The sequence below is a fragment of the Eubacterium multiforme genome (assembly GCF_030813415.1).
Classification (GTDB): Bacteria; Bacillota; Clostridia; order Clostridiales; family Clostridiaceae; genus Clostridium; species Clostridium multiforme.
Map to the genome: position 1 here is coordinate 1 of NZ_JAUSUF010000012.1, position 100,621 is coordinate 100,621.

Annotated in this window: 94 protein-coding genes, 4 tRNA genes and 1 rRNA gene; 13 read left to right on the forward strand and 86 right to left on the reverse strand. The window is 27.6% G+C overall.

Annotated features, from left to right (window positions below):
• Nucleotides 1–17: 17 nt before the first annotated feature.
• From J2S18_RS13115 to J2S18_RS13160, 10 genes are all read right to left on the reverse strand, one after another.
• A complete protein-coding gene (locus J2S18_RS13115) occupies nt 18–347 on the reverse strand; it encodes a hypothetical protein (RefSeq protein ID WP_307487421.1) in 330 nt (109 codons plus the stop codon).
• Between the two features lie 15 nt (nt 348–362).
• Complete coding sequence (locus tag J2S18_RS13120; RefSeq protein WP_307487422.1) at nt 363–527, reverse strand: hypothetical protein; 165 nt, start codon at nt 525–527, stop codon at nt 363–365.
• A 2-nt stretch (nt 528–529) separates the two neighbouring features.
• Nucleotides 530–730: a hypothetical protein gene (locus J2S18_RS13125; RefSeq protein WP_307487423.1), complete on the reverse strand. Its 201-nt coding sequence runs from the start codon at nt 728–730 to the stop codon at nt 530–532.
• 14 nt (nt 731–744) lie between these two features.
• Complete coding sequence (locus J2S18_RS13130) at nt 745–1,764, reverse strand: nucleoid-associated protein (RefSeq protein WP_307487424.1); 1,020 nt, start codon at nt 1,762–1,764, stop codon at nt 745–747.
• 13 nt (nt 1,765–1,777) lie between these two features.
• Nucleotides 1,778–2,566 (reverse strand): DnaA ATPase domain-containing protein, encoded by a 789-nt coding sequence (locus tag J2S18_RS13135; RefSeq protein WP_307487426.1) that lies wholly within the window; start codon nt 2,564–2,566, stop codon nt 1,778–1,780.
• On the reverse strand, nt 2,478–3,260 hold the full coding sequence (locus J2S18_RS13140; RefSeq protein WP_307487428.1) for a conserved phage C-terminal domain-containing protein: 783 nt from the start codon (nt 3,258–3,260) through the stop codon (nt 2,478–2,480). Before J2S18_RS13140 ends, J2S18_RS13135 begins: the two co-directional genes overlap by 89 nt.
• Nucleotides 3,261–3,262: 2 nt before the next feature.
• Nucleotides 3,263–3,592 carry a hypothetical protein gene (locus J2S18_RS13145; RefSeq protein ID WP_307487429.1) on the reverse strand — a complete coding sequence of 110 codons (330 nt, stop codon included), beginning with the start codon at nt 3,590–3,592 and terminating at the stop codon, nt 3,263–3,265.
• Complete coding sequence (locus tag J2S18_RS13150) at nt 3,573–3,794, reverse strand: hypothetical protein (protein WP_307487430.1); 222 nt, start codon at nt 3,792–3,794, stop codon at nt 3,573–3,575. The genes J2S18_RS13145 and J2S18_RS13150 overlap by 20 nt, the downstream gene beginning before the upstream one ends.
• Nucleotides 3,791–3,943: a hypothetical protein gene (locus tag J2S18_RS13155; protein ID WP_307487432.1), complete on the reverse strand. Its 153-nt coding sequence runs from the start codon at nt 3,941–3,943 to the stop codon at nt 3,791–3,793. The genes J2S18_RS13150 and J2S18_RS13155 overlap by 4 nt, the downstream gene beginning before the upstream one ends.
• A gap of 104 nt (nt 3,944–4,047) precedes the next feature.
• Nucleotides 4,048–4,242: a hypothetical protein gene (locus tag J2S18_RS13160; RefSeq protein ID WP_307487434.1), complete on the reverse strand. Its 195-nt coding sequence runs from the start codon at nt 4,240–4,242 to the stop codon at nt 4,048–4,050.
• A 99-nt stretch (nt 4,243–4,341) separates the two neighbouring features.
• Between J2S18_RS13160 and J2S18_RS13165 the strand changes: the two genes are divergently transcribed.
• Nucleotides 4,342–4,569, forward strand: coding sequence for a hypothetical protein (locus tag J2S18_RS13165; protein ID WP_307487436.1), 228 nt, complete (start codon nt 4,342–4,344; stop codon nt 4,567–4,569).
• Here the strand turns inward: J2S18_RS13165 and J2S18_RS13170 are convergent.
• The 4 genes from J2S18_RS13170 to J2S18_RS13185 are packed head-to-tail and all read right to left on the reverse strand — an operon-like array spanning nt 4,555 to nt 6,151.
• On the reverse strand, nt 4,555–4,938 hold the full coding sequence (locus J2S18_RS13170; RefSeq protein ID WP_307487438.1) for a hypothetical protein: 384 nt from the start codon (nt 4,936–4,938) through the stop codon (nt 4,555–4,557). The two genes, J2S18_RS13165 and J2S18_RS13170, sit on opposite strands and share 15 nt — an antisense overlap.
• A gap of 12 nt (nt 4,939–4,950) precedes the next feature.
• Complete coding sequence (locus J2S18_RS13175) at nt 4,951–5,148, reverse strand: helix-turn-helix domain-containing protein (RefSeq protein ID WP_307487440.1); 198 nt, start codon at nt 5,146–5,148, stop codon at nt 4,951–4,953.
• Between the two features lie 10 nt (nt 5,149–5,158).
• Nucleotides 5,159–5,920 (reverse strand): phage antirepressor, encoded by a 762-nt coding sequence (locus J2S18_RS13180; protein ID WP_307487442.1) that lies wholly within the window; start codon nt 5,918–5,920, stop codon nt 5,159–5,161.
• A gap of 12 nt (nt 5,921–5,932) precedes the next feature.
• On the reverse strand, nt 5,933–6,151 hold the full coding sequence (locus J2S18_RS13185; protein ID WP_307487444.1) for a hypothetical protein: 219 nt from the start codon (nt 6,149–6,151) through the stop codon (nt 5,933–5,935).
• A gap of 192 nt (nt 6,152–6,343) precedes the next feature.
• On the opposite strand from J2S18_RS13185, the gene J2S18_RS13190 reads away from it, so the two are divergent.
• The 4 genes from J2S18_RS13190 to J2S18_RS13205 are packed head-to-tail and all read left to right on the forward strand — an operon-like array spanning nt 6,344 to nt 8,677.
• Nucleotides 6,344–6,802 (forward strand): XRE family transcriptional regulator, encoded by a 459-nt coding sequence (locus tag J2S18_RS13190; protein ID WP_307487446.1) that lies wholly within the window; start codon nt 6,344–6,346, stop codon nt 6,800–6,802.
• Nucleotides 6,803–6,825: 23 nt separating this feature from the next.
• On the forward strand, nt 6,826–7,293 hold the full coding sequence (locus J2S18_RS13195) for an ImmA/IrrE family metallo-endopeptidase (protein ID WP_307487447.1): 468 nt from the start codon (nt 6,826–6,828) through the stop codon (nt 7,291–7,293).
• 51 nt (nt 7,294–7,344) lie between these two features.
• Nucleotides 7,345–7,521: a hypothetical protein gene (locus J2S18_RS13200; RefSeq protein ID WP_307487449.1), complete on the forward strand. Its 177-nt coding sequence runs from the start codon at nt 7,345–7,347 to the stop codon at nt 7,519–7,521.
• 16 nt (nt 7,522–7,537) lie between these two features.
• Complete coding sequence (locus J2S18_RS13205; protein WP_307487451.1) at nt 7,538–8,677, forward strand: site-specific integrase; 1,140 nt, start codon at nt 7,538–7,540, stop codon at nt 8,675–8,677.
• Nucleotides 8,678–8,740: 63 nt separating this feature from the next.
• On the opposite strand, the gene rlmD is transcribed toward J2S18_RS13205, so the two are convergent.
• The 4 genes from rlmD to selA form a co-directional block, all read right to left on the reverse strand.
• A complete protein-coding gene (gene rlmD / locus J2S18_RS13210; RefSeq protein WP_307487453.1) occupies nt 8,741–10,108 on the reverse strand; it encodes a 23S rRNA (uracil(1939)-C(5))-methyltransferase RlmD in 1,368 nt (455 codons plus the stop codon).
• 345 nt (nt 10,109–10,453) lie between these two features.
• On the reverse strand, nt 10,454–10,819 hold the full coding sequence (locus J2S18_RS13215) for a DUF1540 domain-containing protein (RefSeq protein WP_307487455.1): 366 nt from the start codon (nt 10,817–10,819) through the stop codon (nt 10,454–10,456).
• Nucleotides 10,820–10,876: 57 nt separating this feature from the next.
• Nucleotides 10,877–12,769 (reverse strand): selenocysteine-specific translation elongation factor, encoded by a 1,893-nt coding sequence (gene selB, locus J2S18_RS13220; RefSeq protein WP_307487456.1) that lies wholly within the window; start codon nt 12,767–12,769, stop codon nt 10,877–10,879.
• Nucleotides 12,770–12,790: 21 nt separating this feature from the next.
• Nucleotides 12,791–14,191 carry an L-seryl-tRNA(Sec) selenium transferase gene (selA, locus tag J2S18_RS13225; RefSeq protein WP_307487457.1) on the reverse strand — a complete coding sequence of 467 codons (1,401 nt, stop codon included), beginning with the start codon at nt 14,189–14,191 and terminating at the stop codon, nt 12,791–12,793.
• Nucleotides 14,192–14,368: 177 nt separating this feature from the next.
• Between selA and J2S18_RS13230 the strand changes: the two genes are divergently transcribed.
• A tRNA-Sec gene (locus J2S18_RS13230) sits at nt 14,369–14,465 on the forward strand.
• Nucleotides 14,466–14,849: 384 nt separating this feature from the next.
• Here J2S18_RS13230 and pyk read toward each other — a convergent pair.
• The 4 genes from pyk to whiA form a co-directional block, all read right to left on the reverse strand.
• Nucleotides 14,850–16,268, reverse strand: coding sequence for a pyruvate kinase (gene pyk, locus J2S18_RS13235; RefSeq protein ID WP_307487459.1), 1,419 nt, complete (start codon nt 16,266–16,268; stop codon nt 14,850–14,852).
• Between the two features lie 69 nt (nt 16,269–16,337).
• A complete protein-coding gene (gene pfkA, locus J2S18_RS13240; RefSeq protein ID WP_307487461.1) occupies nt 16,338–17,297 on the reverse strand; it encodes a 6-phosphofructokinase in 960 nt (319 codons plus the stop codon).
• A gap of 535 nt (nt 17,298–17,832) precedes the next feature.
• Nucleotides 17,833–21,411, reverse strand: a complete 3,579-nt coding sequence (locus J2S18_RS13245) for a DNA polymerase III subunit alpha (protein WP_307487463.1) — start codon at nt 21,409–21,411, stop codon at nt 17,833–17,835.
• A 36-nt stretch (nt 21,412–21,447) separates the two neighbouring features.
• Nucleotides 21,448–22,398: a DNA-binding protein WhiA gene (gene whiA, locus J2S18_RS13250; RefSeq protein WP_307487465.1), complete on the reverse strand. Its 951-nt coding sequence runs from the start codon at nt 22,396–22,398 to the stop codon at nt 21,448–21,450.
• Between the two features lie 226 nt (nt 22,399–22,624).
• Between whiA and J2S18_RS13255 the strand changes: the two genes are divergently transcribed.
• Complete coding sequence (locus J2S18_RS13255) at nt 22,625–22,921, forward strand: thiamine-binding protein (protein WP_307487467.1); 297 nt, start codon at nt 22,625–22,627, stop codon at nt 22,919–22,921.
• A gap of 120 nt (nt 22,922–23,041) precedes the next feature.
• Here the strand turns inward: J2S18_RS13255 and J2S18_RS13260 are convergent, their stop codons facing one another.
• From J2S18_RS13260 to J2S18_RS13365, 22 genes are all read right to left on the reverse strand, one after another.
• On the reverse strand, nt 23,042–25,405 hold the full coding sequence (locus tag J2S18_RS13260) for a glycogen/starch/alpha-glucan phosphorylase (protein ID WP_307487469.1): 2,364 nt from the start codon (nt 25,403–25,405) through the stop codon (nt 23,042–23,044).
• Complete coding sequence (gene malQ / locus J2S18_RS13265) at nt 25,398–26,891, reverse strand: 4-alpha-glucanotransferase (protein ID WP_307487471.1); 1,494 nt, start codon at nt 26,889–26,891, stop codon at nt 25,398–25,400. Before malQ ends, J2S18_RS13260 begins: the two co-directional genes overlap by 8 nt.
• 20 nt (nt 26,892–26,911) lie before the next feature.
• Nucleotides 26,912–29,065 (reverse strand): TIM-barrel domain-containing protein, encoded by a 2,154-nt coding sequence (locus J2S18_RS13270; RefSeq protein ID WP_307487473.1) that lies wholly within the window; start codon nt 29,063–29,065, stop codon nt 26,912–26,914.
• A 27-nt stretch (nt 29,066–29,092) separates the two neighbouring features.
• On the reverse strand, nt 29,093–30,118 hold the full coding sequence (locus tag J2S18_RS13275; protein ID WP_307487475.1) for a LacI family DNA-binding transcriptional regulator: 1,026 nt from the start codon (nt 30,116–30,118) through the stop codon (nt 29,093–29,095).
• A gap of 106 nt (nt 30,119–30,224) precedes the next feature.
• On the reverse strand, nt 30,225–31,946 hold the full coding sequence (locus J2S18_RS13280) for a glycoside hydrolase family 13 protein (RefSeq protein ID WP_307487477.1): 1,722 nt from the start codon (nt 31,944–31,946) through the stop codon (nt 30,225–30,227).
• Nucleotides 31,947–31,970: 24 nt separating this feature from the next.
• The gene (locus J2S18_RS13285) at nt 31,971–32,831 is read right to left on the reverse strand and encodes a sugar ABC transporter permease (protein ID WP_307487479.1); all 861 of its coding nucleotides are present in this window, start codon (nt 32,829–32,831) and stop codon (nt 31,971–31,973) included.
• Between the two features lies 1 nt (nt 32,832).
• Nucleotides 32,833–33,720 (reverse strand): carbohydrate ABC transporter permease, encoded by an 888-nt coding sequence (locus tag J2S18_RS13290; protein ID WP_307487585.1) that lies wholly within the window; start codon nt 33,718–33,720, stop codon nt 32,833–32,835.
• 116 nt (nt 33,721–33,836) lie between these two features.
• Nucleotides 33,837–35,051, reverse strand: a complete 1,215-nt coding sequence (locus tag J2S18_RS13295) for a sugar ABC transporter substrate-binding protein (RefSeq protein WP_307487480.1) — start codon at nt 35,049–35,051, stop codon at nt 33,837–33,839.
• Between the two features lie 217 nt (nt 35,052–35,268).
• Nucleotides 35,269–36,234 (reverse strand): PucR family transcriptional regulator, encoded by a 966-nt coding sequence (locus tag J2S18_RS13300; protein WP_307487483.1) that lies wholly within the window; start codon nt 36,232–36,234, stop codon nt 35,269–35,271.
• 21 nt (nt 36,235–36,255) lie between these two features.
• The gene (locus J2S18_RS13305; RefSeq protein ID WP_307487485.1) at nt 36,256–37,374 is read right to left on the reverse strand and encodes an ABC transporter ATP-binding protein; all 1,119 of its coding nucleotides are present in this window, start codon (nt 37,372–37,374) and stop codon (nt 36,256–36,258) included.
• A 315-nt stretch (nt 37,375–37,689) separates the two neighbouring features.
• Nucleotides 37,690–39,063: a gluconeogenesis morphogenetic factor MgfK gene (gene mgfK, locus J2S18_RS13310; RefSeq protein WP_307487487.1), complete on the reverse strand. Its 1,374-nt coding sequence runs from the start codon at nt 39,061–39,063 to the stop codon at nt 37,690–37,692.
• Nucleotides 39,060–39,938, reverse strand: a complete 879-nt coding sequence (gene rapZ / locus J2S18_RS13315; protein ID WP_307487488.1) for an RNase adapter RapZ — start codon at nt 39,936–39,938, stop codon at nt 39,060–39,062. The genes mgfK and rapZ overlap by 4 nt, the downstream gene beginning before the upstream one ends.
• 280 nt (nt 39,939–40,218) lie before the next feature.
• Nucleotides 40,219–41,007, reverse strand: coding sequence for a class I SAM-dependent methyltransferase (locus J2S18_RS13320; protein WP_307487490.1), 789 nt, complete (start codon nt 41,005–41,007; stop codon nt 40,219–40,221).
• Between the two features lie 71 nt (nt 41,008–41,078).
• A complete protein-coding gene (locus J2S18_RS13325) occupies nt 41,079–41,468 on the reverse strand; it encodes a hypothetical protein (RefSeq protein ID WP_307487491.1) in 390 nt (129 codons plus the stop codon).
• Between the two features lie 8 nt (nt 41,469–41,476).
• Nucleotides 41,477–41,671: a TetR/AcrR family transcriptional regulator gene (locus tag J2S18_RS13330; protein WP_307487492.1), complete on the reverse strand. Its 195-nt coding sequence runs from the start codon at nt 41,669–41,671 to the stop codon at nt 41,477–41,479.
• A gap of 188 nt (nt 41,672–41,859) precedes the next feature.
• Nucleotides 41,860–42,771, reverse strand: coding sequence for a UDP-N-acetylmuramate dehydrogenase (gene murB / locus J2S18_RS13335; protein ID WP_307487494.1), 912 nt, complete (start codon nt 42,769–42,771; stop codon nt 41,860–41,862).
• A gap of 90 nt (nt 42,772–42,861) precedes the next feature.
• A complete protein-coding gene (gene uvrC / locus J2S18_RS13340; protein WP_307487586.1) occupies nt 42,862–44,739 on the reverse strand; it encodes an excinuclease ABC subunit UvrC in 1,878 nt (625 codons plus the stop codon).
• Nucleotides 44,740–44,818: 79 nt separating this feature from the next.
• Entirely contained in the window at nt 44,819–46,303 is a 1,485-nt protein-coding gene (locus J2S18_RS13345; RefSeq protein WP_307487496.1) for a peptidoglycan D,D-transpeptidase FtsI family protein, read from the reverse strand.
• A gap of 1 nt (nt 46,304) precedes the next feature.
• Nucleotides 46,305–47,525, reverse strand: a complete 1,221-nt coding sequence (locus J2S18_RS13350) for an FtsW/RodA/SpoVE family cell cycle protein (RefSeq protein ID WP_307487498.1) — start codon at nt 47,523–47,525, stop codon at nt 46,305–46,307.
• A gap of 18 nt (nt 47,526–47,543) precedes the next feature.
• The gene (locus J2S18_RS13355; protein WP_307487499.1) at nt 47,544–47,990 is read right to left on the reverse strand and encodes an FHA domain-containing protein; all 447 of its coding nucleotides are present in this window, start codon (nt 47,988–47,990) and stop codon (nt 47,544–47,546) included.
• Nucleotides 47,991–48,155: 165 nt separating this feature from the next.
• A complete protein-coding gene (uvrA, locus tag J2S18_RS13360; protein WP_307487500.1) occupies nt 48,156–50,981 on the reverse strand; it encodes an excinuclease ABC subunit UvrA in 2,826 nt (941 codons plus the stop codon).
• A 305-nt stretch (nt 50,982–51,286) separates the two neighbouring features.
• A complete protein-coding gene (locus J2S18_RS13365) occupies nt 51,287–52,561 on the reverse strand; it encodes a zinc ribbon domain-containing protein (RefSeq protein WP_307487502.1) in 1,275 nt (424 codons plus the stop codon).
• A gap of 187 nt (nt 52,562–52,748) precedes the next feature.
• Between J2S18_RS13365 and J2S18_RS13370 the strand changes: the two genes are divergently transcribed.
• Nucleotides 52,749–53,450, forward strand: coding sequence for a zinc ribbon domain-containing protein (locus J2S18_RS13370; protein ID WP_307487504.1), 702 nt, complete (start codon nt 52,749–52,751; stop codon nt 53,448–53,450).
• 79 nt (nt 53,451–53,529) lie between these two features.
• On the opposite strand, the gene J2S18_RS13375 is transcribed toward J2S18_RS13370, so the two are convergent.
• From J2S18_RS13375 to J2S18_RS13500, 26 genes are all read right to left on the reverse strand, one after another.
• Nucleotides 53,530–53,973: a C-GCAxxG-C-C family (seleno)protein gene (locus J2S18_RS13375; RefSeq protein ID WP_307487506.1), complete on the reverse strand. Its 444-nt coding sequence runs from the start codon at nt 53,971–53,973 to the stop codon at nt 53,530–53,532.
• Nucleotides 53,974–54,029: 56 nt separating this feature from the next.
• Complete coding sequence (locus tag J2S18_RS13380) at nt 54,030–54,692, reverse strand: Pr6Pr family membrane protein (protein ID WP_307487508.1); 663 nt, start codon at nt 54,690–54,692, stop codon at nt 54,030–54,032.
• Between the two features lie 163 nt (nt 54,693–54,855).
• Complete coding sequence (gene aspT, locus J2S18_RS13385; protein WP_307487509.1) at nt 54,856–56,523, reverse strand: aspartate-alanine antiporter; 1,668 nt, start codon at nt 56,521–56,523, stop codon at nt 54,856–54,858.
• 28 nt (nt 56,524–56,551) lie between these two features.
• Entirely contained in the window at nt 56,552–58,138 is a 1,587-nt protein-coding gene (locus J2S18_RS13390) for a bifunctional aspartate transaminase/aspartate 4-decarboxylase (RefSeq protein ID WP_307487511.1), read from the reverse strand.
• Between the two features lie 355 nt (nt 58,139–58,493).
• Nucleotides 58,494–60,470, reverse strand: a complete 1,977-nt coding sequence (gene uvrB / locus J2S18_RS13395; RefSeq protein WP_307487512.1) for an excinuclease ABC subunit UvrB — start codon at nt 60,468–60,470, stop codon at nt 58,494–58,496.
• 11 nt (nt 60,471–60,481) lie between these two features.
• On the reverse strand, nt 60,482–61,747 hold the full coding sequence (locus tag J2S18_RS13400; protein ID WP_307487514.1) for a PDZ domain-containing protein: 1,266 nt from the start codon (nt 61,745–61,747) through the stop codon (nt 60,482–60,484).
• A 27-nt stretch (nt 61,748–61,774) separates the two neighbouring features.
• Nucleotides 61,775–63,016 (reverse strand): S41 family peptidase, encoded by a 1,242-nt coding sequence (locus J2S18_RS13405; protein ID WP_307487516.1) that lies wholly within the window; start codon nt 63,014–63,016, stop codon nt 61,775–61,777.
• 141 nt (nt 63,017–63,157) lie between these two features.
• Complete coding sequence (gene ftsX / locus J2S18_RS13410; protein ID WP_307487588.1) at nt 63,158–64,048, reverse strand: permease-like cell division protein FtsX; 891 nt, start codon at nt 64,046–64,048, stop codon at nt 63,158–63,160.
• On the reverse strand, nt 64,038–64,724 hold the full coding sequence (gene ftsE / locus J2S18_RS13415; RefSeq protein WP_307487518.1) for a cell division ATP-binding protein FtsE: 687 nt from the start codon (nt 64,722–64,724) through the stop codon (nt 64,038–64,040). Before ftsE ends, ftsX begins: the two co-directional genes overlap by 11 nt.
• A gap of 169 nt (nt 64,725–64,893) precedes the next feature.
• Nucleotides 64,894–65,742 (reverse strand): YitT family protein, encoded by an 849-nt coding sequence (locus tag J2S18_RS13420; protein ID WP_307487519.1) that lies wholly within the window; start codon nt 65,740–65,742, stop codon nt 64,894–64,896.
• Between the two features lie 59 nt (nt 65,743–65,801).
• Nucleotides 65,802–66,647 (reverse strand): YitT family protein, encoded by an 846-nt coding sequence (locus tag J2S18_RS13425; protein ID WP_307487521.1) that lies wholly within the window; start codon nt 66,645–66,647, stop codon nt 65,802–65,804.
• Between the two features lie 101 nt (nt 66,648–66,748).
• Entirely contained in the window at nt 66,749–67,693 is a 945-nt protein-coding gene (locus tag J2S18_RS13430) for a transketolase family protein (RefSeq protein WP_307487523.1), read from the reverse strand.
• A 1-nt stretch (nt 67,694) separates the two neighbouring features.
• Complete coding sequence (locus J2S18_RS13435) at nt 67,695–68,519, reverse strand: transketolase (protein ID WP_307487525.1); 825 nt, start codon at nt 68,517–68,519, stop codon at nt 67,695–67,697.
• A 284-nt stretch (nt 68,520–68,803) separates the two neighbouring features.
• Nucleotides 68,804–69,157: a type II toxin-antitoxin system PemK/MazF family toxin gene (locus J2S18_RS13440; RefSeq protein ID WP_307487528.1), complete on the reverse strand. Its 354-nt coding sequence runs from the start codon at nt 69,155–69,157 to the stop codon at nt 68,804–68,806.
• 8 nt (nt 69,158–69,165) lie between these two features.
• Nucleotides 69,166–69,393 (reverse strand): hypothetical protein, encoded by a 228-nt coding sequence (locus J2S18_RS13445; protein ID WP_307487530.1) that lies wholly within the window; start codon nt 69,391–69,393, stop codon nt 69,166–69,168.
• 661 nt (nt 69,394–70,054) lie between these two features.
• On the reverse strand, nt 70,055–70,720 hold the full coding sequence (locus J2S18_RS13450) for a germination lipoprotein GerS-related protein (RefSeq protein WP_307487532.1): 666 nt from the start codon (nt 70,718–70,720) through the stop codon (nt 70,055–70,057).
• A 61-nt stretch (nt 70,721–70,781) separates the two neighbouring features.
• On the reverse strand, nt 70,782–72,281 hold the full coding sequence (locus J2S18_RS13455) for an NAD(P)H-hydrate dehydratase (RefSeq protein ID WP_307487534.1): 1,500 nt from the start codon (nt 72,279–72,281) through the stop codon (nt 70,782–70,784).
• 4 nt (nt 72,282–72,285) lie between these two features.
• Nucleotides 72,286–72,657 (reverse strand): holo-ACP synthase, encoded by a 372-nt coding sequence (acpS, locus tag J2S18_RS13460; protein WP_307487536.1) that lies wholly within the window; start codon nt 72,655–72,657, stop codon nt 72,286–72,288.
• Nucleotides 72,658–72,734: 77 nt separating this feature from the next.
• A complete protein-coding gene (locus J2S18_RS13465; protein ID WP_307487538.1) occupies nt 72,735–73,070 on the reverse strand; it encodes a DUF6514 family protein in 336 nt (111 codons plus the stop codon).
• Between the two features lie 269 nt (nt 73,071–73,339).
• The gene (locus J2S18_RS13470; RefSeq protein ID WP_307487540.1) at nt 73,340–74,767 is read right to left on the reverse strand and encodes a glycosyltransferase family 2 protein; all 1,428 of its coding nucleotides are present in this window, start codon (nt 74,765–74,767) and stop codon (nt 73,340–73,342) included.
• Nucleotides 74,768–74,781: 14 nt separating this feature from the next.
• Nucleotides 74,782–75,912 carry a HEAT repeat domain-containing protein gene (locus J2S18_RS13475; protein ID WP_307487542.1) on the reverse strand — a complete coding sequence of 377 codons (1,131 nt, stop codon included), beginning with the start codon at nt 75,910–75,912 and terminating at the stop codon, nt 74,782–74,784.
• Nucleotides 75,912–77,972: a hypothetical protein gene (locus tag J2S18_RS13480; protein ID WP_307487543.1), complete on the reverse strand. Its 2,061-nt coding sequence runs from the start codon at nt 77,970–77,972 to the stop codon at nt 75,912–75,914. The genes J2S18_RS13475 and J2S18_RS13480 overlap by 1 nt, the downstream gene beginning before the upstream one ends.
• 18 nt (nt 77,973–77,990) lie before the next feature.
• Nucleotides 77,991–79,475: a CotH kinase family protein gene (locus J2S18_RS13485; RefSeq protein ID WP_307487545.1), complete on the reverse strand. Its 1,485-nt coding sequence runs from the start codon at nt 79,473–79,475 to the stop codon at nt 77,991–77,993.
• Between the two features lie 11 nt (nt 79,476–79,486).
• Nucleotides 79,487–80,155, reverse strand: coding sequence for a DUF4956 domain-containing protein (locus J2S18_RS13490; RefSeq protein WP_209797348.1), 669 nt, complete (start codon nt 80,153–80,155; stop codon nt 79,487–79,489).
• Nucleotides 80,156–80,168: 13 nt separating this feature from the next.
• On the reverse strand, nt 80,169–80,861 hold the full coding sequence (locus tag J2S18_RS13495) for a polyphosphate polymerase domain-containing protein (protein WP_307487547.1): 693 nt from the start codon (nt 80,859–80,861) through the stop codon (nt 80,169–80,171).
• 420 nt (nt 80,862–81,281) lie between these two features.
• Nucleotides 81,282–81,647 carry a single-stranded DNA-binding protein gene (locus J2S18_RS13500; protein WP_307487549.1) on the reverse strand — a complete coding sequence of 122 codons (366 nt, stop codon included), beginning with the start codon at nt 81,645–81,647 and terminating at the stop codon, nt 81,282–81,284.
• 153 nt (nt 81,648–81,800) lie between these two features.
• Between J2S18_RS13500 and galE the strand changes: the two genes are divergently transcribed.
• Entirely contained in the window at nt 81,801–82,787 is a 987-nt protein-coding gene (gene galE, locus J2S18_RS13505) for a UDP-glucose 4-epimerase GalE (RefSeq protein WP_307487551.1), read from the forward strand.
• Between the two features lie 23 nt (nt 82,788–82,810).
• On the opposite strand, the gene J2S18_RS13510 is transcribed toward galE, so the two are convergent.
• Complete coding sequence (locus J2S18_RS13510) at nt 82,811–83,668, reverse strand: YihY/virulence factor BrkB family protein (RefSeq protein ID WP_307487553.1); 858 nt, start codon at nt 83,666–83,668, stop codon at nt 82,811–82,813.
• Between the two features lie 220 nt (nt 83,669–83,888).
• Here J2S18_RS13510 and J2S18_RS13515 point away from each other — a divergent pair, with 220 nt between their 5' ends.
• The gene (locus J2S18_RS13515; RefSeq protein ID WP_307487555.1) at nt 83,889–84,773 is read left to right on the forward strand and encodes an aldose 1-epimerase family protein; all 885 of its coding nucleotides are present in this window, start codon (nt 83,889–83,891) and stop codon (nt 84,771–84,773) included.
• A gap of 158 nt (nt 84,774–84,931) precedes the next feature.
• On the opposite strand, the gene J2S18_RS13520 is transcribed toward J2S18_RS13515, so the two are convergent.
• The 8 genes from J2S18_RS13520 to J2S18_RS13555 all read right to left on the reverse strand — a co-directional run bounded on the left by J2S18_RS13520 (nt 84,932) and on the right by J2S18_RS13555 (nt 93,799).
• Nucleotides 84,932–87,205 carry an ATP-dependent DNA helicase gene (locus tag J2S18_RS13520; RefSeq protein WP_307487557.1) on the reverse strand — a complete coding sequence of 758 codons (2,274 nt, stop codon included), beginning with the start codon at nt 87,203–87,205 and terminating at the stop codon, nt 84,932–84,934.
• A gap of 41 nt (nt 87,206–87,246) precedes the next feature.
• Nucleotides 87,247–87,393 (reverse strand): YvrJ family protein, encoded by a 147-nt coding sequence (locus J2S18_RS13525; protein WP_209797355.1) that lies wholly within the window; start codon nt 87,391–87,393, stop codon nt 87,247–87,249.
• 164 nt (nt 87,394–87,557) lie between these two features.
• Complete coding sequence (locus tag J2S18_RS13530; protein ID WP_307487559.1) at nt 87,558–88,703, reverse strand: YkvI family membrane protein; 1,146 nt, start codon at nt 88,701–88,703, stop codon at nt 87,558–87,560.
• Between the two features lie 139 nt (nt 88,704–88,842).
• The gene (grdF, locus tag J2S18_RS13535) at nt 88,843–90,162 is read right to left on the reverse strand and encodes a sarcosine reductase complex component B subunit beta (RefSeq protein ID WP_307487560.1); all 1,320 of its coding nucleotides are present in this window, start codon (nt 90,160–90,162) and stop codon (nt 88,843–88,845) included.
• Nucleotides 90,163–90,178: 16 nt separating this feature from the next.
• On the reverse strand, nt 90,179–91,465 hold the full coding sequence (grdG, locus tag J2S18_RS13540) for a sarcosine reductase complex component B subunit alpha (protein ID WP_307487562.1): 1,287 nt from the start codon (nt 91,463–91,465) through the stop codon (nt 90,179–90,181).
• 413 nt (nt 91,466–91,878) lie between these two features.
• Nucleotides 91,879–92,580, reverse strand: coding sequence for a TetR/AcrR family transcriptional regulator (locus J2S18_RS13545; RefSeq protein ID WP_307487563.1), 702 nt, complete (start codon nt 92,578–92,580; stop codon nt 91,879–91,881).
• Between the two features lie 55 nt (nt 92,581–92,635).
• Nucleotides 92,636–93,025: a GrdX family protein gene (locus tag J2S18_RS13550; protein WP_307487565.1), complete on the reverse strand. Its 390-nt coding sequence runs from the start codon at nt 93,023–93,025 to the stop codon at nt 92,636–92,638.
• Between the two features lie 186 nt (nt 93,026–93,211).
• Nucleotides 93,212–93,799, reverse strand: a complete 588-nt coding sequence (locus J2S18_RS13555; protein WP_307487567.1) for a DUF1836 domain-containing protein — start codon at nt 93,797–93,799, stop codon at nt 93,212–93,214.
• Nucleotides 93,800–94,377: 578 nt separating this feature from the next.
• Between J2S18_RS13555 and J2S18_RS13560 the strand changes: the two genes are divergently transcribed.
• The gene (locus J2S18_RS13560; RefSeq protein ID WP_039311870.1) at nt 94,378–94,617 is read left to right on the forward strand and encodes an AbrB/MazE/SpoVT family DNA-binding domain-containing protein; all 240 of its coding nucleotides are present in this window, start codon (nt 94,378–94,380) and stop codon (nt 94,615–94,617) included.
• Between the two features lie 185 nt (nt 94,618–94,802).
• Here the strand turns inward: J2S18_RS13560 and rsmI are convergent, their stop codons facing one another.
• The 3 genes from rsmI to J2S18_RS13575 all read right to left on the reverse strand — a co-directional run bounded on the left by rsmI (nt 94,803) and on the right by J2S18_RS13575 (nt 97,852).
• On the reverse strand, nt 94,803–95,648 hold the full coding sequence (gene rsmI / locus J2S18_RS13565; protein WP_307487578.1) for a 16S rRNA (cytidine(1402)-2'-O)-methyltransferase: 846 nt from the start codon (nt 95,646–95,648) through the stop codon (nt 94,803–94,805).
• Between the two features lie 6 nt (nt 95,649–95,654).
• Entirely contained in the window at nt 95,655–96,422 is a 768-nt protein-coding gene (locus J2S18_RS13570) for a tRNA1(Val) (adenine(37)-N6)-methyltransferase (protein ID WP_370873853.1), read from the reverse strand.
• A gap of 152 nt (nt 96,423–96,574) precedes the next feature.
• Entirely contained in the window at nt 96,575–97,852 is a 1,278-nt protein-coding gene (locus J2S18_RS13575; RefSeq protein WP_307487581.1) for a C40 family peptidase, read from the reverse strand.
• Between the two features lie 324 nt (nt 97,853–98,176).
• Between J2S18_RS13575 and J2S18_RS13580 the strand changes: the two genes are divergently transcribed.
• Together J2S18_RS13580 and J2S18_RS13585 are read left to right on the forward strand one after the other, a co-directional pair.
• A tRNA-Pro gene (locus J2S18_RS13580) sits at nt 98,177–98,252 on the forward strand.
• Nucleotides 98,253–98,558: 306 nt separating this feature from the next.
• A complete protein-coding gene (locus J2S18_RS13585; RefSeq protein WP_307487582.1) occupies nt 98,559–99,221 on the forward strand; it encodes an HAD family hydrolase in 663 nt (220 codons plus the stop codon).
• A gap of 134 nt (nt 99,222–99,355) precedes the next feature.
• Here J2S18_RS13585 and J2S18_RS13590 read toward each other — a convergent pair whose 3' ends face one another.
• From J2S18_RS13590 to rrf, 4 genes are all read right to left on the reverse strand, one after another.
• Nucleotides 99,356–100,099 (reverse strand): peptidylprolyl isomerase, encoded by a 744-nt coding sequence (locus J2S18_RS13590; protein ID WP_307487584.1) that lies wholly within the window; start codon nt 100,097–100,099, stop codon nt 99,356–99,358.
• Between the two features lie 257 nt (nt 100,100–100,356).
• A tRNA-Ala gene (locus J2S18_RS13595) sits at nt 100,357–100,432 on the reverse strand.
• A 12-nt stretch (nt 100,433–100,444) separates the two neighbouring features.
• Nucleotides 100,445–100,520 (reverse strand) — tRNA-Phe (locus tag J2S18_RS13600).
• Between the two features lie 7 nt (nt 100,521–100,527).
• Nucleotides 100,528–100,621, reverse strand: a 5S ribosomal RNA gene (gene rrf, locus J2S18_RS13605); the annotation flags it as partial.

Genomic DNA, 100,621 nt, shown 5'->3' on the forward strand with positions numbered 1-100,621 from the left:
CCATCTTAATAATCCTCCTATCCTATATTTATAACTATAAATTTTTCAAATTTAACTTTAGCAAATTCTTCTTTATATTTAGCTTCTAATTCTTCGCCTTCATATTCTTTTACATATTTTAAATAATCGTATAATTCATCAGGATAATCTTCTCTATCAAGCCATGTGGATTCCCAATGGTTTTCTAACAAAGCTATTTCATCTATTTTTACTGAATCTATATAACTTTCCTCTCTGCTAAATTCACCACTATTGGCATCATCTGCTACAAAAATTTTTAATGGTAAAGTTGGATTTTCTTTTATTAAATCTCTTAATTCTTGTTGTATTTCTCTTTCATTTATCATCTTAATAATCCCTCCTTAACCTACTTCTCTATCATCTTTTATTAATTTAATTGCTATTTCAAAAGCTTCAATTTTCTCTTTAAAATGCTTTCTATTAAATATGTTTTTAGACGTACTTAATAAAGCTCTGTATCCCGCTAAATCAAATTCAAGTAATTCAATTACTCTTTCTTTTTTCATCTTTACACTTCCTTATTAATTAAAGTTAAGACGCAATTAATATCTTCATCACTCCAATAGCATGGAGAATTGCTTATTTCGTCATTTAATTCTACAATAACAATTTTATCCCATATTTCATCACACTCTTCACAAAATTCGTATTCTTCACAAGGATGTGTATTACAGTAGTTAGCCAATCCTTTTAGCTCTTTTATTTCCAAGTTAATCCCCCCTTCTATTTTTCTATAATATTTCTTACATGCTTTAAAACTATATTTACAGTTCCATCACCATTTCTTACAATTTCAAATTTGCTTTTATCATTATAAGAATCATCATCAATATATACATCTATTCCATTATCGATTTTAAGTCTTATTCTTCTTAATTTCTTTTCAACATATGTTTTATCAATTTTAAATTCATCTTCAACTCTTTTTAAAACTGTCATTTTAAAATTTTCCTTATAATCCTTTGGAATATTACTTTCAACAAATCCATCTACGTTTATTGCTTCATCTTCTTTAAGAGCAGTCCTTATCTTATCTCTAATACTTGTTGCCTGGTCTGGACTATCACTTAAATAACCCCTTATCCAATTTTCACTAGCTTTTAAAAATGCTTTTGTATTATCTCTTTCATTTGCTACTATAGAGCAATCAAGGAAGTTATTTATAAAGTAATTTGCTCCATATTCATCTTCATTTTTAGTTTTCCTTTGTTTATCTAAAACCATTAAATTATAGTTTTCATTTTCTCTTAGTGGTTTTATAAATGCTGCTTTACTACTTTTATTTATTCCAACACTTTCACTTGCAATTTGTACACAGATTTTGTTATTAATATAGTCAATTTTGTGGATAAAGTTATTTGTATGGTCCACTTTTAAAACAGCAATCATAGGTCCTTGATCTGTTGTTATAGATGCAACTATAAGATCACAGGAAGGAATATTAACATTACCATTCATTATTGCGAACATCTGTCTTGCAATATCTTTTGAAATATTAACTAGGTTATCCTCATTAGCATTTAGATAATCTCTTGTAACTTCTTTTATTATGCTTCTACCTTCATTAAACTTTGCATATTTTAATTCTTCATTTTTTAAACATCTTTCTATCTCTTTATAGATATATTTGTAATTATTTTCACTCAAATCTAATAAATATTCTGTTAATAGAGGTTCTCCCGCATTAGTATCTAAAACGTGTATAACCGCCTCATTTACATTGATATCATATATATATTCCATTCTTATATCTCCTTTACTTACCGCCTTTAGCATAATATGTTCTTAACCTATAATCATTTTCCTTACCTTCGACTTGTTTTATATAGCCTTGTGATGCCCTAAACATTCTTCCCATTGTGGCATTGTCATACTTATTTAATTCATCAAGAAATCTTTCACTTGAAATCATAAGTGGCAATCTTTTATTTATCCTGAAATTAATTATTTCAAATGCTATTGTTGTATCTGATTCAGTAACCTTTCCTTTAAGGAAATCATCTATAAAAAGCACTTCACAATTTTTATATTTATTTATCATCCTTTGATATTTTTGAGGATCTGGAGCTTTGTCTTGTTTTAATTTTGTCATTGCATCAACAAAGCTCATATAGACAACGCCAACTTTAGAATCTTTTATCAATTTATAAGCTGTTGCACTTAATAAATGTGTCTTCCCACATCCACTTTGACCTAAAAACATTATAGAATTTTGTTCAGTATTTCTTATGTGCTTAAATCTTAAAAAATAATTTGTAGCAATATTCTTCATATCCTTTTGAGATTGAGTTACTGGCTCAAAATTTTGCCATGTTTTAGTCATACTATCAAAACCCATATCACTCTTATTCCACAGTTCTTCAACTTCTTCCAATTCAGTACATTTGCATTTTCTCCAAATATTAGGTCCTACTTCTTGAAGTTTCTTTCCTCCACATAATGGACACTCTTTTTCTTTAAAAACTACTTGGTCTTCTTTCTTCTCCTTGAACTGATTTCTTATATTCTCTATTACCTTGTTTATTATTGGAGAATCTGTTTCCATTACTTACACCTTCTTTTTCATTTAAGTAGCCTTCAAATTTATTACCAAATAATGTTTCAGGTCTTAAATATTGGCTCATTTCAGTATTAATCCATGTTGATACTTTTTTATCTATCACAATTTTAAAATCTTCTTCTGTAAATCCTTCTTCAATTCTTGCTTTAATTAAACTTTGTGTTTTTTTAGTAGTAAATTTATATCTTGTATTAGCTTTTAAATTTAAATATTCAATAACTCGACTATATATATTTATATCTATATTAGAAGTATCTTTTATAGAAGAATCTTTGTTGGGACATTTTGTCCCAACCCTTGGGACATTTTGTCCTAACCCTTGGGACATTTTGTCCCAAGGTAAGTATTCAGTTAATACATCAAATTTATTAGTTAAATTTATATATGAAAATTTTCCTTTTAATTCACCTTTTTTATATTCCATCTTTTTTTCTATTAACCCAAGTTCTTCATATTGCTTTAATTTTCTTTTTAAATTTCTTTTTACTCCAATTATAGGAATTTGATTAAGTAAGTAGGACTGATTTATCCATATGAATCTATCATTATTTATTATCTTGTATTCTACAGATTTGCTTGAATACATATCCCTAATAGTTGATAATATTAATGCATCATTAGTATCTAATCCAAATTCCAGTAATTTTTCTTGTTGAAAACCTAGTATTGTATATTTCATCTTTAGGACCTCCTAAAATCCCTCCTTAGAGGCATTTCTAATTTATTATTAATCATAAGAGCTCTATCTATATAATCTTTAACTTTAATCATTTCTTGTACATTAAGTTTTATAACATCCCCCATTCTTTCTAAGTAGATTTCCTTAATCTCTCCATTTTTAAAATTTGATTCTATAGATAACTCTTGATTTTTATTAAATATTTCTGGTATAGTTATAGTATTGTCTGTGCTTTGTGATTCTAAGGATTTATTAAGGGCATTTCGCTTAGAACACAAGGCTTTTTTTAATTCCCTTCCAGTTCCTTTAAAACTAATTCCTGCAGCTTTCATTTTTAAATTTCTCCTTTCTTATTTGATAAATTTTAGTCCTAATAGCATTCTCAGGTCTTTCTAAAGCTAAACTCATTTCTGCACTACCTATGATGTCATACCAATTTATAAGATATTCTAAATCCGCTTTATTCCAAGGTTTATAATGCTTTTTATGGAAACTAGGAGTATAAATCATTCTTCCATATCTATCGTAATTCATAGTAAAACCTTATCCTTTAACTTATCGTAAAAAGTAATACTTTCCTTACTCCATCTATGCACTAAAAACCTTTCTTTTGGATCATCTACCTCATAAATTTTCTTAGCTAAAACAGCCTGTTTCCTTGTTAATCTTTTCCCATTTCTCATTTTATTTCACTCCTTTATTTTGCAGTTCGAATATTCCATATCCTAAAGCTGCTCCTAAAAAAGCAGCAATAAAAAATACACCTTCTCTCAAAGTACTCACCCCCTTATCTATTACAAAAAAGATACATTGATAAATTAGAAAATATAACAATACTAACAATGCTCCCTAACGTAATTACTCCGAAATCTCTTTTATCTTTTTTACTTTTAGCATATATAAATTTTTCTGAAGCTAAAGCAAAAGTTATGATCTGTATGAAATAAATTAAAATTATTATTAAAATCTTAGTTAAATGCATTAATTATCCTCCTTATTATTTGTTTTATTTTTCCACCAGTTTTATAATTTAAATATCAGCTCTGCCAAGCTGAAATTAAATTGAAAGGCGGTATTTACAATGATTAATAATAAATATGATTTCCTTAAATATTTAATTGCTTATATGTCTAAAGATACATATCACTTCGTTGATAAAGATAATAATCTTTTGAACTTAGTTGATGCTTATAAGCAACAAGAATATCTTGAAGACTTAGAACATGATGGATTTATACAAACATACATCGGTTACATCCAAATCAACCCAGAAGGTATACTTTTTATGAAAAAACTATATAATATTTAATATTTTTAGCACTTTCAATATTTCAACTACACGATATTCTTTTGTTGTAAAATCTGATATTGCGAGTGCTGAAAATTGTTTCTCCGATAAATCAATTCCAAGCAAACCATTTGTGTATTCAAGGGTTCCTTCTTTCATTTCTCCTATATCTATTTTTTCTTTAACTATTCTTTCCTGACTTAGAAGTTTTTCCATTATGCTCTCTGTTTTCTCTCGAACTGGTACTTCTTGAACAGTTTCACTTAGGATTCTAATTGCATATTCTAATGCTTTAACATCTTCTCCCCATATTTCATCACTATTTTGGTGTTGATATTCACAATGCTTCTTTAAATCTTTTAACTGTTCAATACATTTTTCTTTATTCATTTAAATATCTCCTTACATTTCTTTAATATTATCTAAATCGCTTAAATCCATGAATTGATACTTCCTAAAAAATTCTTCTATTGCATACTCTGGTATTTTTAGTGATTTTAGCTTTAAAGCTATTAACATTTTTTTATTTATAAGTTTATATATAACATTTTGGCTAGTTTTCATTATCTTAGTAGCTTCATCAACTGAATAAACTTTCATTTTCCTCCTCCTAAACGTCTAATTTACTCTCTTTAACTAGTTTATTTATTATATAAACTTGTCCTTTACCAGTTACTTTTGTTGTTTTATAAGTAAATACTCCTTTATAAGTTTCTTTTACGCCTTCTACAACCTCAAAATAACCACTATCTATATATTTTTGCTTAGGATCATACTTACTACTCTGTTTAATAAGCCCCCATTCTCTAAGCTTATTCCATAATTTATTTCTTCCTATTTTTATACCTTCTTTTGAGGCTAATTGTGCTACTTCTTCTACTTTCAAGGAATTTTCACTAACAGCTATTTGATTTATAAACCTATCCTTCTCTTCGAGCTCTTTTTTAATCTTTTCATTTTGGTGTTTTAAATCAAGAACCATAGCTTGTTTAACTTCTTCTGAAAATGAAGGAAAATAGTTTTTTATAAATTCCTCCTCATTTCTAACAGCTCCACCAGTTGTTCTTATTTGTTTAATAATTTTCTTAACTTCTTTTTTAAATTGTTTTGCTATTGGCTTTCTACTTTGCATTAGTACTTCATAAACTCCATCTTCTGTTAAAAACCACATTTCTCTATTTTGACCTGAGGTAAAGATTGTTTCCCTCAGCTTTTCCTCTTCATCTATTGAATTAAGCATCATGGAAACTTTACTATGTTCAATCCAACTAGCAACATCTTTTGCTAAAAATAACAAATTATCTTTCGTTCCATATACTTTAAAATCCTTGCCTAAAACTTTTTGTTCTTCAATTATTGGTAAATCATTCATTTATTCCGCCTCCTAACTTGCATTTGTTTGTGGTTCTGATTTTTTAAATAGTTCCTTAAAATCAACTTCTGGAAAAAATTTTTCTTGAATTATTAATGCTTCATCATAAGTAAATGGATATTTACCGGCTATTTTAAGATTTAGTGTATTGTATGTTCTTCCTATAGTTTCAGCTATTATAGGTTTCTTAATTTTTTTTCTAGCAATTTCCGCTTCTAAATTGCAGTACATATTATCACCTCATTTCTGAACGTTATTTCGTTCGTTGAGCTTATATTAAACTAAATATCGTTTAAAGTCAACTATTTTTTTTATCTTTTTATCGATTTATTTATTTTTATTACGATATTTCGTTTGTATTCCTTGATATTTCGTGTATTGAATGATATTATTTATTTATAGAATGAAAGGAGTTGCTTAATTGTGGATAAAACTGAAAAACTTAAACATAATATTTTAAGTAAATATAATAGTATTCGTGAATTTTCTAAAATAGTAGAAATACCAAGTACAACTTTAACAAGTGCATTAGATAAAGGTATCGGCGGAATGGCAGTTGACAGAATAATTAAAATTTGTGATGTTTTAAATATAGATATCAAAACATTTGATCCACTAGAACCGTCTTCGCAAAATATTATTTTATCTAAAGATGAAGAAACTCACATAGACAACTTAAGAAAATTAAATGATATAGGGAAAAAGAAAGTTATTAATTACACAAAAGATTTAGTAGAAATGCCTAAGTATCAAAAAAAAATATGGGAAGAAGAAGGAAAAGAGCATCTTATGCCTATTGCTTGTCATAATGATAATTTATCAGATGAACAAAAAGAAAATATGGATAATATAATTGATGGCTTCCTAAAGAATAAAAAATAAATTTTAGATGGGGGTTGGGATTTATGACAAGATATGAAAAATTACTAAATAGTGCCCATCTTCAAGGAATTAACGTTTATGAACTAGATCTAGGTATAGACATACCTTGCGGAAAATGTATTGGTAATAATATTATTATCAATAATAGAAGTACAGAAAAAGAAAAATTATGTGTCCTTCTAGAAGAATTAGGACATTTTAAATATACTATTGGAAATATAACTAATTTAAAAGACGTAAGAAACTTAAAGCAAGAATATACAGCAAGGAGCTTCGGCTACAATTCTTTAGTTGGTATAACTAAACTAATCGAAGCTCATAAGTTAAGAATATCAAATCAAGATTTAGCAGAATATTTAGGAATCACCAATGAATTCCTCGTTGAAGCCTTGTCATATTATGAACACAGATATGGTAATTGGTATCAAATAGATAATTATATAATTAGATTTAATCCACTAGGCGTACTTGAAAAACTTCAAGACTTCTAGTGATTAATTATAGATTTAAAAGAACATACATTCGGTTAAGGAGGTGCATTTATGAAATTTGAAAACTTCGAAGTACAAGAAAAATACTATGAAATCCATAGAAAATATGGAATCCTTCACAGTATCCCTACTAATAGAAATAAAATAGTAACTTATGAAGACTTAGAATTATTAGAAGAAGATTTCAAAAGATTATACGAAATTTTTTCTAATGAAAATGAATGGTAAAAAGGGAGTTGACTTTATGCAGGGAAGTGTTAGAAAAAGAGGAAATACATGGTCTTACTGTTTTGATTTAGGTAAAATTAATGGTAAGAGAAAACGTAAAGAAAAGGGAGGTTTTAAAACTAAAACAGAAGCTCAAAAAGCTTTAAGGGAAGCTATAAATGATTATGAAAAATCGGGTTCTATAGTTGAAGAAAGTAATATAAGTGTATCTGATTATCTTGACTATTGGTTTGAAGAATATGTTATGGTAAATTGTAAATATAATACACAACAGACATACAAAAGAATTATTGAAAAACATTTAAAACCATCTTTAGGAACTTATAAATTAAGGCTACTATCTCCAGCAAGTTTACAAGAATTTATAAATAAAAAATTTATAAATGGTTTTTCAAAATCTAGTATAAGTAATTTTTATGGTGTTTTAAGTGGATCACTTAAAGCTGCTGTTTATCCATATCAGTTTATAAAAGAAAACCCAATGAAATATATTAAAATACCTAAAAAGAAAAACAATATTATAAAAGATGATACTGTAAAAATACTTACATTAGATGAATTTAAACAAATAGTAGAAAGATTTCCTTTTGAAAGTAGCTTTTATATTCCTTTGGAAGTAGCTTTTAATACTGGTTTAAGGGCTGCCGAAGTTTGCGGATTAACTTGGGACTGTATAGACTTTGATAATAAAACTCTTAAAGTGGAAAAAATTCTGATTGGTAAAGGAAAAGGTATATTTGAATTTGGAACTCCTAAAACAGAAAGTTCTAATAGAATAATAGCAATAGGAGATACATTAATAAACATATTGAAAAAGAATAAATTATATCAAAAAGAAAACAAACTTAAATATGGAGAGTTTTATAAGGATTCTAATTTTGTATGTACAAAAGAAAATGGGACTAATATAACTACAGATAGCTTAAAATATTTAAGTAGAATTATTAATTATGAATTAGGCATTAAGTTTAATTTTCATATGTTAAGGCATACTCATGCAACAATGTTGCTTGAAAATGGTGCTAATATAAAAGATATTCAGCTTAGATTAGGTCATGCTAACTTATCCACAACAATGAATACTTATTCACATGTTACAGAAAAAATGAAACATGATACTGTTAATATTTTAGAAAGCATTATTGCCGACAAATAAAAGTTTTGTCTGCAAATCGTCGACAAAAATACTTTCTAAATTATTTAATACCTTGTAAATAGCTTATTTACAGTATAGTAAAGCTACAGTTTCCACATGACTAGTCTCCGGAAACATATCAACAGGCTGCACCATTACAGTTTCAAAGCCCTCAGACTCCAATATTTTAAGATCCCTAGCCAAAGTGCTTGGGTCACAAGAAACATAAACCACCCTCTTAGGTTTAACTCTAGAAATAGCATTAAGTAACTTGGCATCACAGCCCTTCCTTGGTGGGTCAACTACAACAACATCAGCCCTAACTCCATCATCAATAAGCTTTGGAATAACCTCTTCAGATTTACCTACAAAGAACTCTGCATTTTTAACATTATTCATTTTTGCATTTTCCCTTGCATTAACTATTGCAGGCTCTATTATTTCAACTCCATAAACCTTCTTAGCCTTTTGTGATAGGAAAAGTGTTATTGTTCCTGTACCACAGTAAGCATCAAAAACTGTTTCATCTCCAGTAAGTCCTGCATATTCTAAAGCCTTTCCATATAAGACCTCTGTTTGTGTAGGATTAACTTGGAAAAATGAAAGAGGTGATATATTAAACTTAAAATCCCCTATATAATCTTGTATATAGTCATCTCCCCATAGTGTATAGCACTCTGGAGTAAGTATTACATTTGTATCTTTAGAATTTACATTAAGGACTATACTCTTTAATCCTTTTATCTTTAATTCTAATTTTTCTATTAATGGACTTAAGTTTTTTAATTCTTTTCTAGTTGCAACTAACACAACCATAACTTCTCCAGTTTTAAAGCCCTTTCTTACCATTACATGTCTTAAAAAGCCTTTTTTATCAAACTTTCCGTCTACAAAGGCTGGCTTTATTTTATATTCTTCTATCCACTCTCTAACTATCTTTACTATTTCATCTGCTTCTTTTGTTTGTATTATACATTTTTCAATATCTATAATATTATGGCTTCTTGAAGCATAAAATCCAATGGATACTTTTCCATTAACCATTCCAACAGGTAGCTGAACCTTATTTCTATAATTATATGGATTATACTCCATACCTAAAGGATATTTAACTATATCCTCTGATAGTCCACCTATCTTTTTTATACAATCTTTAACTCTTTCCCATTTAAAGTTAAGCTGAGTCTTATAATCCATATGTTGAAGGCTGCATCCTCCACATCTTTTAAAATATTCACATTTAGGATTAACTCTTCCTTCTGCTTTTTCTAATATTTCTATAATTTTTCCATAAGCAAAATTTTTCTTAACCTTTACTATTTTAACTTTTACTTTTTCGTTTTTTAAGGCTCCTTCTATAAAAATTGGGTATCCTTCTATTTTTGCAATACCTTCTCCTTCGTAGCCTTGATCTATTATATCTAAAATATATTCATTATTCTTTACAACCATTTACCTCACCTTTTCTTATGATGTAATATCGATTAATTATATCATATATTCAAAAAAAGACTACTGATATAATCAGTAGTCTGCAAATTTAAAATATTTAACTAATGTATTTAACAATTTTTTATTTTTGATGAAAGTAATATTACTCCACCAACTCCTATAAGTACAGCAGCGCTTAATCCTAGTAATTTTGCAGCTTTCTTCTTGTTACAACATACTACACATTTCATATTGCTCCACCTCATTTTATAAATTATTATCCTATAGTTATATTTTACTATATATTATGATTTTACCCTTTTTTTGCTCTAATAATCTACTATTTTAAAATTTTTTAAGGTTATTTTAATATGACTCTATGAAGGTTTCACACTGTGTTTTAAAGTTTTCCTTTGAAGCATTTGAAATTATCATTAAATTTAATGCTTCACACCTTCCATCTCCATTATAAAAACACTTTCTTGCATTACAAGCTACAGTTGGACTCATCTTTATTTCATCATTTCCACTTATTATCTGCATAATCTCTCCAATGAAGTCTGTATTTCCTATAGCTTTTATTTCATTTGATAGTGTATCTATTTTAAAATTACTACAGTATGTTTGATCTGAAGTATATGCACCATCACCATCTATTAATATATATTCAGCACCACATAATCCACCTTCATTATTAACACAATTATAAGCTGTACACCCTAATTTATTCATTATAATCACACTCCCTTTTTATATTATTTCCAAAGGCCTAGTGTGATTATTCATAAATTAAAAAAGTACTCTTCCTTCATCAACTCTTTTAGTTACTTTTTCTTTATCTAAGTATTCTAAAAAAGGAACTAAATATTTTCTTTGTATATTTAAACTATCCTTTATTTCTCCTATGGTAGCTACCCCTTTTTTGCTTAAGTATTCTTTAACTAAATCTTTTCCTTTTTGTACATATTCTTTATGAAATACAATATTTTCATTTATATATACTAAGTCTCCTCTATCTTTTAAATACTTAAATATTTTATTATATATAGCTTTTTCTTTATCATCTTTAATTACATCTTTAAACTTTGGTGTTGTAAAGCCATTTTCTAAGTAAGTATTTATTATTATTTCTTTTATTTGTTCTTCTCTCTTACTTAGTTTAGGTTCAAAACCTTTCTTAAATACATAATTTTCATTACTATCTATTAAATCTTTTTCTAACATTAAATTTATAAATTCATCAAAGGTTTCCTTTTTTAATTTTTTGCTAAATAATTTACTTTTACATTCTTCTTTCTTCATTCCAACCTTTAATGGTTCTTCTTTATGATAATTTTCTAATGTTTTATTTAATTCTTCTGCCTTTTTTGTAAAGACTTTATTATGAATAACGCCTTCATTAAGAGCTATTATTTTTTTATTATCTATTAATTTATTTAAAGAATCCTTTATTTCTTCCTCATCTTCTTTAAACTCCTTTAATAAATCTTTTAAAGTCTTTAGTCCTTCTTCTTTACTTATAGCAAGTTCTATTTTATCTTCTAATGAATCACTTTCCCTAGCCTTTAAATCTTTTATATAATTTAAATCTTCTCTTTTTGCTTTTTCAGCTAATGAATTTAAAATAACTCCTCCACCTAGGGTAATCATTGGTGAATATGTTCTTAAAACTATTCTGTCTTTATCTTTACAACATATTTCTTTTTCTAACCTTATTTGACAATATTCGCAATCGCCACCCTTTAATTCATCCTTTTCTAGTATTATAATTCTTCCAATAACTTCTCTAGTGCCATGATGAACTCTTATTCTATCCCTATTTTTAATTACCTTTTCACAATACTTTGGAATTGTTATTTTACAATCTATAATATATGTGCTACTTTCTTTTGAAACTTCACCTATAATTAAGCCTCTCTCTAAAAAGTCTTTGTCTACACCACTTAAATTTATAGCACATCTCTCTCCAGCTTCTGCAACATTTCTATCTTCTCCATGAACTTGTATCCCTCTTATTCTTCCAACTTTATTTCCTGGATAAAGCTCTATATCATCTCCAACCTTTGCTCTTCCTTCTAATATACTTCCTGTAACTACACTACCAAATCCCTTTACAGTAAATACTCTATCTATAGGCATTCTAAAAAGTGCTTCCTTATCCTTTTCTTCAGTATTATTTACACACTCTTCAATAGTTTTTTTAAGGGTATCTATTCCCTTTAAAGTTTTAGATGATACAGGAACTATAGGTGCATTTTCTAAAAATGATCCTTTAACAAAATTCTTTACTTCATCTTTAATAAATTCTAGCCACTCATCATCAACTAAATCTATTTTTGTTAATACTACAACTCCATTTTTAACATTTAAGGTGTTTAATATATTAAAATGCTCTATAGTTTGTGGCATTATTCCATCATCTGCTGCAATAACAAATAACACTAAGTCAATGGAAGTAACACCAGCTACCATATTTTTTATAAACTTTTCATGACCTGGAACATCTATAATTCCAGCTCTTCTTCCATCAGAAAGAGAAAAATATGTATAACCATTGTTTATAGTTATTCCTCTTCTTTTTTCTTCTTCTAAAGTATCCATATCAAATCCAGTAAGTGCTTTTACTAAAGCTGTTTTACCATGATCTATATGTCCTGATGTTCCTATAACTATATGCTTCATACAAATTCTCCTTTTCTTTTTCTATTGATGATTTATATCTTTTAATTCAGTTAATGCATTTTTGATTATTTTAAAATCATCATTTATTAAGGTTCTTAAATGAATTAAAACTTTTCCTTTATTTACTCTTGTTATAATTGGAGTTTTATAATTTCTAAAATATTTTTCTAGCTCATCATCTCCAATTAAACTACTTTTAATAGAAATAGCATATCCATCTAATTTATAAGTTGGTAATGTTCCTCCACCTATAAAATCTTTTTCCTCTTCTAAATTTATTTCTAAGCTATCATTAACACCTTTTAGATACTCTAAAAGCTCCTCTCCCTTCACTTTAAGTTCTTCCTTGCTTAAAGATATCATGTTTAGTGTTGGTACTTCTTTAAGTGCTTTTTCTTCATCTAAATAATAAAGTAGTGTTCCTTCTAATGCACCTAATGTAAATTTATCAACTCTTAAAGCTCTTAAAAGCTGATTCTTTTTAATTCTATCTATATACTTTTTCTTTCCAACTATAATTCCTGCCTGTGGTCCTCCCAAAAGCTTGTCCCCAGAAAAAGTAACTAAATCAACACCAGCTTCAACTGTTGCCTTAACTGTTTTTTCTTCATCAATTCCATATTTACTTAAATTTATAAGTGCCCCACTTCCTAAATCCTCTATTACAGGTATATCGTACTTTTCTCCCATTTTACTAAGTTCTTCTGATTCTACTTCTTTAGTAAATCCAACTATTTTAAAGTTAGAACTATGAACCTTTAATAAGGCTCCTGTATTTTCACTTATAGCATTCTCATAATCTAAAAGATGAGTTCTATTTGTTGTTCCAACTTCCACAAGGGTAGCACCTGACATTTTCATAACTTCTGGTATTCTAAAGGACCCACCAATTTCAATAAGTTCTCCTCTTGATACTATTGCTTCTTTATCCTTTACTAACTCATTTAATACAATCATAACAGCTGCTGCATTATTGTTAACTATAACAGCTCCCTCTGCACCTGTAAGTTCTTTTAGTATACTTTCAACATGATCATATCTTGAACCACGCTTTCCAAGTTCAATATCATATTCTAAATTGTTATAAGATTTTGCTACTTTAATAATATTTTTTATTGCATTATCACTTAAAAGAGAACGACCTAGATTAGTATGTATAACTATTCCTGTACCATTTATTACTGATTTTAATGATGCCTTTCTTTTATCCATTAAAGTTTCTTTTGCTTTTTTTATAATTTCTTCATTAATTACTGCCTCTTGTCTATTTTCATTTATTATTTCATTTCTATAAAAATCTAAGGCATTTCTTAAAGATTCTACTATCTCTTTCCTTGAAAACTTATCAAATAAAATTATTACTTCCTCATTTTCTAAAAGTAAATCCATCTTTGGTAATGCTCTTAATATCTCTCTATTCATATAACCACCCTTTATTTATATTATTTTTTAATACCCTTTAGTTAATTTTCTAAGGTAAACCTTAACAAAACATATTATTTTGCTAATTTAATTTTACTAATTTTGTATTTTTTTATTATTTTACCATAAATTAGATTGATTTTTTAATAATTTTGCATTATAATGAGTATGTTTCATGGGGGTAGATAAGGACTGGTGTCTTTACAGGTCTTCAACACCTAGTTGTGGTACTAATACTATCATAGGTGGGTTCGATTCCCACATACTCCCGCCAAATTATATTTAAATTTTATTAAATAAACACTTTATTTAAAGTGTTTATTTTTTTGTCTTTCTATATATTATTATAGCCCTAATAAATATAATTGGAAATTATATTACAAAAATATATTTTTTAATTCAAATAAAAAGTATATATATCTTTATTTCTTATAAAATTTACCTAAAAATCAAATATTAGCTTAAAATAGGGTAAAAAAATAGCACCACTAAGGGTGCAATAGAATCAGTTGCCAATAATAATCATTAAATTTAAACGTATATCTTATAATATTAACATATATACTAACTAATATACAATACTTTTTTATTTAAATCAATATTTTTAAAATAAAAAATAACCTTTAGAAATTAATTCTAAAGGTTATTTTATTTTAAACTATTCTACAACAGTTATCTTCATTAAGTTAGTTGTTCCAACTTTTTCTACAGGTACTCCAGCAGTTATAATTACTGTGTCACCCTTCTTTATTAATTCATTCTTTTCAGCGATTTCAATTGATTTTTCCATCATTTCATCAGTTGATTCCATTCTACCTGCAACTATTGCATATACTCCCCATGAGAATGCTAATTGCTTAGCAACTTTTTCTTCTGGAGTTATAGCTATAATTGGGCACTCTGGTCTGCATTGTGATATTCTCTTAGCAGTTGCTCCACTTTGAGTTGATGCTACGATAGCTGATGCTAATAATTCATTTGCAGCATTACAAGTAGCTCTACTAATTACTCCTGATATTGCAGGAACGTGATTAGTTGCCTTTGATACAGCCACTTTATACTTTAATTGTTTTTCAGCTTCTTCAGCAATTTTAGCCATTGTTTGAACAGCTTCAACTGGGTAGCTTCCGTTAGCACTTTCTCCTGATAACATTATTGCATCTGTTCCATCTAAAATAGCATTAGCTACGTCTGAAACTTCTGCTCTTGTTGGTCTTGGATTTCTGATCATTGAATCTAACATTTGAGTTGCAGTAACAACTGGTTTTCCAGCCTTGTTACATTTTTCTATTATCATCTTTTGAACAGCTGGTACATTTTCTATTGGAATTTCAACTCCAAGGTCTCCTCTAGCTACCATTATAGCGTCTGATATTTCGATTATTGAATCTATATTATCAACACCTTCTTGGTTTTCTATCTTAGGGCAGATAAGTATGTCTTCTCCACCATTTTCATCTAAGACTTTTCTTATAGCTATTACGTCTTCAGCTTTTCTAACGAATGATGCAGCAATCATAGTTACTCCCATTTTACATCCGAATACTAAATCCGCTTCATCTTTTTCAGTTAAAGCTGGTAACTTTATTGATACTCCAGGAACATTAACTCCCTTATGAGTTCCAACTAATCCAGTGTTTTTAACTTCACAATGAATTTTGTTTCCTTCTACTGACTTAACTTCTAATCCAACTAAACCATCATCTATTAATATAATGTTTCCTGGTTTAACATCATTAGCAAGTCCGTCATAAGTAACTGAACATTTAGTTGTATCTCCAATTACTTCTTCTTGAACATATATAGTAAAGTCTGATCCCTTTTGAAGTTCAACCTTACTTGGTTCAAATTTACCAGTTCTTATTTCTGGTCCCTTTGTATCTAAAACAATTGCAATTTCCTTATTATACTTTTTAGCTAACTTCTTAACTAAATTTATTCTTCCAGCATGTTCTTCATGATCTCCATGTGAAAAATTATGTCTTGAAGCATTCATTCCTGATAATATTATCTTTGATAATACTTCTTCACTTTCACTTGCTGGACCAATTGTACAAATCATCTTAGTCTTTTTCATTCAAATAACACTCCCTCGTTTTTTAATTAACCCAAAATCTATATATAAAAATTTATTTATAGCTACTAATTATTTTGATAATACTTCTGCTATTCTGTAAGTTTCTTCATCAAATTTACTTTCCATTGCTAAAGCTTCATCTATATCCATATCTACTATCTTATTTCCAACAGTACCTATAACTCTTGAAGTCTTACCTTGTAATAATACTTCTACAGCCTTTGCACCCATCTTTGAAGATAATACTCTATCGAAAGCACTTGGGCTTCCTCCTCTTTGGATATGTCCTAAAACTGTTGCTCTAGTTTCAATTCCTGTAACTTCTTCAACTTCTTCTGCAAGTTCGAATGCTCCACCTACACCTTCAGCTAAAATTATAAGATTGTGCATCTTTCCATTTTGCTTTCCTTCTAGTATAGTTTTGCATAAATCATTTTTGTCAAATCCTTTTTCTGGAGTTATTATTGCTTCTGCTCCACCTGCTAATCCTGCATATAAAGCTATATCTCCACAATTTCTTCCCATAACTTCAACTATTGAAACTCTTTCATGAGATGTTGAAGTATCTCTTATCTTGTTAATTGCATCTAGTACTGTGTTTAATGCTGTATCAAATCCTATAGTGTAATCTGTATATGCTAAGTCGTTATCTATAGTTCCTGGTAATCCTACAGTCTTAACTCCTAATTTTGAAAGAAGTTTAGCTCCTGTAAATGATCCATCTCCTCCAATTACAACTAAAGCATCTACGCCATAAGCCTTTAATATCTTAACTGCTTTTTTTCTTACTTCTTCTTGCTTAAACTCTGGACATCTAGCTGTTCTTAATATTGTTCCACCTCTTTGGATTATATCTGCAACAGATGTTCTATCCATAGTGAATAATTCTCCATTTATTAATCCACTATATCCTCTTTGAACTCCCATTACTTCAAGACCTGATGCTAATGCAGTTCTTGCTACTGCTCTAATTGCAGCGTTCATTCCTGGTGCGTCTCCACCACTAGTTAAAATAGCTATCTTTTTCATGATTACTCCTCCTTTTACCTGTAGGGCATAATTTGTCCCATCGGCAATAAGCCTTCCCACTTTTATATGACCGTCTATAATTGTACATAAATTGTTGAATTTTATCAATGTAAATTCTGCATTTTTTTATATACTTTTATTTATTTAAATATATTTTTTATTTATAAAATAACTTCCAAACCATTCTAAATAATTCTACATAATTATTATACCCTATGAACTTTAATTTTATATACAAAATTAAATTTTTTAGGAATTCATTATTGTAAAAATTTTCATTTACATTTCATTTAATATTTTTAATTTATTTTAACTATTTAACATTTTTTAATAGTTTTTTTGCTTTTTTATCATTTAAATAATCTATAAATTAAATATTTATAGGTTTTTATTAAATATTTCTTTATTTCTCATAGTACAATTATCCACTTATTTATGTGAAATTTCAAGACTAAATGCCAAATTTTCAGTATTTTTGCACTATTTCAACAAAAAAAGATATGATGCATAAAAATAACACCATATCTTTTAAATTTTAGGAATTAATTACCTTAATATTTTCCTCTCCATATTTACCTTTAAGTTCCTTTATTATCTCAGTATCTAAGTTAACCCAAGTATCTTTAGATAACCTATAACTTTTCTTTCTTTCTGCATTGAATAAATATACAGCGGAATCTCCTTTATATTCATCAAATCCATGTTTAAGTTCAAAGTTAATTTTTTTCATAGATTCATCATTTTCCACTCTTATATAAACTTTATTGGAATCCACTTTTTCTAAACCTTCAACTTTTTCACAAATAAGTTTTGGTGGTTCATCTTCTTTTAAACTAATTCTTCCTGTTATAGTAACAAGACCATCCTCTGTAATACTTTCACGAACTTTATCTAATGTTCTTGGAAATACTATTACTTCTATTTCTCCACTTAAATCTTCAAGTTTTAAAAATGCCATAATAGTATTATTTCTTGTAACCTTTTGATTTACTTCTGTAAGTATTCCGCCAAGTACAACTCTTTGATTATCCTTAATTGGCATTTCAGATGCTATATCTTCTATATTTATACCCTTTGCTATATTTTCTTCTAAAGCTTTATGAACTTTAAATATACTATTTATAGTAGTTGTAGTTTGAAGCTTTAAACTTTTTTCATATTCATCTAATGGATGTCCTGATAAATACATACCTGTCATTTCTTTTTCCATTGATAAAATATTTTTTTTATTAAACTCTTTTATATTTGGATAAATAACTTCTGGCATACTAACTTCTTCTTCAATAGCAAAAAGACTTATTTGTCCATCAATATTTCTTTTTCTCTCTCCTGAAACTCCATCCATTAGCTTTTCATAAACAGCTAAAAGTTTTGATCTAAATACTCCAAATGAATCTAAAGCTCCTGCCTTTATTAAACTTTCAACGGCTCTCTTATTTATGCCTCCAAGGTCTAATTTATTTACAAAATCCATTATTGAAGTAAAATCTCCCTTTGTTTCTCTAGATTTTACAATTCCTTCAACAACATTAACTCCAACATTTCTTATTGCTGCAAGACCAAAGATAATTTTATCTCCTTCAACAGTAAATTTTGAAAAACTTTTATTTATATCAGGTGGAATTACTTGAATCCCTAATGTTTCTGCAAATTTTATATAAGCTGAAACTTTTTCATTTATTCCCATAACAGAATTAAGCATAGCTGCAATCATCTCTACTGGATAATATCTCATTAAATATCCAGTTTGATAACCAACAACTCCATAAGCTGCAGCATGAGATTTATTGAAGGCATAGGATGCAAAGTCCATCATCATATCATATATTTTATTTGCAATTTCTTCTGATATTCCATTTCTTAAGCAACCTGGAACTTCAATTGTTCCATCTTCATTTACAATTCCATAAATAAAGTTTTTTCGCTCCTCTTCCATAACTTTATGTTTTTTCTTAGACATAGCTCTTCTAACAAGGTCACTTCTTCCCATAGAATAACCAGCTAATTTTCTAACAATTTCCATAACCTGTTCTTGGTATACCATAACACCATAGGTAACATTTAATATGTCTTCAAGTTCTGGAGTTAAATACTCAACTTTATTTGGATTATTTTTTCTTTCAATATATCTTGGTATTTCAGCCATTGGACCTGGTCTATATAGTGAAATACCCGCTATAATATCTTCTAATGAATCAGGCTTTAGCTCCTTCATAAAGGAAACCATTCCAGCTGATTCTAATTGGAAAACTCCTGTTGTCTTTCCTTCTCCAATCATCTTATAAACTTCTTTATCATCAAAGTCTATTTTATCTAAATCTATATCAATTCCTCTATTGTACTTAATCATCTTAAGGGCATCATTCATAACTGTTAATGTACGAAGTCCTAAGAAATCCATCTTTAAAAGTCCAAGTTCCTCTAATGTATTCATTCCAAATTGAGTTACTATCATTTCTTCATTCTTTTGAAGTGGAACATATTCAACTAAAGGCTTTGATGCAATAACAACACCAGCTGCATGAGTTGATGAGTGTCTTGGTAACCCCTCTAAATCCTTACTAACATCTATAAGATTTTTAACTCTTTCCTCAGTGTCGTAAGCTGTCTTAAGTTCTGGATTTAAGTCTAGTGCCTTTTCTATAGTTATTCCAAGCATTGTAGGCACCATTTTAGCTATTCTATCCACTTCTGCATAGGAATAGTCCATTGCCCTACCAACGTCTCTTATACAGGCTCTAGCTGCCATTGTTCCAAAGGTTATAATTTGAGATACATTATCTTCTCCATACTTTTCAACAACATAATCAATTACTTCCTGTCTTCTCTCATAACAAAAATCAGAATCTATATCTGGCATACTTACTCTTTCAGGATTTAAGAATCTTTCAAAAAGTAAACTATACTTAATTGGATCTATTTTTGTTATTCCTAGGGTAAAGGCAACTATTGACCCTGCAGCTGATCCTCTCCCTGGTCCTGTTGGTATTCCATTTTCATAAGAGAATCTTATAAAGTCCCAAACTATAAGGAAGTAATCAACATATCCCATTTGATTAATTACTCCAAGTTCATAATCTAATCTATCTATTAAAACTTTAGCTTCTTCATTTTCTTCCCTCATGTTAAATATCTTGTCATAATTATATTCTTCATCTTTTATATCATGAAAAACAGAATATCTTTCAATAAGGCCCTTATAACAAGTGTCTCTTAAATAAATATAAGGATCTTCTTCCCCTTCTGGAAGTGGAAATTTAGGTAATTTAGATACATGAAATTCATAATCAAAATTACATTCATCTGCAATCTTAACTGTATTTTCTAAGGCTTCCTTAACATAAGAAAACATATCATACATTTCTTCAGGTGATTTTAAATAAAACTGATCTGAAGGATACCTTCTTCTATTTGGATCATCAACAGTTTTTCCTGTTTGAATGCACATTAATATGTCATGAGATTTAGAATCCTTTTGTTCTATATAGTGAACATCATTTGTAGCAACTAATGGTATTCCAGTTTCCTTTGATAACTTTATATTTAATTCATTTACTTTTCTTTGTTCTTCCATTCCATGATTTTGAAGCTCTAAATAAAATCCTTCTTTAAATATATCTTTATAAAGCAGGGCAACCTCTTTTGCTTTATCATAATCACCATTCATTAATGCCTTTTGTACTTCTCCTCCAAGACAAGCACTTAAAGCAATAATTCCTTCACTATGTTCCCTTAAATAATCATGGTCAATTCTTGGTTTATAATAAAATCCATCAATGGATGCTGTAGATACAATTTTCATTAAGTTCTCATATCCAGTTTGATTTTTAACTAAAAGAACTAAGTGATTTGTGCTATTATCTTTATCCATGTGTTTAATGTGCCTTGATTTACTTGCTACATAAACTTCACAACCTAATATAGGTTTAATTCCCTCTTCTTTTGCAGCTTTATAAAAATCTACACAACCATACATAACTCCATGGTCTGTAATAGCCATACTATCCATTCCAAGTTCTTTAGCCTTTTTTACAAGTTTTTTAATTTTACCTGAACCATCTAAAAGGCTATACTCTGTATGAAGATGTAAGTGACAAAACTTTTCATTACTCAAAATAGTCACACTCCTCTCTATATAAGAGAAAGGCCATTAGTATGTACCTGACCTTATCTCTTCTGCAATCTTTTCAATTTTTCTTAATCTATGATTTACTCCAGATTTCCCTACAGGAGGTTCAAGCATTTCCCCTAATTCCTTTAAGGATTCTTCTGGATATTCAAGTCTAAGTTCTGCTATTTCTTGAAGATTTTTTGGTAATCTTTGAAGACCGATATTTTCTTGAATAAGTTTAATACTTTCAACCTGTCTAACTGCTGCATTAACTGTTTTTGAAAGATTTGCAGTTTCACAATTTACAAGTCTATTAACATTATTTCTCATTTCTTTTTTAATTCTTATATTTTCTAATTCAAGAAGACATGTATGAGCCCCTAGTATATTTAATAAATCTACTATTTGCTCCCCTTCTTTAATATAAATAATAAAGCTATTCTTTCTTTGAATAACTTTAGAGTTAAGTCCACAACTGTTTATAAGTGCACATAAATCTTTAGCATATTCTTCACTATGAGTAACAAATTCTAAATGGTAAGTTTTTTCTGGGTTACTTATACTTCCTCCACCTAAAAAAGCTCCTCTAATATAAGCTCTCTTTGTTGTATCAGTATCTACAACTTTAGGGTCTATTGTATAATCTAAACTCATAACTCCATCAATCTCTCTTAATATACCAGTCTTTTCAAGAAGTCCACGAACTCCCATTTCTTCATCTATAACAACCATGTATATATTATTCTTTTTAAGAGAATTACTTTTCTTAACCATTAGTTTAGAGTGAATATTAAAATGTTCTTTTAGTAAAGTAAATATAAGTCTTGCACTTGCAGGATTTTCAGTAGTTATTCTAAAGGCTAAACCTCCTCCAGAAAATGCAATAGTTCCACTTACTTTCATAATGGCTGAAATCTCTGCTAAAGTCTCCTCTTTGCTTATATCACTATATCTACAAATTTCTCCTTTAACTTTTGATGAAAACGACATTTATTGCTCTCCTTCTATATATACTAATTAAATATATATATAACTATATACAATATTTAATTATATCATAAAACCTTCAATTTTCTAACGATATTATTCCTTGAATTTAAGTAAATATATTCTTATTTTAAATAAATTTTTTCATGTAATAGTATATAATTAAATTATATAGATAATTTTGTAAATATCCACAATAAAATTTTAATAAACTTAGGAGGAATTACTTATGGAAACTATAAATTTAAGTCTTCAAATATTACCTGTTGTTAAGGAAGAAGATATTTATCCAGTAGTGGATAAAGTCATAGAATACATAAAATCTAAAGGTGTTAAATACGAAGTTGGTCCTATGGAAACTACAATGGAAGGAGATATGGATACTCTTTTAAGTATCGTTAAAGAAGCTCAAAACATTTGTGTAAATGAAGGAGCTAAAAGAGTTATTTCTGTAGTTAAAATAGACTATAAGCCAAATGGCGTTACAATGGAAGAAAAAACTTATAAATATAGAGATACTATATAGAAATAAAAGATAATCTAAAATTTAATAACCTTAGTTACTAATTTTTTAGATTATCTTTAATTTAAATTTGTAATTATATTTTTAACTAGTGTTTATTTTAGATAAAACATATTCAAATTTTTATTTATTGTGACATGGCTTTATATTCCATATATCTTTACAGTATTCTTTTATTGTTCTATCACTTGAGAATACTCCTGCATTACATACATTCTCAAAGGCTTTTTTAGCCCATTCTTTTTTATTTTTGTATGCCTTAAATACATCATCTTCTCTTTCTTTAAAACTTTCAAAATCTGCAAGTAGGAAATATTGATCTCCTTCTTTAATTAAAGATTCATATAAATCCTTAAAATCTCCTGTACCTCCATCATTAAAGGTTCCATCTATTAATGTATCTACTACCTTCTTTAGACTCTTGTTATCCTTATAGTAGTCTTTTGAATTATATTTATTTCTTAAATCTTCAATTTCTTCTACTTCTAATCCAAATATAAAGTTATTATCTTTTCCACTTTCTTTAACAATTTCAACATTAGCTCCATCATTAGTTCCAAAAGTAGGTGCTCCATTTAGCATAAACTTCATATTACCTGTTCCTGATGCTTCTTTTCCTGCTGTTGATATTTGCTTTGATATATCTGCTGCTGGGAATAGTTTTTCTCCATAGGAAACTCTATAATTCTCTACAAAGACAACCTTTATTTTTCCCTTTATGCTTTCATCATTATTTATAAGATTTGCTACTTCATTTGTAAATTTAATAATAGCTTTTGCCCTTCTATAACTTGGGAATGCCTTTGCACCATATATAAATGTTACTTTAGGTATATCCATATTAGGATTTTCTTTTAATCTATAATAAAGGTCTAAAATATAAAATGTATTTAGAAGTTGTCTCTTATACTCATGAAGTCTTTTTATTTGAATATCAAATAATGAGTCTGGATCTAATTTTATTCCTTGAGTTTCTTCTATATACTTTGCTAGTTGTTCCTTTTTAATATGCTTAATTTCCATAAATCTTTCTAGAATTTTTTCATCATCAATAAATTTCTCTAATTTTTTTAATTCTTCAAGATTTTTAACCCAATCTTCACTTCCTAAAAGTTCAGTTATTAATGAAGATAATTCTTTGTTGCATAATCTAAGCCATCTTCTTGGAGTTATTCCATTTGTTTTATTTTGGAACTTTTCTGGATATAGCTCATACCAATTATGAAGTTCAGTATTTTTTAATATATCTGTATGAAGTTTTGCAACACCATTTACAGCAAAACCTACATGTATTGCTAAATTAGCCATTCTTACTTCACCATTATTTATTATTCTAAATTCTTCTATGTCTTTTTCACTATAGCCCTTTTCTTTAAGCTCTTTAATAAACTCTTCATCTATAACTTGAATTATTTCTAATATTTTAGGGAATAGTTCCTTAATTAAATTAGCATCCCATTTTTCTAGTGCTTCTGCAAGAATTGTATGATTTGTATATGCAAAAGTTTTATTAGCTACCTTTAAAGCTTCCTTAAAGGTAAAACCTTCATTATCAATTAAAAGTCTTATAAGCTCTGGTATTGCTAATACTGGATGAGTATCGTTTAGTTGAACAGCGTGAAGTTTTGCAAAGTTTTCATTAATTTCCCCAAAGGTTTCTTTATGTTTTCTAATTATATCTTGAAGGGAAGCACTTACTAAGAAATATTGCTGTTTTAATCTTAATAACTTTCCTTCCTTTTTTGAATCATTTGGATATAAAACCCTTGATATATCTTCTGCTCTATTTTTTAATTCTAATGCTTCATCATATTTTTGCTCATTAAAAAGTTCATAATCAAATTCTTCTAATGGCTCACATTTCCAAAGTCTTAATGTATTTATATTTTTGCTTTTATAGCCTATTATTGGAGTATCATATGGAATTGCTCTAACTATCATATCTTTAAAGTTAACTTTAACAGCCTCATCCTCTTTTCTTATGCTCCAAGGCTCTCCATACTTTAACCAACTATCAACAGTTTCCTTTTGGAAACCATCTTCAAAAGATTGATTAAATAATCCATTACTATATCTAATTCCATATCCCATTAAAGGCATTTCTAATGAAGCTCCTGAATCCATAAAGCATGCTGCAAGTCTTCCAAGTCCACCATTACCAAGACCTGCATCTTCTTCTACTTCTTCTATTTTATTTAAACTTAAACCTAATTCATCTAAAACTTCCTTTACTTCATTATAAATTCCAAGACTTATTAGATTATTTCCTAATGCTCTTCCCATTAAATATTCAGCTGAAAAATAATATGCGTTTTTTTCTTTTGAATATAACTTACTTGTTTCATTCCAATCACAAACTATATTTTCTAATAAAGTTAATGATAAGGCATTAAATATTTCAAAATCCTTAGCTTCTTTAATTTCACTTTTCCCATACTTAACTTTTAAATATCTTTTTATCCCATTTTTTATTTCTGCTTTATCCATTATTGTTCATCCTTCCATATAGCTTAGTTATGTCTCTTATTTTTTCTGCTAATCTATCTGTTAGATCCTCTTCCTTAACTCTCCACATCCAATTTCCACCTAATGTAGACGGATAATTTATTCTGGCTTCATTACCTAAATTTAAGAAGTCCTGCATTAATGCAATGGAAGTATCTGCTACACTACTCCAAACCCCTCTTATAAAGCCCCAATTATATCCTTCTTCTTTTGTTAACTTTAAATATTTCTTTGCATATTCAACATCACTTTTACTTCCAGTTGTTTCAAACCAGCCTCTGCAAGTATCATTATCATGAGTGCCTGTATATGCTACACAATTTCTTGTATAATTATGAGGTAAGTAATCACTTTCTTCCCTTGAATCAAAGGCAAATTGTAGTACCTTCATTCCTGGAAAACCTGTTTCATCTCTAAAATCTAATACTTCCTTTGTTAAGTATCCTAAATCCTCTGCTATAACTTTTACATCACCTAATTTTTCTTTTATAGCATCAAATAATTTTATATTTGGTCCCTTAATCCATTTACCATTTACAGCAGTATCTTCTCCATGAGGTATCTCCCAATAAGATTCAAAGCCTCTAAAGTGATCTATTCTTACAACATCATATAATTTAAGACTTGCTCTAACTCTATCTATCCACCACTCATAGCCTGTTTTCTCTAAATAGTCCCAATTATATATTGGATTTCCCCATAATTGTCCAGTAGCTGAAAAAGCATCTGGTGGACAACCTGCTACCTTTTTAGGTATTTTATTTTCATCTAATAAAAATAATTCAGGATTAGCCCAAACATCTGAACTATCTTCTGCTACATATATTGGCATATCTCCTATAAACTCAATTCCTAAATCCTTTACATATTTCTTTAAATTGTTCCATTCTTTAAAGAAGTGGTATTGTAAAAATATCCAATAATCTACTTCTTTAACTAACTTCTTTTTATATTTTTCTAATGTACTTTTTTCTCTTGTTTTTATATCTTCATCCCATTTTTGCCAGCTTACCAAATTGAATTCTTCTTTAATTGCCATAAATAATGCATAATCTTCTAGCCATAATTTATTTTCTTCTCTAAACTTTTCAATTTCTTCTCTATCTTTTCCTATAGAATTTTCATAAGCTATTCTTAGTACTCTCATCTTTTCTTTAAATAAAATTCCATAATCTATTGACTCTCTATTATTTCCAAAATCAATATTTTCATAATCAGACTTTTTAAGAAGACCTTCCTTATTTAATAAATCAAAATCTATAAAATATGGATTTCCTGCAAAAGCTGAAAATGATTGATAAGGTGAATCTCCATAACTAGTTGGTCCAAGGGGTAATATCTGCCAATATTTTTGTCCTGCTTTACTTAAAAAATCTGCAAATTTATATGCACTCTCTCCAAAGGTTCCTATTCCATATTCTCCTGGTAGAGAAGCAATATGCATTATTATTCCACTTGCTCTATTCATATGTCTTCCCCCTAATTAATTTATATAATTATTTCTTTTTCTTTTAAATTTCCATATACATCAAATATTTTTATATTTAATTTCTTTACTTTTTCTAATCCTGTTCTATTTAATGATATTTTATAATCATCATTATCCTTTTCTATTACTATATTAATATTTTCACTTTTACCACATTTATAATCATTTGTTTTTCCATCATCATTGTAATAACTATAACTTGCTTTACTCTCAACAAATGCCACTAAATTTAATTCACTATCATCAATATCTAAAACTCTCTTAGCTTCTTTCTTTGCCATTACTACTATCTTATTTTTTCTTATAAATATTGGTACTTCATTAAGGTCTACATCTATATAATTGTTGCCTTTCTTAATAACTTTCATTAAACCTTCATTGTACTTTTTACATTTCCATAAAAGCATATCTTCTGGTAAATACACATATCTGCCTTTAGAATTTTGCTCATATATAGGAGCAATCATTATGCTATCACCTAAAAGTAACTGATCCTCAACTCTCTTTGAGAATTCATCATTATAATCAAAAGTTAATGGCTTAAAATATAATTCATCATTAAGTACAGCCTTCATATATTCACTATAAAGATATGGTATTAAAACATATCTAAGTTCTATAATATTTTTTAATATATCCTCTGCTTCTTTTCCAAAAGCATATGGTTCTTGACATCTTGTTCCAGTTGCAGAATGATTTCTAAAAAGTGGTGTAAATAAACTAAATTGTGACCACCTTATAATAAGTTCCTTTGTTGCATTAGAACCAAATCCTCCTGTATCTGAACCTGTATAAATAAATCCACACATATTTATATTTGGCATCATTTGCATTGCAAGTTTTATATGTTCCCACCAAGATGCATTATCACCAGTCCATATGCCACCATATCTATGCATACCTATAATGGAAGCTCTTGAAAAAAGTAAAAATCTTTTATTACTATCTGTTTCATTAAGACCTTCACTAGCTGCTCTTGTCATATTAAAGCCATATAAATTATGTATTTTATCATGTCTTACTAGCTGACCATTTACATTGTGATAAAAGCTTTTGTAATCTTCCATACTATTTTGCAAATTATCAAATACAGATCTTAAATCAAAATAATCATGTATTCCTAAGTTTTTATCTTTGCTTTCTGTAACTTTTTCAAAGGCTTTTTTTAGTCCATTTTCTGAATAAAAAATAGCTGGTTCATTCATATCATTCCAAAAACCTTCTATACCTTTATCAGTTAAAAATTTATATTTACTTCCAAACCATAACCTAGCATCCTTATTTAAAAAGTCTGGAAAATGTACCTTTCCTGGCCATACAGCTCCAACAAAAGGTTTGTTATCCTTATCTACACAATAATAATTATTTTTTATTCCTTCTTCGTAAACATCATAGCCCTTTTCTATTTTGCAGCCTGCATCAATTATTGGAATTAATCTAATTCCTTCTTTTTTGACCTTACTTGCAAAACTATCAAAATCTTTAAATAATTCCTCATTTACAGTAAAATTTTTAAACTCATCCATATAGTCAATATCTAAATATAAACAATCTATTGGAATTTCAGCTTTTTTAAATTTTTCTAAAAGTTCTTCATAATCTTCCTTGTCTCTATATCCCCATCTACTTTGTCCATATCCTAATGCCCACTTAGGTGCAACATAACTTTTTCCTATAAGTTTTCTAAAGTTTTTAACTATACTATTTAAGTTTTTACCTTCTATAATATATAAATTAAAATTATTGTCTTCTAAACTTATATTTAATAAATTGCTATCAGTATACCCTATGTCAAAGGTAACCTTCCCAGGATAATCTATAAAAACTCCAAAGGTTTCTTTTCCATAAATTAAAATAAAATTATGTGCTCCATAAAGACTTCTTTTGTCCGGAGTATGGGAAAATATATCACTACAAAAACTTTCATAAATATTTCCTCTCTTATTTATTCCCCTTACATTTTCTCCAAGTCCATATACAATATCATTTTCTTCTAATTTATAAACAAATGAATTTTCTCCATCATTAATATCAAAATACTTTAAATCTTTATTTAAAATTTCTTTTTCTCCTTTTAATACCGTAGATTCGGTATTAAAAGGATTTCCAAAAACATATTTAGTTATATAGTTATTAACACTAAAAATTTTCATAATAATCTCCTACTTTTATCTATCTAATTATATGTTCTTAATGTCTTTACATGATTTTCTCTCTATTATTTTAGTTTCAAAAATAATATGCTTGTTCTCTTTCTTTTTAAGTAATAAATCAAAAATTAAATCAATACTGCTAATAGCCATTTTTCTACTAGGTTGTTTTACTGTTGTTATTTCTGGATTGTAATATTTAGTTATATCCATTCCATCAAATCCTGCAACAGAAATATCCTCTCCAACCTTAAGTCCTGAATCTATTATTGCCTTTGCAGCACCAACAGCCATTATGTCTGAAATAGCAAATATAGCTGTTATATCTTTTCTTTCATTAATAATTTTTTTAGCTACCTTGTATGCACCTTCATATTCATAATTTCCAATAAATATATTTTCCTCTAAATACTTTAGATTATTTTCAAAAATAGCCTTTTTATATCCTTCTAATCTAAGCCAACTTATGCCAACATCATTTTTATCACCAAGAATAATTGCTATATTTTTATGACCCTTTTTTATTAAATAATTCGTTAACTCCTTAGCTGCAAATACATTATCTATTCCTATTGAAGAAAATTTATGTTTATTTTCTTCACTTTTATATATTGTATTTACTGATGTTAAAACAACTGGAATATCTAGCGGACTAATACTCTCATCATTTACATTTAAAAAGTTTCCCCCAAGACATATAACCCCTTGAAGTCTCTTTTCTTTTACAAATGCTATTAAACCATCAATATCTTCCTCAGTTTTATAGTCATTTTGTTGTAATATCATAGTATAGCCTTTTTCTGTAATTTTACTTCCTATAATATTTATCATTTCAGCAAAAAATGGATTAAATACCCCTTTTACTAAAACTCCAATATTTTTAGTATTATTTTTCTTAAGTATTCTTGCACTATTATTTGGAATATAATTACTTTCTTTTATTATATTCTTAACTTTTTCTCTTGTTTCATCCTTTACATCTGGATGATCATTTATAACTCTGGATACTGTACTAACACCTACACCTGCCATTTTGGCAATATCTTTTATATTCATTTTGTTACCTCCTCTTAATAACTATTATTGCTTTTTAAGTAATTTTGGTAACGATACCAATTTAAATTATAAACTTTAATAGGTGTTATTAAAAGTAATACCTTTATTATTTTAAAGATATAATCTTAAAACTCATCTTTTCTAATTCTATACTTTTATTTATTAATACTTTTTCTCCTGAATAAATATCACTAAATTCTCCATTAATATTTAAATCAAAATTTTGTTTCTCATTATCATTATTTATTAAAACCAATATTTCATTATTATCTAGTACTCTTTTATAAGCTAAAGCTCTATCTTTTGCATATAATTCTTCATATTTTCCATTAACTAAAGCTTTATTGTTTTTTCTTATTTCTATAAGCTTTTTATAATGTTTTAATAAATTTTTATTTTGTTTTTCATTATCCCAAATCATACATTTTCTACAATGAGGGTCCTCTCCTCCATTTATTCCAACTTCATCTCCATAGTAAATATATGGGATTCCTTCAATTGTAAATTGGAATACTGTTGCAAGAATTAATTTTTTAATATCATCATTACATTCTGTTAAAAACCTTGCTGTATCATGGGAATCAAGTAAGTTTAACATTTGAGAATATATTTCTCTTATTAATCCTTCTTTTCTTAGAAGCACCCTATCTATTAAATCTTTTGAATCTATTTTTCTATAAGCAAAGAAATCTAAACATGCCTCTCTAAATGGATAATTCATAGTTGAATCAAATTCATCACCCTTTAAAAATAGTTTACCTTCATGCATAACTTCACCAATTATAAATGCATCTTCCTTAACATTTTTTACAGTTGTTCTAAACTCTTTCCAAAATGTATGTAAAACTTCATCTGCAACATCAAGTCTCCATCCATCTATATCAAATTCTTTTATCCAATATGCTGCAACATCTAAGAAGTAATTTTTTGTTTCTTCATTGCTCATATTAAGTTTTGGCATATATCTTAATTTATTGGCAAAGGTTCTATAATTTATAGTATCCTCATTAACCTCATCTTCCTCTAAGAAATACCAATCTTTATATTTTGATTTTTTGCCATTCTTCTTTAAATCTTCAAAGGCAAAGAAATCATTTCCTGTATGATTAAAAACAGCATCTAATACAACTCTTATTCCATTGTTATGACACTTTGTAACTAACTCCTTGAATTCTTCCTTTGTTCCAAAATGCTCATCAATTTCAAAATAATCCTTTGTATTATATTTATGATTTGTTGTGGATTTAAATATAGGTGTTAAATAAATAATATTTATTCCTAAATTACTTAAATAATCTATATTATTTATAATCCCTCTTAAATCTCCTCCAAAAAAACTTTTAGAATTAACTTCTTCTCCCCAATTTTGAATATTTTCTGGATCATTTTTGTTATCTCCATTACAAAACCTATCTGGGAAAATTTGATAAACTATAGATTCTTTTGCCCACGGAACATTTTTATATAGTTCATTAACATGAACATAAGGATATTGAAATTGTCCTAATGTTTCTGGTTCATTTTCCAAAACTCCTCTTTCATTTAAATAAACTTTTTCCCCTTTATTTCCTTCTATTTCAAAGAAATATCTAAGTCTTCCTTCTGATACCTTTACTTTTTTTTCATAAAAATCAAATAATGTTGTAGAAGAAGCTTTCTCCATAGTTACACTTATAAAATCTCCTCTCCAGTTATATCTATCTTTATAGTGTAAAACTACTTTTTTAACCTCATTACTAGCAACTCTTATTTTTATAAATAAAGTATCCTTGTCTACTCCATAAGCATAAGGTACCTCAGAAATATGAAATATTGCCTGTAAATTCATAATAAACCTCCATAAATTTTTGAATTAACCTTTAACAGAACCTGCAACTAATCCCTTTGCCATATATTTTTGACCTAATGTTGCTAAAACAACAATTGGAACTGATGCCATTATTGCAGCTGCTGAATATTGTGTCCAGTTTGCTGAAAATTGGTTTGTTATAAATTGTTGTAATCCTATTGGTATAGTTTGACTCATAGGATCTTTCATAAGGGCTGCTGAGAAAACAAATTCACTATAAGCTCCTATAAAAGTAAATAAGAATATTACTAATACCATATTTCTTGTAAGTGGTAATATAACTTTTCTAAATGTTTCAAATGTACTAGCTCCATCAACCTTTGCAGCTTCTACAAGCTCCTTTGGAATTCCATCTATAAATCCTTTCATAAGCCAAATATTATAAGCACTAGCACCACATTGTATAACAACCAATGTTAAAATATGATCCATAGCATTTATTCTATAAGCAATTGCAAGTATTGCAGGTAGTGTCATTGCAGCTGGGAACATTTGAAGTAATAATAAAAACATTAGACCTTTTCTTCTTCCTGTAAATCTTAGCTTTGAAAAAGCAAAGGCTGTTGGTATTGTAAATATTAATTGTATTATTGATATTAATGTACATACAATTAATGAATTTTTAAGCCATACTAAAAAATCTGTTTGAGTTAAAACCTTTTTATAATTATCTAAAGAAAATGCATCTGGTAACAATGTAGTTTGAGTAAAGGCTTCTCCCTTAGCCATTGATGCTCCAACTATTGATATAAGAGGGAATAATACTATGAAAATCATTATTAATAAAAATATTCTAGAAATCCATAGACCTCTAACTTCTGCTGGTCTTAATTTTTTCTTATATTGTAAATTTTCCTTTTCCATACTATTCCACCTCCTCAAATTGTCCTGACATCTTCATTTGATAATATGACATTGTTGCTAAAACTAAAAATAATATAATACTTATTGTAGATGCTATATCAAATCTACCGAATTGTGTTGATAATTTGTAGTTTACTGATGCTAAAATATCTGTATATCCAGCAAATTGTGTTGCAATTCTTGGTGGTCCCCCTTCTGTAATTAAGAAAGCTGAACCGAAGTTATTAAAGTTAAATGCAAAGGATGAAATTAAAAGTGGATATGCAGTTTGAGCTAAACTTGGTAAAGTTATCTTTCTAAATTGAAGAAATTTGCTAGCTCCATCAACATCTGCAGCTTCATAATAACTATCTGGTATTGCTCCAAGGGCTCCTAAACATACATTCATCATATATGGAAATCCAAGCCATACATTTACCATTATTATTGATATTCTCGCCATAGTAGGATCTGTTAACCACTCTATTGGCTTACTTATAAAATGAAGATGTATCAATAAGTTATTTATTGCTCCATAACTACCATTTAAAAGTCCTTGCCATGATAAAACTGCAACAGTTGCAGGTAATGCCCATGGAATTATTAATATTGCCCTATATATTCCTCTTTCTTTCATATTAGGATTATTAACTGCCATAGCAACTACAAGTCCTAATAAAAATGTAAGTCCTGTTGATAAAAGTGCAAAAATTATATTCCATGCAAGTACTGGGAAAAATACTTCCTTAAATGGTCCTGTAAATACTTCTATAAAATTTTTAAATCCTACAAAATGAGGACTCCCATTAGTAAATATTGTATAGTCAGTAAATGCTATATAGACTGTATATATTATTGGGAAAATAGTAAATATTAAAATTGATATAAGTGCCGGTAATAAATATGGCATAGCTTTTATTGTTTCTTTAAAGCCCTTCTTTTTCTTTTTGTTCTTTGACACTCCAAATCTCCCCTTTTTGATTTTTATAAAATAAGGGGATTTAAATCCCCTTATTTACTAAACAATTATTTTTGTTGTGCTATTCCTTGTTTAATTTGTTCTACTATTTTTTTACCACATTCTTGTGGAGTAAGTTTTCCAGCTGTTAATAACTTTAAGTCATTTCCAGCAGGTTCCCACATTGCTTGAACTTCTGGAATATTTGGCATTGGTGTAGCTACTTTTAATTGTTCTGCAAAAGCTGCCATTTCCTTATTATCTTTAAAACTCTTACTATCTAAATCTTTTTTAAGTACTGGAATTCTATGTCCTTTATTTAATACTGTTTCTGCACTATTGTCTGATAAGTATTTAGCTAATTTCCAAGCTAAATCTTTATCTTTAGTGTTTGTGCTTACAAATGCTGTTTGAACTCCCATAAATGTTGGAATCTTCTTTCCATCTAAAGTTGGCATTGGTGCAACACCAAAGTTTACTTTTCCATCTTTAAATGCTTGTACATCCCAAGGTCCTGAAACATATAAACCTATTTTTTTATTTAAGAAATCTCCCTTTGCCATATCACCTTTAATATCTGCTGGCATTAGTTTATCTTTAACAACTAAATCTTGAAGGAATGTATACCCTTTTACAGCTCCTTTAGTATCTAGTCCAATATCTTTTGGATCTAATGTACCATCATTATTTTTAAATACATAAGCTCCATTTGCAGCTATAAATCCATAAGCGTTATAAAAATTATTTATATCAAATTTAAATCCAACATTTTTACCTTGTTTTATTACATCTTCCATTGTTTTAGGAACATTTTTAACTTTATCTTTATTATAGAAAAGAGCAACTGTTTCTTGAGCTATTGGAAGAGCATATTGCTTTCCACTTATAGTTACTGCATCTACAATTTGTTTTGAACCATAATCTTTTGCCTTTATTGTATCCTTAGGTACTTCATCTAAAAGTCCTGCCTTTTGATATATTCCTAATTGATCATGAGGTGCTCCAAACATTATATCTGGTCCTTTACCTGCTTTTATAGCTTGAACATCTTCTTGGGTTTTTGCTTTATCTTCAACAATAGTAACTTTTACTCCATTGTCTTTTCCCCATTTTTCAGCTATTGGTTTCATTGCATTAATTTCTTGTGTTGTTAAGTGTGACCAAACCTTTAATTCCTTTGAGTTACTACTTGCTGTACTTCCTGAACTTCCACAACCTACTAATGAGCCTGTTAAAACCATAGCAGCAATAATAGCGGCTAAAGTTTTCTTTCTTTTTAACATTTAAAATCCCCCTTACACAAATTTTTAATTTTATTGGTACCGATTCCAAATTTTCAAAAAAATTTTTTTATTTTAAATAAAGCTATGATAAATGTATTTAATTACTTTTTGGTATCGTTTCCAATTTCATTTTATATTACTCAGTAAACATTTTCAATCCATTCACTTAAAATTCCGACTTTTTGTAATTTCGTACAAAAAAATTATGAACTTTATGTTACATATCTATTTTGCTTCTATTATATTCCTTATAAATGCAAAATAATATTTTAAATATAACTGAATCATTAAAGTTTCTTAAGTCAAAAGAAGTTATTTTTTCTATCTTTTCAATCCTGTATATAAGCGTATTCCTATGAATATATAGCATTTTAGAAGCTTTACTTAAATTAATATCTGATTTATATAATATATCTATAGTTCTAATTAATTCATCATCTAATTTTGAAAAATCTAATTTAATATCATCTAAAATCCTAATTTTAAAGCTCTTATCAACTTTATCTATAACACTTTCAAATATTAAATCTTTTTCTCCCAAAATATATTTTTCTAAATTATATTTTATTGATAAATTTATCTTATATTTATTAATTAAAAAAGCATCTCTTAACTCTTGAAAATCATTAACCTTTTTATATGCAATATAACACTTTAAATACATATTAGATTCTATAGATTCCCTTAAACTCTCTACATGCTCTTCTATTTCTTTAAAGTTTCCCATTAAAAGGATACTATCTTTAAAAATTAAATTTACTATTTTTCTATCTAAATATAATTCTTTAATTAAATTATTTGATTCAATTAATTTATCCTTTTCAACATATACATTTATTACATAAAACTTTTCTTTTAAAAATGGAATTTCTTTTTTTAAAGTACTATTATCAATCTCTTCACCATTTAAAAGTTTTTTAATTAAGTTTTTATCACTATCAAAAATCTTTTTTATTCTATCTTTAATTAAATACTTTAATAAATTTATACAGTTTTCGTCTTTTTTTAAAATTATAATACTAACTTTTCTATTTTTAATTTCTACTACATTTGCTATTATTTCATCATTAATTAAAGATTCATTATCAATACTTTTAAAGACTTCTTTCCCATCTATTTTTATAATAAAAGGCATATTAGTGCTTAAATATATATCTTCTAAAAAACTATGAAAACTGTTCATAGAAAGCCCCCTTTATATTTATTATTCTATTTCAATTCTTAAATTAGTTTCTCTATCAAATACATGTAGTTTATTTCCATCTAGATAGAATTTAGCCTTATCTCCTGTTTTTAAAGGACTTGTTCCATTTAATCTAACTGTTACATCTTGATTATTAAATTTAGTATAAACATAACTTTCTGCCCCCATAAGTTCAGTAACCTCAACAGAAACATCAATAACACTATCTAAATGATTTTCCATTAACTCTTCATCATCTTTTATTTCTTCAGGTCTTATACCAAATATAACACTTTTACCTAATTTTCCAAGTTCTTTTAATTTTTCTCCCTTTTCTTTTGGAAATTTAACTCTTCCACCCTTTTTAAAGTAAGCATAAAACTCCTCTTCCTCTTTTTCAACTTTTCCTTCTAAAAAGTTCATTTGAGGACTTCCTATAAATCCTGCAACAAACATATTTGCTGGATGACTGTATATTTTGTGTGGAGTATCTACTTGCTGTATTATTCCATCTTTCATAACAACTATTCTAGTTCCCATAGTCATAGCTTCCACCTGATCATGAGTTACATATATAAATGTTGTTTGTAATCTTTGATATAATTTAGAAATTTCTGTTCTCATTTGAACTCTAAGTTTTGCATCTAAGTTTGATAAAGGTTCATCCATTAAGAATACCTTTGGTTCTCTAACTATTGCTCTTCCAAGGGCAACTCTTTGTCTTTGACCTCCAGATAATGCCTTTGGCTTTCTGTCTAATAAATGTTCTATATCTAATGTTTTAGCTGCATCTTTAACTTTCTTATCTATCTCTTCCTTTGGAAGTTTTCTTAACTTAAGTCCAAAAGCCATATTATCATATACAGTCATATGTGGATATAAAGCATAACTTTGGAATACCATTGCTATATCTCTCTCCTTTGGCTCTACATCATTAACTAACTTATCTCCTATATATAAACTTCCTTTTGAAATTTCTTCTAATCCTGCTATCATTCTTAAAGTAGTTGATTTACCACATCCAGATGGTCCAACAAAAACTATAAATTCCTTATCTTCAATTTTTAAATTAAAATCTTTAACTGCTACTACATCTCCTGGGTAAATTTTATAAACATGATCAAGTACTACACTTGCCATATAAATCCCTCCTCTTATTTTCAAAGTTATGCCTTAATATTACATCAGTTAAACATTTTCATCTATATGTAAAAATACCAAATTTATATTCAAATATTTATACAAAATTCTAATTCACACTAAATTTCTATAAGTTTTTTAATTATTATTAACAAATTGTGAACACAGCATATAAATTAAAATTTATAAAATAACCCTAAAAATATTCTTTAATAAGATTATAACTTCCAATTCTTAAATAAAGATTAATATATAACAAAAAATTATCACAAAAAAATAATAAGGGTAGCAAAATAAATTGCTAACCTTATTATTTTAAGATTCTACATTATTAGAATTCTCTCTTTTTATTTTCTTTTCTGTTTTATCTCTCTCCTTAATTCTTTGAGAAAGATACATATATTCAATAATCTTCTTTCTATCATAAAGAAGTTTTTTCTCCATAATTGTTTCAACTAGTACTTGAGCTAAATAATCAGAATCATGCTTTATAGTTCCATTTTTAATTCTTACTAAATTTCGCTCTACTATATCTACACCAATATCTTTTATTCTGCTTCTATCAATTTTAACAACTTCAGAACCTTTTTCTTTATATTTTTCCTTCATATCAGCACTAATGCTTCCAACATTTGCAATAACACAGTTAACTATGTCTTTACCTCCATATTTTCTTAATATATTAAGGTGGTCACAAACATTAAATCCATCAGTTTCTCCAGGTTGAGTCATCACATTTGAAATATATATTTTAAATGCATCACTTTTTCTTATTTCAGTTGTAATTCCCTTTACTAAAAGATTTGGAAGAACACTTGTATAAAGACTTCCAGGTCCCATTACTATTGCATCTGCATCTTTTATGGCATTTAATGCTTCTGCTAAAGGCTTTGCATCAATTGGGTCAATAGTAAGTTTTTTTATTCTTGATTTTTGATTTATAGCTTCAACAGGAATATAGGATTCACCTTCTATAAGATTTCCATTTTCTAAATAAGCCATTAGTTTCATATCATCTAAAGTAACTGGCAATACTTTACCTGTTACTGCAAGAACTGAACTCATCTTTCTAACTGCATCAACAAAGTTTTCTGAAACTCCATCCATAGCTGCTAAAAATAAATTACCAAAACTTTGACCTTTAAGTCTTCCATCTTTAAATCTATATTCAAGTAAATCTTCCATTAATGGCTCTGTATCTGATAAAGCCAAGAGACAGTTTCTTATATCTCCTGGTGGAAGCATTCCAAGGTCTTCTCTTAAATCTCCAGAACCTCCCCCATCATCTCCAACAGTAACAATTGCAGTTATATTTGAAGTATAGTACTTAAGTCCTCTAAGCATAGTTGAAAGTCCTGTACCTCCTCCTATAACTACAATTTTAGGTCCTTTAACTAAAAGTCTTTTTTCTGTTATAAGGGTTTCTATTTTCTTACTATCTAAGGACATTTTTATATATCCTTTATTCATAAGAGCAATTACTGATTTCATTCCTTCTGTAATTGATATATATATTACAAATACCCCTGTTACATTAAGACATATATAAAATAATTTGTAGTACATATCATATACTCTATGGGTAACAAGTTCAGTAAATCCAAAAGCAATTAATAAAACTCCAAAAAGTCCAAAAGCTATCCATCTCTTGACTTTTATTCCAGGCTTAAACCACTCTGAAAGCCTCATAGCTTCTTTTCTCCCTTATTTAAATCTTCAACTATATCTCTATGTTCTATTCCTGCTTTATACCCTTCTTCAACTAAAAGTTCATGAACTCTATTAGCTATAGCAACAGATCTATGTCTTCCTCCAGTACATCCTATTGAAATTATAAGTTGTCTCTTACCTTCTTTAATGTAATTTGGTATTAAGAATTTAATCATATCCATAAATCTCTCAACAAAACCTGTAGTTTCTTTTTGATCTAATACATATTTTTTAACAGGTTCATCTGCTCCTGAAAATTGCTTTAATTCAGGAATATAAAAAGGATTTGGAATAAACCTTACATCAAAAACTAAGTCTGAATCAACTGGTATACCATATTTAAATCCAAAACTTAATATTGTTACTGATAATTCCTTATCTGGCTCTTCACTAGATCCATAATAGCTATTCATCTTTTCTCTTAAATCTCTAATTGCATATTTTGATGTATCTATTATTACATCTGCTCTATCTTTAACTTCTCTTAATTTATTTCTTTCTTCAGTTATTCCTGTAAGAACACGAGATTTTGGTGAAAGTGGATGACTTCTTCTTGCTTCTTTAAATCTTTTAACAAGAACTTCATCTGATGCTTCTAAAAATAATATTTCATATTTAAAATCGTTGTTCTTTAAATATAATAAACTTTCAAATAAATCATCAAAGAATATTCCACCTCTTATGTCTGTAACAATTGCTACTTTTTCAATACTTCCATTATTACACGCTTCAGCAAATTTAGGTATTAATTGTGGTGGTAAATTGTCTACACAAAAATAACCTAAATCCTCTAAACTCCTAGTTGCTTCTGTCTTTCCTGCTCCTGATAATCCTGTAACTATTACAAACCTCATAACCTATTCCTCCTTTTTATATTTAATTTATATTATCTACTAAAATCAATAATATTTCACTTCTTAAATTATAAATTTAAGAAATAATAATACTATAGATAATATATTATTATATCACAGACCTAATGTTTACTTTTAAATTTCACAGTATAAAATAAACACTTATTTAAGTATATCTTTAAATTTAAAAGGCGCTATGAAACACATACCGCCTATTAATCATTAATAAATATTTTCTAAAAATATTATATCATTTTTATTTAATTATATAAACCAAAATTTATTTAATTCCATATATCAACCCCATATTTTTTAACATCCATGGAGCTTTACAAATAGTAGGAATAAAGTGAAGGGACTCAGTGTGAGAAATATAATGTATTTCACTAATTCCATCTCTTTTTAATTCTTCTAAAAAGCTTTCTATATTTCCATATAAATGTTTTTGCTCAAAAAGATCATGAAAAGCAAAGGCACCACCCTTCTTTACAACACGTAAAGCTTCTTTTACTACAGATCTTTTATCAGCTTCAGTACGTACTTCATGGAAAACAAAATTACTAACTGCAGCATCAAAATATTCAGATGGAAAATCCAATTTTGCAGCATCACCTCTTTGAAAAGTTATATGCTCTAAGACACCTTCTATTTTTGCATTATTTTCACATTGATTTTTTGAATAGTTCCATTCTTTTCCCCAGTAATCTATTCCTATAATTGAAGATTTCCAAAAATATTTAGCACATTTTATACTAAGGGCACCTGAACCACAGCCAATATCTATAAGTGTTCCATTTCCTGACCATTTTAATTTTTCAATTAAAAAATCATAAAATTTTTCCATTAACTTACCACCATTAAAGGAAAAAATGCATCTACATATTTGCATATAAATAGCCATTGCAATTAATATTAAAAATAGAATACCAATTATAATTTGGATAATTAAATTTCTCCAGTATAATCTACTAAAGATAAAAATAATAAGTATAACACCTGAAAGGCTCCAAAGAAATTTCATAATATTTGCAGGAACCCAATTGCTGTAATTTAAATTTTGTTTTTTCATAATTTACCTCCTATGTTTTAAATAACGATTATTATTTTTTGTTATGTAAAAAAGCCTAAGGAAATTTATCCTTAGGCTTCACATTTTTTTATTTCTTTTATTATTTTTTGAAAGCCACCCTCTGAATAACAACCAATAAGGGCAGCTAACTGTATTGATTTTTCCATAGTATATCCTCCCAATAAAATTTCAATGTAACCTTGTATTTTCATGCTTACCAATATATGTATTAAATCATTATTAATAGGAATTTTTGATTTTTGGAAAAATAAAGTAAAGGCCTTTTCTATCTGTTGTATAAAATTTTCTTTAAAGCCTTGATATTTAGTTCCTGTAGACTTATCTAATAAAATCAATACTTCATATCTATTTTTCCAAAGAAATTTCATTAATTCTTGCTCATTTTCTTCTCCTGTATTTTCATACATCAATTCTCGCTGAATCATATCTTCTATAAGCATATTTAACTCTATAACAGTCCTAGAAAAACAATACTATCAAATAAATCAGCTTTACTTTTAAAAGAAAAATACAAAGCACCTGTTGTTACTTTTGCTTTACAACAAATATTTCTTAATGATGCTTTTTCATACCCTTTTTCAAAAAACTCTAATTTACCTACTTCTATAATTTTTTCTTTAGTTGAAATCTCTACAAAATGCAATTTCATACACCTCTATACATAACACTTGTTATGTTGACATTAACACTCATAACCTTATTTGTCAATGATTTGTAAATCTATAAATATAAAAATAGCAGCCCTTTTATTAAGGACTGCAAAAAAGGAACACCTTTTATGGTATTCCTCACATTACTAACTATTTTTTATACATAATCTTATTTAATTAATTATATAAGATCTTCACCTATTATTCTAACTTCTGGATGAAGCTCAACACCAAACTGTTTCTTAACTTCACATTGAATATGTTTTATAAGGTCTAATACATCCTTTGCTGTAGCTCCACCTTTATTAATAACAAATCCTGAATGTTTTTCTGAAACGGCAGCTCCTCCTATTGAATATCCTTTAAGACCTGCATCTTGAATTAACTTTCCAGCAAAATGACCTTCTGGTCTTTTAAATGTACTTCCTGCTGATGGGTATTCAAGAGGTTGTTTTGACTCTCTCTTTTCTGTTAAATCATCAACTCTGGCTTTTATCTTTTCATATTCTCCATCATTAAGAGCAAATGTAGCTTCTAAAACAATTGCCTTCTCTTCCATTACTCTTGATGTTCTATATCCTAAATTTAATTCTTCTTTGCTATAAGTTTTAACTTCTCCATCTTCAGTTAAAACCTGTGCACTTTCAATTACATCTGCAATTTCTCCATTATATGCTCCTGCATTCATAAATACAGCACCACCAATAGATCCAGGTATTCCACAAGCAAATTCTAATCCTGATAATTTGTTTTCTAAAGCTATTTTTGAAGTATCTTTTAATAATGCTCCTGTTCCAGCAATAATCTTTTTATCATCTACTTTAATATCATTAAGTTCAGTAAGTTTTATAACAACACCTCTTATACCACCATCTTTAACAAGTAAGTTTGATCCATTTCCAATAACAAAATAATTTACATTATTTTCATTACAAACTTTTATTGTTTCTATTACTTGTTCCTTAGTTTTTGGTATAAGTAATACATCAACAGGTCCACCCACCTTGAAATATATATGTTCGCTCATCTTTGCGTTAAGTTCTATTTGATTTTCTGAATATATATTTTTGAATAATTCCTCGTATTTATTCATTCATAAAAACTCCTTGAAATATATTTTTTACAATTATCTAGTATATTCTAAATTGGAAATTAAAACAAGTCCTATAAGTTTACATTTGTGTTACTTTTCTTTTTTTTCATGTCCTCTAAAGTATTCTATTATGCTTTGTGCGGCTTTTTTGTCAATACTTGGAGTTTCCAACAATTCCTCTAAACTTGCTTTTTTTACCTGTTCTACACTTCCAAATTTCATAAGTAGCTCTTTTCTTCTCTTATTACCAACATTAGGTATATCATCTAAAATTGAATGAAGTGTTCTTTTATCTCTTAAAGACCTATGATAAGTAATTGCAAACCTATGAACTTCATCTTGAATTCTTCTTATAAGCTGCATAAGGTTTGAACCTCTATTTATTATAAGCTCCTCATTATTATATATTATCCCTCTAGTTTGATGTTTATCATCTTTTACTAATCCACAAACTGGAATCTCTATATTAAGCTTTTTTAATACTTCTAGTGCAATATTAACCTGTCCTTTTCCTCCATCCATCATAATTAAGTCTGGGAAATTTGAAAACTTTCCTTTTGAAAATACAAGTTCTCTATCCTGTATTTCCTTTATTTCTTTTAATCCATGGGAAAATCTTCTCTCTAAAATTTCTCTCATACTATCATAATCATTGGCACCTTTTACAGTTTTTATTCTAAATCTTCTATAATCACTATTTTTTGCCTTACCATCTTCAAACACAATCATACTACCTACAGAATCTACCCCTTGAATATTAGAAATATCATAAGCTTCTATTCTACTTGGGATATCATCTAAAGAAAGTAACTCTGAAAGTTCAATTAGTGATATTTTATTTATTTCCTTTTCCTTTAATATTTTATCCTTAAATTGTTCCAAAGTTATTTTTGCATTTTCTTTAACCATATCTAGCATACTTTTCTTGCTTCCCTTTTGAGGAATCTTAATCCAAACTTTAGAACCTCTCTTTATAGTTAATAGTTCCTCTAATATATCCTTATCTTCTATTTCTGGAACATATATATTTTTACCAATTTTAGCAACTCCACTATAAAAGTTAACTATGAATTTAGATAATATTTCTGAAACTTCATCCCCAGCTGTATTTTCAATAATAAAATGCTCTCTTCCAGTAACTTTACCTTCCCTTAAGAAAAACACTTGAACACAGCTATCCTTTTCGTCACTATATATATTTATAAAATCTTCGTCTTCATCTGTTACTTTAAACATTTTTTGTTTTTGTACTAAAGTGTCTATTGCTAAAATTTTATCTCTATAAGAAGCTGCTTTTTCAAATTCAAAATTATTAGCTGCTTCCTCCATATTTTTCTTTAAGTTATTAGTAACTTCCTTATCCTTACCATTTAAAATATCTATAATGGAATTTATCATAATCCCATAATCTTTTTTTGAAACATATCCTCCACAGGGACCATTACATTTATTGATATGAAAGTTTAAACATGGTCTTGTAGGCTCTCCCCCTTCTACAATAGTCCTTTTACATGTCCTAATAGGAAATACCTTTCTTATAAGATTAATAGTCTCATATACGGCTCCTCCATTTGTATATGGTCCAAAATACTTATTTCCATCCTTTGCAAAATTTCTTGTTACAAAAACTCTTGGAAAATCTTCATTAGTTGTTATTTTTATAAATGGATAAAATTTATCATCTTTTAATGCAATATTATATTTAGGAGTATGCTTTTTTATAAGATTACATTCTAAAATTAATGCTTCCATTTCTGAATCTGTAACTATATATTCAAATTCAGCTATATTCTTAACCATTGCTCTAACTTTTTCTGAATGGTTTTTAGAATTTCTGAAATATTGTCTAACTCTATTTTTTAAAATCTTAGCTTTACCAACATATATTATTTCACCTAAAGAATTTTTCATTAAATATACTCCAGGTTTATCAGGTAATATTTTTAATTGATGTTCAAAATCAAAAATTTTAATCCCCTCCTTTATATCGGTTATCATAAAAAGGGTACCTATTAAGATACCCTTTTATATTTGTTTAAATATCATATTAATTTTGTAATTCTGCATTTATAACTTTTCCAGCAACACTAGCTGCTCTACCAGCTCCGTATCCACCTTCTTCAACAATTACTGCAATAGCAATCTTTGGATTGCTTGCAGGTGCAAAACTAACAAACCATGAATGTGGTTTTCCAAGTTGACCATTTGGTAATCTATGATCTGCAGTACCTGTTTTACCTGCAGCATCAGTTCCTTTTAAGTAACCCCATGAACCACTTTTAATATTTTTATCAACTAAGCCCTTCATATATGACTTAATTAAAGTTGCATCATTTGATGACATTACTTTACTAAATTGTTTAGACTTAATACTTTCTACAGTATTACCATCCTTATCAACAACCTTGTTAACAAGACTTGGCTCCATTATAACTCCATCATTAGCTACTGCTGAAGCAACTAATGCCATTTGCATTGGAGTTGCAAGTATACTACCTTGACCAATACCTGATTGTGCCATTTCACCTACTTGCCAATCTTTAAGTTTTGGAAATTTACTTGGTTCTATACTAAATCCATTTGCAGGGATATCCTTATTGAAGCCAAATTTTTCTGCTGTATCCCTTAATTTTGTATTACCAAGTTCCATTCCAAGTGTTCCATAAACTACATTACTTGATAGTATAAAAGCCTTTTCTAATTGAATACTTCCATTAACTTCTCCACTATCATTATTTAAAGTTCTTCCGTCTTTAAATTTAATTTTACCATTATCATCAAAAGTTCTATTTTGAACTCCTGGCATATTTTCAAGAGCACTTGTTGTTGTAACTATTTTAAAGGTTGAACCTGGTGGATACATTCCATAAGTAGCCCTATTTATAAATGGACTATGTTCATAATCACCAGCATTAGCCTTTTTCATTTCACTCTCTAAATTATTTGGATTAAAGCTTGGCTTTGAAACCATAGCTAAAATCTTACCTGTTTTAGGATCTAACGCAACTACTGCACCTCTACTATCTCCTAATGCATTATAAGCAACCTTTTGAAGCTTAGTATCAAGAGTAGTAACAACATTATTTCCAACTTTATCTTTATCATCTTGTCTTGTAAAGAATGCATTCTTTAAGTTTTCTATACTTGGTTTATCCACCAACTTCTTAAAGCTTGCTGACATATTTGAACTTGTTGTTAGTTGTTTGTCATAAACTTTTTCAAGACCTGTTATTCCATATTTATTACTAACATATCCTATTGGATGCCCATATAAAGCATCATACTTATATTCTCTTTCTTGACTGTTATTCTTCTTTCTAACACTTTTTGCAATAATATTTCCATCTTTGTCTAAGATTTCTCCTCTTAAGACTTCATTTCTTCTAGCCCACGCCCTTTGATTACCTGGCATTTCTGCAATCTTAGGTGATTTAAACACTTGGAAATAGGCTATATATGATATAAGGGCTACAAAGCAAAATAAGAAAACAATCATTACTTTTTTTACACTGTCTTTAATATCACCCTTCATTCTAGCCCTCCTCTGATATCTTTTGTAATATTCCTAATGCAAAAAACATTGTAAGCATTGAAGATCCACCATAACTTATAAGTGGCAATGTTATACCTGTTAGTGGAATAAGTGCAAATATACCTCCAATAATAACTAGAACTTGACAAGCTATCATTGCACTAAATCCAACTGCATTAAGTTGCAAAAATTCATCATCTGTAACAAATGCTGTTCTTATACATCTATAAAATAATAAAAAATAAACAATCATTATCCCTATTCCAAAAACCATACCCATTTCTTCACAGATTGCTGCAAATATAAAGTCTGTCGTATTTACAGGTACAAATCCTGGGTACCCTTGACCAAGTCCTGATCCCATCATTCCACCTGAAGATATTGAATACAATCCTTGTACTAATTGATAACTTTGATTTTGGGCATATTCCCAAGGATTTTTCCATATTAAAACCCTTTGTCTTACATGACCAAACATATAATATGCCGCAACTGATCCAACTGCAAAAAGACCTAAACATGTTAATACATATTTTTTCTTTGCTGTTGCTATATATAACATTGTTACTGATATTCCAAAGAAAATTAATGCTGATCCTAAATCTCTTTGTAATACCATACAACCTAAACTAAACATTACAACTAAGCCTGGTTGTATAAGCTTCTTAAAGTTTCCTTTAGAGTTATCTCCATTTTTATATTCTCTAAGTGCTGATGATAAATATAACACTAATGCTATCTTTCCAAATTCTGAAGGCTGAAAACTTATAGGTCCAAATATGACCCAGTTTTTTGCTCCATAAACTTCTTTACCAATAATAAGTGCCATTGGCATAAATATAAAAATTAATATCATGTATACATTTTTATATTTAGCAAAATTCCTAAAGTCTGGAAAAGCTTTAAGTATAACTATAAATACAACTATACTAGCTAAAAACCACATTAATTGCTTTTCTGCTACGCTTGGATTTAATCTATAAAGCATAGCAATACCTATAACTACCAAAATACATGAAAAAGTAAGAATAAATTTATCCCCATCTGGATAAAATTTTCTAACAATAAAATGTGCAACAAATATAACTACACATAATATACCTCCAAAATATAAGGCATTCTTGTCTATAGGAGTTTTTAGGATAGCTAAATTTCCGAAAAGAGCTATACATAATAAATACGTTAAGCCTAGCATTATGCTTTCTTTTTTACTTTTTACCATTTAATCACCCCATGATACCTAAGACAATACTTTAAACACTGCTGTTCCTATAGCTATCTTGTCCTTAGCAAATAATTTTACTCTTCCAGTAATTTTTTGACCATTTAAAAAAGTACCATTTGTACTATTTAAATCTTCTAACACAAGCGCATTATTTTTAACTGTTATTTTAGCATGATTTCCTGATACATATTGATCTGTTAATACTACTGTGTTGCTACCTCTTCTACCTATTGTTGTTATATCTCTAATAGGTATTACCGACCCCATCTTTAACGACGTATTTTCTCCTACTTCTATTATCTCTATTCCATGATGTCTCTTTCTAACAGGTATAGGTCTTTTAGTATTACCTCCACCTTTTACATCCTTTGCCATTATCTTTAAAGCATAAACAATTATAAAGTATAATAGTATGATAAAAATTATTCCAAATACGCCTGCAATAAATTTTGAAAAATCCATCTTTTCACCTCGAAAAATTACTTTATCTTTTTGATTATACACCAAAATACTATTAATTTCATACATTTATCTTACAATTATTGTTTACACAAACAATTAGGTAACTTTTACAGTAAATTTTTATAAAAGCTAATTAATTTATTTATAATATTTTGTTTCTAATGTTTAATTTAATATTTTGCTTAAGTATTTCCCTGTATATGATTCTTTTATTTTACATATTTTTTCTGGAGTTCCAACACCTACTATTGTTCCTCCCTTATCTCCACCTTCTGGACCTAAATCTATAATATAATCTGCACATTTTATCATATCTAAGTTATGTTCTATTACTACTACTGAGTTTCCTGCATCTACAAGTCTTTGAAGTATTCCAATTAATCTATTAACATCATCAATATGAAGACCTGTTGTTGGTTCATCTAATATATATAATGTCTTTCCTGTACTTCTTTTTGAAAGTTCAGATGCAAGTTTAATTCTTTGTGCTTCTCCTCCTGATAGTTGAGTTGATGGTTGACCAAGCCTTATATATCCAAGACCTACATCATATAATGTTTGAAGTTTATTTTTAATTCTTGGAATATGTTCAAAGAACTCTAAAGCTTCCTCAACTGTCATATTTAAAACATCATCTATATTTTTACCTTTATATTTTACTTCTAGAGTTTCTCTATTATACCTTTTTCCTTTACATACTTCACAAGGAACATAAACATCTGATAAAAATTGCATTTCGATTTTTATTATTCCATCACCAGAACAAGCTTCACATCTTCCACCTTTAACATTAAAGCTAAATCTTCCAGGTTTGTAACCTCTCATTTTTGCTTCAGGAGTTTGAGAGAATAATTCTCTAATTACATCAAAAGTTCCTGTATAAGTTGCTGGATTAGAACGTGGGGTTCTTCCAATTGGACTTTGATCTATATCTATTATTTTATCTATATTTTCGTATCCCTTTATTTCTTTGTAAGCTCCTACTGGATTTCTACTTTTATTTATTAATTTATTTAATCCTTTATATAATATTTCATTAACTAAAGTACTTTTTCCTGAACCTGAAACACCAGTAACTATTGTTAAAACTCCAAGAGGAAAATCTACCTTTATATTTTTTAGGTTATTTTCTTTTGCTCCTACAACAGTAATTTTGTTTCCATTACCTTTTCTTCTTTCCTTTGGTGCTTTAATTTCCTTTTCTCCTGTTAAGTATTGTGCTGTTATTGAATCCTTACACTTTTTAATTTCATCTATAGTTCCTGCAGCTACAATCTTTCCACCATGTTCTCCTGCACCAGGTCCAATATCAACAATAAAATCAGCTTCTTTTATAGTATCTTCATCATGTTCAACAACAATAACAGTATTTCCAACATCTCTAAGGTGTTTTAATGTTTTTATAAGTCTATCATTATCCCTTTGATGAAGTCCTATACTAGGTTCATCTAAAATATATAAAACCCCCATAAGTGCAGAACCAATTTGAGTTGCAAGCCTTATTCTTTGAGATTCTCCTCCAGATAAAGTTCCTGAACTTCTTGATAAATTCAAATAATCTAAACCTACATCTACTAAGAATTTTAATCTGCTGCTTATTTCTTTTACTATTTGCTCACTTATTATTTTGTTCTTCTCTGAAAATTCCACATTATTTATAAAATCTAATTCTTCTTTTATTGGAAGAGTTGTAAATTCATAAATGTTTTCACCTCCAACAGTTACTGCAAGAGCTTCCTTATTAAGCCTTGCCCCCTTACATTTTGGACAATACTTATTACTCATATATTGTTCTATATCACTTTTTATAATATCTGAGTTTGTTTCTCTATATCTTCTTTGAAGTGAGTTTATTTCTCCCTCCCAAGCAGAGTTATAATTTGCCTTAACTCCCTCTTTAACATAATCAACCTTTAATCTCTTTCCTTCAGTTCCATATAAAATTATATTTACTATATTTTTTGGAAGATCCTTTATTGGAGTATTTAAATCAAATTTATATTCTTTACTTAATGCCTTTAAGAAAGCAAATGTCCAAGAATCTTCCTTTAATCTACCTTCACCCCAACAGGCAATTGCCCCTTCCATAATACTTAAATTTTTGTTTGGAATTATTAGATTTTCATCAATCTCTATTAATGTACCAAGTCCATCACAATAATCACATTTTCCAAAGGGTGAATTAAATGAAAACATTCTTGGTGCTAACTCTTCTATGCTTATTCCACAGTCTGGGCAAGAAAACTTTTCACTGTATAGAGTATCTCCAGCTCCAACTTCATTTATTATAACTAAACCTTCACCAAGTTTTAATGCTGTTTCTATTGAGTCTGTAAGTCTTCCTTCAATGCCTTCCTTAATAACTAATCTATCTACCACAGCTTCTATACTATGCTTTTTATTTTTTTCTAATTTTACTTCATCCTCTGTAAGGTCATAAATTTCTCCATCAATTCTAGCTCTTACAAATCCATTCTTTTTAATATTTTCTAATATTTTTTCGTGAGTTCCTTTTCTTCCTCTTACAACTGGAGCTAAAATTTGAACCTTAGTTCTCTCTTCAAGTTCCATTACCTTATCTATAATTTGATCTACAGATTGTTGGCTTATTACCTTTCCACACTTTGGACAATGTGGAATACCAACTCTTGCATAAAGAAGTCTTAAATAATCATATATTTCTGTTATTGTTCCAACTGTTGATCTTGGATTTTTACTTGTTGTCTTCTGGTCTATAGAAATTGCTGGTGACAACCCTTCAATATATTCAACATCAGGCTTATTCATTTGACCTAAAAATTGTCTTGCGTAAGCTGATAATGATTCAACATATCGCCTTTGTCCTTCTGCATAAAGGGTATCAAAGGCAAGAGATGATTTACCTGAACCTGAAAGTCCTGTAAAAACTATTAATTTATCTCTAGGTATTTCTAAACTAACATTTTTTAAATTATGTACCTTAGCTCCTTTTATTATAATCTTATCCTTCATATCTTAAGTTCCTCTCTTTTAACTTATAACCTTATTTTAAACCTATATTTATTAATTAATTCCCGAACATAAGTTCCCATAAATTAATTGTAATTTCTTATCTTTATATTGTCAATTATATCACTATTTTTTATTATTACTAAAAAATAAATTTTATTACTTAATAATTTTACTTTTAGTTAAATAAATAATCATATTATATAAATTTATAAATAAAAAAACAAAATAATAAATCCTTTAAAGTAAATCTAACTTTAATAAAAATTTATTATTTTGCCTTTTTATAGTTAATTAAAATTTATAACTTATTTATTTTCTTTAGTTTCACTTATAGCTGTTAAAACTAGCTCACCATCTGGTTTCTTACTAAATTTATATACATTTTCAAAATATCTTGTTTTAGGATTATCATATCCTTTAGAAATATCATAAACTTCACTACAAGTTACAGAGCCCTCATTTTTATCTTTATCAAATTTAAGATCCTTAATATCTAAAGATATAAAATCCTCTCTAATATTTTGCTTATATATTGATCCTATTACTTTTGATTGAGAATTATATATTTGACTTCCAGGTTCTAAATAATCTTTTATATAATTAAAATCATTATTATTTACAGCATATGCAAAGGATGAATCATAATTTCTAATTAAATTATAAACCTGTGCTTTAAAATCTTCGTCTTCCTTTACAGCTTGTGAAAAGTCTATATACATATTATCTGAATAAGAATCTACAGTATAATTACTACTTCTTAGCTTTTTACCATCCTTTTCTCCAATTGCATAAATAATTGACTTATTATCTACTGGTCCAAAGTTACTTGCATCATTTATACTTACTCCTGTATCTTTTCCATTTACATATAGTTTTGCACTTGGAATATCACTTTGTATATTTATATATTTAAGATTATCAAAAATGTTAATTGTTTTCTTTTGATCAGTCATTAAATTAACAGGGATATTTTCACTTTTTTTAATATACTTATTGTTAACTTCTGCAAGAACTATGTAATTCGCAGGCATTAATGGTCCAATTTCTGAGTTTTCCTTTACATTTTTATATTCTTTTCCATTAACCTTTATATTAGCATCTTTTATATTTGTTTTTACTTCTATGTATGAAGGTTTTACTACAATTTTATATTCTGGAAATATTAAAAACTTATGTCCAACCTTTTTTAATGAGAATACATCATTATTATTTGCACTTCCTCCATTTTTTATTGACTCAACATCTGATTTAAGAATATTTTTTACATTGTCTACATATGATGGATTACTTTGAAAATAATCTAATAATATCTTTGTATTGTCTTTATCAATAGTTATTCTTGAGTCATCACTTGCTAATATACTTTGAAGTTCTCCTTCATTTTTTGAACCTATTGCCTCATTAAATTTTGTTATTGCTAGTTCTGGATTAGAAAAATGTTTGTTTAATGGTATATATATACCTATTAAAACTATTATTATTGCTATTATAGGTATAATTATTTTTAGTTTTTTATTATTACATTTAGGACATTTTCCACTTTCATCTAGCTTACTTCCACACTTAGTACAATAATTCATAATCTTCCTCCTAATTTATATTAAATTTTTTCTTCCACACATTAGTATAATAATTTATGGAACAAATTTAAATATTTTCTTGTATTTTTAACAATATTTCCCCTTTTGCTAGGACCTTTTAGGTATATTTGACATTTATATGTAAATTTAGGTATAATTTTTTAGTTAACACAAAGGAGGAATAATTATGTTTTGCCCAAACTGTGGAAGTAAACTTTCAGATGATTCTACTTTTTGTCCAAACTGTGGAACAAAAATAGAACAACAACACAACCCTAATAATGGACCTGATTTAACTAAGGATTTTTCAAAAATAGTTGTTGAATGTATTAAAAATCCAATTAAAGAAATTTCAAATCTTAAAGAAACATTAAGTGATACTAATAATTATATTTATTTAGGTATTTTAGCATTAATAATACCTTTTTTAATTACTATATCACTAAAGTTCTTTACTCCACGTATAGCTATAGTAATACCATTTCATGAGATTTTCTTATCTTCTTTAATTAATTTAGTAGTTTTTTACGGAATAATGTTATTTTTAATATTTGCAATTTATAAATTTATTTTTAAAGAAGAACTTAGGCTTCAAGACTTTCTTAAAGTAGTTCTTGCTGCTTTAATAGTTAAAGGAGCTTTTATACTTATACAATTCTTAGTATCAATAATAAGTTTTAAGTTCTCTATCGCTATTTATATAGTTGGATCAATGGCTTCTATATTAATTTTATATAGTGGATTTAAAGAAATAGTTAAAGATTCTAATAAACTTTTATATACATTCTCAGGGTCATATTTAGTAGCTATCTTTTTTGCAAATTATATAATAGCAAAAATTATAATGATAAACATAGTATCATTATTTATAGGAAGTATATTTTATTAAAAAATGCTGGTATTTTAAATACCAGCATTTTTATCTATAACTATATTTTAAATATTCATCTAAAAGATAGAATTATTTATTATAATTCTTTTTCTCTTATAATAATTTTAGCAGTTTCTTCTGCCATTTCTCCTGTAAATCTAACGCATTGGTCCTTATGTTCCTTTGAACCTTTTACCATACCTTTAGTTAATACTTTACAGCAAGTACATTTATTCATATCAATAAACTTATCATAAAGTTCTTTAGATAATTCTAAAACCTTAGCAGACTCTTCTCCTCTAGCTTCACTTCTTCCAAATATCATTCCAAGTACTAATATTCCACCAGTTAATGCTCCACAAGTACAACCAGCTCGTCCTATTCCAACTGGAAAACCTGATGCCATCTTTACAACATCATCACTTAGTTCTTTCATAAATTCATCCTTTAAGGTTTTAACAATTGCTTCAGAACAAAAGAAATCACCGTCTCTATAATATTTTTCAGCAGTTTCTCTTATATTTTTTAAATCATTACTCATTATGATACACACCTCTCTTCTTAAGATAAAATAATTTTATCATAAAGAAAAAGGTTTTAATTATTATTTGCAAATTTTACTGATTTTTTTCTAAAACTATTAACTTTATTTAGTAGCTTGTCCACACTAACTATAATAAATGCCATAACTAAAAATTCTACAACTAATTGTATTACATTCATAAAAAACTTATTTAAAGATATTACATTTAAATCTAAGAATGGATAAGGATATACATTTATAACTTTTCCAAAAAATAATGCAATGAAAAGATAAACTATAGGAAATATAACCCAATATCTAATATCTTTATAAGTATAATCTCCTTTTTCACCAAATACTATCCAATCTAGTACAAAGGCAATTGGAGCAAATCCATGTAATATATAACTTTGAATCATTTCAATTCCCTGTTGATTCCATGCAGATTCTAAAACAAAGAAATAAACAAGTCCTGCTATACATATATATAAAGTTAATGCACCTCTTACACTTTTTTTATTTAAAAATTTTATTTTTTCATTTAAAAAGGACTTATTAATAAACCAAAGCATAACTAAAATATTGCTATACTCTGTAAAATATGAAAAATATCCAATTACTCTCCCAAAAGGAGTTGGAATTTTAGTTGCAATCATTTGACAAATAAAAGATCCAGTTAATGCAGCTAATATAAGAATTCCTGCAAAACCTCTCCAAATTTTTTTGTTTTTTTCCATTTGGTCACCTCTTTAGTATTCTTTTTACTTAATATAATAATTATATCCATTTTATTTTGATAGTCAAATTATTTGATTGTTAACATTTAATGAATAAGAATTAGTTCCAAAATAAAAAAGCTAATTAATACAAATTTTATAAGTATTAATTAGCTTTAAAATATTATCTTACAAATAATAATCCTATTGTAAGTGGTCCCATAATTGTTATTAATATATTACCTACTGCATAAGATGGTGTATAACTTAATGCAAATATACTACTTCCATTTTCTTCAGTAATTGCATTTAATGCAGCTGTTATTGTACCTGCTCCACAAAGAGATCCAATTATATCTACTGGTTCTAATTTTAGTACATATTTTCCAAAATATAATGAAAGTATATGTGGTATTAAAGATACAAGTATACCAATTAAAAGTACTGCAAATCCCATAGATTTTAGTGCTGGAACAAAGGCTGCCCCTGCTTCTAAACCTACTACTGAAATGAATAAATTTAATCCTACACTTTTTAAGAACCAACGTGTTGATGCTGGTATTTCTCCAAAACGTGGATGTTTATTTTGGTACCATCCAAATAGTAACCCTGAGAATAATGCTCCACCACCACTACCAAGAGTTAATGGAACATTGTGTATTGTTAATGCTAATGTACCAATTAATACACCTACTACAATACCAAAGGTTAAGTAACTAACATCAGTTGATGATCCAACATCTTTTATATATCCAAACTCTTTAATTATTTTTCCTATTGCATGTGATGGTCCTAATATTACTAATAAATCTCCATTTTTCATTTGAGTTTCATCTTCTAAAGTTTTACCATTTCTCTTAACTGAGATTAACATAATATTATTATTATATAAATCTTGTAGATTTTTTAAGTTAAATTCTTTTGTTAAAATTATCTCTGATTTGCTTAGTGATACATTTCTATATTTTTCATCTGAAGTTTCAGTTAAATTAGAATCTGCTACTTCTATCATTTCTGTAAGCGTACCTATTATTGTAATGTAATCTCCAGCTGATAGCTTAGTATCTTTATTAAAATTAACCTCTTCATTATTATGAAATACCTTCTCAAAAGTTAGTTTATTTTTAAATTCTTTTTCAATATCCTCAACAGTTTTTCCTACATAACTTGAATTTTCATTTATTAAGAAAGAACGCATTTTAATATTATTTAAAACAACTGAATCACTTGTTGTATCACCTTTAAAATGTATTTTTTCAATCATTCTTTTAGTTTCTTGTTTTAAATTTACTCCTAAAAGCATTGGAGCAATATTTTTTAAGAATATAAGCACTCCAACAGTTCCAAATACATATGTTATTGCATATGCAATTGCTACTTTAGATTCCATAATTGTTTTTTCTATAGAGGAAATATCTAATCCATTAATTGCTGATGCAGAAGTACCGATAACTGCTGATTGTGTTAAAGAACCTGCTATTATACCTGCACCTTCTCCTGCACTAACATGAAATATTTTAAAGCAGCCCATTGCAACAGCAAAGGCAACTATACTGAAAAATATAGCATGGATTACAAGTTTTACTCCTGACTTCTTTAAGCTATTTACAAAGGCTGGTCCAACTTCATAACCTATTGTAAATATAAATAGACTAAAAAATATATTTTTTACTATAGGAGAAATTTTAAATAATCCTAGTTGTCCTAAAATTAATCCTATTATAAGTGTTCCAACTGTTGATCCTAAACTAAAGGACTTATATTTTAATTTTCCTATTAAATATCCAAATGCTAAACAAATAAAAATTGCTACACTTGGATTCTTCTCCAAGAAATCAATTACTATATTCAAAAAAATCACCTTCTACTTATTTTAAAAATTATTTTTGTGAATTGTATTTATCATGATATTCTGATAATAATTCTAAAACTTGTTTAGCAATCTTTTTGTATGCTTCATCTGGTAAGTTAGCTTGGGATACTCTTAATGTTCCTGGAGTTGCTCCAAAACCTACACCTTCCATTAATACTACTCCATTCATTTCTGCCAAACGTAGTAGAAAATCAATAGGTTCAAAATTATCTTTCAAATATTCTTTAAACTTGTCATCATATAAATTACTTGCAAGTTCATAAATATCTATTAATGAATAGTATTTAGCATTTTCTATACTATTATCTTCCTTTACTCCTAATGTAGAGAATAAGTCATGATATCTTGAACTTACTAATTTCTTAGCACTTTCAATATATGGATCACAATTATTAGTAACTAATGCACTAAGTGCAAATAGTGCCATTTGGATTTGTTGTGGTGTTGATAATCCTGATGTATGATAAAGACCTACTGAACGGCTATCTGCTACAAGTCTATCAATAAATTTCATCTTACGTGGTTCTAATGTAACAAGACCATATCTCTTATCAAGATCTTTTAATTTTTCTTCTGGTAATTTAGCTATTAAATCATCAAAAACATTTTCTTCATTTGTTGCAATTAATCCAAGTCTCCAACCTGTTGCACCATATAATTTTGAGAATGAATATACAAGTAATGTATTATGAGGTGCTACTGCATATATTGTTTGAAAATCATTAACAAATGTTCCGTAAACATCATCTGTAATTATTATTAAATCTTTACGTTCCTTTACAATTTCAGCAATATGATTAAGTGCTTCCTTACTTAATGCCCTTGAGCCTGGATTTGATGGATTTACAAAAAATAATGCTTTAATGCTTTCATCCTTTAATTTATTTAATTCGTCTAAATCCAAAATCCAATTATTTTCTTCTTTAGATGTTAAATCAACTTCAACCATTTCATAATCTTGTAATTCAGGAATTTGTAAGTATGGAGTAAAGATAGGTGTATTTATTGCAATCTTATCTCCTTCTTTTATTATTCCATTTTCCTTTAATGAATTAAATATATAGCATATTGCTGCTGTTCCACCTTCTGTTGGAAATACTGATGTTTCATCTTTAAGAGTTACCCCATTATATAATTCTTTTTGTAAGTACATATTTAAAATCTTTTCTGTATTTACTAAACATCTACTTGGAACTGGATAATTATTTGCTATTGCACCATCAACAAATTCTTTAACTAATTCATCCTTATTTAGTTTTAACTCATTAGTACAATAATTTATAGCATCTTTTAAGAAAGTATCAATATTATGACTTCCATCTAAAAATTCATCAAACCTTTTACTAATATCCTTTAATGATGTATATCCAGCTAAATTGCCTTCATGCATTGTTCTTTGAGATTCAATTACTCCAAATTCAACTATTCTAGCAAGAGCTAATCTACCTTGAGTATTTATCCAATTAGGATTTCCTCTTCCTGCATTTAAAAATACATTATGCTTTTCATTATTTTTAGCAAGACTTAACATTTTGCTGCTAATTTCGAAAGCTCCTAATTTTTCTAATTTTTCTTCAAATTTCTTTGTAATCATGAATAACAACTCCTTATAGTAAATTATCATAAAATATCTAATATTTGCATTCATTTTCCCCAAATACATATATTAAATATCTTAGTGTCATTTATTATATTAGTCCTTTATTTATAATTTAAAAGTTTTCTATTATATACTTTGTTTAATATTTTCTTTATTTTATGATTGATATTATATTTATTTCCTTAATATTATGTAATTATTTTCATCTTTATAATGAGTTTATCAGTTTTTTGTATTTTACCCATTATTTTGTATATTATCTGTTAACTTATTAACTGTAAAAGCATAAATTTATAAATAAAAAAGATACTCCTATTAAAAGGAGTACCTTTTTAACATATAATTTTTCCTAATTTTTCTTAAGTTTAGCTATCATATCTCTAAGTTCTGCGGCTCTTTCAAACTGAAGATTTTTAGAAGCATCCATCATTTCATCTGTATACTTTTTAATTAAATCTTTTCTTTCTTTTTTATTCATATTTTTAGGTTGATTATCTATTTCATACTTAGTTTCCTCTTCTGAAACTTTAGTAGCCTCAATTACTTCTCTTACATCTTTAATTATTGTTGTAGGAATTATATTATGCTTTGTATTATATTCTTCTTGAATAACTCTTCTTCTCTCTGTTTCTTTTATAGCTCTATCCATTGAGCCAGTTATTCTATCTGCATACATTATAACTTTACTTTCAGAGTTTCTTGCAGCTCTTCCTATTGTTTGAATAAGGGAAGTTTCTGATCTTAAGAATCCTTCTTTATCAGCATCTAAAATTGCAACTAAGGCAACTTCTGGAATATCAAGTCCTTCTCTTAAAAGGTTAATTCCAACTAAAACATCATATTTTCCAAGTCTTAAATCCCTTATAATTTTCATTCTTTCAATTGTATCAATGTCAGAATGCATATAAGTTGTCTTTATTCCAAGTTCTATTAAATACTTAGTTAAATCCTCTGCCATTTTTTTAGTTAATGTTGTAATAAGAGTTCTAAATCCTCTTTCTGTCGTTTTTCTTATTTCTCCATACAAGTCATCAATTTGACCTGTTACTGGTTTTATTATAATTTCTGGATCCAATAAACCTGTAGGTCTTATTATTTGTTCTGCAACAACCTTTGCATGTTCCTCTTCATATTTTCCTGGTGTGGCACTTACAAAGACAACTTGGTTTATTTTCTTTTCAAATTCCTCAAATTTTAATGGTCTATTATCATAAGCACATGGTAATCTAAATCCATATTCAACTAATGTATCCTTTCTTGATCTATCTCCAGCATACATTGCTCTAACCTGTGGAAGGGTTACGTGACTTTCATCAATAAACATTAAGTAATCATCCTTAGGAAAATAATCAAGTAATGTTTTAGGAGGAGTTCCTGGTGCTCTTCCATCTAATATTCTTGAATAATTTTCTATTCCACTACAGTATCCCATTTCTCTTATCATTTCTATATCAAAATTAGTTCTTTGTCTTAACCTTTGAGATTCTAATAATTTATCCTGTGCATTTAATTCTCTTAATCTATCTTCAAGTTCTTCTTCAATTATAACAATTGATTTATCTAATACTTCCTTTGAAGCAGCAAAGTGAGATGCTGGATGTATTTGAGCATGATTTCTCTCTCCAAGAATTTTTCCTGTTAAAACATCGAATTCCCTAATTCTATCAATTTCATCTCCAAAAAATTCTACTCTAATTCCTTTATTTGAAGATGATGCTGGAATAATATCTAAAGAATCTCCTCTAACTCTAAAGGTTCCTCTTGAAAAATCAATATCATTTCTTTCATATTGAATTTCTATAAGTTTCTTTATTATTTCATCTCTATCCATTTCCATTCCAGTTCTAAGACTTATTGTAAGTTTTTTATACTCATCTGGATTACCTAGTCCATATATACAAGATACTGATGCAACAATAATTACATCTTTCCTTTCAAAAAGAGCTGATGTAGCTGAGTGACGAAGTTTATCTATTTCATCATTTATAGATGCATCCTTCTCAATAAAAGTATCTGTTTGAGGAACATAAGCCTCTGGTTGATAGTAATCATAATAAGATACAAAATATTCAACTATACTATCTGGGAAAAATTCTTTAAATTCTGAACAAAGTTGTGCTGCTAGTGTTTTATTATGAGCCAATACAATAGTTGGTTTTTGAGTTCTCTCTATTATATTTGCCATAGTAAAAGTTTTTCCTGAACCTGTAACTCCCAAAAGTGTTTGAAATTCATTTCCATCATTTATAGAATGAACTATCTTATCTATTGCTTGTGGTTGATCTCCCATTGGTTTAAACTTAGATTTTATTTTAAATTCTCCCATAAATCCACCTCTTAACTATTTTTAAGTTTATCTAAAATTTCATTAATTTTATTTTTTGTTAAGTCTACCTTTTTCTTATCATCAACAGTTCTTGGAACAAGAAGCATTCCTGGAATCTTACCTTTTCCAACCTGAACCTTTTTTCTTTCTCCATTTAAACTTTCTACTTCAAGTTCAACATTCATATAATTATTCATTAATGCCTCATATATCTCTTTTTCACTTTCAATACATTTTCCTCTAAGGGCAGTTATCCTATCTCCCACTCTTATTCCTGCTAAATAAGATTTTGATAAAGGAACAACTTCTAAAACACAAATTCCCTTATCATCACTATAAAACATAGGTTTCTCTTTATCTTCTATTTTATTAGAAATTCTAACCATTATTTCATAAATTAATGGAACCATTATTACAACAAATATTTTACCTGCTAGTCCAAGTTTTGCCACTAATGAAATTAAGCAGATTAATATTCCATATATTATCATTTGTATACCAGAAGTTAATATTTTCATCTTCTTAGTTTTAGTAAAAGTAATTGATGAATAATTACTTATAGAAAAATAAGGTATCATAACTAATGTTCCTGTTGCTATTAAAGCAATAACTTGACTGTTAGAAATTATTGGCCACCAACTTGGATAACTTATATTTTCTATTATTTTATTTGAATCAATTCCATTTAATAATGAAATAAATAATGCAATTGGCATTATCCAACACCTATTTAGCATATATCCACCTATTACTTTTCCATTATTTTTAGAAAATATAGGTATACTTCCTCTACTTCCATCAAACATAATCAATAATCCTTGAATTATGTAAATTACTCCAACTACAATAATTAATGCTGTTATATTAAGTTTCAAAAAATCATTTTTATCCCCACCAATATTTAGATAAGTTACAATTATACTTAAGCCTCCAATAATTCCACCTAAGTAAGCAAAATTTATTATTTTCCTCTTAAAAGCAAGTACTAATATTGATAATGCAAGTAGAAACTCAATACCTGAATTTTGTTTAAATACAACACCTAATGTACTAAGAATTATACTTATTATAGCTCCACTAATTATTCCTAATGTTATTTGTGATAATGTAAGTTCTAGGGGAGAGTTAATACTCTCCCCTAGAACCATTTTCTGCATTAAAGTAACTTTTCTATTTTTCAAGTAAAACATTATCCCAATAATAATTAAAACTAATAATAAAGAAGGTGAAATAAATATATATGCTACTGATTTTAATGTATTTAAAATTAAATCCATAGTTCCTCCTAAATTACTTATTTTTATTTATTTTTTGTTTATAACCTCTAAAGCTTTATTTAACTGACTATCATTTTTTATATTGTAAGGTTTATCTAAAAAGTTTTTAGGTAATTCCACCACTATATTAGGCTTAATTCCCTTATGATTAATATTTTCTCCATCTGGAGTATAATACTTTGATACAGTAACCTTTAAGGCACTTCCATCTTTAAATTCTACTGGTGCTTGAACTATACCCTTTCCAAAAGTATTAGTTCCAATTATAGTTGCTGCATCATAATCTCTTAAAGCTCCTGTAACAACTTCTGATGCACTGGCACTTCCTCCATTAACAAGGACTACTAAAGGCATCCCTTCTGCAATTCCACCTTTTGAAACCTCTTCTGCTCTATTGTTATATTTATCTACTGTATATGTTATTATCTTTCCCTTAGGAATGAATTGTGATGCAACACCTACAGCTTCTGACAGATATCCACCTGGATTACCTCTTAAATCCAGTATCATTTTCTTCATTCCTTTAGCCTTTAACTTTTCTATTTCGCTTTTAAAGTCCTTAGTAACTCCTGCATTAAATGATGCTATTTGGATGTATCCAACATTCTTCTCTAACATCTTTCCAGCAACAGAATCTGTCTTTATAACATCTCTCATAACTTTAACATCAAAAGGTTTCTCACCCTTTCTTTGAATTGTTAATGTTACTTCTTCTTTCTTTTTACCTTTGATTAAAGATGTTACCTTTTCTACATCTCCACCAACTTTTTTGCCATTTACTGCAAGAATAACATCATTGCTCTTTAATCCAGCCTTTGCAGCTGGTGATCCATCTATAGGTGCTATTATAGTTACCTTACCATCTTTAACTCCTACAAAAACTCCGATACCCATATATTCTCCAGAATTTTGTTCATTAAACTTTTTGTATTCATCAGAATTCATATATATTGTATATGGATCACCTAATGAATTTACCATACCTTTAATAGCCCCTTGTAATAATTTATTATCATCTATTTCTCCATCATAATTTTTAATTAAAGCCTTTCTAACTTCAAAAAGTTCTTTATATTTACCTATATCATCAAAACCTTTAAAAGTACTCTCAACCTTTGAATTGGCAGATGGAAGAACAACTCCTTTAGTTGCTGCAAAATTTCCTAAATAAAAACTTCCAAAGCATAAAATTACAACTAAAATTGCACCTATTATGCCATAATATATTCTTTTATTACCCTTATTTCCGTTATCACCATACGGCTTCATTAGCAAAACATCCTTTCTAAACTCTCACTCACCTCTAATTTTATAATACTATTATACCCTTTTTTCCACATTAAACTAAACTCAGTAGGAAAAATTTCCTACTGAGTTATTATAAATATATTTTATTCAGTTTTATAAATTTTATACTATTAAGAATTTTCTTAAAGCTGCATAACTTGCAACTCCACCAACTACTAATCCACCTAAGGCAAAATATAGTAATAATGATGTTCCAACATAACTTAAAGGAACTAGTGATATTAATAGTAATTTTCCTGATATCCAAGTAATGAAGCCTTTATATGCAATAAATATTAATAGTACAGATAATAAGGCTCCCACAAGACCTATTATCATACCCTCAATTATAAATGGCCATCTAATGAACCAGTCTGTTGCACCAACAAACTTCATTATTCCAACTTCTCTTCTTCTTGAATATACTGTTAACTTTGTTGTATTCATTATTAAGAATACTGCAACACCTACTAGTATTATAAATAATACTAATCCTACTCCTTTAATAGCATTTACTACTTTTGTTATTGTATTTATAAGATCCTGTTGATTACCTATACTTTCAACTCCAGGTAAATTTTTAATTCCCTCTGTTACTGATTTTGCATAGCTAGGATCACTTAATTTTACAATATATGATGCTGGGAATGGATTTTTATCAAGACTATATCCTTCTAATAATCCTTTATTTTCCTTTGTGCTTTCTTGGAAGCTTTTAAATGCATCATCCTTTGATTCATATTGAACTTCTTTTACTCCTGGAAGTTCATGTAACTTAATTTCAACTTCTCTTTTTTCTATCAGTTTAATGTCATCTTTTAAGAATACTTTAAGTTCAACTTTTGATTGAACATTATCAAGTGCTAATCCTACGTTCTTTGTCATAAGTAAGAATATACCTAATACGAAGAATGTAATAAGTACTGTAATAACTGAAGCAAAACAAATTGTCTTATTTCTTCTTAAACTTTTTGAAGCATCAGAAATAAAATGACTTACTGTATTAATTTTCATCATTGTACCTACCTTTCTTCTCGTCTCTTACAATTTCCCCTTTTTCTATAGCAATAACTCTCTTCTTCATGTCATTAACAATATCTTGAGCATGTGTTGCCATAAGAACTGTTGTACCAGCCTTATTTATATCATCTAAAAGTTCCATTATTTCCTTTGATGTATCAGGATCTAAGTTTCCTGTAGGCTCATCGGCAATTAAAACTGATGGATTGTTAACTATAGCTCTCGCTAAAGAAACTCTTTGTTGTTCCCCTCCTGATAATTCATGTGGAAACATTTTATATTTATGTGATAATCCAACTAATGATAACACCATTGGTACTCTTCTTCTTATTTCCTTTGGAGTAGCTTCAACTACCTTCATAGCAAAGGCTACATTTTCATAAACATTTAGACTTGGTATTAATCTAAAATCTTGAAAAACCATTCCTATTTTTCTTCTATAGTATGGTGTTTGCTTTCTTGTTATTTCTGATAAGTCTTTACCTGACACAATTAAATGTCCAGATGTAGGCTCAACTTCCTTTAATATCATTTTTATAAAAGTTGATTTACCAGCTCCTGATGGTCCAACTAGAAATACGAAGTCTCCTGCTTCTATCTCTACATTTACATCTGATAGAGCTTTTACATTGTTATCGTAAATTTTAGATACATTCTTAAATTCTATCATTCTCTAAACACTCCTTATAGATTTGGACTCAATTAATAAACCCCCTGTGTCCATTATACAAAGCTATTATATCACATGTATTCCTTCATATAATATAAAATTTTATTAAGTTTTTAATATTATCCTAAAATTCAACAAAATAACACAACTTCTTCTGTAATATTTTGGATTATACTATTTCTGTAAAACCTTCCCCTAATACTTCATGGACTTCTCCAACAGTAACAAAGGCTTTTTTATCTATATCTCCAATATGATTTTTTAATTTTATAAACTCATTTCTATTTAAAACTGTATAAATAATATAACTGTCCTTTTTAGAAAAACCTCCCATACCTTTAAGACATGTACATCCTCTTGAAAGTTCATCTAATATAAATTTACTTATTTTCTCAGTTTCTTCACTTATAATAATTACTTCTTTACAAACATTAAATCCTTCTATAACCTTATCTATTGTAACTCCTAATATTATTACGCTTAACATTGAATAAAAACCTAAATTTAATCCAAATACATAAGCTCCTAAAAGAGTTATTATAAGATCCACTATGAGTAAAGATTTTCCAATATCTATATGTAAAAATTTATTCATTAGTTTAGCTATAATATCTGTCCCACCTGTAGATGAATTTTTATTAAATACTAGTGCCATTCCAAAGGCAGATATTAATGTTCCAAAAATAGTTGCTATTATTAAATCTGTTGTAATAGCAAATGGATTTAGAAACTTTTCTATAAGCCACATAAATACAGACATAGCAATGCTAGCATATATTGTCCTTCCACCGAAGTTACCATCAATAAACATAAATGCTACAACAAATAATATTAAATTTATTATTAATGTAATTATACCTACTCCAATAAATGGAACAAACTTATTTAGTACAATTGCAAGTCCAGTAACTCCACCTGCTGCTAATTTATTTGGTGCAAAAAAATATTCTACTGAAATAGCAACTAATATTACACCAAATGTAATTATAGAATAATCTTTTAATAATTTTTGATTCATCCGATCACCCCATATTCTTTAAATTTTTATAATATTAACTTATAAAGTTTATAAGCATATTATTCTAAGTCAACAAATCCTTTACCTAATACATTGTATGCATCATTAACTATAACAAAAGCATTAGGTTCATTTTCCCTTACAAATCTTCTAACTTTCATAAGTTGAGCTCTGCTAAGAACACAATATACTACATCTTTATTTTCTCCAGTGTATCCACCTTTACCATTAAATATAGTACATCCTCTATCTATTTCATCTATGATATATCCCCTTAGAACATCAGTTTTTTCAGTAAATATAATTACCTGATAACATGTACTAAATCCTGATATAACCTTATCTATTACTATTCCATTTAATAGGACACAAATAGCTGCATATATTCCTTTTTCAATACCAAAAGTAAATGCACTTAAGGTTACAACTAATATATCTACCATTTGCATACCTTTTCCCATATCTATATGAAAAAACTTATTTAGTATTTTTGCTATTATGTCCGTTCCACCAGTTGAAGCATTTTGAGTAAAAACTATTCCAAGACCAATTCCTAAAAGTGTACTTCCTGCAATTGTTGCAAGCATTGGATTGTTTGGAATACCTACTGGTTTAATGAAAGCTTCTGCAAACCAGTTAATAAATGATAATCCCATTGCTGCATATATTGTTTTTCCTCCAAAACTTTTTCCTATAACAATAAAAGCTAGTATAAATAAAAATACATTCATAATTGCCATTAAAATACCAAGATTAGCATTTGGTATATAATGATTAACTACAAGTGCAATTCCCGTAACTCCTCCACCAGTTATATTGTTTGGAACATAAAAATATTGGATAGCAATTCCTACAAATATTATTCCGATGGTTATAATTCCATACTCTCTAATTTTCTCTTTCATATTTCCCCCCTAAATTTTTAATTCTTTTATTTTTAAGCATAAAAATAACAGTATAATATCCCTACTATACTGTTATATCATATTTGCAATAAATTTTGCTATTATTTTCTAAAACTCATTGCTTTTTTCGCTTTTTCAGCTACATTTTTAGCAGTTAGTCCATAGGCTTCTAATAATTCATTTGGTTTTCCACTTTCACCAAAAGTATCTTGTACTCCAACCTTTAATACAGGTACTGGATACTCTTCTGTTAAAACTTCTGAAACAGCTGATCCAAGTCCACCAATTATGCTATGTTCTTCTGCTGTAACTATAGCTCCTGTTTCCTTTGCAGCTTTAACTAAGATTTCTCTATCTATTGGTTTTAAAGTATGTATGTTAATTACTCTTGCTTTAATTCCTTCTTCTGCTAAAATCTCTGCTGCCTCTAAAGCTACATCAACCATTATTCCTGTAGCAACTAATGTTACATCATTTCCTTCTTTTAAAGTAACACCTTTTCCTAATTCAAACTTGTAAGTGTCTTTATCATTTATAATATTAACAGCTGCTCTTCCAAGTCTTACATAACAAGGTCCGTTAAATTCAGCAACAGCCTTTATTACTGCATCAGTTTCAACTCCATCACATGGATTTATAACTGTCATATTTGGTATGCTTCTCATTAATGATAAATCTTCAATAGCTTGGTGTGATGCTCCATCTTCACCAACTGTTAATCCTGCATGAGTTGCACAAATTTTTACATTTAATCTTGGATAGCAAATTGAATTTCTTATTTGTTCAAAAGCTCTTCCTGCTGCAAACATAGCAAATGTACTTACAAATGGAATTTTTCCGCAAGTTGACATACCAGCTGCAACTCCCATCATATTTCCTTCTGCTATTCCCATATTAAAAAATCTTTCAGGTGCAACAGCTTTAAAATCTGCAGTCTTTGTTGATTTTGAAAGGTCAGCATCTAATACAACTACATCTTTATTCATTGCTGCTAAATCTTTAAGTGCTTTTCCATATGCTTCTCTTGTGGCCATTTTGTTACTCATATTATTCTTCCCCTCCAATTTCTTTTAAAGCCTGTTCACATTGCTCTTTATTAGGAGCACTTCCATGCCAGCTTGCTTGATTTTCCATAAATGAAACGCCTTTTCCCTTTACAGTTTTACAAACAACTGCTGTTGGTTGTCCTTTATGGTTTTTAGCTTTTTCAATAGCTTCTAAAATTTCATCATAGTTATGTCCATCTATAACTAATACATTCCATCCGAAAGCTTCAAATTTCTTATCTATTGGACAAGGATTCATTACAGTTGTAATATCTCCATCAATTTGAAGTCCATTGAAATCTATAAATATTGTTAAATTATCTAATTTATATTGTGCACCAGCCATTGCTGCTTCCCACACTTGGCCTTCTTCTAATTCTCCATCTCCAAGTACTGAATAAACTCTATAATCTTTATTATCAGCCTTTCCTGCAATAGCCATTCCTACAGCTGCTGATACTCCTTGACCTAACGAACCAGTTGACATGTCAATTCCTGGTAAATCATTCATATTAGGATGTCCTTGAAGTCTTGATCCAAATTTTCTTAAAGTCATTAATTCCTTAGGATCAAAAAATCCTCTTCTTGCTAAAACACTATATAATAATGGTGCTGCATGACCTTTTGATAGAACAAATCTATCTCTATCTTCCATCTTAGGGTTTTTTGGATCTATATTCATCTCATTAAAGAATAATGTAGTTACAATATCAGTTGCTGATAATGATCCACCTGGATGTCCTGAAGCTGATTCTGTTAACATTGATACTATATCTTTTCTTATGATTTTAGCTGTATCCATAAGCTCTTGTTTATTTTTTTTCATTTCATATCCTCCCAGTAATTAATTTAACAATTTATAGATTTATTTTTCCGTTATTTCCGACTTTTATTTTATCACATATTTCCCTCTTTGTATACATTATAATATACGCTATTTAGCAATAGTGTTGTATATTTAACAGTATAGTATACACTATATTAAATAGTGCAACACTTTTGCTCATTTAACCCAAATCCACACCTAATTAATGGATGTTATACACAAATAAAAGCTACCCAAATGTAAACATTTGCGTAGCTTATTTAAAAACTTTTTTATTTATTATTTTAAATTAGATTTAAACTTATTAATAAAGCTCTATTTACTTTATTCATGTCTTCATCTGTCATATGTCCTATTTTTTCTTTAAGTCTTCTTTTATCCAAAGTTCTAACTTGCTCTAAAAGAACAACTGAATCTCTATTTAATCCATACTCTTCAGAAGAAATCTCAACATGAGTAGGTAACTTAGCCTTATTAATTTGTGATGTAATAGCCGCAACGATAACTGTAGGGCTATATCTATTTCCTATATCATTTTGAATTATTATTACAGGTCTGATACCACCTTGCTCCGATCCTATAACCGGACTTAAATCGGCATAAAATATATCGCCTCTTTTTACTACCATAGTCGTCATAAGAATTATCACTCTCCGCAAAGCCATGTCTCATAATCATTAACATCATCTAGTTCACATTCAGTCATAATAGCTAACTTTAAATTGAGAACAGCCATATCTTCATATCCTTTTTTCATAAGCCTTTCTCTCTCTTCACTATTTTGTTTGTCTATATATACTATTAAATTTTCGCTATTATATTTACAATTATTTTTTTCTAGATACATTTTTATTAATTCCTCTTGACATGACATGATAATTCCTCCCTATTAAAAAAAGAGTCCTATGTATATTTAAATTATATATAAAAATATGTCATTATGTCAAAGGATTTGTCACATTTGTTTTAATTTGTTCTAATTTTTCTTAAATTATAAATAATTTCCAGTATATATATTCCACTATTTTATAAGCAATACGACTTTATTTTCATGTTGATATTAATTACATTACTTACCATACAGTATGCATATTTTTTTAATCTCAATTAAATTTTCTAATTCAATGTTAATGCTTGGCTTTATTTTTTTATTTTTTTAACTTATTTTAATAAGTAAGTTTCTAAATTACTATTTTTCATACAATAATATAAAATACTATCTGTAAAAAATTTATACAGTTATTATTTATATATCTTTTCATATGTTTATTATTTAGTCCCTTTATAGCCTTGTAATTATTTCATTATTATTTTTCTATATACCCTATGTTTATCTAGTAAACCTATTAATAATCCCCTTAAGTTTACCTTCTTTTATCTGTGTCTTCTACTATAAGTAAGAATTTTTCTGCTCTACTAAATTAGTAGTCTAAAAATATGTATTTTTGCAATTTTTACTTTTGTATTGCAATTTTTCAAAGCATTTTTTAACTTAAGTTACCCGTAACCAATCATCTTTAAATCACCTCTTAAAACTAGCCAACTTTAAAATGTTCTTCTAAATTTTTATTTATCTTAAGGAACTCCCTATATTCTATTTTAACTCTTTCTTTTCCTTCATTATCGTAAATTTTTATTAACATTGGCTCTCTTTTGGACTTATTTATATACAAAGTTGCTTTGTCAAGGTGATTATTGTTAAATATAAGTTCAAAATTTACTTTTAGATATTCTAAATCTCCCCATTCATCTTTTCCTTCTTCTAACTTTACAATAGGATTATTAAAGATTTCTTTCATAGTTGCTAAAGTGTAAAATTTATCTAAGTCCCTTTTTACTTCATAGCTTTCATTCTTTTTGTTATATATCATTTTTATATAATCATCTTTATATATCTTAGTAATATCTTCTCCAAAATCAATTCTTGTTCCATAATCTTTACTAAATAAAACTTTAGTTTTATCAGTATATGTTCCTCTGTTATTCATTATTGTATATTCAACAATAGATTCATAACTTTTCATATTTTTTACATCTTCCAAAATCTCTTCATTTGTTGGCATTGCAACATGTCTAAAGGATATTACTAATATCATTGATATAAATGGTATTATCATTAAAATAGTAATACATATTTTCTTTTTTAAATTTATATTGTTAGTTTTTTTGTTTTTACTTTTTAATCTCTCTAAAAATTTCATAATTCCTCCAAAGCTTAATTACTCATTAATACACTAATATTAAACTTTGGATAATTTTATTCTACTTTTCACATAATTTTTCTATTGTTTTAGGTAATTCATTTATTATATCTCTTGCATTTACAATATACCTTTCCTTTGAAAGCTCATCCCCTATAAAACCATGAACATAAGCTCCTAAAAGTGTACCTTGTAATAAACTCAAGCCTTGTCCTACAAATGAGGTTATAATACCAGTTAGACAGTCCCCCATTCCACCTGATGCCATTTTGCTATTTCCAGTTGGATTTATAAATACTTTTTCTCCATCTGTAATGACTGTATTATATCCTTTTAATAAAACTATAATATTATTTTCCTTTGCAAATTTTTTTGCCACATCTATTCTATTTGACTCAACATATGATATAGTACTTCCTATAAGTCTTGCCATTTCCCCTGGATGTGGAGTTATTATTGTTCTTCCCTTTAGCTCATTAAGAAGCTCTTTATTTTCGCTTATAATATTTAGAGCATCAGCATCTAAAACTAAATTACAGCTAGTTTCATCTACTATTTTCTTTAATATAATCTTACTGTTTTCTGATAAGCTAAATCCTGGTCCACAGGCTATAATATCAAAATTAGTTAAACTTTTAATATCTTTATAACTTAAATATTCTTGAATCATAGCTTCAGTTAATCTTCCCTTTAATGCTTCTCCTGCATCTTTATGAGTTAATAATGTTACAAGTCCACTTCCAGTTCTAACACAAGCTTCTGTTGTTATAAATGCTGCACCACAATATTTTTCACTACCTGCAACTATTAATACCTTTCCATAATTTCCTTTATGTCCTCTTTTATCTCTTATTGGAATCATAGCTTTATATCTATTATTTGATAGTATGTAAGTTTTTTCACTATTTTCTTTCTTTACAAAGTCTGGAATATCAATATTTACTACTTTTATTTCTCCAACAAATTCTACTGCTTTATTAGATATAAAGCCCTTTTTTATAACTTCTACAGAACAAGTTATATTAGCCTTTATGCAAATTCCAAGAACTTCTCCTGTATCTGAATCTAATCCTGAAGGAATATCTATTGAAACTATATAGTTTGAATATTTATTAATTAAATTTATTACTTCTTTATAGATACCCTTTATTTCTCTATTTAGTCCTATTCCAAAAATAGAATCTATTATATAGTCACCTTTAGATACTTTTTCTATTATGCTAGGTTTTATGTCTTCTGTATTTTCTATATTAAATACTGGTATGTTTAATGAATTTATTATGTTTAAATTTATTTTTGTTTCTTCACTTAACTTTTTTATATTTCCAACTAAAATTACTTCTACATCTTTTTTAAGGAGCCATAATTTTCTTGCAACAGCTAATCCATCTCCACCATTATTTCCAGTTCCACAAAAAACAATTACTTTATTACCTAAGTTTTTAATTATTTCAACTATTCCATTTGCTGCATTTTCCATTAAAACTATTGATGGAATTCCAATATTATTAATAGTGTAATTATCTATATTTTTGCATCCTATTCTGCTTAAAATCTCCATTTTATTACACCTCCTCTATTACAACAAAAGCAATAGCAGTATCATTATTATGAGATATACTAGCATGAAGTTTTATATTTTTTATTCCTATTAAATCAATTATTTTTTTACTTAAAATAACTTCTGGTTTTCCAAGTGAATTTCTTAAAACTTCAATATCATTAAAAGCAAATCCTCTAACACCTGTACCTAAAGCTTTACTTACAGCTTCTTTAACTGCAAAAGATCCTGCAATAGTTTCTCCATTAAATTTTCTATCTTTTAAAAATTCTCTTTCTCTTTCAGTAAACATTCTTTCCATAAAATTAGAATTTCTATTTACTGCCCTTTCAACTCTTTCTATCTCAATAATATCAGTACCTATTCCTAATATCATAATAATTCATCCTTTCTATATTCAATACATTTCTTTAAAATATATTTTACTATACTTTAAGGATGTTTGTTTTTTTATTAAGCTCTCATTACACTTAAATCATCAAATTGTACATCTTTAAAATCATTAACATACTCATCAACAAATGGCCCTATTATATCAATTAAATGAATAGGTGATACTTGATTTTCATAAAGCATCTTTAACAAATTGATAACCTTTTCTTTTATAGGTGATATAAGCTCTACTGAGTCTTTAAAAGAATCAATAACTAAATCACCTTTATAATCAATTCTTTCTACTTCAACACCAAAAATCTCATCCTTTCCAATTAAAATTTTTGTAAGCTTGTACTCATATTTTCTTTGGATACCATTTGTAGTTCTTAAAAATTCAAAATTCTCTTTATTCATATTTAATCCCCCTTCATAACCCATAAATACTTCCTTCAGTAAAAATATATCATATTTAATATGTGAAATATGTCAAAGGATGTTTAGTTAAACATTTTTTTATTGACATCTTTCGTAAATTTCATACTTTATCCTTATATTTAAATAAGTTAAAGTATTAATATTTATATTAAATTCCATATTATTGTCGATTATTGCTGAATTTAAATTAGCATTAATTTTTAATCAATATACCAATATATAGGAATTCTTTTGCATTTGTTTTTTTGCTAAATTACATCACTATTTAAATTTTTACTTTCATTTAAATAATCTATTCTTTGTATTTTTTCCCATTCAAATTTTCTTCTTTTATATGATATAATTCCCATTATTCTGTAAAAAGAACAAAGTTGTCTATATCCAAATGACTCAAAAAAACTAAAAATTATAAGTTTTATTATTGTTCTTATCTTCACTATATCTTTAAACATATATCCTTCTAATATTATTGATGCTGTAGACAATATAAAACTATAAGTTATATACATAAACATAAAAGTTTTAAAAAAATCCCAGTTTATTATCCCTATTGAATAACTTAAAACCATCACAACTAAACCAATAACTTCTATTACACAAGATAACATTTCATATATTACATAATAAATAAATGAAAATAGACCAACTATTCCATATTTAATATTTAAAAATATATATTTATGACTTAATAGACTTTGAATAAGTCCAATATGCCATCTCTTTCTTTGATTTTTTAAATCCTTATATCTTTCTGGAACTTCAGACCAGCATATAGCATTAGGTGCATACTGAACCTTATAATCTACTCTATTTTTTCTGTAAAAGGAATGGAGTTTAACTATTAAATCCATATCTTCTCCAATAGAACCTAAACTGTAACCACCAACATTTATAACTGCCTGTTTTTTAAAAAGCCCAAAGGCTCCTGATATTATTAAGTTGCCATTAAATCTATTAAATAGAATTCTATTTACCAAAAATACCCTGTAATATTCTATAAATTGAAAGATTACTATAAATTTTCTTGGTGTTTTAAGTTTCTTCACTTTTCCATCTTCTATTATTGCACTATTAGATCCCTTTATATTTCCACCTACTGCAATAGTTCTATCATCTTCTATTATTGGTTCCATTATATTTTTTAAAGAATTTTCTTGAAGCATTGAATCTGCATCCAGTGATACAAAATATGGATATTTAGAAATATTTATACCTAAATTTAAAGCATCAGCTTTTCCTCCATTATCTTTATTTACAAGAGTTATTTTTGTTCCACCTTCACTTTCATATATATCAATTGGATCTTTACAGTTAACAACTCGTCTTATTGGTCTTTCAATCTTTTTCAAATTAAATTCTTCTATAATTCTCTTTTTTGTATCATCCTTTGAACCATCATTTACTATAATTATTTCAAAGATAGGATAATCTAATTTTTTTAATGATTTAATACAATTTATTATAGTTTTTTCTTCATTATATGCTGGAACAATTACTGATATAGGCATATAATTTTTGTCTTTTTCTATTTTTATTATGTTTTTAAATCTTCTTTTTACAATGTAATTATTCATATTTATAATTGAATATATTGTAGATATAAAAAATATTATTGAATATATGAAAATATAATACATAAATAATACATTCATAAAAATAAGTATATTTTTAAACATATTTTCCTCCCATTTTAATTTGTAATTGTTAAAGCAGCTTCATAATAAAATTTTCTACTTTCATCTTCCTTTAACTTCATAGCATAGGATAAAATCTCCCTTGCACCTTCATCTTCATTGTTATAAATATCTTGTACTATTTCCTCTTCTAAGTTAAAACTTAAAAGAGAATTTGCAGAGTTAAATTTAACATACCAATTTAAATCTGTTATGCTTTCTAATAAAGCCTTAATTACCTTTTCTTCATTATAATTTTTTAATGTTTTTGCTGTTAATGCTCTAAATTCCCACTCTTTAGATTTTAAATTTAATAGTAATGTATCCTTTGCTTTTTCAAATTTAACATTTTTAAAATAGTCTAAAATACTAAGTCTTAACTCTCTATTTTCATCTTCATCCTTTAAAATATTTAAAAGTTTTAAAGATGCCTCTTTAAATTTAGTATTAGAAAAGTGTTTAACAACTATAGATTTAATTTTTGAATCAAACTTATCAAAATTTGTTAATATTTCTTTATCTAATAAATTCATATCACTTTTAAAGTTATCCATTATATCAATTAATATTTTTTCATTTATATTAAATTTAGTTTTAGATATACTTTCTAGAATTTCTATAAAAACTTTTTTATTACCTATTTTTGATATTGAAGTTAAAATAGCAAATCTTAAATAGGATGATTTTGTATTTATTACTCTCTTTAAAAAGTTATTTATATAATCCTTATCTAGCCCATATTCTCCTAATAGAGATACTATATAAACCTTCTTAATATCATCACTATTTTTAAACTTTTTTATAAGTTTTTTAATATAATCTTGATAATATTCCATATATATTTTTGTAACTTTATAGTTATCATCTATTGCATTAAATTCTGAAATTGTTTCATTAAATACTTCCTCATATTTTCTTTTTTTAATTTTATTTTTTATACTATCTAATTCATATTCTTTTAAGTTTTTATGATTCTTTATACTATTTAATTCATAAAGAATTTCTTCTTTAAAGTGCTTTTTTATTTTTTCTTTACTCTTTTCTGTTTTTTTATACATATATCCATCAAATACAATATATAAACTTGCACAAAGTATTATATAGACAAAAAATTTTATACTATCAAAAATATATGTTATAAACTCCATCAGTTTCCCCCTTCCTTACCTGAAAATTCTTTTTTGATTATATAATAAGACTCCTTTAATCTTTCATGATACTTAGGTTTTGTCCATGATTTAAGGTTATAATTATTACTTTCTAACCTTATTGAATTCCCTTTATCTGCCTTTACTGTAGCTCCTATATTTATTTCATCTATAGTAATTGGCTCAAAACTGAAATTTTCATAATAATCATCCTGTATCTTCTTCTGTGATGGATCCATAAAATTTAATAAACTATAAGGTATTCTAACTTCTACAAAATTATCTCCCCTATAAAAATCACTAGCTGAATTATACTCTTTACTTGATGGATTGCTATTTCCATATATAAGCTTTCCAGCTTCAACTTCTATTTCATTTATTAAAATTTCCCTCTCTGAATAAGTTTTTGGTCTTAAATATCTCATCATTTTTGAGAATTTGTCCATATTTTTTGTTCTTTCAATTATATCTGGACGTATTTTTAATTTTGACTTATCCTTTATAAAACTTTGTGGATTATAATATTCATGAATTAACATTTTTGAATTGTCCTTATCTTTTATATCTAATAAAAAATCCACTTCATTTTCAAATTTAAGATTGTGTTCACTGCTTACTTTAGATCCTGATTTTTTTGTTGTATCTAAATCTATAAATATTTCTTTATTATTTATATTGAATCCATTTATTCCTCTTACCATTAAATATATATATTCAGAATCACTTTTTGCTGATATTTCTAAATTTTTTGAAGTACTTACTCTATCTTCTTTTTTCCATTCTTTTATACTTTCATCTACATATGAAGCTCTACTTTCTTCTCCAGGTTCAAAGGATAATATTCCATAAGACTGACTATAAGTTGTACTATCTTTCCAACTTGCATTTCCATCTAATATAGTAAAATCTACTGTGTTCCAAGCTGTTTTATACCAAGCATCCTGCCATTCATTTATTATGCTTCCAGAACATCCTGAACTTTTTATTTCTCTATATAACTTTACAATTCTCTCCCCTTGTTCTCTTTCTGTAAGGTAAGTTTTATCTCCATAATAATCTCCTATCCTACTTGTTGATGCTCCATATTCTGTTATTACTACAGGATTATTTTCTTTTTTATTTATTTCTTGTAATATATCTTTAATACTATCTTTTTCATTTAATTTACTTAAATAAGTTTCATAAAGATTATAAGAAAGGAATATCCCTGTCTTTAACTTTTCTGTTCCTTTTATATTATTTATATCTACATATCTTTTGTCATGAGCTACATCACTATCTTTTCCCATTGAATATTCAATTGATGATAAAAATGTTATAAGTCTTTGATTTCCATATCTATTACTTTCATAACTTACAACATCATCTGCTAATTTTGCTAAATATACTTCAAAATCTGATGCACCTTCTTCAGTTTTGAAATATTCTCCCTTATATTCTTTACTGTCATTCATTATTTCTGTGTATATTATATCTTGAACAGACCAGTCTAAGCCTATTGTATAAGCTATTACATATTTTGATACATCATTTTCATACTTGCCAAATAACTTTTTATTTGTATTATTAAATTTATTTCCATGTATTGAATCTACTACAAATTTTGCATAATCTTTAAAGTTTTTGCTTAAATCTTTATCTTGAATATCCTTACCATCTTTTAAGCTTATTTCATCATAATTTATTCCCTGAATTAAATATAAGGGGTCTTCTTTATCCTTATTAAATTCATAAAAGGCTTCATAAAAACTTTCTGTAAGTAAATCCTTAACTCTTATTGTATTAACATTCATATTGTAAATTTCATTAAGCCACTTTAAGTATTCTTCCTTTGATATATTGTCTTCAACTGGAAATTCTCCTGGTTTAACTCCTTCTAAATTTATTCCTCTTATTTCGAAAGTTTTAAAATTATTATCTTTATAAAGGGTTATATTTTCCCCTTCTACTTTTGTAAAATAATTAACTTCACTAAATTCTTTAGGATTCTCCTTTAACCCATACTTAATACCCGAAAAAATTATAAATATGCAAGTACAAAATATTAAAAACCTCTTCACCTTTCCCTTCCTTCCTAGTTACTTAGTCCACTTATAAAGTTTTTCTATATTGTCATCCATCCATTTTCCTCTATCTACTATAAACTTTTTAAGTTTTGTTATTTCCTCTTCATAACTCTTAGCCTGTCTATTATTTTTTTCTAGCATTTTAGGATTATCTTTAAAATATTTAACTAACTTCTCAGGATTATTATTAAAATCTTTAAAGTGGTCAAATCCATACTTTATAAATACATCTGATTCATTGCAAAGTTCCATTGGCCAAACACTAAAATTTCTATCCTTTGCTGGTCCTATTTCTTTAACTGCCTCATCAATTGTTTTTGTTAAGTATTCATCACTTAAATAAGTATTTCTTAAAATCCTATATCTTCCAATAAGACTTGTTACAAAAAGCTTATCTTCAAGTAATCTATCAAACCAAGAAGTTTGATTCATATAAAATCCATTTGGAATATAATAATTACCAGTAACCTTGTTGTTTCCCATAGCTATATTAAAATCCCAAACTGGCCCAGCCTTAATTTTTTCTCCATAATCTTTATGAAAATAAAAACTAAAGACTCCAGCATCTGTATTTTGGAAAAATTCATTTATTATGTAATAATCAATAAATGAATTCTCATCTATATATTTTCTATATCCCTCTTTTAAATTATTAAATTTGTTGCCATATAAGGCTCTTTCAAATTCACTAATTGTTTTATTTATATATTCTATATTTTTTTCTGTTATATTTTTCTTTGGATAAGTTGATATAACACCATAATCATATAAAAATGTTTGCTTACCATAGGTTTTAAAATCAATATCATTTTTAATTCTATCCTTTGATGCTATAAAACTTGTTTCATCACTATTTTTATGAGTTTCATGAATATTAACTTTTTTCTTTCCAATCTTTATTTTTTCAGTCATTAAATAAAGTCCTTTATAATGACTCTTCTTTATATTTTTACTTGAGCCATCTACTACAAACACTTCACAAAACTTTGCCTTTGGTGCATAATCCATAATTTTATCTGAAACAGTATAAGCTAAATAGTTTCTAATTAATGATTTATCAGCAAAAGGTCCATTTAAAACCCAATCTGAATCTTCTGCCATTCCAAGAAGTTTCTTATCTCTCTTCTCTCCATTTTCTTTTAAAAGCTCTATTGAATATTGAAGTTTTGGATAATTTGCAGATGAATTCCCCCTTATTTTTATTAAAATATCCGAAATAACTTCTGGAGCATCAGATAAATAATTTTTAGATCCTTCTTCTCCTCTGTTGTATATTTTTATATTTCCTTTTATTTTTTCATCTCTATTTAACTTTCCATTTCCAATATCAATAACTACAACAGGTAAATTAAATCCAAACTCATCTTCATTCTCTTCTTTATTTACTAATCTATTTGACTTATCTTTCATTTTTTCAAAATTAATAGTAATAGATAGTATTGTTGCCATTACTAATAATAACAAGGCTGCAATTATCTTTAATATTGTTTTATGCATAGCTTGTCCACCTACCCTATTGTTTCTCCATTTTGAGCAACAATATTAACAACATCAATTTCCCCAATGTTATAAAGACTATCTATTATTTTTTCATCATTATTGCCTTTTATCTTTATTTGATAAACTAATTCAATATTAGTTTCTGATGAATTTTTTGCTCTAAGCTGACATCCCTTAAATGAGTTAAATACACATCCCATAATTTCTTCTTCCTTTGATCTAGCCCCTCTTATTATTAGGATATATCTATCTTCTTTCCCTACACCAGACATTCCAAATAAGCTAAGTATTATACATATAAAAAATGAACCTACTATTGCTATCATATAATTTTGAGTTCCAACACAAAGACCTATTGCAATACACCAAAAAATATAAGCAGTATCCCTTGGATCCTTTATTGCTGTACGAAAACGAACTATAGAAAGAGCTCCAACCATACCTAGTGACAATGCTATATCACTTCCTATTACAAGCATTACTATTGTTGTAACTAAGGTTAACATTACAAGAGATATATTAAATTTTCTATTATATAAAACTCCACTAAATGTAATTTTGTAAGTAAAAAAAACTACAAAAGCTAATATTAATGCTATTGTTAAAATTTCCATAGCCTTTAATAAAGTTAAATCACCTTTATTAGATGCTAAATAATTATAAATTATTTCTTTCATAAACCCTCCATTTTTAAGCTAAGTAACTTTCAAAAAATTTTCTTCCTGAACAATATTTACTTAGAGATTGATTAACTATATCTTTACCCTTTAAAAGATCTGATATCCAACAAAAAAGTTCTCCATCATACTTTACTTCCAGTATTGAATCATACATATTAAATATTGGCATTAATACTACATCCTTAGAAAATAAATCAAAGTTTGTTTCATTTGACCTCATATCACTATCTAAAGTAACTCTTATTCTATTTTCTTTATGAATGTATGCTCTCCTATTGTATTCAACTAAAACAACAGGTGAATATTGTCCTAATGTCATTATGTTATAAGCGGTCTTTGCTATATTGTCATCATATTTAAGAAGAACACTATAGTCTTTATTTATTAAAGCTTTAGCATCCTCCCTACTTATTAAAGTTGTTTCTTTTATTTGATTTATATTTAATTTTCTCTTTATTTCAAGTTTTACTAATTCATCATCTACATCATAAATTCTAAGACGTATTTTCTTTCTAACTTCTTCTCCTGATATCTTGCTGTAATAATCATCATTATTTATTGAATCAAAATATAAACTTCTTATTTTATAGCCATATTTTTTATTGTTAGCATCCTCTGTAAGTAAATTTTTAAATACATTAATAAGTCTAAAATATTCCCTTTCACTTACTGAATATTTTAATTCTCTTCTATTTACTATCAATATCTCACCTTCTAAACCTGACTTTTCTTCATTTTACATTTATAAAATACTTTTTTCAATAAATTTAATGAACTTTTTTTTAATTTTATTTCATTTTTGTTAATAAAATAATTTTTATTAACATTTTATTTATATCTTTTAAATAATAACAGTTCTTTTTGAACAATTATTATTAAAATAAGCCATAGACTATGTCTATGACTTTTAAATATAAGTTAAATTTTTTAAATTGAAGTTTATATAATAAATTATTTTCTTTAATTTATATTTAGGCAAACAAAAAAGAGCCTTGCGGCTCTCCTTCTCATTTTCCCTAAATAACCATAATTGAAACGTGAATACGTTACCATAAATTCTAAATACATTATAACACATCTATTTACAAAATTACAATATATTCTAAAAGATTTTATTTTCTTTCTAATCTATAGCTTTATTTTTCTCCTGAAAGGAGTTATTTTCATCTCTTCTCCTGCTTACAAATTTAAAATCTTCTGTAACTACTTCAGCAATATATTTTTTTGTGCCATCTTTATCTTCATAACTTCCAGTTCTTAACCTACCACTTAAACTTATGTAATCTCCCTTTTTAAGATATTTACATATAACCTCAGCTTTCTTTCCCCACACAGTTACAGGAATTAAATCTGATTTTCTTGTACCATCTGATGACTTAAAACTTCTTTCAACAGCAATCATAAACTTTGTATTTACTTTATCACTATTTTCTAAATATCTAAGTTCAGGGTCCCTAATTAATTTTCCAAGTAATACTATTTTATTCATATATTAAAACCTCCTGACTAATTACATCTAGAAGTATTTCCTTATTTGTAAATTTTATTCATATTAAAGTATTATATTTAAATAACTTTGATGGTATAATTATTCTGATAGTAAGATGAGTTATAAAATTTTCAAATAAATAGGAGGGATTATATGTCAATATTAGTCTGTGGGGGTGCCGGATATATAGGAAGCCACATGGTTGCAGAATTATTAGAAAATGGACATGAAGTTGTTGTTTTGGATAACCTTGAAAAAGGTCACAAAGATGCACTTCTTGGTGGAAAACTATATGTTGGTGATTTAAGAGACAGAAAAATATTAGATAAAGTTTTTACCGAAAATGATATAGAAGCTGTAATTGATTTCGCTGCTTATTCTTTAGTAGGTGAAAGTATGACTGAACCATTAAAGTACTTTAACAATAATATCTATGGAACAATAAATCTTCTTGAAGCTATGAAGGATCATAACGTAAAATATATTGTATTTTCTTCAACAGCTGCCACTTATGGTGAGCCTGATGAAATACCAATATTAGAAGATAGCAAAACAATTCCAACAAATGCTTATGGAGAATCAAAATTAATTGTTGAGAAAATTTTAAATTGGTGTGATCGTGCTTACGGAATAAAATATACTACTCTTAGATATTTTAATGCAGCAGGTGCTCATATAAACGGTAAAATAGGAGAAGACCACTCTCCAGAGTCTCACTTAATTCCACTAATACTAAATGTTGCCCTTGGAAAACGTGATAAGATACTAATTTTTGGAGATGATTATAACACTAAAGATGGTAGTTGTATAAGAGATTATATACACGTATCAGACTTAGCCTCCGCACACTCTCTTGCTCTTGAAAGATTAAGAAATGGTGGAGAAAGTAGAATTTATAATTTAGGAAATGGTACAGGCTTCTCAGTAAAAGAAATGATTGAAATTGCAAGAAAAGTTACTAACCATCCTATTCCTGCAGAAGTTGTAGAGCGTAGACCAGGAGATCCTGCAGTTCTTATAGCTTCAAGTGAAAAAGCTATGAATGAACTTAATTGGAAACCTAAATTTAATAGTGTAGAAACTATAATAGAAACAGCTTGGAACTTTCATAAAAATCATCCTAACGGATATGAAAAATAATAATAAAAGAGGATACAATAATTTTATTGTATCCTCTTTTTGCTTTCATTATCTAAAACTGAATTTACCTCTACTCCAAAAATAAATACCATTGAAGTTATAAAAAGCCAAGTCATTAAAACAAATACAGTCCATAAACTACCATAAAGTCTAGAATAATGACTAAAATTATTTACATAAAATGAAAATATAAGAGAAACTATTAACCATCCTATAGTTGTAGTTATTGCACCTGGTATTGTACTTCTGAAGGTAACCTTCTTAGCTGGTGCTACTTTATATATTGCAGCAAAAACTACAATCATCATAACAATTATAATTGCATATCTTAATATGTTCCAAATAAAATTTATTAAATGCTCAAAGGGAAGAACATTATTTAAAAATTTTCCTATAAGATCACCAAATACAAGCATAGCTAATGTACATATAATTGTAAGGGCAAGGGCAACTACACTTATTATTCCTATTATAGACCTTTTAATAAAGGATCTATCTTCCTTTATGTTATAAGCTTTATTAACACCCTTTATAACTGCTCTAAAAGCAGATGATGCTGCCCATATAGTTACTATTATAGACACTCCTAATAACCCTGTGTGTTGAGAATCTACAGCCTCTGCAACAGTATTTGATGTTAGTTGATATACAGCTGTTGGCAATATTCTTTGTAGTCCTGATAAAATCTCATTAGAATTTAAATTACTAAATCCAATAAGGGTAATTAAAAAAACTAAAAAAGGGAAAAAAGCCAGTATTAAATAATAAGCTAATTGAGATGCTAGTGCAAATATATCATCCCTATTAACTTTAACAAATAGATATATAATAATATCCATAGTTGATTTTTTACCATTATTATTTTTTCTTCTATTTTTCATAATCTCACCAATATAACTCATATTTTAAAATTCTTTTTTTAATATATATTATACTTATTATTATATTGTAACAAAAATACTTTTATTATTATATTAAAATATATTTTCTTTATAATAATATTTTACATTTATAAAATATTATTATGTATTCATAATTACTTATATAGTATAATTTATAATATATTACAAAATAACATATTACGAAAGGAAGTGTTTTCATTTGTTACACACACTTGAAAATTCAACAATCAAAATAAAGGCTAGTACATATGGTGGAGAACTTCACAATTTAATTTTAAAGGAAAATGAAATCGAATACTTATGGAATAGAGATCCTAAGTACTGGAAATATAGTTCACCAATCCTTTTCCCAATCGTTGGCAAAGTTACAGATTCTAAAATTATTGTAGATGGCAAATCCTACGAAATACCATCTCATGGTATTGGAAGAATTTCTGACTATGAAGTTGTAGAAAAAACTGAAGACTCAATTACATTTGAATTAAAATATTCAAATGAAACATTAAAAATGTATCCTTTTAAATTTTCACTAAAAATAAAATATACACTTATTGAAAATGGAGTTAAAGTTACTTATATAGTTACTAACTTAGATGATAAAACAATGTATTTTTCAATAGGAGCTCATCCAGCTTTCTTATGCCCAATTGGAGAAGATGAAAAATTCACAGATTACTATCTTGAATTTAACAAAAAAGAAACTGCTGATATAATGGGAATTACTGAAGATGGATTCTTTGACAAAGCTTCAAGAAAACCTTATCTTAACAATGAAAATATAATAGATATAACAAATGACCTATTTGTAAAAGATAATACAATAGTTTTTGATACATTAAAATCAAATGTTGTATCATTAAAATCAAAAGTTAGCAATAAATCTGTTACTATGGATTTTGATGGATTCCCATATATGGCTTTTTGGTCTAAAGCTACAGGTTCACCATTTGTATGTATAGAACCTTGGTATGGACATGGAGATTTCTATGATTTTAATGAAGAATTTAAGGATAAAGATGGTGTTAGATCTTTAGATGTTAATGACTCTTTTGAATGTTCATATACAATAACTTTATCTGAATAATACAAATTAAAAAGGCAAAATAATATAATCTTACTAAAAATCTAATGTTTTAGTAATTTATTATTTTGCCTTTTTATTAAATATATAATATTTTAAAATACTCTTTTTACAGTAACACTATAAATATAAATTTTTTAAAGTTACTTTTTAAACTATTTTTAATTCCACTCCTTAGGAATTAGACTTTTATATTTTGATGTTAAATATCTATCATCAATAAGAAGAGCTTTTCCTTCATCCTCTTCAGTTCTAATAACCCTACCTACTGCTTGAAGAACTTTATTTATTCCTGGATAAATATATGAATAATCATATCCCTTTTTTTCAAAGTAATCTTTAATTATTTCTCTTTCAATAGAAATTTTAGGATATCCTACACCTATAATAATAGTACCAATTAACATATCCCCTGGTAAATCTATCCCCTCTGAAAATATTCCACCAAGTACACAAAAACCTACTAAATTATTTTTAGTTCTAAATTCATTAATAAAATTTTCTCTATCACTTTCAGTCATTTCTCTACTTTGAACCATTTTAGTATATCCTTCAAACTCCTCATTTAATCCATTAATAAATAACTCTAAATAATCATATGAAGGGAAAAACACTAAACAATTTCCATTAACATCTTTTAAAAATCCTCTAATTTGTTCTTCTACATTTTTAATTGTATTTTTTCTAAATTTAAATCTAGTATTAACAGAACACAAATTCACATCAAATTTACTACTATCAAAGGGTGATTTTAACCTTAACCTATAGGATTCCTCATTGCCACCTAATAACTCTATATAGTAATCAATAGGAGCTAATGTTGCTGAAAATATTACTGTTCCCTTTATTATATCTGTAATATTTTTTATTTTTTCTGCTGGATTAACACAAAATAAAGTTATATTAACTTCTTCTTTGTATGTATCTATATAAGTTACATAATCCTCTCCATAATATTCACTTATTCCAAGGAACTTATTTATATCAAAATAAAGGTCTATGAATTCATCATAATATTCTTCACCTTTTAATTTAATTAATAAATCTTCACTTTCAGTTATAAATTTTCTTAAATCTTTATACAACTTTTTAGGTTCTTCTTTTTGATAATAATTATTTTCTTCTCTACTTTCACATTCTCTTCTAAGCTCTACAAAATAAGAATTTATTCTATTTACTATTTTATAAATGTTTGGAACCTTACCTTTAATCTTTCTTCTAATATATAAGATTTTTGATTTACTTAAAGTTGCTGAATACATGCTTCTTCCTCTATCAACTAAGTTATGTCCCTCATCAATAAGTAAGGCAATTTCATCACCCATATCTTCTACAACTCTTTTTAAGCCTACTCTCTTATCAAAAATGTAATTATAATCGCAAATTACTCCGTCGCACCAATTAATCATATCTAAAGAAAGTTCAAAGGGGCATATTTCATGTTCCTTACTTAATTTTGTTATAAGTTCCCTATCAATATGACCACTTTTCTTTAATAAATCATATATTACAGCCTTACTTTTATCATAATAAGAAGCTGCATATTTGCACTCATCTGGATTACAACTAACTTTATCATTTAAGCAAATCTTTTGCTTTGCAGTTAAAGTAATACTTCTAAAGTCTAATCCCTCTTCCCTAAGAATATTAAATGTATTTTCTGCAACCTCACCATTTACTGTCTTTGCTGTTAAATAAAAGATCTTCTCCTTTATTCCTTCCCCTAAAGCTTTAACAGAAGGAAATATTGTAGATATAGTCTTACCAATTCCAGTAGGTGCCTGAGCAAATAGTACTTTACCATCCCTCATAGTTCCATAAACAGCTTTGGCAAGTTTTAATTGACCTTCTCTATATTTCTTAAAGGGAAATTCTAACCTCTTTATTGAGTTATTTCTCTTATCTCTATGATTTACTGATAATACTATGTATTTTTCATATTTAAGCATTATTTCATTTAAGAATTCTTCTAAATCCTTTAATGAATATCTTCTCCTAAAACTTTTAACTTCATCACTTTCTAATTGATAATAACTTAACTGTATATCTATAGTTTCTATATTATTTTGAATAGAATATATATACCCATAAACTTTAGCTTGAGCCCAATGTAATTCATTATCGTCATTAATTTCCAATAAAGGTTTATAGGTTGACTTAATTTCTTCAATTATAATATCATTTCCTTCATGGATTATACCATCAGCTCTACCTTCAAGTTTTAGAAGGAAGCTTTCAAGCTCAAATTCTTCACTTAAATAAACTTCCTTCTCATATTTTTCAAAAATCTTCTCATTACTTTTTTGAAGCTTTTGATGAGCTCTTATTCCTAAAACAGCTCTTTTTGAAGTTGAAAATCTACTATCAATACTTCCATTTTTAAGTATAAATTCTACTAATCCTCTTACAGATTCTCTTATAACTTCCTTTTCCATATTTAATTCCTCTCAAACTTATCTTTAGCTATAATTATACATTACTTTTCAAATTTACTCATAACATTAGATAAATTATTTATGCTATTTGTAAGTATTTCCAATTTCCCCTCTATCCTAATAAGTAAATACATTGATATTGCTATAGGAAACCCAACATTTCCAACTATTTGAATAAAATCATCCATCTTATCATCCCTCCTTATAATTATAAATATGCCAATTTATAATTATAAAAAAAATTTCTCTTAACTTTCTTACTTAATTATAAAATATTTATTTCATCCAACCTAAAAAGGCACTAGGATATATTTTATCCTAGTACCTTTAAAATTTTAATTACTATATATTATTAAACTTCTAATTTTCTTTTTGCCATAAAATCCTTTATATTTTTGAAAAGCATAAAGGCTATAAGTATTGCACCTACATATCCATTAACAACATATATAACATTGATTAATGCTCTAAATGGAATAAATAATCCAATTATAAGCCCAACTACTCCAAGGACTATTGTTAAAATCTTAAATTTTTTTGTACCTTCATCTGCAAATCTTGATGCTGGATTATATAAAAGTGGTACAGCTGTTGTATATATACCTGCAAATACAACAATTGCAAAAATAGATGCAAATGGTTTCCATATTTTAGATGCTAAAATTAAATTTGGAATATCCGCATTCCACACATATTTTACGCCATTTATTGTAGTATTTATATTTGCTATTTGTGCAAATGAAACAAGTGCTATAGCTATACAAACTGCTACTGTTCCTCCTATTATTCCATAATTAAGTTCCTTTTCTTTATTTTTTGATCCTAATGCTGATGTAAAACTTGCAAACCATAATAGTACAAATCCTGCATAGGATAATCCTGACATTAACCAATTTGACCCTGCATTTTTAATTGTTTCACCATTTATTGCACCAGCATATGCTCCAGATTTTATTACTTCTAATCCTTCACCTATATTAGATCCATCTTTAAAGCATGTTATTAACCCAATTATAATGCAAAGTATTACTATGGCTGGTCCAACTATTCCAATGGCATCTACTAATGAGTTAAGTCCCTTTGATACTGTAAATATAACAAGTACCACAAGAATTGTTCCACCTACCCACTGGGGAATCTCATACTGCTGATTTAATGTTGATGCTGCTCCTCCAACCATAACAAAGAAAGACATGTAGCAAAAAAGTGTAGAATAATAATCACAAAATGTTCCTACATATTTACCACAAAAATATTTATAAACATCATTACCTCTTTCAAAATGCTGCTCTGCACCTGCTTTAGAAAAATTAAAATTATAATATAAAAAAGCTACTGCAAAAACTAATATTACAAGAATATTTTTTGTTCCATAAGCTGTGTAGTATTGTATTATTTCCTGTCCTGTAGCAAATCCTGAACCAATGGTAAATGCGATAATAGCTCCAGCTAAAATTATTACTTTTTTCCAATTTATCTTTTCATAATTCTCATTCATAATCAACACTCCTTTAATATTTATTTTCATTTAATTCCCACATAATCCAAAAATTCAATTTATCTTTTTAAACTATTAGGTTTTAAAAATACGGTGCACAGCTTATCCCTACGCACCGTAATTTAAAATTAAAGGATTATTATAAATTATCTTTTTCAAATATAGTTTGTTCTGTTACAGGTATAGTAAGTGCCTTTAATGCCCTTTTAACCATCTTCTTACGTAATTTTTTAGAATCAATATCCCCAAGTCTTGGATCTCCAAGCGGATAAGGAATACCTACACCAGGAATTATACGATTTGCCCCTATAGTTACTGAAATTGGAACTACAGTTGCCATATGAACTACTGGAATACCATACTTTTCTATACCTTTAACCATTGTTGCACCGCAACGTGTACAAGTTCCTCATGTGCTAACAAGTATAACTCCATCAACATGTTCATCAATAAATTTTTTACCTATTTCATCCCCAAACTTTGCAGCTGAACCTGTTGCTGTTCCTGTTCCTGTTGTAGAGCAAAAATACTCAACAAGGTCTCCAAATTCTCCTTCTTCTTTAAGTTCACGAAGTACATCAAGTGGTACTACTAAATTAGGATTTTCCATAACAAATTGTCTATCATATCCACCATGTATAGTAGTGAATTTTTCTGAAGTCATTTCATCCATTCCTTCAATTGAATAAACTCCAAATTTAGTTGCATTTGAAGATTCTATATGATCTGGATTACCTACTGGAACAATCCCACCTGAAGTTACAATAGCAATTTTAGCCTTCTTTATATCTTCAATAGGCTCTGCTGGTTCAACTTTATCAAATGTAGGCATAGGAAGATCTGTTTTAAATTCATCACCTTTTATCTTTTTAACTAACATATTTATAGCTCTTTCAGATCCTCTTTCATCTGCAAAATAATTTACTCTAATTCCTCTTTCATGATATCCTTCAACATCTGGTCCTAAAATTTCTTCTCCTGTAGCTATTTTCTTAATTATATTAGCCATTTTTTTCATTACATTTCTCATATCAGCTGATGAATTACCTGTTTTTACAATAATTACATCCTTTTTAAACATATCAGTTCCTGGATTTTCTTCATATTCTGCTGTAATTACTGGAATTCCTAATCTTTCTTCTACAGCCTTACAAATAGTTCCACAAGCAACTCCATAACGTCCTGCATTAAAAGCTGGACCTGCAACGAAAATATCTGGATTTACTTTTTTCACCATTTCAATTATAGTATCTGTTGCTGTATCAAGATTCTCTCCAAAGTAATTATCTCCACAAATTATTGTTGCTGCTATATCATATTCGTCCCCTAAAGCACTTTTTAAAGCTTTTCCAGGTCCTACAATACCATCTCTCATTTCTGGCATATAGTCAGCTTTTTCTTCTCCTCCAATTCCTGCAAAGAATTGGTTTATATAATGTACTATCTTATACTTAGCCATAGTTATCTCTCCTTTCTTAATATCCTCTAGCAGCTAATTTATTAAATCCATTAGCTATTGTTGATGCAATAATAATTTGAAGTTCTGCTTCAAAAGATCCATCTGGATTTACACATCCAGCCCAACCACCAATTTGATTTTCAATATATTCCATTGTTCCAATTACTTTGTCCATAACAGGGAAATTAAGTGTAGCATTTCCTTGTCCACATGATGCAAGAGCTGTAGCTTCTGCACATGTATCTGCAAGAGATTGAGATTTACCATCTTTTCCTGGGAATTCATCAGTTATAAGAACAACTTTTATTCCTTTCTCCTCTACTTTACGGCAATTCATCATAAGGTCAGTATCTGGATTTCCATAACCTTCTTCAGTTATAATAACTCCATCAAGTTCCATCCATTCTGCAATTTTGGCAACCATATCAGAATGTCTTTCTTTGTCTGAAAGGAATACGTTTTCATTAGTAAGAATAACTCCCATAAAATTAATATCTTTTCCATGATGTTTATAGCAGTCTTCTATAACCGGATTGTGAAAGTGATGATATGTTGTAACTTTATCACATGGTGCAACACAGTTTCCTGAAATTATAGCTCCATCCATTATTTCTGTTGGATACATAAATGTAGGAACAAAGTTCTTTGCATCTACACCATAATAATAAGTATCATGCAAAAGTCCTTGAGACTGAAGCATGTGAACATATCCTATTTTAGGTAGGTCTGGGTACATTTTTGCTTGTTCAAATATAGATTTTGTTTCAAAGGTTTGAATTTCATCTGGATTAAGATTTTTAGCTACTTCCCCTAAGTATGTGGCTACTTTAAGTCCTGCAAGACGTCCAGCCTTCTCATATACATGAGTTTCTAAATTTTCCTTAGGTTCAATTACTACACAAAGATTTACTGTTTTTGAAAAAGGGCAATATTCTGCTGCTGGTCCACTCATATCAATTACACCTTCTTGGAACCCAACTATACGGCCTACAGTTACTACTGTACAACCTTCAAGTGCATGAGTTCTTCCAGATCCAACTGTAGGAGTAACCTTTCCAATTACACCTGGGAATATTTCTCCACCACTTACTTTTGTCCTTGGCTCAATAACGTCTTTTACTGGAGTAATTCTAGTGCTATCTCCAGGTCTTGCAATGTCAAGGTGACAACCTATAAGCTTGTCATCTTCTAAAACCATAGATTCAACTTCTTCTTTATTTACATAAAGAATGTTATCTTTTATAAAAGTATTCTCTGCAAATTGAATATCTTTTATAAAGATTTTACCTAATTCTAATTTCATAAAAATCTTCCTCCTTTATTTTTTTATACTAATGTTATCTAGATAACATTAGTATAAAAAAACTTATAATTTATATTATTTGAAAACTTAAATGATAATAAATGAGGACTTATGAAATACTTAGGATGAAAATATTATTAGACTTTAATATAATTTAGAAACTTTATGTTATCGTGATAACTTATAATTCTACTATATACCTAACTAATGTTAAAATCAATAAGTTTTAAGAATATTTGTATTATTCTGAATATTATGGGTTTTAGTAATACATAAATAAACTCCTTCATTAAAAAGTATATGTACACAATATAAAAATATTAATTATTAAAAAAAAAGATAACATTTAAGCTATCTTTTTTCAAAATTTATATATAAAAAATTTTTTCTTCTATTATATATAGTTTTATTTATTAATCTGAAAAGTTACTTTTATATCCTTTATATCCCTTTAAATCTGATGCAAGATTAAATACTGTTATTTCAAGGTCAGATATAAATTCATTTACTCTACTATTTATATCTTCAGGATTAATACCTTCATCAAGTATTGTTTTTAAATATCCCTTATAAAGAGTACAGGATATTCTATTCATTTGTGTAGCATTTTTTAATGATAATGCTCCTTCTGAAATACACATTTTGCAAACTTCAAAATCTCTTCCCATAAAATCTGATGTTTGTAACATCTTATAAAAAAAACTATTAGTATATTTTATATCCTCTGGAAACATACTATAATATTCTTGTATAGAATTAGTAAAATTTCCACTATCAAATGTAAAAAATAATAGATTATAAGCTTCTGGATTTGAAAAAGCTTCTCTTGCATAGCAATCCCATATACCTACATATATATCCCAAACATTTTTCCAATGTTTCTGAGCTTCATTAAGTCTATTTATATATCCTGTAAGCACTCTAAGTTCAGCAAAATATAAAAGTTCTTCTCTACTGCTAAAATATCTATAAAGGCTAGCTGATGAACAACCTAATTCTTTTGCTATACGCCTAATTGTTACTGCATTTATACCTTCTTTTTCAATAATTTCATAAGTTTTTTCAATATATTCTTTCCTTGAAAGACCTTTAAAATAATTCAAATTTAAATCCATATCGCTTATTATCCCTTCTGTCCTTTCCCAAAAATTTTATATAATTACCTTTAATTTATAATATTTTTGGAATAATATTTTCAATAACTGAAAGATCAATAGTTTTAAAATCATAGGCAATACCTTCTTCATATTGCTTAGGAGTAGGTACAATTTCTTGCCACTGTCTAAAAGTATTTATACAATTTTCTATCATTATTATATCCTTTGTATTATCATTATTCTCCTTTGGATAAACAACAACAGACCTATAAGGTGTCTGATTAGGTTTTAAACTTGAAGCCTGTGGATGTGTAAGTAGAATATGTCTATCATATATTAAATCTCGAGTATTAATTAAAACTTCTTCATATGTATCTAAAAGTTTAATTTGTAATTTATCTTTATATTTTTGAGCTACTCGGTCATTATTAGTTATTATTATAGCTTTTTCTAATTCAAACATAATGTACCTCCTTCATTTATAAAAAAATAAAAATATTATATAATTATATAAGTTTTCATTTTATAATTAACCTATTATTTTAATTATATCATTAATTACAAAACTAATTTCAATTAAGTACAATTTACTATATCTAATTTATATTTTAAAATAAAAAAAAGATGATGTTAAATCATCATCAATTAATTAATCCTCATGATATTCATTTACTATCTTTTGTACAAGTTTTTTAATTACACTTGCTTGAGCTATTAAAGATAATACTAGTAGAAATGTTCTAATTCTTTCTTCTTCACTTCCATCTAATTTTAATTCTTTAATTATATCATCAAGTTTTTCTTCAGTATCTACAGATGTTGACAAAAATGAATCTAAACTTTCTTTTTGAGTTTCTGCAAACATCTTGTAGGCTGTTTCCCAAGATATTATATCATCACTTCTATCATTAATTTCATTGAATGCTAAACTAAAGACCTTCTTTATCTCTTCTGTTGTAAGTATTGGTCTCATATAACTTAATAAAACTAGTTGAACCAAATGTAATTTCGTATAGCCTCTTTTTTTACCATCCTCTGGCTTTGTTATAACTTCACTTTTTATATAGTTTTGAACTATATTGTTTGTATATTTGTCATCAACAAACTTATCATTTAAATAATCTATAACTTGTGATAAAAATAAATCGTATCTTGGCAAATCATCATATGAAATCATACTATTTTTAGAGACTTCCGCAAGCTCAGTAATATAATCTGCGGTAACTTTTTTACTCATTCTTATTCACCCTTACCTCAATTTAAATCTTAATATTATTATATAGTATAAATAAACTTATTACAAGTTATTTTTACCATTATTATATTTTATTCTTCCCCCATTAATTATTTTTAAACATAATACCCTTATTAAATAATATTTCAAAACATTTTAAAGTTCAATGTTGCTATTTTAATAATATTATTATGTTTATATCACATTTCTACAAATTATATTATTTTTTTTAAATATTTATTCATTAATTATTTAAATTTCAGAGTATAATATACGGATTTTTCATTTAAAATCATTTTGGTTTATAATAATATTTCCTTTAATACTTGTAACCAAGCCATTTTTAGTTTTATAATAGATAAGTGCCATTTTTTAATTTGTAAAGTATTGACATTTCTAAAATTTGGTAGTATATTAATTATTGTAGTATTTAATAGTAAAATTTGTAGTTAAATAAAACTTAATATTTTTACTGTTGACTTTAAATTACAATTTTGGTAAGATAACATAGTAAATTGTCGAATATTGCAGAATCCTGTAAGTTCGATATTAAATGTATATAATTTAAGGAGGAAACTTTTATGAAATCAACAGGTGTAGTTAGAAGAGTAGATGAATTAGGAAGAATAGTTATTCCTATAGAGTTAAGAAGAACTCTAGATATAGCAGAGAAAGATGCTTTAGAAATATATGTAGACGGTGAACAAATCATTCTTAAAAAGTATGAACCAGCTTGTATTTTCTGTGGAGACGCTAGAGACGTTGTAAACTACAAAGGAAAGAACATCTGCAAAAACTGTTTAGCTGAATTAAAGAGATAAGATTAAAATAAGCATTATTTAAATTAAATTTATTTAAAAAAGCATTAAAGATATAAAAACATTCCCCTAAAATGTTTTTATATGTTACCATAAAAAAACCACTGAGGCTATTCAGTGGTTTTTGGTTTATCTATAAAAAAAGACCAGAATAAATCTGGTCTAATTATATTTCTACTTTTATAAATTTATAAGTTAGTTGAAAATTTGTATACTTCATTTTTAGGTAATTTTCTATCCTTTGCAACCATTTTTATGGAATCTTTTTTGCTGAATCCATCTTCCATATATTTAATTATATGATCTTCAATAGATAATCCTTCCCAACTTGCTCTACTTTCTCTTTCAATTTCTTCTTCACTTAATCCATCTAAAACAAGTACAAATTCACCTCTTGGAGAATTATTTTTAAAATGTTCTATTACTTCTGAAACTTTTCCTCTAACTATTTCTTCATGCATTTTTGTAAGTTCTCTACAAGCTGCAATATTTCTATCTCCAAAACTATCTAATAAAAAAGTTAATGTACTTAATAATCTATGAGGTGCTTCATAAAAAATCAAAGTTTCCTTTTGATTTTTTAATTCTTCTACTACAATTTTTCTTGACTTAGTATCCCTTGGAATAAATCCTCTAAAGGTAAAAGCACTGCTATCTAATCCTGAATATATTAAAGCTGTTGCAAAAGCTGTTGCTCCAGGTAAAACCTCAAAATCAAGTCCTTCTTCAATGCACTTTTTAACTATAACACTTCCAGGGTCTGAAATTCCTGGCATCCCAGCATCACTTACTAGTGCAATTTTTTCCCCATCTCTTAATCTATTTAATATTTCATCACTTTTTCCTTGTTCATTATGCATATGATAACTTATTAAAGTCTTTTTTATATTAAAATGATTTAATAATTTTATTGTTTGTCTAGTATCCTCTGCAGCAATTACATCTGCATTTTCTAGAGCTTCTAATGATCTTAATGTTATATCCTTTAAATTACCTATAGGAGTAGGTACTAAATATAGCTTTCCTTCACTCATTTTCTGCTATTTCTCCCCTCTGTTATAAATTCTATTTATTTCATCTGAATAACTTCCATCTTCATTATATACATAAAGAGGAGCATCCCATTTTAAAAATGCTTTTCCATCTCTTTGACCTTCAACTAAAACTATATTTGGTGCTTTATTTTTATTTGGATGAACCATCTTTATTCTTTTAGGCTCTATCTTATAAGCTCTCATAATAGTAATTATGTCAGCAAGTCTTTCTGGTCTATGAACCATAAACAACCTTCCATTATCCTTAAGAACAATCCTTGCAGCCTTTATTACATCTTCTAAATTGCACAAAACTTCATGTCTTGCAATTGATAATTTATCTGAAGGATTAACTATTCCTGAATTATTTAATTTATATGGAGGATTAACAGTTACTACATCAACCTTTTCTAATGTTTTTAGAAAATCTGTATCCTTTAAATCTCTATGTATAAAATTAATATTATCTATTTCATTTAATAATACACTTCTATTAGCCATTTCTACCATATCTTCTTGCACTTCAATTCCAATTATATTCTTTGGAGAATACTTACCATAGCTTAAAAATGGTACTATTCCAGTTCCAGTACAAAAATCTATAACACTATGCTTTCTTTTGATATTTGAAAAATCTGAAAGAAGTACAGCATCAACGCCAAATCTAAATCCATCATTTTTTTGTATAAGCATTAATCCTTTTAACTGTAAATCATCAACACTTTCATTTTCTTTTATTTTAACATTATTGTTTATCGCCATACTTTTCTTCATCCTTCTATTTTAAATTTCTTTTTAATTATACATTAACAAAAATTACTTCTCAACATACTTATTATCTTAATTAATCTATATGATTTTCTAAAAAGCAAAACAAAAAGACCTTAGAAAAACCTAAGGCCTTTATATTTTACTATAATTAATTTTTAGTTTAATATTCTTCTTGCTGCGTAGAAACTCCATATTGGTGATACTTTAACTACATCTCCAGTTTGAGGTGCATGAATTATGCTTCCTCCACCAACGTATATTCCAACGTGATGAGTACTTGGGAATACTAAATCCCCTGGTTGAAGTTGTGATCTTGATACAGCTCTTCCTGCTCCAATTTGATCATAAGTAGTTCTACCTATTCCAACACCTGCAGCTTTACGATAAACATAACTTGTAAATCCTGAACAATCAAATGTGTTAGGGCCTGTTGCTCCCCAAACATATTTAGCTCCTAAATGTCTATATGCTTCATTTATTATAGCTGAAGTACTTCCATTATGAGTTGAACCTCCACCGTTTGATGATCCACTATTTGATGAGCCACCATTTGATGAAGAACTAGCTGATCCGCCTCTATTTGGAGAACTTTGTGATGCAGCTTCTTGTTTTTGTGATATTGCACTATTTCCCTTTGAAATTGCTGATTCTATTTCAGAAATTACAGTTGGGCTCTTTATTTGATTATTTTTAATATCTTTTAATTGAGATACTGCGCTCTTTAAAGCATCAATTGAACTGCTTGAACTATTAATAACAGCTAATTGACCTGATATTATTTGTCTTTCAACTCTTGAAAGATATTTAGCATCAAAATCTTTTTGTTGACTCTTAGCATCATTTATTAATTTCTCTTGTTCACCTTTTAAATTTTCAAATTTACCTAATTCTTCTTTAGTTTCTTTATTTAATTGTTCTAATTTCTTTCCCTTATCTTGAAGAGAAGTCATTTTAGTGTCTAAGCTCTTTTGGTTATTAACAAGCTCGTCCACAACATTCTTATCTAATTGTATTAATCTGTTAGCAGAATCTAATCTACTAATTAAATCTGAAAAATTTTGCGCACCAAAAATTAAAGATATATAACTAGTTTGTCCACCTGATTTATAAAGTTCTCTAAGTCTTCCTCCAAGAACTTCCTTTTGTTCAGACATCTTTTCCTTAGTTTGTTCTATTTCTTTTTGAGTAGTACCCATTTCTTTTTCAGTGTTAGCAATTTCTGTTTTGTTATTTTGTACCTTTTGTACTAATGGTTCTATTTTTGAATTTAAGTCATCTATCTTATTTTGTACGTTTGCTATCTTAGCCCCTAATTCGGCATATTCGTCTCTTGCTTGGTTTACTTCTTTATTAGTTGGAGTAGCATATGCTGGAATAGCAGAATTTACTACTAACATACCTGCAATAATTGCAGCAACAATTTTTTTTCTCATGAGTTAATCGGTTCCTAAGAACCTCCCCCCCTTTCAAATTCTGTGTCTCCTACTAGAAATACATTTATTATTATATCATCACATCATTAACGGTACAACCGTAATTTATTACATATTCCTTAAAGTCAACTATTTTTTAAAAAAAGTTTTGTAAATTGCATTAATTTCCGTAATTGTTTACATAGGAATAACCTAACATTTTCTATTACAAAAAAATACATTTATATAATAACATAAAAATTACAAAATTGTAATACTTTTTGAATAAAAAATGAACATGTTGACAATTGTCCTATTTTTGCATATAATAGACATTGTATTCGACGGGGTGTGGCGCAGATGGTAGCGCGCATGGTTTGGGACCATGAGGTCGCAGGTTCGAGACCTGTCACCCCGACCATAAAAAAAAGCTATGAATTAATTCATAGCTTTTTTTGTTTATTATTTTTCTTTTTCATCATACTTCTCTATGTACTCTCTATCACTACTTGCAGCCTTACATAAAGAAATTGTTATTAATACAATTAAAGCATACCCTAAAATAAACCATATCATACTCTTATCTCCTTTTAATACCTTTATTATTATATATTATTATTATTGACAAAAACATAAATTTTAATTATGTTTGATTGTAAAGATAAAAATAATTAAAATATTTATTTTTTAATATATAAGTATTTTTAAATTTTAAGGGAGGCATAATATGTTACAAAATATAAAAGCCGCAATATTTGATTTAGATGGAACTCTTATTGATTCTATGTGGATTTGGGATAAAATAGATGAAGATTATCTTTCAGAAAAAAATATACAAGTTCCTGAAAATTTAAATGATGAAATTGCTCATTTAAGTTTTAATCAAGTAGCTAAATATTTTAAAGAAAGATTTAATTTAGATGATTCATTAGATGAAATAAAAAATTCTTGGAATACTATGGCATATCATCATTATTCAACTGATATTAAATTGAAAAGTGGGGTAAAGGAATTTTTAGATCTTTTAAAAAGCTTAAATATAAAAATAGCATTAGCAACAAGTAACTCACGAGAACTTCTAGAGGCTGCTTTAAAAAGTAATGGAATATATGATTATTTTGACTCAATAACTCTTACAGATGAAGTAAGCGTTGGAAAACATGAACCAGATGTATATCTATTAGCTGCTAAGAAGTTAGGGGTAGACCCAAAAGACTGTTTAGTCTTTGAAGATATAATACAAGCTGTTAGAGGGGCAAAAAAAGCTGGTATGAAGGTTATTGCTGTTGAAGATAGTCGAAGCTTAAATGACAAAGAGAAGCTTTTAATAGCATCTGACAAGTTCATTACAGACTTTTCCGAAATAACAGCTAAAAAAGTGGCAAGTTAATACATTTATAATTAAGAAATTTATTTTTAATTAATGCATTTTCAATATTTTCCATATAAATTTAATTAAAATTATTTTATATAAAATAAAAAGGTAATTTTCTTTTGAAAATTACCTTTTTTAATAAATTAATATTACTTTCTAGTTACTCCATATTTAGCTTCTAATTCTTTTAATACTTCTAAATATTTTTTTTGTTGTCTTTCTTGCATTAATTGTTGAACAACTGCATCCTTAACTTCTTCAAAAGTCTTTGTAGCTGCTTCATTTTTAGAATCAACTAAAATTAAGTGATATCCAAATTGTGTTTTAACTGGTTCTGTCACTTTTCCTATTTCTGCAGCGAAAGCAGCATCTTCAAATTCTGGAACCATCATACCTCTACCAAATACTCCAAGATTTCCACCTTGTTCTTTTGATGGACAGCTTGAGTACTTCTTAGCAGCATCTTCAAAAGTCATACCGTTATCTATTTCTTCTTTTATCTTAACAGCATCTCCTTCATTTTCTACTAATATATGTTTAGCTGAAACTGTTGCTTGTTCCATAAATTTGTCCTTGTTAGCTTCGTAGTATGCTTTAGCTTCTTCATCTGTAACTGTTACTTCTGATAAGATCTTAGCTATAGTCATTTGAGTTAAAATTTCTTTAGCTAAACGTTTTACAGTTTCTTTGTATTCATCAGTTTCGTCTAATTTTAATTCGCTTCCAAATTTGTTTAATAATTCAAAAGAAATAACTTGTTCTAATAATTGTTTTCTTCCTTGTTCGTTATCAAACATCGCTTTTCTATCATCTGGATATTTTGATATTATTTCATTTAATTCTTTTTCAGTTATTTCTTGTGAACCAACTGTTGCTAATACTTTATTTTCCATTTTAAAGTCTCCTTTTCTTTCTATATATATTTACTACTTAATTCTATCAATATCTTAATAATTTAACAATCTAAATAATGTAACTTAAAGGTTTCTTATAAAAGTTTTACCTTTTATTTAATTTTATCCACAGAAAATATTCAAATTGTGGATTTTATCCACATTCAACCTTCAATTTTGTGGAGTATTTTCTTATTATTTTCTAACAAATAATAAGAAAATAAAAAAAGATGTTCAAATTGAACATCTTTTTTATCTGGTGGAGGTAAGGAGATTCGAACTCCTGACCCCCTGCGTGCAAGGCAGGTGCTCTCCCAGCTGAGCTATACCCCCAGAAATTTTGTATGGTGGCTCGAGCAGGAATCGAACCAGCGACACGAGGATTTTCAGTCCTCTGCTCTACCGACTGAGCTATCGAGCCACACTATACCTGGCAACGTCCTACTCTCCCACACGGTCTCCCATGCAGTACCATCGGCGCTATAGAGCTTAACTTTCCTGTTCGGAATGGGAAGGAGTGTT

Excerpts from the sequence above, each read along its gene's own strand:
- J2S18_RS13115 (WP_307487421.1), bottom strand. The coding sequence starts at position 347 with ATGATAAATGAAAGAGAAATACAACAAGAATTAAGAGATTTAATAAAA.
- J2S18_RS13120 (WP_307487422.1), bottom strand. The coding sequence starts at position 527 with ATGAAAAAAGAAAGAGTAATTGAATTACTTGAATTTGATTTAGCGGGA.
- J2S18_RS13130 (WP_307487424.1), bottom strand. The coding sequence starts at position 1,764 with ATGGAATATATATATGATATCAATGTAAATGAGGCGGTTATACACGTT.
- J2S18_RS13135 (WP_307487426.1), bottom strand. The coding sequence starts at position 2,566 with ATGGAAACAGATTCTCCAATAATAAACAAGGTAATAGAGAATATAAGA.
- J2S18_RS13140 (WP_307487428.1), bottom strand. The coding sequence starts at position 3,260 with ATGAAATATACAATACTAGGTTTTCAACAAGAAAAATTACTGGAATTT.
- J2S18_RS13145 (WP_307487429.1), bottom strand. The coding sequence starts at position 3,592 with ATGAAAGCTGCAGGAATTAGTTTTAAAGGAACTGGAAGGGAATTAAAA.
- J2S18_RS13150 (WP_307487430.1), bottom strand. The coding sequence starts at position 3,794 with ATGAATTACGATAGATATGGAAGAATGATTTATACTCCTAGTTTCCAT.
- J2S18_RS13155 (WP_307487432.1), bottom strand. The coding sequence starts at position 3,943 with ATGAGAAATGGGAAAAGATTAACAAGGAAACAGGCTGTTTTAGCTAAG.
- J2S18_RS13160 (WP_307487434.1), bottom strand. The coding sequence starts at position 4,242 with ATGCATTTAACTAAGATTTTAATAATAATTTTAATTTATTTCATACAG.
- J2S18_RS13165 (WP_307487436.1), top strand. The coding sequence starts at position 4,342 with ATGATTAATAATAAATATGATTTCCTTAAATATTTAATTGCTTATATG.
- J2S18_RS13170 (WP_307487438.1), bottom strand. The coding sequence starts at position 4,938 with ATGAATAAAGAAAAATGTATTGAACAGTTAAAAGATTTAAAGAAGCAT.
- J2S18_RS13175 (WP_307487440.1), bottom strand. The coding sequence starts at position 5,148 with ATGAAAGTTTATTCAGTTGATGAAGCTACTAAGATAATGAAAACTAGC.
- J2S18_RS13180 (WP_307487442.1), bottom strand. The coding sequence starts at position 5,920 with ATGAATGATTTACCAATAATTGAAGAACAAAAAGTTTTAGGCAAGGAT.
- J2S18_RS13185 (WP_307487444.1), bottom strand. The coding sequence starts at position 6,151 with ATGTACTGCAATTTAGAAGCGGAAATTGCTAGAAAAAAAATTAAGAAA.
- J2S18_RS13195 (WP_307487447.1), top strand. The coding sequence starts at position 6,826 with ATGACAAGATATGAAAAATTACTAAATAGTGCCCATCTTCAAGGAATT.
- J2S18_RS13200 (WP_307487449.1), top strand. The coding sequence starts at position 7,345 with ATGAAATTTGAAAACTTCGAAGTACAAGAAAAATACTATGAAATCCAT.
- J2S18_RS13205 (WP_307487451.1), top strand. The coding sequence starts at position 7,538 with ATGCAGGGAAGTGTTAGAAAAAGAGGAAATACATGGTCTTACTGTTTT.
- rlmD (WP_307487453.1), bottom strand. The coding sequence starts at position 10,108 with ATGGTTGTAAAGAATAATGAATATATTTTAGATATAATAGATCAAGGC.
- J2S18_RS13215 (WP_307487455.1), bottom strand. The coding sequence starts at position 10,819 with ATGAATAAATTAGGGTGTACAGCTTATAATTGTGTTAATAATGAAGGT.
- selB (WP_307487456.1), bottom strand. The coding sequence starts at position 12,769 with ATGAAGCATATAGTTATAGGAACATCAGGACATATAGATCATGGTAAA.
- selA (WP_307487457.1), bottom strand. The coding sequence starts at position 14,191 with ATGAATAGAGAGATATTAAGAGCATTACCAAAGATGGATTTACTTTTA.
- pyk (WP_307487459.1), bottom strand. The coding sequence starts at position 16,268 with ATGAAAAAGACTAAGATGATTTGTACAATTGGTCCAGCAAGTGAAAGT.
- pfkA (WP_307487461.1), bottom strand. The coding sequence starts at position 17,297 with ATGAAAAAGATAGCTATTTTAACTAGTGGTGGAGACGCACCAGGAATG.
- whiA (WP_307487465.1), bottom strand. The coding sequence starts at position 22,398 with ATGTCGTTTTCATCAAAAGTTAAAGGAGAAATTTGTAGATATAGTGAT.
- J2S18_RS13255 (WP_307487467.1), top strand. The coding sequence starts at position 22,625 with ATGGAAACTATAAATTTAAGTCTTCAAATATTACCTGTTGTTAAGGAA.
- J2S18_RS13260 (WP_307487469.1), bottom strand. The coding sequence starts at position 25,405 with ATGGATAAAGCAGAAATAAAAAATGGGATAAAAAGATATTTAAAAGTT.
- malQ (WP_307487471.1), bottom strand. The coding sequence starts at position 26,891 with ATGAATAGAGCAAGTGGAATAATAATGCATATTGCTTCTCTACCAGGA.
- J2S18_RS13270 (WP_307487473.1), bottom strand. The coding sequence starts at position 29,065 with ATGAAAATTTTTAGTGTTAATAACTATATAACTAAATATGTTTTTGGA.
- J2S18_RS13275 (WP_307487475.1), bottom strand. The coding sequence starts at position 30,118 with ATGAATATAAAAGATATTGCCAAAATGGCAGGTGTAGGTGTTAGTACA.
- J2S18_RS13280 (WP_307487477.1), bottom strand. The coding sequence starts at position 31,946 with ATGAATTTACAGGCAATATTTCATATTTCTGAGGTACCTTATGCTTAT.
- J2S18_RS13285 (WP_307487479.1), bottom strand. The coding sequence starts at position 32,831 with ATGGAAAAGGAAAATTTACAATATAAGAAAAAATTAAGACCAGCAGAA.
- J2S18_RS13290 (WP_307487585.1), bottom strand. The coding sequence starts at position 33,720 with ATGCCATATTTATTACCGGCACTTATATCAATTTTAATATTTACTATT.
- J2S18_RS13295 (WP_307487480.1), bottom strand. The coding sequence starts at position 35,051 with ATGTTAAAAAGAAAGAAAACTTTAGCCGCTATTATTGCTGCTATGGTT.
- J2S18_RS13300 (WP_307487483.1), bottom strand. The coding sequence starts at position 36,234 with ATGAACAGTTTTCATAGTTTTTTAGAAGATATATATTTAAGCACTAAT.
- J2S18_RS13305 (WP_307487485.1), bottom strand. The coding sequence starts at position 37,374 with ATGGCAAGTGTAGTACTTGATCATGTTTATAAAATTTACCCAGGAGAT.
- mgfK (WP_307487487.1), bottom strand. The coding sequence starts at position 39,063 with ATGAGGCTTTCAGAGTGGTTTAAGCCTGGAATAAAAGTCAAGAGATGG.
- rapZ (WP_307487488.1), bottom strand. The coding sequence starts at position 39,938 with ATGAGGTTTGTAATAGTTACAGGATTATCAGGAGCAGGAAAGACAGAA.
- J2S18_RS13320 (WP_307487490.1), bottom strand. The coding sequence starts at position 41,007 with ATGAAAAAACAAAATTTAAATTACAGCAATTGGGTTCCTGCAAATATT.
- J2S18_RS13325 (WP_307487491.1), bottom strand. The coding sequence starts at position 41,468 with ATGCTTATAGAAGATATGATTCAGCGAGAATTGATGTATGAAAATACA.
- murB (WP_307487494.1), bottom strand. The coding sequence starts at position 42,771 with ATGAATAAATACGAGGAATTATTCAAAAATATATATTCAGAAAATCAA.
- J2S18_RS13345 (WP_307487496.1), bottom strand. The coding sequence starts at position 46,303 with ATGAAGGGTGATATTAAAGACAGTGTAAAAAAAGTAATGATTGTTTTC.
- J2S18_RS13350 (WP_307487498.1), bottom strand. The coding sequence starts at position 47,525 with ATGGTAAAAAGTAAAAAAGAAAGCATAATGCTAGGCTTAACGTATTTA.
- J2S18_RS13355 (WP_307487499.1), bottom strand. The coding sequence starts at position 47,990 with ATGGATTTTTCAAAATTTATTGCAGGCGTATTTGGAATAATTTTTATC.
- uvrA (WP_307487500.1), bottom strand. The coding sequence starts at position 50,981 with ATGAAGGATAAGATTATAATAAAAGGAGCTAAGGTACATAATTTAAAA.
- J2S18_RS13365 (WP_307487502.1), bottom strand. The coding sequence starts at position 52,561 with ATGAATTATTGTACTAAGTGTGGAAGTAAGCTAGATGAAAGTGGAAAA.
- J2S18_RS13370 (WP_307487504.1), top strand. The coding sequence starts at position 52,749 with ATGTTTTGCCCAAACTGTGGAAGTAAACTTTCAGATGATTCTACTTTT.
- J2S18_RS13375 (WP_307487506.1), bottom strand. The coding sequence starts at position 53,973 with ATGAGTAATGATTTAAAAAATATAAGAGAAACTGCTGAAAAATATTAT.
- J2S18_RS13380 (WP_307487508.1), bottom strand. The coding sequence starts at position 54,692 with ATGGAAAAAAACAAAAAAATTTGGAGAGGTTTTGCAGGAATTCTTATA.
- J2S18_RS13390 (WP_307487511.1), bottom strand. The coding sequence starts at position 58,138 with ATGATTACAAAGAAATTTGAAGAAAAATTAGAAAAATTAGGAGCTTTC.
- uvrB (WP_307487512.1), bottom strand. The coding sequence starts at position 60,470 with ATGGGAGAATTTAAAATAAAATCTAAGTTTAAACCAATGGGAGATCAA.
- J2S18_RS13400 (WP_307487514.1), bottom strand. The coding sequence starts at position 61,747 with ATGGATTTAATTTTAAATACATTAAAATCAGTAGCATATATATTTATT.
- J2S18_RS13405 (WP_307487516.1), bottom strand. The coding sequence starts at position 63,016 with ATGAAGCCGTATGGTGATAACGGAAATAAGGGTAATAAAAGAATATAT.
- ftsX (WP_307487588.1), bottom strand. The coding sequence starts at position 64,048 with ATGAAAATTAATACAGTAAGTCATTTTATTTCTGATGCTTCAAAAAGT.
- ftsE (WP_307487518.1), bottom strand. The coding sequence starts at position 64,724 with ATGATAGAATTTAAGAATGTATCTAAAATTTACGATAACAATGTAAAA.
- J2S18_RS13420 (WP_307487519.1), bottom strand. The coding sequence starts at position 65,742 with ATGAATCAAAAATTATTAAAAGATTATTCTATAATTACATTTGGTGTA.
- J2S18_RS13425 (WP_307487521.1), bottom strand. The coding sequence starts at position 66,647 with ATGAAAGAGAAAATTAGAGAGTATGGAATTATAACCATCGGAATAATA.
- J2S18_RS13430 (WP_307487523.1), bottom strand. The coding sequence starts at position 67,693 with ATGAGTAACAAAATGGCCACAAGAGAAGCATATGGAAAAGCACTTAAA.
- J2S18_RS13435 (WP_307487525.1), bottom strand. The coding sequence starts at position 68,519 with ATGAAAAAAAATAAACAAGAGCTTATGGATACAGCTAAAATCATAAGA.
- J2S18_RS13440 (WP_307487528.1), bottom strand. The coding sequence starts at position 69,157 with ATGACGACTATGGTAGTAAAAAGAGGCGATATATTTTATGCCGATTTA.
- J2S18_RS13445 (WP_307487530.1), bottom strand. The coding sequence starts at position 69,393 with ATGTCATGTCAAGAGGAATTAATAAAAATGTATCTAGAAAAAAATAAT.
- J2S18_RS13450 (WP_307487532.1), bottom strand. The coding sequence starts at position 70,720 with ATGAAATTTTTAGAGAGATTAAAAAGTAAAAACAAAAAAACTAACAAT.
- J2S18_RS13455 (WP_307487534.1), bottom strand. The coding sequence starts at position 72,281 with ATGGAGATTTTAAGCAGAATAGGATGCAAAAATATAGATAATTACACT.
- acpS (WP_307487536.1), bottom strand. The coding sequence starts at position 72,657 with ATGATATTAGGAATAGGTACTGATATTATTGAGATAGAAAGAGTTGAA.
- J2S18_RS13465 (WP_307487538.1), bottom strand. The coding sequence starts at position 73,070 with ATGAATAAAGAGAATTTTGAATTTTTAAGAACTACAAATGGTATCCAA.
- J2S18_RS13470 (WP_307487540.1), bottom strand. The coding sequence starts at position 74,767 with ATGTTTAAAAATATACTTATTTTTATGAATGTATTATTTATGTATTAT.
- J2S18_RS13475 (WP_307487542.1), bottom strand. The coding sequence starts at position 75,912 with ATGGAGTTTATAACATATATTTTTGATAGTATAAAATTTTTTGTCTAT.
- J2S18_RS13485 (WP_307487545.1), bottom strand. The coding sequence starts at position 79,475 with ATGCATAAAACAATATTAAAGATAATTGCAGCCTTGTTATTATTAGTA.
- J2S18_RS13490 (WP_209797348.1), bottom strand. The coding sequence starts at position 80,155 with ATGAAAGAAATAATTTATAATTATTTAGCATCTAATAAAGGTGATTTA.
- J2S18_RS13500 (WP_307487549.1), bottom strand. The coding sequence starts at position 81,647 with ATGAATAAAATAGTATTACTTGGAAAATTAATTAGGGACCCTGAACTT.
- galE (WP_307487551.1), top strand. The coding sequence starts at position 81,801 with ATGTCAATATTAGTCTGTGGGGGTGCCGGATATATAGGAAGCCACATG.
- J2S18_RS13510 (WP_307487553.1), bottom strand. The coding sequence starts at position 83,668 with ATGAAAAATAGAAGAAAAAATAATAATGGTAAAAAATCAACTATGGAT.
- J2S18_RS13520 (WP_307487557.1), bottom strand. The coding sequence starts at position 87,205 with ATGGAAAAGGAAGTTATAAGAGAATCTGTAAGAGGATTAGTAGAATTT.
- J2S18_RS13525 (WP_209797355.1), bottom strand. The coding sequence starts at position 87,393 with ATGGATGATTTTATTCAAATAGTTGGAAATGTTGGGTTTCCTATAGCA.
- J2S18_RS13530 (WP_307487559.1), bottom strand. The coding sequence starts at position 88,703 with ATGAATGAGAATTATGAAAAGATAAATTGGAAAAAAGTAATAATTTTA.
- grdG (WP_307487562.1), bottom strand. The coding sequence starts at position 91,465 with ATGAAATTAGAATTAGGTAAAATCTTTATAAAAGATATTCAATTTGCA.
- J2S18_RS13545 (WP_307487563.1), bottom strand. The coding sequence starts at position 92,580 with ATGGATTTAAATTTGAATTATTTTAAAGGTCTTTCAAGGAAAGAATAT.
- J2S18_RS13550 (WP_307487565.1), bottom strand. The coding sequence starts at position 93,025 with ATGTTTGAATTAGAAAAAGCTATAATAATAACTAATAATGACCGAGTA.
- J2S18_RS13555 (WP_307487567.1), bottom strand. The coding sequence starts at position 93,799 with ATGAGTAAAAAAGTTACCGCAGATTATATTACTGAGCTTGCGGAAGTC.
- J2S18_RS13560 (WP_039311870.1), top strand. The coding sequence starts at position 94,378 with ATGAAATCAACAGGTGTAGTTAGAAGAGTAGATGAATTAGGAAGAATA.
- rsmI (WP_307487578.1), bottom strand. The coding sequence starts at position 95,648 with ATGAGTGAAGGAAAGCTATATTTAGTACCTACTCCTATAGGTAATTTA.
- J2S18_RS13570 (WP_370873853.1), bottom strand. The coding sequence starts at position 96,422 with ATGAAGAAAAGTATGGCGATAAACAATAATGTTAAAATAAAAGAAAAT.
- J2S18_RS13575 (WP_307487581.1), bottom strand. The coding sequence starts at position 97,852 with ATGAGAAAAAAAATTGTTGCTGCAATTATTGCAGGTATGTTAGTAGTA.
- J2S18_RS13585 (WP_307487582.1), top strand. The coding sequence starts at position 98,559 with ATGTTACAAAATATAAAAGCCGCAATATTTGATTTAGATGGAACTCTT.
- J2S18_RS13590 (WP_307487584.1), bottom strand. The coding sequence starts at position 100,099 with ATGGAAAATAAAGTATTAGCAACAGTTGGTTCACAAGAAATAACTGAA.